The following is a 115,343-nucleotide window of genomic DNA, read 5'->3' as shown; positions in this document are numbered from 1 at the left end:
CCTGCGACAGGCTCTGCAGGTAGCGGCGGTGCACCGAGCCTTCCAGTTCGTCCACCACCTTGGGGTAGGCAAAATCAGGCTGGGTATCGCGGTCGCCGCCGCGCTCCAGCGCCACCACGTGCAGGCCGGCGTCGGTCAGTTCCTTGGCCAGGATCGCGCCCGTCCAGCCCATGCCGACAATGACCGCGTCGACCTTCGGTTTCACGATTGCCATCTGCTTCAGCCTCTCCGTCCAGCCAGATCCACGGGCGGCAAGGGATAGGCCTTGTCCCGTACGCCGATCCAATCCAGGTAATCGGCGCGCATGCCGGGGTAGCCGATCATCTTCCAGGCCCCCATGTCCTTGTTCGCGCCGTACTTCGGATCGGCGAAGTAGCCGTTCTTCACCTCACCGAGCAGGTTGGAGAAGAACAACTTGCTGGAAATACCGTCCAGTTCCAGCTTGCCGCTCTCGGCCGCCTTCAGCAGGGTCTCCTGTTGGGCAGGATCCAGCTGGGCGAACGTCTTGCCCTGGAACTGCGTGCGGCAGTGCGCATCGAAGGCGCCGATGCCCACCCGCAGGATGTCGCGCAGCGCCAGCTTGCCCTGGTAGCCGAATTCGCTCGGCGCTTCCAGGAACGGGCCCTGCATGTACCAGATGTCACCGGCCGCGTAGGGCGTCTGCATGTGGCGATCGAGGAACTCGGGCACCCCCGATTCCACCGCCCCGGGGCCCACTTCGTCGGAGGGGATCAGCCGGTCACAGGCCGCCACCACGAAGGCCCACTCCGCCGCGTTGAAGAACTGCGGGGCGTACGGCGCGCCCGCATCGGCCCCGTCGGAGCGTTGCGCCGGGCCGTCGCCCAGGCTGCAGCCCGGCAGCGCGGCGGCGACGGGAATCAGGGTGAGACCCTGGAAAAAACGGCGGCGCGTCAGCGCCGGCGGGGTGTGGTCGGGGTCGTCTTTCATGGTCTGGCTACCTGGAGGGTGGCTGTTGTGACGCATCGCGCACGCCCCGGTCAGGGCCGGCTCCGCATTCACAGTGTCGCGCCGGGCCGAACCCGACATCTTTGATGAACCCATTGTGTGTATGCAGCACAGTTTCCGTAATGGCAGTATGGGAAAGGAACTGTTGCCCCAACGGAAAAAAGCACTGTGATCGATGACCTCCACGAGCTGCGCACCTTCGAGCGCATCGTGCACGGCGGCAGCCTGTCCGCCGCCGCACGGGAACTGGGGGTGTCCTTGGCCGTGGTGAGCAAGCGGCTCACCTCACTGGAGCGCCGGCTGAAGGTGCGGCTGCTCAACCGCAGTACGCGCCGCGCGTCGTTGACCGACGAAGGGACGCTGTTCCTTGCGCATTGCCGGAACGTGCTGGATGCCGTGGAGGCCGCGGAGGCTGCGTTGCAGCAGCGCCAGGACGTGGTTGCCGGCGTTCTGAGGATCACCGCGCCGAACGGGTTCGGGCGCCGGCACGTGGTCCCGGCGGTACGCAGTTTCCAGAAGGCCCACCCCGGCGTGCGGGTGCACCTGTCGCTGCGCGACGAAGTGGTGGATCTGGTGGGCGAGGGCATCGAACTGGCCCTGCGCTACGGCACGCTGGACGATTCGCGGCTGGTAGCGCGGCAACTGGCGCCCAACCGGCGGGTGCTGTGCGCATCGCCGGAGTATCTGCAGCGACGGGGCGTGCCGCGCCGCATTTCAGATCTGCAGGGGCATGACTGCATCGCCAGTGGCAATCCGCCGGTCAGCCATTGGCGCTTCCTGGAAGGCGGCCGCACCATCGCCGTGCCGCTCGATGCCACCACCCTGTGCGACGACGGCGAAGTGGCGCAGCTGATGGCGGTGCAGGGCGCCGGCATCGCACGCAAATCCATCTGGGATGTGGCGGAGGATCTGCAGGCGGGGCGGCTGGTGGAAGTGCTGCCCGACCACGCACTGGCCACCTCGCCGCTGAGCGCCGTGCATGGCCCCGGCAAGCAGCTGGCGCCCCGGGTGCGTGTGTTCCTCGACCATCTGCTGCGCCACCTGCGGACGACCATCGCCTGGCGCTACGCAACGGACGCGTAGCGTCGGGCCTGTTCCGCCCTCCTGCCTCTGGCTGTAGCGGCAACTTCATTGCGCGCCTTGACGGCATCTTCAAGTGTGCACGCACGCGCTCCATGCGGCGCCAGAGCGGTTCCGCGTCAGGGGCCGTGCTACGAGCGCACTTCAGCGCGGAAGGTGATCTCGATCAGCTGCTCAGGGAAGGCGAGCGCGGAAACCCCGATCAGGTTGCTGGCGACCTGCGGGACAGGCTGGCCATAGACTGCGGGCCTCACCTTGCCGCTGGCAGCGAACGCGGCCGGCACGTCGATGACGAACAGGGTTTCCTCCACCACATCCGCCAGCGACCCGCCCAGCTCGGCCAGCAGCACCTGCGCGTTCTCATAGGTCCGCTTCATCTGCGCCTCCATGGTGTCGAAGTTGGCCGGCTTTCCATCGGCCCCTAGAGCGGCCGGCGCCACCAGCCGCCCCTCCGGCGTGTGCGAGAGCTGGCCCGACACGAAGATCGAGTTGTCCACGCGTACGGCCTGCACATAACCATAGGCCGTTTCCCACGGTACGCCGAAGCTGGCCGTCTTGCGGTTGGAGGTTTCCATTGCGTTGTCCTTCCCATAGTGAAGGCGCCAGTCTGTCGGCAGGCGCTGCTCCCCGCCTGCCCCGAACGGGTGATGCAGCAGTGTCGGCATGGGCCTCGGGCGTCCGTTACCGGCCCGTCTACCGGCAGCAACCTTCCGATCCACGGCGGCGACACTGCCCATGTGTTCGCTGATCCCGATGCCGGCACGCCATCGACAGGCTTCACAGATCTGTACCACACAGACGGGCATAGTGGCCCGTGGGTAGTGTGAGCGCGTCCATCCAGCCACGGGGGTTTCCCCGAACGCCAGGAGGTCACTGTGCCAAGTTGGGATGAAGGAATGAAGTTGACGCGTCGCCAGGTGATCGCCGGCGGCGCCACGACCGTGGCGATGTCCGCCGCACCGGGGGCGTCATCGCTCGCCGCCGAACTGGCGGCGTCCCCGCCGCCCAGGCCGCCGGTCATCAGCACGGTGGCGTTGACCGTCAACGGCGCGCGCCGGGAGCTTGAACTCGACACGCGGACCACGCTGCTCGATGCCCTGCGCGAACATCTGAAGCTGACCGGGACCAAGAAGGGCTGCGACCACGGTCAATGCGGCGCCTGTACCGTGCTGGTCAACGGTGAGCGCATCAATGCCTGCCTCAGCCTGGCGGTGCAGCACCAGGGCGATGCCATCACCACCATCGAAGGCCTCGGAACCCCCGATGACCTGCATCCGATGCAGGCCGCCTTCATCAAGCATGATGGCTACCAGTGCGGGTATTGCACGCCGGGGCAGATCTGCTCGGCGGTGGCGGTACTGGACGAGATCAAGCGCGGTGTCCCCAGCCATGTGCAGGCGGACGTCAGCGCACGGCCCCGGGCCACCAACATGGAAATGCGCGAACGCATGAGCGGCAACCTCTGCCGCTGCGGCGCCTATTCCAACATTGCCGAGGCGATGGAAGAGGTCGCTGGCGTGACCGCTGCGGGGAGGCGCTCATGAGGGCCTTCAGTTACGAACGCGCGAAATCCCCGGCCGAGGCCGCCAAGGCCGTCGCCGGTACCGAGGGCGCGAAGTTCCTGGCCGGAGGGACCAACCTGCTCGACCTGATGAAGCTGGAGGTCGAGACGCCAGCGCACCTGGTCGACGTGCAGGACATCGGCCTGGACAGGATCGAACCCACCGACGAGGGCGGCCTGCGCATCGGCACGCTGGTCACCAATACCGCGCTGGCCTCGCATGAGCGCGTGCGCCGCGACTACGCGGTGCTGACCCGCGCCATCGTGGCCGGCGCCTCCGGGCAGCTGCGCAACAAGGCCACCACCGGCGGCAACCTGCTGCAGCGCACCCGCTGCCCGTATTTCTACGACCCCAATCTGCCCTGCAACAAGCGCCTGCCCGGATCAGGCTGCGGCGCGCTCGAAGGATTCTCCCGGCAGTTGGGCGTGATCGGCACCTCGGACAGCTGCATCGCGACCTATCCGGGCGACATGGCGGTGGCCCTGCGGGTGCTGGACGCCTCGATCCAGACCGTCAAGGGTGATGGCAGCACGCGCAGTATTCCCATTGCCGACTTCCATCGCTCCCCCGGCGACAAGCCGCAGCAGGACAACGTGCTGCAGCGCGGTGAGCTGATCACCCACGTTACGCTGCCCGAACCGCTGGGCGGTCGGCACGTGTACCACAAGGTACGTGACCGCGCGTCCTATGCGTTCGCACTGGTGTCGGTCGCCGCGGTCGTGCAGCGAGACGGCTCGGCGCGGTTCGCCTTCGGTGGGGTTGCGCCGAAGCCGTGGCGCGTCGAGGCCGCCGAACCCCTGCTGCGCGACGGCGTGAAGGCCGCGACCCGGCAGGTGTTCGCCGGCGCCCGTCCAACGCGGGAGAACGCGTTCAAGATCGCGCTCGCCGAGCGCACCCTCGCAGCCGTGCTGGTGGAAGGAGAGCGCTGATGCCCCTTGAATTCAACGCCCCCGCCGGCGACAACCTGTTCGACAAGGCCAAGGTCGTCGGCAAGTCGACGCCGCGCATCGACGGTCCACGCAAGACCACCGGCACCGCCCCCTATGCCTACGAGCGCCATGACGTCGCGCCGAACCAGGCCTACGGCTACATCGTCGGCGCGGGCATCGGCAAGGGGCGCATCATTTCGATGGATGCCTCCCGCGCACGTGCCGCGCCCGGCGTGCTGGCGGTCATCACCGCACCGGAAACCAAGCCGGTCGGCAAATCGAACTGGAACAATGCGCCGCTGTTCGGCGGCCCCGAGGTTGCCCATTACCACCAGGCGATTGCCTGCGTGGTGGCAGAGACCTTCGAGCAGGCCCGCGCCGCTGCGGCGCTGATCCGCACCCGCTACGAGCGCGGCAAGGGCCGCTTCGATTTCCCCGCCCTGGCGCCGTCCGCGCCGCTGGCAAAGGGGCGCGACGGCAAGCCCGACCGGCAGGCGCTCGGCGATTTCGACAGCGCCTACGCGAGCGCTGCGGTCAAGCTCGACGAGACGTACCACACCTCCGACGAAAGTCATTCGATGATGGAGCCGCACGCCACCATCGCCGCCTGGGAGGGCGACACGCTCACGGTGTGGACGGCGAACCAGATGATCGACTGGGCCAGGCAGGGCATGGCGGCCATCCTCGGCATCGACCCCGAGAAGGTGCGTGTGGACTCGCCCTATATCGGCGGCGGCTTCGGCGGCAAGCTGTTCATCCGTGCCGACGCGGTGCTGGCCGCGCTGGCGGCCAAGCAGGTCGGGCGGCCGGTGAAGATCGCGCTGCAACGCCCGTTGATGCCCAACAACACCACGCACCGGCACGCCACGCTCCAGCGCGTGCGGATCGGCTGCGGCAAGGATGGCCGGATCTCCGCCATCGCCCATGAGAACTGGTCGGGCAACATCAACGGCGAGGATGGCGAAAACGGCACCCTGCAGACGCCCAAGCTCTATGCAGGCGCCAACCGCGTGGTGGCCAACTACATCGCCACGCTCGACATGCCCGAAGGCAATGCGATGCGCGCGCCGGGCGAAGCACCGGGCCACATGGCGCTGGAAGTGGCGATGGACGAAATGGCCGAGAAGCTGGGCCTCGACCCGATCGCGTTCCGCATCCTCAACGAGCCCGAGGTCGTGCCCGGCGATCCATCCAAGAAGTTCTCCGACCGCAACCTGGTGCGCTGCCTGCGCGAAGGCGCGGAGCGCTTCAACTGGAACAAGCGCAACGCAAAGCCGGCGCAGGTCAGGGAAGGGCACTGGCTGGTCGGCATGGGCGTGTCCGCGGGCTATCGCGGCGCACCGACGATGAAGTCGGCGGCGCGGGTCCGGCTCGACGGCCAGGGCGGGGTGATCGTGGAAACCGACATGACCGACATCGGCACGGGCTCCTACACGATCATCGCGCAGACGGCGGCCGAGACGATGGGCGTGGCGCTGGACCGGGTCCAGGTGACCCTCGGCGACTCCCGCCATCCGGCCTCCGCCGGTTCCGGTGGCCAGTGGGGCGCGGCAAGCTCCACCGCAGGCGTGTACGCGGCGTGCGTCAGCCTGCGCCGCAAGGTGGGCGAGAAGCTCGGCTTCGACGGCGACACCGCAAGCTTCGCCAATGGCCGCATCCAGGCGGGTGGGCGGACCATTGACCTGGCCGAGGCGGGCACACTGTCGGCGGAGGACGGCATTGCCTTCGGTGACTTCAAGCAAGGCTACGACGTCGGCACCTATGCAGGGCATTTCTGCGAGGTCGCGGTGCATGCCTACACCGGAGAGACGCGCATTCGCCGCATGCTGGCGGTATGCGATGGCGGCCGGATCCTCAATCCGCTGTCGGCACGCAGCCAGGTGATCGGCGGGATGGTGATGGGCGCGGGTGCGACGCTGATGGAGGAACTGGTGGTCGACACGCGGCTTGGCTTGTTCATCAACCACGACCTGGCCGGCTACGAGGTTCCCGTGCACGCCGATATTCCGTACCAGGAAGTGGTCTTCCTCGACACGCTGGATCCGGTGATCTCGCCGATGAAGGCCAAGGGCGTGGGTGAGCTGGGCATCTGCGGGGTCGGTGCCGCGATCGCCAATGCGGTCTACAACGCAACCGGCGTGCGCGTGCGCAACTATCCCATCACCCTGGACAAGCTGTTGCCCGGCTTGCCCGACGTAGGCTGACCGTTGCGCATGGACCGACCCGCAGCCTCGCCCGCCCTGGAGGCCTCCGCGGCAGGCCGAGGGGAGCCCGGCGAACTTGCCGGGCACCTGTCCGCAGCGCCGGACTTCCTCACCGAAGGCAGCCCGCGCGGCGTGCTCGAGGCGGCAGTGACGCACCTGCGCGCACGGCAGCACGTCGTGCTTGCGCTGGTACTGGAAACCGAAGGCTCCACCTACGCCGGCGCCGGCGACATGGTGCTGTTCTGCAACGGCAGCCAGACCGGCTGGTTGAGCGGCGGGTGCCTGGAGCCCGAGCTGGCGCGACGCGCGGAGCAGGTGAGCGCGGCAGGGCAGGTCGACTGGATCGAGATCGACACCCGCAGCGACGACGACCTGTTGAGTGGGTCCGCGCTCGGCTGCCGCGGCCGGCTTCGGATTGCGCTCCTGCCATTGCGTGCCATGACCGGCATCGACGCCGTGATCGAGGCCTGGCTGCGCGAGGGCGTGCCCCTCCAGCGCGAGCTTCGCGCATCGGGGCAGATCGTATTCCGCGCGGGCCATCGCGAGCAGGCGTGGCAGCTGCATCCGATGGACGGGGCGCAGCCCTTTGGCGAAGGCGCGTGGCGTTTGACCCTTCCCCGGCTTCCACGGGCCCTGGTGCTGGGTGGCGGTCCCGAAACGCCCTTCCTGGTTCCGTTACTGCGGGGGCTGGGATGGCGGGTCGGCGTGGCCGAACGGCGGGCGCGATGGGCCTCAGCGGGGCAGGGCGCGGATGCGCATCTCCAGGCCAGCCCGGCCGAGGCCCTCCATGCCGACCCGTGCGACGCGGTACTGGTGATGCATCACGATTTCGAACTGGACCGGGAGGCGCTGGTGGCCCTGGCCGATACCGAGGTTGCCTTCATTGGGCTGCTGGGTCCACGGCGAAGGCGCGAGGATCTGTTCAAGCTGCTGACTCCGGATCAGCGCAACCGCCTGTCCGCCAGGCTTCGGTCACCGGTCGGCCTCAACATCGGCGGGCGAGGGCCAGAGGCGATTGCGCTCAGCATCGCCGCACAGCTGCAGCAATGGCGCAGCACGGCCGGCAGGTGACGTCCGCGCATGCGGTGGTGGTACTTGCTGCGGGCGGCAGCACCCGGCTTGGCCAGCCCAAGCAGCTGCTGACCCGGCAGGGCGAGCCCCTGGTGCATCGCGTGGTACGGCTGGCGCTGGAGCTCGCGCCAGCGCAGGTGCTGGTCGTGGTGGGCGCGAACGCACAGGCCGTCTTATCCAGCATTGCCGGGCTGGATGCCATCCCGGTAACCAATCACCACTGGCAAGGCGGCCTGGCGAGCAGCCTGCAGGTGGCCGGCGCACACCTGCTGCCCACGGTGGCCGCGGTGATGGTCGTGGCCTGCGACCAGCCCGCGATCGAGCACTCCCATCTGCAGGCGTTGCTTTCGGGTGCCCGTGCTTCGGCGTCAGGGTGCGCGGGCACCTGTCACGGAAGCGCGCTCGGCGTTCCCGCGGTGGTGCCGCGCGCCTGGTTCACCCCTGTGGGTGCAACCGGTGACCGCGGCTTCGGAGCGCGCCTGCGGCAGCTTCCTGCCGATACGGTGCATGTCCTTCCAGCGCCGGAACTGAGCCTGGATATCGACACGCCAGCAGATCTCGCGCGAGCGCGCCTTGCGGGCTGGATCGACGCTGGCGATTGAGCCTGCGGATCATTCGCCGTCCGGCGTCAGCGCCATCACCTCGATGAAGCGCCCATTGGCATCGAAACTGCACCTGAAGCGCTTTACGCCTTCACTGCCCTTGTCGACCGTACCGCTGATCGCGCTGCCGCCGTTGGCCGCGCGCACCGGCTTGTCGGTCTTCACGTAGTTTGGCCGGGTACCGAACATGCCTGACACCTCGCCCCGGCAATACGCAGGCCTGTTGCCGGCCGTGATCGGATCACCCTTGCCCGTGGCGGCCTTCGCGGCAGGCGACGGCCCATGGGCCGTGGGCGCGCCATGCACCGCCACGGTCAGCGCATAGTTGGCCATCTCATTGCGCCGCGCCGCATTGCGCATGAGGTACACGCGGATGCGGTAGTCGCCCGAGGCCGGAAGCGTGCCGCTGAACGTGTCGCCCGAAGACGCGCCGACGAACAGTGCCGTATCCGAACCCGGCGGCAGCACGTTGAAATAGTTCGAGCCGTTCCGGGTTTCAAGTTTCACGTCCATCCGCTGCCCGGCGCGCGCGCCCACCAGGTAGTCGATCGTCTGCTCACCCTTGAGCGTGCCGGACAAGGTCTTCGACGAGGTGCCCTTGGCAAACTGCACGCGTTCGGAACTCACTTGCGCCTGCGCGCTGGTGCTCAGCGCCACAGCCAGGGCCAATGCGGTCATGCCGGCAAGCAGTTTCATGGAATACCCTCGCAGCCAGGTGGGATGTAGTGGGGGATCATGTTATCGCGCGTTGCAGGGCCAGCCGCGTCTTGGGGGGGACGCCCATTGCTATCCGCAGCAACAGCGCAACCTATCGCATGGCGCCCGGATCATACTGCTGGAAAAGTGACGACCATGGCAGGCCGGCATGCGTGCGCGGTTATCCGCCGCAGTGCACTCCCTGCGGCACGGCGCCCGCCGTTACCAGCAGCAGCCCAGGCAGCAGGATCATGGGGCGTCAGGGCAGCAAGGCCGCGCGGTGGCGAAGTAGCCCGGTGTTGTAGGCCTGGATGCGGCTACAAGGTCAAGCGGCAGGCTGCGGCTGAAGAGCTTCCAGTACCCTGCAATCGGCCACGCGGCCGCCCGGGCAATTGCCGATCATCCGCTCCAGCTCGCCCTGCAACGCCCGCAGGTCCTGGATCCGGCGCGTGATGTCTGCGATGTGCGCTTTCACCACATCGTCCACCGAGCTGCATTCGTGCTCCCGCTGTTCACCAAAGGCGATCAATTCGCGGATCTGTTCGATGGAGAAGCCCAATTCCCGGGCCCGGCGAACGAAAGACAGGCGCCTCTGGTCCTGGGCGCCGTAGTAGCGGTAGTTGCCCTCCGAGCGCAGCGGCGGCTGCAACAGGCCGATCTTTTCGTAATAGCGGATGGTCTCGGCCTTGGTGCCCGTCTGGCGGGCCAGCTGGCCGATGGTGAGGTGGCTGGGCATGGGCTTGACCTTGTAGGGGCTACAGGGTTGATAACCACTCTCCCACTCTTTTTCAAGCCTGGCCCCAGCCTGGCGGGAGACATCCATGGACCACTGCTGCGGCCACAAGCGCCAGGAACTGGAAGCGCTGGCCCTTCACAGTGCGCAGCGGCGCGTACTGGTGGCGGTACTCATCATCAACCTGGCGATGTTCTTCATCGAGTTCGGCGCGGGCATCGTTGCACGCTCAAGTGCCCTGCAGGCCGATGCCGTGGACATGCTGGGCGACGCGATCGTGTACGGCCTGAGCCTGTGGGCGGTGAATCGGGGGTCGCGCTGGGAGGCCGGTGCAGCCCTGGTCAAGGGGCTGCTGATCCTGGCCTTCTTTGTCTTCATCGTGGTGGAGGTGGTCAGCAAACTGGTCCACGGCGTGCCGCCTTCCAGCGGCTTGATGCTGGGGTTTGGAGCCATCGCGCTGCTGGCCAATCTGGTGTGCCTGGCACTGTTGTGGCGGTTCCGCGCGCTCAACATCAACATGAAAAGCACCTTCCAGTGTTCCCGCAATGATGTCGCCGCCAACATCGGTGTACTGGTGGCTGCCGCTGGCGTTGCGCTGACCGGAAGCGGCTGGCCAGATATCGCAGCAGGCGCAGTGATCGCGCTGCTGTTCCTGAAATCCGCGCTGGGCGTGATCGGCGAGGCGTGGCCGGCGTGGCGTACAGCGGTGAAGTAGCGAGGCGTTGGGGCAAGCGCCGGCTAGGACTGTGCTGCGCGGATGTCCGCTTCTGGCCGGAAGCGGACATAGTCGGTAAGGCAACTTGAAGTCGTTGCGCCAGATCCCGCCAATCCGGTGAGCTGTGCCCCCGTTCTCTCAAACCTTCAGCCACCGCGTAGACAGCGCGACACCCACCAACAGCGCGGCGACACCCATGAAGGCACCGATCAGCCCAATGCCGTGCGCGGCCAACCCAATCAATGCCGGACCAGCCAGAACGCCTGAGTAAGCGAGCGTGGTGACGGCCGTGATTGCGACGCCCTCTGGCATACGAGTCTGGTTGCCCGCCAGCGAGAACAGCGCGGGTACGATGTTTGCGCAGCCCAACCCCAGAAGAACATAGCCGACCAACGAGGCCTGCCAAGGTGTTACCCAGGTCAGTACGACGAAGCCTACCGTAGCCAAGAGAGCGCCTACGACGATGGAACGAATGCGTCCCAGGCGCTCGACTACGGAGTCACCGAAAAGCCGGGTAACCGTCATGGTGAGAGCGAAAGTGCCATAGCCCACCCCAGCCATGGAGGGTGTGACTTGGCGGACGTCAGCGAGGAATACGGCGCTCCAGTCGAGCATTGCGCCCTCCGCCAGGAAGACGATGAAGGCCAGAATCCCCAGGAAGAGAACGACGCCTTTAGGCCAGGCGATCATCGGACCATCCTGATGCAGCGGCTCTCCCCGCCAGTGCGAGGTCGCCAACGCGGCAAGTAGAGCCATTGCGGCACTTCCTGCGAAGCAAACCGCCAGCGGCCCTACGTGCGCGGAGAGCAATGCAGTCATCACTGCGGCGCCAACAAAGCCACCGATGCTGAAGAAGGCATGGAACCCGGACATCATCGCGCGGCCAGACTCCCGCTCAACGACAACCGCCTGCATGTTCATGACGCAGTCCATCGCTCCCATGCCAGCGCCGAATACGAACAGGCAGGCACCCAGTAGCCAGGGATTGGCCGCAATGGCCAGAAGCGGCAGGCTGGCGCAGATGATCATCGCGGTGGCAATCATTACGCGTCGACAACCGAATCTGCCCGCCAAGGCGCCGGCCACAGGCATTGCGGTGAGGGAGCCCGCTCCCAGGCACAGCAGGATCAGCCCAAGGACACCGTCATCAACGCCAGTCTTGGCCTTGGCAAACGGTACCAGCACCGCCCAGATCGCCGAAGCGAATCCAGGGATGAAGAACGCGGCGCGAGTTGCGTACTGCTGAGCTCGGGGGCTGAAGGTGGGTGCGATCGGCATGTGGACGGCTGCTGGATAGGAAGCGATCTGGCCCTATGTAAACGATTACATTTGGCCGTGTTTGCGGTACATTGGGCCTCATTTAGCGCTAAATCTCACCTGATTGGACTTTTCATGCCGGCTCGTCGCGCCAGTCGTATCCGCGTTGCCGTGACGCTCCAGACCGTAGCGGATCGGGTTGGGGTGTCGACGATGACCGTCTCCAATGTGATCAATGGCCGCGGAAAGGTCAGCGCAGAGACCCGTTCCCGAGTCAAAGAAGCCATCAGGGCCACTGGCTACGTCCCAAACGTCGCAGCCCGGCGGCTGGCAGGTGCCGCTGGCACCCGGCTTGGCCTTCTCTACCCCGATGTACGCTCCCCCTTCTTGACCGAAGTGCTGCTCGCCGCCCTGGCCAGTGCCAACACGGTCGGCGCTCAGCTGGTCGTGCGCGAGGGGCGTTTGGCCACTGTCGACCATGCCGAACAATTGGTCATGGAGGCGATCGAGGCTGGGGCCGAGGGCTTGCTCCTGGTTCCCCCCTATGCGGAGCTCCTTTCTGGATCGGATTACTTCCAGCGTCTCGGGATCCCAGCTGCAGCAATCGCCGGCGCAGCTCCCCTGGAGGGAATGCAGACCGTCCGTATAGACAATCGGGGCGCAGCCAATCAGCTCACTACGCACCTGATCCAGGCTGGTCACAGGCAGATTGCCTTCATCACCGGTCCCATGGATCACGGCGACAGCCATGAGCGTTTGCTTGGCTATCAGGACGCAATGGCCAGCCATGACCTGAGCATCGAGCCATCACTTGTTCGCGCAGGCCGCTTCTCCTTCCAATCCGGATGCGAGGCGGCCGAATCCTTGATCGCGGAGCCGCCACACCCCACCGCAATCCTGGCAAGCAACGATGACATGGGCCTGGGGGTCCTTTGGGTGGCCCAGCGAGCCGGACTTCGGGTCCCTGAAGATCTATCCGTTGCCGCATTCGACGATACCGCCGCCTCCCGGCGAGCGTGGCCCCCTCTGACGGTGGCTGCACAGCCGACGGGGGCCATGACCAACGCCGCGGTTGCCGCCATCCTTGCCAACCTCGTGGGCAAGGGCGAACTACCCTCGGGCGAGCTGGTACTACCGTATGACCTGATTGTCCGGACCTCGTCAGCTTCCCCCATTACCTTGGGCAGGGTGGAGGTTTAGCGCTACATCCGCTCTTATTGCCCGAATGTAATCGTTTACACGAGGATGCAATGAGTAATCGGATTGACGCGCTGATGGCGCAGATGACGTTGGAAGAGAAGGTCGGACAGCTCAACGTCACCGCTGACATGGTTCGCCCGTTCGCACCGGACATCAACCCTGTGGCCAACGAGCAGAACGCGGACCAGGTCCTGCATCAGATTCGCCAAGGCAAGGTTGGCTCCCTGTTCAATGGCAAGGGCAAGGACGGCGCTGTCGAGCTGCAGCGCGTGGCTTTGGAAGAGAGCCGCCTGGGTATCCCGGTGATTCTGGCCGCAGACGTCATCCACGGCATGAGCACGGTGTTCCCGATTCCTTTGGGCGAGACTGCGAGCTTCGAGCCAGAGTTGGCTCGGCGTACTGCGCGTGCCACGGCAATCGAAGCCACTGCAGCGGCCATCCACTGGACCTATGCACCAGCGATCGACGTGACCCGTGATCAGCGCTGGAGCCGCGGCGCCGAGGGCACTGGCGAGGACACGTTGATGGCCTGCCGATTCGGTGCTGCCCGCGTCGAAGGTTTCCAGGGACGTGATCTGACCGCTGAAGACGCCATGCTGGCCACGGCCAAGCACTACGTCGCATATGGCGCCAGCCTGGCCGGCTTGGACTACAACACTGTCGACATTGCCCCGCAGACGCTGCGCGACGTGCACCTGCCACCGTTCAAAGCCGCCGTCGATGCCGGCGTTGCCAGCGTGATGAGCTCGTTCAACGACATCAATGGCGTTCCGGCCAGCGCGAACAAGCCGCTGTTGGTGGATGTTCTGCGCGGCGAATGGAAGTTCAATGGCATCACCATCTCCGACTACACCTCAGAGATGGAACTGGTGGCCCACGGCTACGCCGAAGACATGAAGGACGCCGTGCTGAAGGCCTTCATGGCGGGCTTGGACCTCAGCCTGCAGAGCGGCCTTTACCTTGAACACCTTCCTGACCTGGTCAGGGAGGGGGCCGTTCCGATGTGGCGCCTGGACCAGGCCGTGCGTCGCATGCTGGAGTTGAAGGAACGTATTGGCCTATTGGACGATCCCTATCGTTCACTGCGCATGCCCGACATCTCCGCAGAGCAGCTGGCTGAACACGAAGCCTTGGCGCGTGAATCGGCCAAGCGCTCGATTGTCATGCTCAAGAACGAAGGCAACGTCCTTCCTCTCAAGAAGGCAGGCCAGCGCATTGCGGTGATCGGCCCATTTGGTCGTGATCGAGACAACATTGAGGGCTGCTGGACGCTGTTTGGCGACGCCAGCCGCTACGTCTCACTTGAAGACGGCCTGCGTGCAGCAGTAGAGAACGAAGATCACCTGCACTTCGTTGATGGCTGCAGCTTGGAGGGGGACATCGAGGGTGGTATCAAGGCTGCGATCGAAGCGGCTCAGGCAGCCGACGTGGTCATCCTGGCCTTGGGTGAGCCGCAGCGGTACTCGGGTGAAGCCCAGTCGCGTATCGAGATCACCCTGCCCGCTGCACAGCAGAAGCTTGCAGATGCGATTGCCGAGGTTGGTAAGCCCGTTGTCGCTCTGGTTCGCAATGGCCGCGCCTTGGCGCTGCACGGCGGCGTGCGCAATGCCGACGCCCTGCTGATCACCTGGTTCCTGGGCTCGCAGACTGGCCATGCTACGGCTGACGTACTGTTCGGCGACTACAGCCCTTCCGGTCGCCTGCCCATTTCCTTCCCGCAGGAATCCGGCCAACAGCCTTACTACTACAATCACACCCGCACCGGCCGTCCAGAACTTCCCGACATGAAGGAGTTCAAGACACGTTGGCGAGAGATCACCCACGAAGCCTTGTACCCGTTTGGCCACGGCCTGACCTACGGCAAGGTGACGTATGGCCCGACAGCAGTCAGCTCTGAGGTGCTTGAACGAGGCGGGGCCATCCGAGTCAGTGCAAGCATCAGCAACGATGGCGACCGGCTGATCGAGGAGGTGGTCCAGCTGTACATCCATGATCGGGTGGCCAGCCGGGTTCGACCGGTCCGCGAGCTGAAGGGCTTTGACAAGATTGCCATCAAGCCAGGTGAAGCGATCGAAGTTGCCTTCCTGCTCAACGAGTCCATGCTCGAATTCACTGACGTGGACGGCGTACGCCGAGCTGAGCCAGGCGCCTTTGACGTCTGGATTGCACCATCCTGCACGACGGGCATTCCAGCCCGGTTCGTACTGTCGTAATCAAGAGGAGAGGGGCGCATCTGCGCCCCTCTCTCTTCAGGTCATCAGTTCAGCGAGGACTGACTCAGATCCACCTTGGCCGACTGAACAACATCCGTCGCCGAGTCGGCAAGCTCAATGGTGTACTCGCCGGCGGGAACCACCCAGCGCTTGGTTGCAACGTCATAGTCGGCCAGAGTCAGCGGCTCAGCCTTTACCGTAACCGTTGAGGTCTGCCCGGCGCCAAGCTTGACCTTGGACCAGCCAGCAAGACGAACAGGCGTCGAGTGCCCACTGGGCATACGTACGTAAATCTGCGGTACTGCAGAGCCCTCGCGCTTTCCGGTATTGCGTACCCGGAACGTCGCAGTGACCTGATTGCCATCGGCCGAGACCTTCAACGAGTCGTAGGCAAAGCTTGTGTAGCTCAGGCCATAGCCGAAGGGATACAGGGGCTTCATCCCCTTCACTTCAAACCACTTGTAGCCCACATTCGCGCCTTCGATTCGATAGTCAAAGATATCGTCAGAAGGAACGGCGGGGTTGAAGCCCAAGCCTGGGACAACGGGACGCGGGAGCTGATCCAGACCCGTCGGCCAGGTGATCGGCAGGCGACCGGAAGGCGAGACTTCGCCGGTGATCAAACGAGCGATACCAACGCCGCCGCCGACTCCCGGATACCAAGCCTGTAGAACGGCGCCTACCTCATTGAGCCATGGCATGCGGACCGCAGAGTTGGTCTCCAGCACCACCACCGTCTTTGCATTGGCCTTGGCCACCGCCGAGATCAGCTGGTCCTGGCCATCGGGCAGATCCATATGCGGCAGATCAACCGACTCAGCCGCCCACTGGGTGGCAAACACCACTGCCACGTCAGCCTTCGCTGCCATCGCAGCGGCCTTCACCGGGTCAGTGCCATCCACGTACTCGATCTGCGTCTGCGGCATCGCCTGCTTCAAGCCGGCCAAGGGTGCAGAGGCAAGGTAGACCACCGGGCCTGGCCAAGAAGTTGGAGTCAGACCCGGCACAGCGTTTCCACCGAACATCGTGAAGTCGATGCGCGAAGATCCGCCGCCGGACAGAACACCCTTGTCGGCATGCCCACCGATCACCACCACCTTCTTGGGCTTTTGCAGGGGAAGCAGTGAGCGCTCGTTCTTCAGCAGAACTGCACCTTCTTCAATGATGCGCTGGGCGGTGGCCACGCCGGCCGGCCCATCGATGGGCTGACGCTGAGGAGGATGATCCAGCGCGCCAACGGCGATAAAGCTGCGCAGGATGCGCTTGACCATGTCGTCAAGCTGGGACATCGGCACTCGGCCGGCCTTCAGGTCAGCGCGCAAAGGCTTATCGAAGTAGACCTCAGGGTCAAAGACTTCGCCTGCGGACTGCTGGTCCAGGCCAGCCATGGCTGCCTTTGCGGAACTATGGCCACCGCCCCAATCAGTCATGACATAGCCGGGGTAGGCCCATTCCTTCTTCAGGACGTCACCCAGCAGATACCCATGCTCGCAGCCGTATGTACCGTTGGTCTTCTGATAGGAGCACATGACCGACGCGGGCTGCCCCGTCTGGATCGCAATCTTGAAGGCCAGCAGGTCGGACTCGTGGAGATCCTTCTCGCCCAGCAGTGCATCGTGGAAATTCCGCCGGGGTCTCCATGTCATTCAAGGCAAAGTGCTTGAGGGTGGAGATGACCTTTTCGCTCTGTACGCCCTTGATCACGTTGCCAGCCATGACGCCAGCCAGGAGCGGATCTTCGCCGGCATACTCGAAGTTGCGGCCGTTGCGAGGATCACGGTGCAGGTTTGCGCCGCCTCCCAGCAGTACGTTGAAGCCCTGTTGCCAAGCTTCGCGCCCCATCGTGGCACCGTTGGCGAACGCCAGATCCGGGTTCCAGGTCGACGCATTGGCCGGACCGGAAGGCATCGCAGTAGCGAAGTCACCCTTGCGGATGCCGCCAGGATTGGTCACGCCCATACCCGCATCAACGATCTGCTGGGCCGGGATTCCCAATCGCTCAATCGGAGCGATGTAGCCGGCAGAACCAAGCGCGCCCTTAGGCTGCTTGAGCTTCTCGCTGTCCATGCCGAAGTAGCTATGGACCATCTGGATCTTCTCATCCAGTGTCATCCGCGCGATCAGCGCTTGCGCGCGACTGTCGGCCGATGCAACTCCATCCGCTGTTGGGTCTGCCGCTGCTGCCAGCGGCAAGCCCAGAGCTACCGCCATTGAGAGCCCAAGCACGCGCTTGGTAAGCGCACGAGATGCTTCAATCTGAAATCTCTTCAAAACCACTCCCTCACCTTGGTTGTCTGCCCAGCCCTCGCAACTCGCGGAGGGCTGATTCCGACTGTGATATGAGCGATTTAGGGCTAAAGCTCCAGTTGCTTGCGCTCTTTGAGCAGGACACGTACCTCCCCAGTCATCTCACTGGAGGGACCTGGGCCAATGTCCGCTTCTGGCCGAAAGCGGACATGCATTCCCGACCGGGACGGTCCCGGTTGCAATGGCGGTTTCATGGGATGATGCGCCACCGCGTCCGACTGCCAGCACATGCACACCCTGACTGATCCCGATCTGCTGAACGACATCGCTGAGATTGGTCGTATCGAGGCAGTGCCGCGCATCCTTGAAACCGTGGCCCATATCACCGGCTCGAGATTCACTGCGATTGCCCGCGTCACAGAGACGACCTGGACGGCGTGCGCCACCTTGGACAACCTGGGGTTTGGGCTCGTTCCAGGCGGGCAGCTGGTCCTGGAAACGACCATCTGCGATGAGATCAGGCAGTCACCCACCTCGGTCGTGTTCACGCAGGCCAGTGCACACCCGCTGTATTCCAAACATCACACCCCGCGGATCTACGGGCTCGAGAGTTACGCGTCCGTTCCGATTCACCGACCGGACGGCAGTTTCTTCGGCACCCTCTGCGCCATTGACTCGTCGCCGGGCAACTTCGATGAGGCCCATGTTCGCCGATCCATGGAACTGCTTGCCGACCTTGTTGGGAACTACCTCGACAAGGAAGATCGCCTGCTGGAAGCAGAGACAGCACTCTCCGATGCACAGCGGGTTTCAGATCTGCGCGATCAGTTCATTGCGGTGCTGGGCCATGATCTTCGCAGCCCCCTGCAGGCGATCAGCGTGGCCGCAGATTCGCTGGAAATGGAGGCAACATCCGCGCGTCAGCAGCAGATGCTCGCGCACATCGCGTCGGGCGTAACCCGGATGGATGGGCTGATCAACGATGTGCTTGATTTCGCCAGAGGTCGGTTGGGTGGTGGCATTCCGGTCTCGCTTCGCGAAAGCCATTCGTTGCAGGCGGATCTTGAACGTGTTGCGGAGGAGGTGGCGATCGCCACCGGTCGCCGGGACATCAGCGTTCAGATGCAGATCCAGGGCAGCGTGGTCTGCGACCCAAGCCGGCTTTCGCAGCTGCTGGCCAACTTGCTGACCAATGCAGCCCAGCATGGTGAGCGCTCTGCGCCTGTCACGCTGAGGGTTCGCGCGGCATCCAATCACCTGACGCTGGATGTGCACAACGCAGGGTGCATTGCGCCGAAGAGGCTGGGTAACATTTTCAGCCCCTTTTCGCGCGAACAGGGCGAGCTGCCCAGGCCCGGCCTGGGCCTGGGCATCTACATCGCATCGGAAATTGCCAAGTCTCACGGCGGGACGCTCGACGTGGTGTCGAATGAAGACGCCGGAACCGTGTTCACCTTCCAGATGCCGAGCGCCGGGCGTCCATAGGGACGAGGGCTTGGCTCCAGGAGCTTCCGGCCCTGATCTGGTGGGACGGGCAGTGCCGACGCCGGACCCTTTGGCCGTCGATGATGTGATCTAAGCGTTCGTCCTACTCCCGTCCACCGCACCATGCATCCTCCGGCACGGCGCCCGCCCATACCAATCGCAGCCGATCCATCACGGTCGGTTCCTCCACGCCCGCCAGGAACTGTTCCAGATACGGCAAAGGCTTCAACGGCCACTGGAGCGTGGCCTGCAGGTAGACGATTGCGGGCGCCCGCTGCCTGGCGTCCAGCGGCACCTTGATCAACAAATGCGGTGGCCGGGTTTCCGCGTGCAACACCAGCGCGCCCTTGCAACGGACCTGGAAGCCGGCCGAAGCGGGCGCCGCGTCTACAAACCCGAAGCCATCCCACGCCCGCGCTGCTGCGAATCGCATTGCGTGGGTGCGCAGCTTCAGGAAGGCCTCGTCCGGCACGTTGCGGTAGGCGATGGGCGACGGCTCAACCGGCGCTGGCCACAGCGTGCGTGCCGCGACCACCAATGCCAGGCACAGCAGCAGCACTGACCCGTGGCACGCCATCGCCAAACGGTTGCCGGCGTGCGCGCCGGGCGCCACGGCGGCGGCCCGTCAGCTCTGCGGCTGCAGCCGCTCGTTGGCATTGGCCACCAGGCCAAGGGCCGCCAGCATCAGCCCTTCCATCACCCGGTCGCCCACGTACTGGTCCGGCCCGCCGTTCTGGCGGGTGCGCTCCGCGGCCAGCAGCACCTCCAGCACCACGCGCAGCCCCGAGAGCGAGCAGTCCGCATCGGACAGGGCCACCTGCCGGCCGCGAAGCTGGTGGCGTTCGGGCCAGGGCTGACCGTTGGCGGCAACGCCGGCGCCGATGCTGTGCAGCAGGGCGATGAGGGTATTGGGGTCTGCGACGGGCCCGGCCGAGGGCGCCTCATGGAAGGGCTGTGGGGCAGGGGAGTAGGGCGTGGTCATGGCGTGGCTCCTTGCGTGCAGGCAGAAGCCGCCACCGATAAAGGTGGCGGACGATGCGTGGCTCGAAATCCGGTGTGCAATTAAGCCCGGGCGGGCACAGGGCCCCCACGCACCGCCCGCCATAGCCGGCCGACGGATTGCCAGCCGGCACCACGCGGGGTGGTGCCGACTGGCAAGCGTAAACATCAATTGCACAACCGGGATTTTCGAGGCCCCGACCACCCGTTTTCGGTGGCATGGGAAGGAATACGCCCGGTTATGCGCGATGCCAATACAGTAAGGGCAATGCCGTCATTGTTCTCGACATTTTCAGAATCCTTGCAAATTGCGAGGCGTAACTGATGCCTAGGCATGCAAGGCGTTCGCCGGTGTCGGCGACTCAGGCGAGCGCGTGGTCGCGAACGGACTGCCAGCGCCGAGGGCAGGGCAGATGCGACATTCCGATCCCCTCCGCCAGCAGCCGTTAGTGGCCCTTCATGGCGACCTTGGTCCGCTCAAGCCAAGCGGCGTTGTGGCTGCGCGTGTGGCCCGACCAATGCTTGGCATCGTCCAGAATGCTGTCGAACAGGCTACGGGCCTGCTCACGGTCGGACGGCTGCGGCTGTGCCATCAGCCACTCGGCATACATGCAACGTGCGGCGGCATCGTTTCCGCAGTGCACGGCGCGCTCAAATGCTGCGCGGGCGTCGGGCGACTCGGTTGCAGCCAGTGCCTGCGCGTAGAGCAGGGTCTGTTCCGGCTTGCGGCGTGCATCCGGGTGGCGGGCGAACAGGCCGTCCAGCGTCTCGACCGCGAGCGCAGCGTGTCCAGAATCCAGGCGTGCGCGGGCCAAGCCGGTCAGGATGTAGGGATCGTCGCCCAGCGGCGAGCTGGCGGCGTGCTCCAGCAGATCTCTGGCTTCCTCGGGCTGGCCGGCATCGAGCAGGGTCATGCCCAGGCGAACCCGGTTCTGCACGGTGGGCGTGCGCGACAGCTCGGCCCGTGCGTTGCGCAGGTCCTGGCCGGGGTTCACGAGCTGCTTGGCGGAGCGGATCGCCTGCCGAGCGCCGCGCGAATGGCGGGCTTCCGGGTAGTAGATCGCCAGGAAGTAGACGACGCTGCCGAACAGTGGGAACGAGAAGAGCAGGATGAGCCAGCAGAAGTTCTGGCCTGAGCGGATGGCGTGCACCGCGAAGTAGATGGCCGCCAGTACGTGGAGTCCGATTCCGATGTAGGGCATGTGTGCCGTCTCGTCCTTGTGAGGGTTGGCACTATAGAGGGCGAAAGGTGGGGCGCCAATGGGGTGAGGGCGATTGGGCGTGACGCGTCACGTTAATGGGGTTGGATTCTGCGAGGTAGAGCGCTGCATGTCACTATGTGGCGGGGCTGCATCGATTGAAGGGGGATACATGGAGCGTACGAAGAAGACACTGACGATGGCCGATGTTGCTGGATGGGGTTCGGCTGTCGTCACGTTTGGCCTGACTCAGGGCTCGCTCTATCTGAAGGCGTACTGGGGCCACTTTGGCCTGGATCCCTTTCAGTTCGTTGCCGTGAGCGAACTGGCCCTGGCCGGCTTGGCAGGCATCGGCATGGTGTTGTTTCTCATGCTGGTGGCTTTGCTGTTTAGCGGCTGGGTGGAAGTAAAGCTGACGAGCGCGTCCTCCAAAAGCAAGCGGTTCGCCTGGCTGGGCCCCACGATCTTCTTCACTGGGCTGGGCGCGTTGCTTTGGTGGTCGAACGCGTGGCCTGTGCTGATAGGACTTTTCCTGACGATCATATGTGCGCTGGCCGTGCATCTCTCGCCAGTGATACCGACCGCCGTGAAAGATTCCCCATGGCTGATCTACGCCATGGTGATGCTGGTCTACGTCTCGATTGCTTCGAGTTGGCTTGGATCCGAGCGTGCCAGGACGATCTCCTCAGGCGCCGGCAAGTACGTGACCACTGTGATTGTTGATGGAAGCGTTCAGGGCGGCTTGAGCCTGGTAGGCCGCCTTGGTGATAGCTATGCGCTGTGGGACCCGGCGCGGGAAGCTGCTGTGCTTGTGGCTGTTGGTGATGTTGGGAGGTTGGAGATTATGCGAAGGGGTGTGACGCCTGCTCCGGCCTCCCAATAGGATTGCGGTTTCGACACACATCAGGCCGTGAGCCGCGGCGCACCATTCTGGAAGTGGCGATAAGGAATGTTTATCGAGGGTGGGCAGTCGACTGGTCCTTGCAGTCGAATATGAATGCAGCTGGACCGTGATCGGGGCGTGCCCGCCAACCCCAGCCGGCACGAAATTGCAAGGCGATGCTTATCAACGGCCCGCCCACGCTTGCAGCCACGCCATCGAAGCTCTAGCAGCCGTGCGGCGTGCGGAAGGGGCCCGAGAGGGCCGGTAGAGCGACTCGAGAGATGGATTGATATCAATTGAGGGCGCCGCAGAAGCTGACCCGGCACTGCTTTCGCAGCATGGCAGCTCCCTCGGAGTTGCCAGGATGCTCGCACCTGACCTCGACCGTGTCCCGCTTGCACCCGAAGAGCTGATTCGGGCGATGGACAATGACGAGCTGGTGGTGCTGTACCAGCCCAAAGTCGAATGCGGCAGCCGACAGGTGGTCGGCGCCGAGGCAATGGTCCGCTGGCAGCACCCGCAGCGGGGCCTCCTCGCTCCAAGCCACTTCATCGAACTTGCTGAACAGGCGGGGCTCATCCATCGGCTAGGGCGATGGGTGCTCAACCGCGCCCGTAGCCAGCTGCGGGAGTGGCACAACAGCGGCAACCCGGACTGGTCGATTGGCGTCAACATCTCGCCAGTTCAGCTCCTGCACCGTGGCTTTTGCGGACAGGTACGCGATGCGCTGGATCGCAACAATATTGCGGCAGAAAAGTTGACCCTGTACGTCTCCCTGTCCTGCTTGATGTCACCGATCAACGATGGCTGCGGCGCGTTGTCTGACCTGTTCGCCGACGGCGTTCAGATCGCCCTCCGCAGTTTCGGCAGTGAGCTCCCCAGCCTCGGGCGGCTCAAGCGCCTTCCTCTGAATGAGATAAAGATCGACCGGGTATTCGTCGCCAAGGTGGATACCGATCCGGTGGACTCTGACATCGTGTCAGCCATCGTCACCCTTGGGGCAATTCTTGGGGTGAAAGTTGTGGCTGAAGGTGTTGATCGCCCCGAACAACTCCGTGCGATCGAGCTCCTCGCGTGCGACCAGAGCCAGGGTTGGCTCCATTCCCCCTGCATGGGCGGCAGATTGTTCCTGCGTAGGTTCGGGTCCAAGGGTTCCCCGTTCATCGTGGACGATTCGCCGGCTGTGAAGGAGATGGCATTTGGGTAAAGAGGCCACTCCGGTACCGCGCTCGCCCTGGTCCTGAGAGCAAGCGGGCGGCTGCGCTCAAAGGCATCAGTGGTCCTGTTTCCCGCCTGTCCAGAATCTCCAAGCTGCCCCACCTGAGGCTCCCGGCGCGTGGCATTGCCATCTCTTGGGATGCTTGGATGGAGCGCATCACTGTCGCGGCAGCCTACCGCTGTACCCTCGGATCCGGCCCACCTGAATCCGCTTTCTTGCAGCAAGCAGCACGCGCCGCGCTGCAACCGGCCTGGCAATGATCCTGAATGGGGCAAACGGGTACTTGGGGTTCTCTGTCAAGGGAAATCAGAACGCCCGGCGCTTCACCCGGGCCGGCAGCCTGTGAGTGCTGTCCACGGCACCGCATGCTAGTCCGGCTCCATGAGCGGACAGTAGCTGAGGTGATTGACCCTGATGCCAGCCCCCACCCATCCAGACGCCCCTCTCGCGTGCCGCCATTCGAACAGGGAGAGCGGCGACGGAATATGAAGCGCAGCTGGGCCAAAGGGTTGAGGCGGGTTTCACGTAGGCACCTGAAACCCAGGCAGCCTGCTTCATTCATATACTTACCAAGTGGCGTACATTTCTGGCGACAACTACCCCTCCTTGGGAACTTGGGGCTTTCCAATGCTGGTGTTGCATGGAACCCGTCTTCGGCCTCACATTGTGCGCGCTGGCACCACCCCGTGAAGGGGCGGCGCGTTCTGTCTGACCCGCAAGGAGAGTTCTGTTTGATCGCAGCGTTTTCCATATTGTCCTGCCGCAGGGGTGGGTTCCAATGAGCGCTCCATGGCCTGTGGGCGCGCAGGGCCTGCGGATTGGCGACCTGCTGATCGACCTGCGCTACCGACGACTGATCACTGACAGCGGGAGCGTCGAAGTACAGCAACGCATCTTCGAGCTGTTGTTGCTGCTGATTTCCGAGCCGGACAAGCTCTTCACTCGCCAGGAACTGTTCGATCGCCTTTGGGCCGGGTTGGTAGTTGATGATGCAAACCTGTCCCAGAGCATCTGGCTACTGCGCAAGGCCTTGGGAGAATCCCGCCGCGGGTGGATCCGTACCATCGCCAAACGTGGCTATGTATTCCATCCACCTGGGCCGGTTCAGTGGCTCGATGCGATGCCGGCTCAGCACATGGAGGCATCAGCGGCGCCGCCAGTATCGGCGGATGGTGCGACCGAGGAGGCTACTCCCTTACAGGACCCGCAACTGGACGAACAGCCACAGGCCGGCCGGGAATCTGGGCCAGAAGCCAGCATCCCGTCTCCGGCCGGGGCGCCTCCCGCCGCCCGTCGGCGGTCGCCCGGTATGGTTGCAGTTGCCGCATTGATGTTGGTTGCTGTCGCGATGGCGCTGTGGGCATTCTGGCCGCGTGCAAGCGAACCGGTTTCCGTTGCGCTGGTGACGGTGCCCACCCGAAGCGAGGCCGACGCACCCTGGGCTGCCGAGCTGCTTCGGCACTGGACAGGTTGGAAGCTGCAGCAGCTTCCAGACATACAGCTGTTGAAAGGCGAAGAAGTACTCGCCAACAGGCGCGGCGCAGCGCTCAGTGTCGCTCTTTTGAGCGCCACCCGCAGCGCCGACGGAGAGCGGGTCACGCTACGGGTGCGCGTGCAGCGACAAGGCCGGGACCAGGTGCTTGAGAAGGCGGTTCCGCTAAGCGCTGCACCTGCGGCCATCGACGAACTCTCGCGTCAACTGGTGAGATTGCTGGCACCAGATGTGGAAGACGCCTGGCCTTCGCTGGAGGTGGATGGCACTACGGCACAACGTTACGCGAGCGTCGCTGCTGCTTACGAGCGCGGCGACTGGAGTGCCGTGCAACAAGGTGCCAGAGCTATTCTGACCCAAGCGCCGCGTTTCGGGCTAATGCATGTGCAATTGGCGGTTGCACAATCAGAGCTCGGCGAGAGCCTGGAATCTGTCCGACATATGGAGCTCGCCAACACCCTGCTGCTCCCACTGCCCGACACAGGACGCCTGTCTCTGCGCGCGATGCAACTGGAAATGGATCAGAGGCGTGCAGCGGATGCCGAGAGGGCAGTACAGCAACTGCTCGCCGCACACCCGAATCATTTGCCTTACCAGCTGCGATACGCACGCCTGTTGATCCGCACCGGCAAGTTCGATACGGCGATCAGCTACCTCGAAAGTACCCAGCGCACTGAAGATGCAAGCGTGGATGCCCGTTATCAGCGGGCGCTGCTGTATGGCAATGCCTATTACGGAAAGGCGCAGTTCGATCAGGCAAAACGTGCCGCAGGGTCCGCCCGTGAGATCGCTACCAGCGCGGGCATGCGCCTGCAGGCGGCTCAGGCAACCCTGCTTGAAGCCAACATTGTCGCAACCGTGGACCCAGCGCAGGGTGAGCAGGCCTATCGGATGGCCGCGCAAAAGTTTAAGAGCGCTGGGGCGGTAGAGCATGCCGAATACGCTGATGTATTGGCGACCGTGCACGCGGGTCAGGTTGCGCGTGACTCAAAGATGATCGAGGGGGCGATGCATCGGGCCGAGCGTGCGGGAAACCTACTTCTGGTCGCGAACATTCAAGTCACCCTTGCGGGTCTGAGCCCCTCCACCGAGGGACGGCTGCATTGGGTACGGGAGGCACTTCAGACAGCCCGCAAACTGGGCAACCTGAACATGCAGGGCCAATTCGAGGTGGAACTGGCAATGGACGACCTGTTCCAGCTTCGGCTTGCGGAAGCCCAATCACGGGCAACGCAGCTACAGGCGCTGGGGCTGCAGGGGGTTGCTGGGATCCGGGTGAATGTCGCGCTGGCGCGCATCTTCGAAGCGCAGGGTCGGCTGCGTGATGCGGGCCAGACCAGCAAGCTTGCGCTGATGGCGGCGCGCGAGACCAGTGCGGAGGCCAGCAACACCCAGGTTCAGGTCGCGTGTCAGAACTTGCGCGTGTCGACCTACATGGGGGTGGCACCAGAAGCCAGTACGACGGAGGCCTGCACACGCGCGGACGACGTGATCTCCCGATTCACGGCCGCGTCGTCGCAGGCATTGGTTGCGCTGCTTGTCCACGACCGCGCCGAAGCCCGGCAACATTATGAGGGGGCACGTGCTTTGATCGACGGCGCCGACAGAGCAAAAATCCTAGGCAACCATTCACTGGGTGGCGAACGCCTGCGGATGGCCACGATCGCCCTTCGCCTAGGGGACATCCAAGCCGCCGAGCGCCATGCCAGCGCACTGCGGGCGTCGGCTCAGCAAGGTGGCCTGGTACCGCTGATGCGCGCATCCCTGATCGTGCTCGACGCGGAGATCAGTGCCGCCCAAGGCAACTGGGAAGCCAGCCGTAGTCAGGCGGCCAGTGCGCGTAATCTACTGCCTGCAGCCGAGGCAGAGTTGCGGCATCGCCTTGACCTGTTGCAGGTTGCCGATGCAGAGCGTCATGCTCGTCCCGCGGAAGCCATTGAACGGGCTAGGCAGCTCTACAGGCAAGCAGCTAGCGAAGGCGACTTGCGGACCCAGTTGCAGGTACTCAGCCTATTGCCGCCTTCGGCGCAACCCTCGCTGGGCGCCGACGTGGGCCGCGTCAAGGCTCGGCACGCAGCCCTGCCTGGTGCGACGATGGCGTGGTTGTCAAGCCATGAACGAGCCGGGAGGGGCAAATAGAGAAAAAAATGAAGCGTCGCTAGACGCTAATCTGGCCATCCCGGTTCACCCTTGGGCTCATTACGTGCGTCCGCGCGTGGAATGGACAACCGCATGAGCTTACAGATCAGTCTAGCCGCAGTGGCGTTGAATGTTTCACTCTGGCTGCCGGGTTGGCCGCTTACCCTGCAGTCACCAGAAGACTTGCCGCCCCCTCAGGCCCAATCCCCTGTGGCCATGTCGCCGCCAACACAGTTGAAGCCGTTGCAGCGCCCTCCCTTGGCCCGGTTGCCACCCGGTCAGGATGTCCCGCGACTGTTGCAGAAGCGAGAACTCTTGATCGCGCGCCCCCCAACACGGCAGGCCTTGGGGCCGTGCCCCGCATTGGACGACGGCGGCCACGGCACCATCGTGCGAGAGGGCAGGGTAGTACCGGAGGGCGTTGCCTTCCCCGCACTGCATGCGACCCCACCGAAGCTCTGGCAGAACGGACGATGCGCCGGCGAGGGCATGCGCTGAACAGGCCCGCCTGACCCTTCTTGCTGGGGCTCAATTGATATCAATTGAGCCCCAGCAAGAAGCTTGGTGGGCGCGCGCTCTCCAGCATGGCCGCTCCCCGTTGGAGCCTAACCATGTCGAGCCTTCCAGTCGCCTCCGGTCACATAACCGTCACAGTAGAAGACCTGATGCGGGCAGTGGACAACGATCAGCTGACCCTGCTGTATCAGCCGAAACTGCAATGCGGCAGCGGCCTTGTGGTCGGCGCGGAAGCCCTGGTGCGCTGGCAGGACCCTCGGATGGGCTTGGTACCGCCGGATCGGTTCATCCCGCTTGCCGAACAGTGCGGTGCAATCCATCGTCTCGGTCATTGGGTGCTGAAGGCGGCCTGCCGCCAACTGCGGCAGTGGAGGGCGGCAGGTAACCTCGGCTGGTCGGTGGCCGTAAACGTTTCCCCGCTGCAACTGCAACGTGCAGATTTCGCTCAGCGGGTGCTCGATTGCCTGACCCAGCAGTGCATGCCGGCACACCGGCTGATCCTGGAAATCACCGAATCACACATGATCGAAAGTGCAGGCACAGCCCAAAGCCAGTTGCTCATGCTGCGCTCCGCAGGTGTCAGGATATCCTTGGACGACTTCGGGGTCGGCTTTTCCAACTTGGCACGGCTGAAGCAGTTGCGCGTGCATGAGCTGAAGATTGATCGTTCCTTTGTCAGCGACGTCGACCGTAACCAGATTGACGCTTCGATCATCGAGGCCATCGTCGCCATGGCCTCGACCTTGGGGCTGCGGGTGGTGGCCGAAGGCGTAGAGCGCGAGTCTCAGCTGTGTGTCCTGGAGCGACTTGGCTGCAACGAGACCCAAGGCTATCTGCACGCGCCACCAACCAGCGGCGACCGCTTCCTGGCACGCTTCGGATCGCATGCCACTTGCGCTGAGACCGTGGCGGACAGCCGTCAGGCGGTGGCCTTTGGATGACCAGGTATGGGCACCGCCCGCGCTTTGCCATCAACTGCTGCGCCATTTCCGGACAGCCAGACCCGGGGTCCGGTTGGCCCGGCTCACGTTTACCCCGTACGCGTCGCAAGAGATCCGCAACGAGTTTCACCAGATGCGACGGCTGCAATGGCTGCAAGTCAGGGTGCTTTGCGACAAAGAAGGCAACCGCTTCGGCGGTTGGGGGGTGTCGCTGACACCGCTGGGACACTCCGTGCTAGAGGCATTGGATCGCCAGTATGCCCGCGACAGTGGATGAGTCCGCTACGACGGGCATCTGGGGCGTGGGTACATCTAGAAAGCCGCTCGATTGCAGAGAAAGTAGGCATCTAGGCTGCGTCAGAGGGCACCCCTGATAGAACGATCACGAATGATGGAAGGCTCGGTGGATGTAAACGCGCCATCGGCTGACGCAGTACATGCGTCGATCACCAACCGCACTGTCCTCACACCTGAACATCCATCACCAGCAGAACTGCTATGAGGCGTAGCTGTAGCTTGCGACGGCCGAACGGAAAAAAGGAGAGGCGGGTGCCATCGAGCGCTTCCGACAGGCTCCCAGAGCGCTCGGCGCTCATTTCACAAGCGCTTCGCAGGGTTATGGGGATGCGCCTCCGCTCTACCGCTGATGAGCATCAAAACATATCAGCTTGCCTAGGTTCGCACGAACGAACTGCAATGAAGAAGGTCAAGCGTCAGCCTTCGTCCTGGTCGTAGCTTCACGTTCGGCACCAAGAAGGTTCCTGCAGGCACCACACGAGCAGGCCGACCACGCTCAGCGCCGTCGCAGCCGGCGGGAGCGAGACGCTAGTGTCACGGTGCAATTCGATACCAGGAGGGTCGCACATGACACGCCCGGTCAAGTCAAAACAGGATGCTTCCATGTTCAATTCTGCAGAAGAAATTGCTCTCCCTTTCACTCGATCTTCGGTTACAACGCCTCTGTCTGTCCCCGCGCTCGGCCTTGGTTTAATTCTCATCAGCCAAGCGGTGTCCGCTGCAACACCCTTAACCGGGGCGGGGGGGCGGCCAGATTTTGAAGTGGTCCGCTCGCACATCACCAGAGAATTCCGCGCAGACGGAAGCGCCGTTTCCGTGGAAGAAAGATCGCTACTGCTTCATAGCCAGGTCGCCGTGGAGGCGATGAGCCAAGAGGCTATCGATTACGTTGAGGGACGCCAGTCGGTGGAGGTATTTGAAGCCTACGTGCTGGATCCCGCGGGAAATCGTCATGACGTACCGAAGGAGAGTATTTATACACGACAGCAACATAATGGTGGAGCCTCGGCCAGTCACGCCGACGGCAGGGCCCTGGTGATCGTGTACCCGCGCCTAAGCAAGGGCGCGACACTCGTACGCAAGACGCGCATTACACAGATCAAGCCCTTGTTCGACGGTTACGCCAGTCTGCTTCAGGTCGTTAACCCCCACACAACCATCCGGGAAGCGCGCGTTACTATCAAAGCGCCGGAGTCGATGGCGTTGGACGTCCGGCTGCGAGACGCCGTCGGTCTAAGTCACTCCCGATCGAATGGTATGGATCAGTGGGTATGGGAGCATCGAAATCTCACGCCACTGCCCAAGCCCTCCATAATGCCACCTGCGGGTGCCTTCGGTCCGGCCATCCTGGCCAGCAACTTCAGCGATTGGGGGCAAGTCGGGCGCGCTTATCATCGCAATGCCGCAGCAGCTGCGAATGTCACTCATGCTATTTCCGCGTTGGCAGAGCGCTTGACTGAAGGGTTACAAGAACCGCGCGATCAGGCAGAAGCGCTGCATCACTGGGTTACGGCCAACATCCGCTATGTCGCGGTGTACTTGGGCAATGGCGGAGTAGAGCCCAACGCGGCCACGAAGGTGCTCGAACGAGGGTTTGGTGATTGCAAGGACAAGGTTGCTCTGCTGCAGGCACTTCTTGCAGCAAAGGGTATCGATAGCACTCCGGTGCTGGTGGGCATGCGCGCAGGGCCTACTCTTCCGCTTCTTCCCGTGGCGGGCCATTTCGATCACGTCATCCTATACGTGCCTGCGCTCGACTTGTATACAGATCCAACAGCGGAGTTCCATCGCTTGGGTGAGCTTCCGGGTTCGGTCCGTGGGCGGCCGGTGGTTCACACAGTCGATGGCGTGTTATCGCGTACCCCAGCGCTGGAAGCCTCCGGCAATCGCCAGCGAAGCTACACCGAGTACAGATATGCAGACGGCGGGGATGTAACTGTGTCCACCCGCTTTGACCCAAGCGCTGATCAAGAGGCTCAAATGCGCAGGTCCCTTGCTGGGATGCCGACCCAGGAGCGCGGTGCCGCGGTAGCGAGAATGATTGTCGACGCGGGAATGGAGGGTGTAGGCCAAATGTCCTTCGATGCTGAGCCCCAAGATCTGACAAAGCCACTTGGCTTCAGGGTGACAGTCAATGCGCAGCAACATCTCGACTTCACACGTCCTGGCTCCAGTGCCTTGCCACCCGCGTTCGCCCTGGAATCCATCCGTGATGCCGTTCTTGGAACGCCGAAACCTGACAACTTCGCTCCATTCCGATGTGTTCCCCGTGTACGTGAAGAGCGTTACTCACTTGATTTTCCGGCCACTGTAAAGATTGCCGAGATACCGAAAGACATCATCTACAGCAACGCGGCTGGCCGATACAGCGTTGAGTGGCGCCAGAAAGGTCAAACTGTTACGGCGGATCATCGCCTGGAAGAATACGCTATTCGTGGTACCGACGCACTTTGCGAGCCCAAGGACTATCCATCTTTTCGTGCTCTATTCCAGCAGGTGCGAAGAGCCTTCGAGGCGCGTATCCAATTCACACCCCACTGAGCTTGCTCCCGCGTCCATCGCCTGACCCTCCCGCCCTTGGCGAAGGGCGCCTTCATTCGCTCACAGCGCTTACTACGGAGAGGTGGGGAGCTTATCCATCGCCTTCAGAGATCGCCTCGGTCGATCAGTTTCTCTGCTGGTCGAATTTCGTCAACAGAGGCCCAGAGCGAAGCACCTGACAAAGGGATGGTGCGACAGCGGGATTGAGAGCGCCATTCGGCTCGTCGCAGACGCAACATCTAGCCCCGTTGCGACATCATGACCTTCTGTGCCGCTTCGAGGACACCGGTTTCTGAGGCACGCACTGCCTCGCCATGTCCGAGCTATAGAGCAAATACCCCCCTAGTGGCTCGCATGGCATCCTTGCAGGATCAGAATTGATCGGGCCGAGCTGGGCCGTGCTGACGCCCTCTGTGCAAGCGTTCGCGAGTGTGAAGGACAGGTTGTCCACCGCCCTCCACTCAAGAACTTCCAGCAATGCGCGTGGAGAATGCTCAGCGGCAAACAAGGTCGTCGGTAACAAAATTGTGTACAGCGCCGCCAGAAAGCCATCCTCCGCCACGTTACCGAAGATGACGCATAAAATGCTGGCACAGCGGATAGGACCCGCCGTGCCAGTAAAGAAAAGTGGAGGTAATCCCTCCACTGTCGCCTTCCATGCGAAGCGACGGTTCTGTCGAGGGGCACGCCCGAACCATTGGTACACGCCCGCCACTGCAGGGTAGGCAGCACGGGCGCGCTCGAGCGCGGCAGGGGTACCGACGCTCGCTCGGACGCCAGGCGGGAGGCTCCGCACGGCGAACGTGTTGCCCGAAGCTGTTGGACCCTTAGGTCGCTGCTTGCTCACGTCCAGCTGCGTTCAGCATGGAAAGAGCCTAGTTGGGCAGCTGGCAACATCGCAAATCAATCAAACTGAATTCTTCTCTCTTGCCACCCACCGGAGTGGGCTGAGCCACACTTCAAGGCGGCTCAGGATCCCGCATGCCGGATGTTGGAAGCTCGGCGGCTAGTTCTGAGACAAGAAATGAGAACAAGTGAGGGAAATGCAGAAGAGTGCCTTTCGGCACGCTCCATACTTGCCGCCTCGGCCGCGCCCGGAAAAGGCCGGCTTAAGTTTTCGCCGGGCATCCCTGGGCCCTTCCTCATGTTGAACCTATGACCAATCATGCTGCGCCGGGAGCCCGGACAAGTGACCAACAATGGAGCGACATCAAGCGCCATCTACCGGCGAATCTCGTGACGCGAGTCACAAAAAGAGAGGCTGAGTACCGGCAGTTTGTGGATACCGTCCTCTGGGTTGTGCAGAACAATGCGACTTGGTCTGACGTCCATCACCCGGTGGGGACGTCGAGATCCGTGTACGTTCGGTACTTGAGATGGGTGGAGTTAGGGCGGTGGGAATGTGTGGCCAGGGGCTTGGGGGGTACCTTGGGCGACGACTTGCTCGCCCATGTCGAGCGCGCGCGCGCTCGTCTGCAGTGGCGTGCGGGACGTCAGAAGGTACTCATCGCAGGCAAGAACGGAACTAGGCCTGCATGAGTATCGCCCCTATCAATCCAGGAAGGTCGACCACTAAGGGGAGTACGTTTGATGTATTCGTGGCCCAAGGACGCACAGTTTCTGAACATCGGAGATCTGACAGTGGATCTTCGCTGTCGGCGGGTCACATCGCCCGGGGATAGCGTCGAGCTTCAGCAGCGAGTGTTTGATCTCCTGCTCCTGTTGCTAAATGAGCCCGACAAGCTGCATACGAGGGCTGCGCTGTTTGATCGGCCGTGGACGGGCTTAGTCGTGGACGACGCAAACCTGTCGCAAAGCATGTGGCTGCTCCGAAAGGCATTGAGCCCTTCGCGCCGTGACTGGATCTGGACTATTGCCAAGCGTGGCTACGTTTTCAAGCCGCCAGGCGCGTTGTCATGGGCGCCCGCCGCGACAGCCCGGGCAGCGACCGACATTCCTGCAGCCGAAGAGGCCGCCGAGCCCCCGGCTCCGTCACCCGATGCCGGGCGTACCGCCCCGGAGCAGGGGGGCGCGCAAGAGGCTTCGCAGTTGGATACAGACGACGACGTTGCCCGCGTGCGCGTGAATCAAAGGATGACGCCCACGATGCGCCACGATTCATGGGCGCTGGTGGTCGCATCGCGATGGCGAGCCGTGTTTCTCTTGTCTATCGCCGTGCTCGGTTGTCTCCTGGTCGCGGTGCTGCTGCTTCGTGGCGGTCGGGGACCTTGAGCCAGGTCAGTGTGCTGTCGAGCGCGGCGGACCTCGCGAGTACCGGGTCCACAGGAAGCCCCAAGGTCGTACTCCCAAGTACGTTTCGCACGCAGGACGGTCAGATCACGGTTCGAGCGCGAATCCAGCAAGGCGGCACCGACAGGTTGGTAGAGCAGTCCGGAGCACCGGAAGAGCTTCCTGCGATGGTTGATCGCGTATCCAGGGACGTGCTGGTGGACCTGCTTCCTCGAGGAAAGGATGTCTGGCCGGCATTGGAACTCGATCCCGCCAGCGCGCAACAGTACGTGGATGCTGTGCGTTGCTATCAGGCACAGGACTGGCTGGCGGTCAGTATGATCGGCGAGCAGATTGTCGATGCCGCCCCTCGCTTCGGTCCGATGCTTGTTCAGCTTGCGGATGCGCAATCCCGCATCCCGCGCACCGTATCCGCCATCGAGCATCACGCCACCGCCCGAAAGCTGTTGGTCCCGGTTCCTGCGGAGACTGCGATGCTGCTCGATGCCCAAGGCGTGAGGCTTGATCCGCTCAGGTACAAGGAAGCGCTCGGATTGTTCGGGAAGCTCGCGGTAGCGTATCCCGACCACGCTGCCTATCGACTCGCCTACGCGGACCTTCCAGTAAAAGCGGGCAAGTTCCTGCAGGCGCTGGCCATTGTGAAGGGAATGGATACGCAGCAGCGCTCGCGGTCCATCGACGCCCAGCGCCACGTGCTCCTTGCCCATATCCAGAGCGGTCTTCCCGGCCCTGCACGAATACGACGGAAACCGGCCCGGGCTGTCCCCATCCTGCCTCGATGTCGTGCCCCCGCGCATGTGGCGGGTGAAGAGATGCGGCGTTCTAACCCATTGATAGAAAATGGTTTATTCGGAAATGAGGAGGGTTGAGAACAAATGATCCGGCGATAGAAGCGTCCGCTGACCGGCCTTTCTAGGATGCGCCACCCGAACGCACATATGTGCCTTTTGTTGCACCGATTCGGGTCGGCGCGCCTCGCGTACATGCTGTGATGCCACGGGGCGATCCCGAGGATCAGCAGACGGCCGGGGCACGCGGGCCCTTCGCCAGGAAGCCTGCTGATGAACCGCAACCCAGAACCCCAGTTCGAGCGCGTCACCGCCAAGGACCTAAGGCTCGCCATGCATCACGGCGAGCTGAGCGTCCTCTATCAACCGCAATACGACCTGTCGAGTGAGCGGGTGATCAGCGCCGAGGCGCTGTTGCGCTGGCGCCACCCCGAGCTGGGCTTGATCGAACCCGCTGAGTTCATCGCACTGGCAGAGCGGAGCCGCCTCATCAACGAGTTTGGACGGTTCGTGCTGCACCAGGCCTGCAGCGATCTGCGCGCTTGGCACGAGGCTGGAATGGAGCATTGGCGAGTGGCTGTGAACGTATCGCCGATCCAGTTGATGGCTCGCGAGCTCTACGACCACGTATGTGAAGCGCTGACCGCCGGCCGCTTGAATGCTGAGAAGCTGACCCTGGAGATTACCGAAGCCGCGGCCGTCCAGACGATGGAAGCGAGCGGCCGCATCCTGTTCTGCCTGATGGGGCTCAGCGTCCGCCTGTCGCTGGACGACTTCGGAACAGGGTTTTCCAACCTCGGCCGGCCGCGTTCCATGCCGGTGCATGAACTCAAGATCGCGGGCGAGCTCGTCCGTGAGCTGGAAACCAATGGTACCGAGCGCCGGGTGTTTGCCGCGGTCATCGGTATGGCCGACGCGCTGGGCCTCCATGTGGTCGTCGAGGGCATCGAGCGCGAAGCTCAACTCGCGCAGGCGCGTGCGCTGGGATGCGATGTAAGCCAGGGATATCTGCACGGGCGACCCATGGAGCCCGGACGGTTCCTCAAACGCTTCGGCACGTCCAGCCCGGCGATGCTCCGCGAGGTTGAGCATGGCTGAACGTGTCAGTTCCCAGAGAGATCCATGCGAGTACCTTTGCGCGGATCTCATGGATATCTTCCGGATGCCGTTGCTTGGCATGATTCTCGAGGACGTGCGTGTTGCCGGGCGAAGTAGCCGGGACGTAAAGCATTGCCTGACATTTCTTTGCGATAACGGGCTTCTCGACTGCCGTGAGGTCCGCGATGCGTCAGGCAAGAAGTTCACCGGCGTGCTCATCTCGACGACCTCCCTAGGCACCGCGGCACTCGCCTGGCTGCGCGAACAACGGGCGGCTTCCAAGTAGCGCTCATCGGTAGCGTGGGCGCGCAGTAAGCCCACGCCCGCCCGCGCTTTGACGGACGTGCCGCAAACCAGACCGCTATCTCTCTTCCGAGACCGGATGCCGTTCGAAGCGGCACCGGGTCTCTTTGCCAAAAATATTCTGAGGTACTTATCAATGACACACGTAGCCACCAGAAATCGCAGCCTGTCGCAACCTCGCCACAGCATGCTGGTCGCCGCCATCTGCGCCTCACTCATGTCCGTCTCTACCGGATCCATGGCAGGCAACGGAATCCATATCAACGCGAACGCAACCGGACGGTGTTTCAGCGTCAACGACTCGCAAGACCTGTGGCCGACAGGAACGCCGAGCGTTGCAACCGAGTTTCCGCGAAGCCTCAATCCGTTCGACACCGATCAAAAATGCGATTCGACAGATGCTTACACACAAACTGACACCGTGCTGTTCTACCGGCCAAGCTCCGTGCAGGGCACGGGCGCCACGTCGCTAACGTTGGGTGGCGAGCTGGCGGTAAATGGAGGGTTCATCAACTTGTCCCATCCCAACAACAGCAGTATGCGAATCGGTAACGCCACCACAACGGCGGGCCGGGGTGCCACTGCCATCGGCTTCGACGCGACGGCATCTGGGGACACTTCTATCGCAATAGGCTTCAAAGCGAGCGCGGAGGGCCAATACGCACTGGCGTTCGGCAATAGTGCGAGCGCGCGCGGCACTCAAGGCTCTGCGTTCGGTGCAGCCGCGACCGCAACGGGCAACTTCTCTTCAGCGTTTGGCAATCAAGCTAGGGCTCGCGGGGACTCTGCCACCGCGATTGGACGCGATGCGATCGTCGATGCGAACATCACCAATGGTATCGCGATCGGGCGGAACTCCAGGGCTGAGGGTAACGGTGCCGACGCCGTGGCGATCGGTTTCGGGGCGAAAGCTCAGCACGCGTTCGGTGTGGCGCTGGGGGCCAACGCTACGACAGACAGTGTACGCAGGGTGGATCCTGCCACGTTGATGAACAAGCGCTACGAGTTCGGCAGCAACACGGCCGCCGTTTTGAGTGTCGGCAACGCCGCGCAGACTCGGCAGATCATCCACGTAGGTGCGGGATCAGTGAACGCAACGAGCACGGACGCCATCAACGGTTCCCAGCTCTTCGCGGCATACGATGCCATTAGGGCACTGGAAGCCGCCGACCGGACGCGTCAACAGGAGATCGCCACTCTGGCTGCAACGGATGCGACCCACACGACTGCCATCGAAAGGAATGCGGAGAACATCGAGCAGGCGCGCCAGGCGCAAGTGAGCGCGATCGGATCGGTAGCGGCAGCGATCGGCGGTGGCGCGCAGGTTGAGAACGGCGTTCTCGTCATGCCGGAGATCGTGCTGGACAGTATTTCCAGTGGCACGGAGCAACCGCAGTCTCTGCTGGGCGCGATACAGGCCTTGGACGAGACGTTGGTGGCGAACGACCTCGCACTAGGCAACACCTTCGACATCGCGCAATCGGCCCTGGATTTGGCCACGGTGACAGGGCAGCGCCAGAACGAGGCAGCGTCTCGCCTCGATGATCTGGAGCAACGCAGCCTGCTATGGGATGAGGACGCAGCTGTGTACACCGCCGGAAATGACGCTTCTAGGGAAAACCGCATCTCACAGGTGGCAAACGGCGTGTCGCAGACCGACGCTGTCAACAAGAGGCAACTGGACGTCGTCGGCGATGCGGCAGAACGTGCGCTGACGGCAGCAGATGAAGCGAACCGGATGGCCCTGGATGCTCAGGCGGCAGCCGGCGATGCGCAGCGGTCCGCCGACGGGGCGCTTGATGTTGCAAATTCGGCCTTGGCGTCTGCTGGTGAAGCGAAGACGGCGGCCGACACCGCGCAGGCCGCCGCAGGGACGGCGCTCGCCGCAGCAGAAGAGGCGGAGGCGACGGCCGTTACAGCGTTGACGTCCGCCACGGCGGCCAACACCAAAGCCGAGGACGCCCAGCGCCAAGCCGAGTATGCGACGACCGCGGCAGGCGATGCCCAGCGTTCAGCGGACGCCGCACGGGACACGGCCGATCGCGCTCTGACATCGTCCACTGGCGCATTGACGGCGGCAACGGCCGCGCAGGCGACCGCCGATACCGCGCTGGGTGCGGCGAACCGCGCGCAAGGCACTGCCGATACGGCGTTGACTGCAGCGAGCGATGCGAAGGGCGCTGCAAGCACGGCACAGACGACCGCCGATACGGCGCTGACCGCGGCCAACGATGCGAAGACGGCGGCAGACTCGGCCCAGGGAACGGCGAACACCGCGCTGGCTAATGCCGGGACCGCGCAGGCCACGGCTGACACTGCCTTGGGTTCGGCCAACCGTGCGCAAGGCACTGCCGATACAGCGCTGAACGCAGCGAACGATGCGAAGGGCGCTGTAAGCACGGCACAGACGACCGCCGATACGGCGCTGACCGCGGCCAACGATGCGAGGTCGGCGGCAGACTCGGCCCAGGGAACGGCGGACACCGCGCTGGCCAATGCCGGGACCGCACAGGCCACGGCTGACACTGCCTTGGGTTCGGCCAACCGTGCGCAAGGCGCTGCCGATACAGCGCTGACCGCAGCGAGCGATGCGAAGGGCGCTGCAAGCACGGCACAGACGACCGCCGATACGGCGCTGACCGCGGCCAACGATGCGAGGTCGGCGGCAGACTCGGCCCAGGGAACGGCGGACACCGCGCTGGCCAATGCCGGGACCGCGCAGGCCACGGCTGACACTGCCTTGGGTTCGGCCAACCGTGCGCAAGGCACCGCAGATACAGCGCTGACGGCGGCCAACGATGCGAGGATGGCGGCAGACTCGGCCCAGGGAACGGCGGACACCGCGCTGGCCAATGCCGGGACCGCACAGGCCACGGCTGACACTGCCTTGGGTTCGGCCAACCGTGCGCAAGGCACTGCCGATACAGCGCTGAACGCAGCGAACGATGCGAAGGGCGCTGCAAGCACGGCACAGACGACCGCCGATACGGCGCTGACCGCGGCCAACGATGCGAGGTCGGCGGCAGACTCGGCCCAGGGAACGGCGGACACCGCGCTGGCCAATGCCGGGACCGCACAGGCCACGGCTGACACTGCCTTGGGTTCGGCCAACCGTGCGCAGGGCGCTGCCGATACAGCGCTGACCGCAGCGAGCGATGCGAAGGGCGCTGCAAGCACGGCACAGACGACCGCCGATACGGCGCTGACCGCGGCCAACGATGCGAGGACGGCGGCAGACTCGGCCCAGGGAACGGCGGACACCGCGCTGGCCAATGCCGGGACCGCACAGGCCACGGCTGACACTGCCTTGGGTTCGGCCAACCGTGCGCAAGGCACTGCCGATACGGCGCTGACCGCGGCCAACGATGCGAGGACGGCGGCAGACTCGGCCCAGGGAATGGCGGACACCGCGCTGGCAAATGCCGGCACCGCACAAGCGACGGCCGACACCGCGTTAGGTTCGGCTAACCACGCGCAAAGCACCGCCGACAACGCACTGGAACAAGTGGTTGCTGCGAGGAACGAGACAACACGACTTGCTAACTCCGCCGAAACGACGAGGGAGCAGATCGAGCGCGGCGCATTGGGTCTTGTGAGGCAGGACTCGGAGACGCAACGGGTCACGGTGGGCCGACAAACCGGAGGATCGGTCGTGGATATCCTCGGAACTGACGGAACCAGAGCATTGACAGGCTTGAGCAAAGGTAAGGTCAGCGACGGCAGTACGGACGCCGTCAACGGAGCGCAGCTTTACGCCGTCGAGGGGCTCGTGAGCAGGCAGAGGTCCGTGCTGACGGATCTGGAAAGGCAAACCATTACTCAGGGCGAGTCCATTCGTGGCATCAACGAGCGCATCCGCGAAGGAAATGTCGGCTTGGTCGTCCAGGACGAGTCCACGAAGGACATCTCCGTTGCCAAGCGGCGAGGCGGGCAATTGGTCGACTTGACCGGTACGGATGGCGCGCGCCGGTTGACTGGCATCGCTGAAGGCCGGATCGAAGCGGGAAGCAGCGATGCAGTGACGGGTGCGCAGGTCAACAAGCTCGCCAAGCGTCTGGATCGGATGTCTGCGGTGAACGAAGGCGTAGCGGTCGATAGTGCCGGCGATGGCAGCGATCGGGCCGTTGCCCTGCCGGGTGGACGCTCGGTCGCAATCGGATCAAGTGCCCGTGCGATCGGCGATGCCAGCGTAGCGGTGGGTCGTGACGCGTCGGCCGTGGGTCACCAGAGCACGGCAGTAGGCAAGGATGCGGCCGCCGATGCGCCGAATAGCGTTGCCTTGGGTGCAGGGTCGCGCGCGGACCGCAGCAACAGCGTTTCGGTCGGATCACCCGGCGCTGAGCGACAGATCACCCACGTGGCGCCGGCCACCCACGATTTCGATGCGGTGAACCTGCGGCAGGCCCGTACGATCTCGCGACAGGACGCGGGCTGGGCCATCTTCCAGGCGAATGCCTACACGGATGCGCAGATCGGGCAACTACGCCGTCAGGCGAACTCGGGCATTGCGCTGGCCATGTCCATGTCTGGCTTGCCGAGCAGCGCCACGCCCGGCAAGAGCATGATCTCGATGGCGGGGTCGACCTTCAATGGAGAATCTGCCGTCGCGGTCGGATTCTCGACCGTCTCCGAGGATGGCTCGACGACGCTGCGTTTGTCGGGTTCGACGAACCGAGAGGATCACGGCGTCACGGTGGGCGTTGGATTCCAGTGGTGAACCAGTAGTCGGCATCGCTTACCCGGTGCAGCGCTTGATGAAAATTGCGAACGCCATGACTAAGTCATGGCGCTAACAGCAAGCGCGCAGAAAATGAGCGGCTTCACACCAGTGTCCGCTTCTGGTCTTGGATTCAACCAATCAACAGTTTGTCGATCTCGCTCTGCTGGTGTTTCGTAGTCCAGCATCTTGCGTGGCCGCTCGTCGAGTTGACGTCAAACGGCGTCCAGCTTGGCCTGCGTGACATCGGCCAGATTGATCCCTTTGGGGAAGTACTGCCGCAGTAGGCCGTTGGTGTTTTCGCTGGTACCGCGTTGCCAAGGACGGTGCGGGTCGCAGAAGTAGATCTGGATGTCCGTGGCCAAGGTGAAGCGGCGGTGCGCCGCCATCTCCTTGCCCCGATCCCAGGTCAGCGACCGGTACAGCTGCTTCGACAGACGGCGTGCGTTCTTGATCAGTGCATTGACCTCGGTCTCCGTGTCCTTGCCTGCCACCTTCACCAGCATCAGATACCGCGTCTGTCGCTCCACCAGCGTGGCGATCTGACTGTTCCGGTCACCGAACAGCGGGTCGCCTCCCCAATGCCCTGACACGGCCCGATCTTCGGCACTGGCCGGCCGCTCGCTGATCGAGACAATGTCGGTGATCAGGCCGTGGTTCTCTGTTTTCTGGGTGTAGTGTCGTGAGCCACGCATCGCCCGCGTGCGCCTCAGATGGACGAGCCGTTCCTGCTTCAGCGCTCCGCGCGACCGGATGTAGAGCGTGCGATAGATGGTCTCGTAGAACACCTGACGACTCGCATCATCGGAATAGGTGCGTTTGAGCCAGTCGGCCACCTGCTCAGGCGACCACTGCCACTGGTTCTTCTCTGCCACGCGAGCAGCCAAGGCTCGATGCAGCGCCAGCTTACAGGTCTTGGGGCGCCGCGCTCGGCCCCAGGCAGCCAGGTCGGCTTGGTTGGCGCGATAGTCTTCAGCGCCCTCGTTGCGCCGGATCTCGCGGCCGACCGTGGATGGCGCCCGTCCCAGCAACGCGGCGATCGTGCGGATCGACCGTCCCGTCGCCAAGCCGCGGGAGATCTCCTCGCGCTCGGCCAGGTTCAGTGCCCTCGTGGATCGTCGCCTTGTCGGCGGACGAATGCCGCCATGCTCGGCCAGGATGCTTCGGACGGAGCTGTGGTGCCGGTCAAACAGGGACGCGATCTGGTGCAGCGACTCGCCCTGCTGCCAGCGATCCCACATCAGTGCCTTCTGGGCGTCGGTGTAGTAGATCCTCTTCCTACGCTTCATCTTCAACACTCCCGCCACCTATGCAGCTACCCGTGTGCTGCGTCGATCATATGAATCCGCGGCCGGAAGCAGACATCGACGGGGCAGGGGATTAGGAAGATTTATCGCGGGTATGGATGCGCACCGCGCTCGCAACCGACGTTGTGCTCGGCTTTGCTAGATCGACGATGTCTGCTGTACTCGGTTTCGAGTTCAATCTTGAACTCGAGGGCTTACCCGACTCTGATGCGGGGGGGGGGCGTGGCAACGGCCCTTCGCGCAGACAGAAGAAGGAGGGCAAGAGAGGGCCAATCGAGGACTTGGTGCCCTACTGGATCTGCGAGGCGTCCTGAGATTCGGCGGTAGATCGGGTGTTCCAGCTTCCTTTGAGCCAGAACCGCCTACGCTTGGTTTTTGGCCAGCCATGTCGGCGGGACCTGCTGGGGCACTTGCAGGTACGCAATGACGCCAGCGAAGACGTCCAGATCAATTGCGGGTTGCGTTACTTCCCGACTAGGAGGATCTAACCGGACTAAGACCAAGGGCCGCCCTTGGCCGATTTGTTGGGAGACGTAGGAATCGCGAAGCACCCGAATACATTCCACGCGAAGTGCATGCTCACAGTTTGATGTTATCGAGCCGAATCTTTTGGAATGGCTGCGACGATGTCTCGCGCGAATGAGCATGAGCGCGGCGCACGTATCCGACGGCAGTTCCGTTCGAATATGTCGCGGCGCCAGCGCGCCATCCAATGAATTGCGGCCAACCACTCGGCCGCGGGTACAATGTCTCTGAGTGGATCAGTGCATCAGGGTGCGCTCGAGCCTCTTCGGCGGTTGTGACACGATATCGCCTCAACATTCCATTGTTCGAATCCAGGACCGCGTGATTGAGGCGGTGCCTAGATGGAATGCGCCTAGCTATACACTCATCGAACTCAAGAGCGATCGCGGCTGCGTCCTCAATTTCTCGGAAGTAAACATTTGCCATCCCTGTGAGCAGCTGCTGCTGATTGAGCATCCGCACGTCATTCTCATTCCTGACGTCAACCCAACGACTGGACACAGGAAGCGAGTAGACATCGCCGTCGTATGCCAAGAACAAATGCCTGGGAGTGAGAGGAAGCAGGCAGATCGCCCCAGATTTTGCCAAGCCTGGCGAACCCATTCTTTCATGTCCAGGGCGCAGGTACCAACGATTCGTATGAATCGCCGGATCGTCACTAGTGAAGAAGTCGACAGCTGAACGATTGCGCAGCAAACACACTTTGAGGTCCTCGACGACAGAGACCATTTCTGGCACTGTCGACATCGCCACCTGCACGGCGTCCGCGATAGACGCACGGAACTCTTCGGGCGCCCCAGTCGTGTCGACCACCTCATTAGACAGAGCAGCGAAAGCGCGCGAAGCCGCATCTGTCCGCAGGTGCTGCAGCACCCAGAACGAGCGAAGGATCTCAGAGTCGTCGCTGGTCAAGGTGTAGCCGGGACTAGAGATGCGCGACACAGCTGCAGAATAAAGCCCTTCAATCACCTGCATACTCTTTTCGTAGTGAAGGTCCTTTCCATAGAAGTAGTCCGCCGAACATTGATTCTTCGCCGGCGCATTAGGGACCGCACGGCCCCGTGCGAAGTTAAACAGATTTATCGCCAAGCCTTCACCATTCAGAGTGAATGGCCTCAGGTGGCATCGCGGCACATAATGCTGATTCTTGAGTGCAGGCATAGAGCGTGATTGTGCCGTTATCCGGTTTTCGGAAGCAAGCGTTCCCGACAAAGTGCGTTGCTGGCGAGCGGCATTCACGTAGACAGCTGCCGCCGAGGGAGGGGAGGGGAGGGGACGGAACAATCGGTGACAGGGTGCGGCAGTTAGACTTATCGCAAATTCCGAATTTTTCGGAATTTATCACGGTCTGCGCAGTCGACCCCGGCATGCGGAGCGCCCTAAAGCGCGGGTCATCAGGAATGATACCGAGAGGGGGCAGCGGCCCGCCACCGAAAATGACCAACCTTCCACATCTGCCTATAGCAACCCGGCTGTTCCGAGTCGGGGCGGCATGGTATACCTCAACTGTAGCCTTGGGGAGACAAGCCCCGGCTTAACCTTGCATCCCCAAATCATTACGTAGCTCACATGTCGCCCACTTTCAACGACCTGCCAGAAGCCCTTCCGGGTCCGGACGAGCTGAAGGGCGACCCTGCACGCCAAGCCGTAGCCTCTATCCGAGGTATCGTGTACCAGATTTGGTGGACGATCGATGCCTGGTTACGTTTGAGCTCATCAGATGAAGTCATCTTCCTGGAAGGTGCAGAGGATCTTGACCGCATAGCATCAAGCGGAGCCATCGCCGAACAAGTCAAGCATGAGGCGCAGAGGCTCTCGCTTAACAACCAGCGGTCCCACGAGGCGCTTGAGAACTACTGGACGCTCAGCCAGCGCGAATCGACCCGGCACGTTGACTTTCACTACATCACGACTGCCTCCGCCGCGCTTGAACAAGATGCACAATTTGGTGGTATCACGGGCCTCGAGGCGTGGCGAATTGCTCAAACCGATCCCGAAATGGCGACAAGGATCCAATCCTATCTCGCAGCAAAACTCGCAACTAACAGCGCGCTGAAAGCTTTCCTCACATCGGCGACAGCGGAGCAAGTCAAAGAACGCCTCATCAATCGCGTTCATTGGTTTCTAGACCAGCCCGGCCTCGAACAGGTGAAGCAGAGCGTCGACGACAGACTTGTCGTCCGTTTGAACTCAGCTAAAGCCCCGCTATCGTACGTCGGGGCAGTCCGGGATCGCCTTCATTCCTTCGCCTGCGATGTACTGGTCCGACAGGAGTCCGCCAAGCGCCGTTTGTGTCTTGCGGACCTCCTCAGAGAGATTGACGCCGCCACAACGGAACACATCCCGGTCCCCGCACATCAGTACCAGCAGTTTCAATCAGCACTCCAGACAGGCGCCTTTGACCCTGGCTCTGCGCTTCTTAGAATTATGCGACTGCCCGTACCCCGGGCACCATCACCGCTCCTGAACCGAGCATCTCTCATTGAGCACGTTAGACAGCGAATTGCGCAGCGGAAGACCGTGTTGCTAACTGGCACTATCCACAAAGGAAAGACGACCATTGCTCAACTGGTGGCAAGTTCATTGTGTCCAGATGCATGGTGGTTCACCCTTGCCTCACGCAGCGGAGTTGACACCGACAATATCTTGAAAGCAATTGCGGCATGCGTTAGCGATGAATCAACTCCTTCGCTTATCGTAGTCGACAACATTGACCTTTCCCCGAATACACATGGGGCATACAAGGAAACATTAGCGCTGCTGGTAAATCGCGCTCTGCGCTCGGGGCGTGGCTTACTTCTGACTGCTCGCGGTGAGTCTGCCGAAGCAGCGCAGCTCTCGGACTTTGCGAACATCGAAACCATCGATGTTCCTGAGATGTCGGTCGAAGACGTCCAAGAGCACTGCCTTAGTAATGGCTGTCCTAAGCACATGTGTGAGGCGTGGGCGGCCTTCATTCGCGGAGCCGCTGGAGGCCATCCCAAGCTGGTTCAGGTGAGAATCGCCGAACTTGAGGCCAAGCAGTGGCCACCGCCCACACCAAGTGACATCACGACGATCTCGCCAGCTATAACTAATGCAAGACAGGTCGCACGGCGGATGTTGAGCGAGAGCGTCTCGCCCGAGACGGCGGCATTTGTGTACACGGCCGCGGAGGCCGCACTGCCCCTGACCCGGCCGATGCTGCTCAGCCTGACCCAGGCGGTGGGCGGCATCGTAAATGGCGGCGACATCATTGATGCATTGCAAGGCAAGTGGCTAGAGCAGGCTCTCGTAGGAAGGCTGAGTGTGACTCCCCTCCTAAAGGGCTCTGCTGGAGAGGTGTGGTCACTGGGACGCAGGCGGCTTGCCCACAGCCAGATCTATGATGCAATCGCAGGCGTCAGGAGTCTGGATGTATCCGACGCAGGGGCGCTCCTGTTCCACGCCTACATCGCGCAAGACGCGGGCCGCCTCATGCACTGCGCACGCATTCTGGAAACCATCGACGAGGACACCATATCGGCCGCTGTCTTTCAGCATCTTGTTTGGCTACCGTACGTGTCGTTATCTGAAGGCCAGCGCTTCCTTGAATCCCAGCCGTTCGTCAGTGTCGTACTACGTCAGCTTCAATTTTCAGTGGCTACCCAGCTCGATTCGGAGATGCTACCGACCATCCTGACCCGCTGGACCGAAGAGGTTGATCAAATCCCTGAGCAGGAACCGCGTGCGGCGCTCCAGGTCATGCGCTGCTCCAAGTTGTTCACCAATAGGAATCCACGGATTCAGCTAAGACCGAAGTTGACTGCGATTGGCATCCTCAGCAGGTTGAAGGGAGAGGCTGCAATTCTTGCCGAGGAATTCGCTCGTCAGTTCATGGCCCAATCCGATGAGCTGTTGCATGGCTTGCCACCTAGCGCGACGAGCACACAGTTCTTTCTCTCGCTCCAAGCGTCTTCTGTGCGAGATCTGGAGGGCTTGACGCAAGTTGTCGACTGGCTTGAGTTAGATGCCGACGTCGATGATCGGCGAGCCTTCGAGACTATTCTCACTTGGCCTTTAGTAAACTCTTGCGGAGCCTTCGTCCACGGCGCCTGGGCCTCACAGAGCGCTAGTGGAACAGAATGGGAGCCTACGATTGCACTTCTGTCCCGAGCAGGGGCGATCGCACGCCGCTTAGGCCTCACCCAGTTCGGTAGTGAGGTAGCGAAGGCCCTTTCCATCATCCATGGCGAGTACCTTCATGATCATTCGGCGGCAATTCAGATCTTGGAGCACGCGGCGTCAGCGCATGGGGAAACTCCCACAATTCGTGAGCAGAGAGTGAATGCCCTCTTCCAAGCGAACGATGAAGTCGGTGCTCTTGCTGCTTGGAATTCGCTTGTTTCCGACCCAGTGGCTGCGAGTGGCTTAGACGCTTTCGCGTTCCGACGAGCAGGAATCTGCGCTTGCCGCCTTGGGGAATGGTCGCAGGCTGAGCATTATTTTATCGCTGGCTCAACTGTTCGGCCCGAGTACCGTCTTAGCATCACGAAGTTTGGGCTCCTAGTTGACGCCAGTCACGTTATGGCTGTAGCTGGCGCGCCTCAGCGCGCCGCAAAAACGCTCACTGATATGCTGGCTGACTTGCCAGCGACGGCTCAGGACGATGGAGAGGATGGCTGGGATGCCATATTTCAGCTCATCAATGGCGTTTGCAATCTAACTGATGCCATCGCAAGACAGAAAGACATCTCAACACTGAGGCTACCCTTCGGAAAGGCCTCTGAGCCTGGCCTAAGCTTTGGCCAGCCGCGCCCTGGCCAGGCGATACGGACTCAACTTAGCGTTGTAAAAGCAGGGCTGTTGGCTTCCCAGCTTGGGGACATATCTCCAAAGTTCCGGACCCAACTAGAAGCCTTGCGAACCTCGAACTTCCCATTGGTGAGGTTCTCCGTTGCAGAGGCACTTCTTGCGTTTGAGTTCAATGCTGGAACGAGCAAAGAGTTCGTATGCGTGCTCGCTGATTTTGAACGAGAGTTCAACCTCATCACTTCACTTGTCGATTACCCTCAAGAGCTGCCGAGCAATGCTGGCAACATGTCTACGAATGCGTCTAGATTAAGCCCCGAGGGATTGTTTGCAGTTTTTGCCGCAGCTGCAATCTGCTGCGATAACCCCGCGCGGACCATTGGCGCGTGGCAGGTCGATGCAGCTCGCACTTGGGGACCAAATAGTGTGATCGTCTCGATGCTTGCCGACATGTCATGCGGTTTTGCGCTGTCGGGCCAAGCGGCCCGGGCCGCTGCCAGCCGCCAAGTAGAACGCTCCTCAGTTGGCAGAACGTTCGGAGCGGCACTTGCGCTCATGCAGAACTCCTCTCTCACCCCTGAAGACGCGTTCCACATTCACCTTCTCGCATCTTCGGCGACGGTCTGCTTCTCCGAAGGTTTATTGCTTCAGAAGACGTTCGGCAGGCCTTTGGCACGTAGACTCTCTCCGACCTGGAAGCACTTGGCTTCAACTTCGTCCCGATTCAGTTCTCCCCAGCACCTTCCCGCGCTGCACGAAACAGTTGCCGCGGTCGACCGTGGTGAGGCCTCTATAGGCGAACTCCTGAACGCTGCAGCGCGTACTATTGACGCAGTTGTTGGTGAAGTGGGGGCTAGGCTGGAGTAGACTCCGATGCGCCTGTCGCCATCTTTGTAGCGAACGGCTGCAACAGGCTGCGTCATCGGCAAGATTGCACAGATTCCAACTATTGGCGGCAGCGATTTCGGATAGACCGCTTGGAAATCGGCCGCCAATGGCAACCCGCTTTTCAAGAGTTTATCGCTGATCTATGGGGATCACTGAGGTAGGGCGAAACTCACTTAAGAAGTCGTGCTGCTGGATTGTGTTCGGCAGCGCCCGCCTGAAAGTACCCAATCACGCTCGCCACGGAGCGATGCTCTGTCATCGCCATCACCGCTGGCAGCGGCACGCCTTGCCTACCAGCCTCGGTCACAAATCCTGATCGCAAGCTATGGGCCCCAAAATCCCCCTCCAGCCCCGCCAGACGGGCTCGGCGCTTGACGATTGCGGCCACCGAGCCCGGAAGTAGGGCGGGGCCGACTCGATCCTTCCAGATCCGTCGGAAGATTGCACCCTCATGGATATCTGCCGCCTCCAGCCAGATCGCCAAAGCGTCAGCACTGCGACCGAGGATGGGCTTGTCCGGCGTCGAATCCGTCGTCACCCCTGCCTGCTGCGTCTTTGAGTACTCCAGCCGGTAAATGTAGCCATCATTGCCAACCTTGCGCAGGTCACGCATGTCAGCAGCCGCGATCTCGCTGCGCCGGCGGCCGCCGCTGGCGAAGCCAAAGCAGAGCAGGGCACGATCGCGCAGGCCCTCTAGGCTGTCATCGCAGGTGGCCAGCATGGCTTCCAGTTCGGCCCGGGTGATCGCGGTCTTTTTGGTCGGCCGCTCACCACGCTTGACCGCGGCGCGGCGGGCGCGGCTGAGCAGGGTGCGTACGCTGGGCAGCTCGCACGGGTTGGCCAGGCGCTTGAGCTTGTGGGCGGTGGACAGCACCGCCATGCGCTGGACCACGGTCGACAGCTTCAGCGGCCCGATCTTGGCCTTGAGGCCAGCGCCGACCAAGGCCTGATCCAGTGCCGGCGGCAGCTCGCTGACCAGCTCGGCCTTGCTTCTACGCTGAATGTGGTCAACCAGGAACTGGATCACCACGGCCTCGCTGACCGGAAGCGCAAGTTCGAACCCGTAGCGTCCCTGGTGCCATCCGGCCCAGTAGCGCAGGGCGGTGGCATAGCTGCGGGTGGTATTCGCCGCGGCCGCCTCAGCGAGCAATTGGCGCACTGCATCGCCGGCTTGCTGGGCCAGTTGCTCCGGCAGGGCCAACTGAGTCGTCGTTGCCGGCAAGATAGCAGTAATGGAATTTCGATTCATAATATGTAATGTACAATATGAAATGAGGCACCTACTAGCGATAATCATCACTTATCGCGAGTACGTTACCAGCAGAGTAGGGTGCCAGTACAGGAGACTTCGCATGGCCCGCGGCATCACCGAATCCGACGTCCACACCGCCGCCGACGAGCTGGTGGCCAAGGGCGAGCGCCCAACCGTCGAGCGGATCCGGGCTCACCTGGGGACCGGCTCTCCGAACACCGTGACTCGCTGGCTGGAAACGTGGTGGAACCGACTCGGCACGCGCCTGCAGCAAGCGCGTCCGGACCTGAACGATGCGCCAGCGGTGTTGGCGGAACTCGCCGGGCAATGGTGGGAACTGGCGTTGAAGCATGCACGGGAGGCCGCCCATCGAGAGCTTGCAGAGGCTGAGCAGTCGTTGGCCGCCCAGCGTGATGCACAGGAGGCAAAATCTCGGCTTGTAGCTGACGAGTTGACGCAAGTGCGTTCAGAGCGTGACGCTGCAATCACTGGCGAGAGGATTGCAACGACTCAAGTCGCAGAGCTGCAGCAACTGGTTGACCAGCTCCGTCTGCAGATCTCAGGACTCGCAGAGCAGCGGGACCTCGAGCTTAGAAGAGCCGATCGAACTGAGGCAGCGAGACAGCAACTTGACGTCCGGCTTCATGAGGCCCTAGAAACGGCGAAATCTGAGCGAGAAGACTGGGCCGAGTACGCCAGATCTGTCGAGAATCGGGCGCTGAGCGATGTTGATAGAGCGCGCCAAGAAGCGAAAGAACTCCAGGCGCAACTCAACAGCATGGCCGAACATCACAGGTCAATTGAGAGACAGTTGCGCCAGGATCTCCATGCCGCCCAAGCAGCGGCAGCGACGGCGAGCCAAGCCGCGAACATCCTGCGCGGACGGAGTGACGCCCTGGAGCAACAACTTTCGAGCCTGCGAGATCTGCCGGCGCAGCTCAAATCGGCCTTCAAACGGAACCAAGAAGTGAAGTCACCACCTAAGACTCGCTCAAGGCGACAAAGCCCGAAATAGCGCCCTACGTAAGCAGCACCCAGTCAGACCAAGCGCCATCCGTGGATCAATAAGGTCTGCAGTGGACAGCCACGAGTCGAGATTTCCTGCAATGGTTCTTCATGCACTGAAATTGTCTCCCTTAAAAGCTGAAATCTTTGCAATGGCAACCTAAAAATCTCCGCGATGAACATCTGCAGCAACCCAAGATTGTCTGCCTCGCAGACCAGAATCTCTGCCGACGAACACCGCGATCTCATCCTTGGCCGGGGACTGAGGACGCAGGCAAGAGCCGAGCCAGAGGCCCAGCCATTGCCACGCAGAGGAGACGAATGCCGTAACAGCCCGATACAGCATTTCGCATAATGTATATTATGTTCAAGGCAAGCTGCCCCTAGGTACTTCCCCAAGCAGCCCAGCCCAACGTACCTGCCACCTGCCACCCCAGCCAGCCCTGATCCCGGCCAGCCCTCATCCCAACCAGTCCTGACCCTCTCCACCCGAATCCGCAACCCGCATCCATCCTCCCCATGGGCACCACCTCAACGCGTTACCGGAACCCAGTCAAACCACCAGCGCCCGACCTTGAAATCTGCGTACTGCACTGAGCCTCAGCCCTGCAGATTTCAACAGCCCCAGCGCCACCTTCACCGTGACGCGTCACGCAAATGGTCCACCTCAAACGGGTCCAGAACCTCGAACGGCTCGGAGATCAGGTCCACGTGCTCAAAGCGCCCATCCAAAACAGCCGCGCAACCTCCGCATGGGATTTGATGGACGCAACAGGCTGCTGATCCCAACCGCTCCGCGCCAGATCCGACGCAAGTCCTCAGTTTTTCCCCATCCGGGCATAGGAAAAATCTCAAAAATCGAAGGATTTCGATACGCCGCGCGACCCCGGCGCAAGAATACGAGCCACGCCCTCGGGTGCCCCCGATCTTCCGCGCATGAATGGATATCCCGCGCCGCGCCGAATCCGCCTGGCACTCCTCGATGACCACGACGTCGTGCGTCGTGGCACTGCCTATCATCTTGGCAAGGATCCCCGGTTCGAGATCGTCGCCAGCCATGGCCGCAGCCCGGCCTTCATTGAACATCTGCAGCATCGCGCTGTGGATGTCGCCATCATCGACATCGCGCTGGCACCCGGTGACATCAGCGGCCCGGAACTGGTACAGCGCCTGCGCCACACGCTGCCGCGCGTGACCCTGCTGGGCTTCGCCGGGCATGCGTCGGTGGCCGCCATCAACCATCTTCTGGACGCCGGCATCAGCGGCTTTGTCGGCAAGGCCGAGCCGTTGAGCGAACTCTCCGATGCCGTGATGCGCGTCTACCAGGGCCTGTGCCGGATTCCGCCCTCATGCCGGCTGCTGGCGCCCAGTGATGCCTTGAGCCGCAACGAGCGCGAGGTCATCCGGCTGATGCTCGACGGCCTGACCATGTCCGAAATTGCGCTGCGCCGCCATCGCAGCATCAAGACGGTCAGCACCCAGAAGATATCCGCCTTGCGCAAGCTGGGGCTGCGCAACGACGCCGAGGTGTTTGCCAACCGGCAACAGCTGGAGGCACTGTGAGCACGTCATGGCGCTGTGTCCGGCAGCTTCTGCTGCTGGGCATGCTTGCCCTGCTTCCCGGCATTTCGGCCGGCGACACCCAGTCGCGGCAGTGGGGTGCCGGGCGCGTGGTGCGCGTGGCCACCGGCCCTGTGCTGCGCCCTGCCCCCGAAGACGATCCGGACGCGGATCCGCTGCCAACGCTGGCCCACGGCTACGCGCTGCTGGTGACCCGCCATTCCGGCCTCAGCTTCCTGGACGTGCCACGCAGCAGCATGCAGGACGGCGTTGCTGCCGTGTGCGCGCGGCAGGCCGACCTGGTGTTGATCCAAGGGCCGGCCAATGCCTTCCAGCCGGCCTGCGTCGACCTGGTGACATCGCGCGCTTTCCCTGGCGGCGCAACGGTGCTGGCCGGACGCATCGGCGAGCGCCTGCCGCACCGGATCAGCGAGCTCGATGGATGGCGGCTGGCAGCCGTCGACGGGGGGCCCTACCCCATCTGGCTGGGCACGCATCACCCGGCGGTGCACCTGCTGCCGATGCCCAGCATGCATGCGGCACTGGCGGCAGTGGACAGCGGCCGCGCCGATGCAGCCATCGGCCTGGAATCGGTTGCGCGCTCGCTGGCGCGGCGTCACTTCTCACATCGCCTTCGCGTGCAACGGCTCGATGCCCACTTCCCGACCGAGCTGTACCTGCTGGCGCGGCGCGAGGACCAGCCGCTGCTTGCCGGCATTGAACAGGCATTGGCCGACATCGGCGTGGATGAGCATGCCCGCCTGCTGCAGCGCTGGGCCCGGCAGGCGCTGCCAGCTGCGCTGGCCGATGGCTGGGCCGGACGGGACCTGCCGTCGCGGCGCGGAGTGCTGGCCGTGGTCACCGCGCTGCTGGCGCTGCCGTTGCTGGCCGGCGCACTGCTCACCCTGCGCCGCCGGCGTGACCGCGAGCAGGCGCAGATGACGGGGCTGATCAGTCATGAAATGCGCAACTCCGCGCAGGCCGTGATGGCATCGATCGATCTGCTCGGGCAGCTGCCGCTGCCGGCGCGCCCACGGCAGCTGGTGTCCGCCGCCGCCAGTGCCAGCCGGGCATTGCGCAGCCTGCTGGACCGCGCCCTGGATTTCTCGCGGCTGGCCAGCGGCAGCTTCCAGCCGCACCCGCAGACGTGCGATGTTGGCGCGGTGTTCGCGCAGGCGCTCGATGCGGTCCGGCCGCAGGCCGCGCAGAAGGGCCTGCATCTTGCGCTCAGCGCACCGCAGGCGCCGCTGCCGCTGCTGTCGATCGACCCGGACTGCCTGCGGCAGCTGCTCGACAACCTGCTGGGCAATGCCCTCAAGTTCACCGACATCGGCGGGATCGAGCTGCGGGTGCGGCTGGACCTGCCACCGAAGCCACCTTCATTGCTGATCGAGGTGATCGACAGCGGCATCGGCATCGCGCCGGCACAGATGGCGCGCCTGTTCGAGCCGTTCCAGCAGGCCGATCCGGGCAGTGCGCGCGGTGGCAGCGGCCTGGGCCTGTCCATCTGCCGCGAACTGGCCCGGGCCATGGGCGGAAACCTGGATGCGCACAGCGTCTACGGTCGTGGCAGCCGCTTCATCCTGCACCTGCCGGTCGCCCTGCCCGGGCCCGACGCCCGCATCGCACCTGTGAAGGTGCCCGCATCGCCGCTGTCCGGTGTGCAGGTGCTGCTGGTCGAAGACCATGATCTGAACCGGCAGGTCGTCGCCGCGCAGCTGCGGCACTGGGGGGCGGTGGTGCAGGAGGCGGCGGACGCTTCCAGCGCACTGGCGCTGCAGGCGCAGGCGCCCTGCCCGGTCGTGCTGCTGGACATAGGCCTGCCCGGGATGGACGGGTACCGCTTGGCCAGAGACCTGCGCCAGCAGTGCAGCACGGGCGCGCCGCCACTACGGTTGCTGGCGCTGTCGGCGCGCAGCGGTGCGGCGCACGCGCAACGCTGCCGCGATGCCGGCATCGAGGCGGTGCTGCACAAGCCGCTGCGCTGCGATGCGCTGCTGCAGGCGCTGGGATCCGTGGCTGCGGCCGATGCGGACGCCGAGACCGATCGGGAACACGCCGAGCTGGCGGCGGCCTACGACGACAGCATCGATGAAGAGTTCCAGCATCTGCAGGCTGCGCTTGCAGGGCGCGATGCAGGCGCCCTGCGCCATCACGCCCATCGCCTGCTCGGGGTGCTGCAGATGTGCGGCGCCGGCGATGCCCTGCCCTGGGCCGAACAGCTGTCGCAGTTGGGCGCCGCCGATCCGCCGCCCTGGAACGACACCCAGCGCCTGTTGCAGGCGCTGCACGCCTGGCGCGACTCCCGGGATGCGGAAGCCGCGCCCTTGCCGTGAATCAGGCGGCGTTGCGGCCGGCCTGGCGACGGGTCAGGTCGTTGAAGCGGCCCAGCGACATCAGGTGCTGGTGGATCAGCGCCAGCCAGCCGTTGCGGTGCCATTCGACCACGGTGGCGTCCGGCAGCGCGATCAGCTTCTCGACGTCCACCACGAAGAAGCCGTTGAGGTTGAACTCACGGCCATCGGGCAGGCGCACGGTGGCGTTGCGCTCGACCAGCAGGCCCTTTTCGACCAGCGCCTTGGAGAAGGCCTGGGTCTGCTCGTGCTCGCGGGTGAACTGGCCGCAGAATTCCAGCGCCTGCTGCACCATCTCGGTCGCCTTGCCATCAACGAACAGCGGCTGGCCTTCTTCGCCACCGCGGACGATGCGCGGGCTGTCTTCGTCGATGCCGAGCAGGAAGTCATTGTCCGCGCCGGTATCGATGAAGATGAACGGATGGCGGCGCAGGTAGGCCGGGATGTAGGTCTCGTCGTCCCACAGGCCATCGGTGATGAACAGATTGTCGGTGGTCACGCCCACCGCCGCCATCGGCACCGCGCTCGGGCCGGCGAACAGGATCGGGAAGTGGTGCAGGGCCAGCGAGAACTCGCCGAGCACCAGCGGAATGGAGTTGCTGCCGGCAGCGAACTCGAGCTTGCCCGGCAGGATGCGCAGGTCGGCATGCACATCGGCCTGCAGCGGCACCGGACGGGTGTAGAACAGGGGCGCGTTGCTCGGCGCGGTTTCGGTGGTGGTGTCGCTGGTGGTGGTCATCGTGAAAACCATATCGATCATGCGCGCCTGCCATCCCGGGCGCGCCAGCGGGAACAACCTGAATCCCGCATTATCAACAAGGTGGGTGACAACAGCCACCCCGGCGCCGACTTATTTCAGCTGCAACGGGTAACGCTGCCACAGTACGTGGACCAGGAAGCCGGCCAGTTCGGTGTCGCGCGCGCTCACTGCCGCACGGATCTTGTCCAGCAGCACCATGTCGCTGCAATGCCGCACGTCGGCATGGTTGGCCTGCCCTGCCCGCCGCGCCCGGTAGCGCGCGGCCCGCTGCGCATCGCTCATCGCGTACCCGAACTTGGGCGGGCGCCCGCGCTTGCGCGGCAGGGTCAGCTCCAGGGTTCCGGGATCATTGTCATCACGCATGGCAGGTGCGGGCAGCGGCAACAGGGGGTGCGCAATTTATCGTGAGGCATCACTTTAATCCAGCTTTTTCTGCAGTTTTGTTGCAATGCAGTGCAACACGACGCGCCCACAAAAAAGGGAGCCCGCGAACGGGCTCCCTGCACATGTTCCACTACGCCACGCGCACCGGCTCATAGCCGTGCAGGTGCGCCTCGCTGCTGGCCCTTCCCTGGCTCAGCGAGCGCAGCGAGGTGGTGTAACCGACCAGCTGCGCCAGCGGCGCGAATCCGCTGACTTCGGCGCGACCCTCCTGGTCGTCGATGCGCGCGATGCGGCCGTGGCGGCGGTTGAGGTCGCCCACCACGTCGCCCACCGAGGCCGACGGCGAATGCACCGTCACCGCCATCACCGGCTCCAGCAGCTGCGTACCGCCTGCCGCGAGTGCCGCCTTGATCGCCTCGCCTCCGGCGCGATGGAAGGCCATGTCCGAGGAATCCTTGGCATGGGTTTCCCCATCGACCAGGCTGACCTCGATACCGACCACCGGATGCCCCTGCGGGCCGGACGTCAGCGCCGCACGGACACCCTTCTCGACCGCGGCGATGAAGCCGCGCGGTACCACGCCACCGACGATGCGGTCGTTGAACACGACCTGGTCGTCTTCGCGCGGCACCACGTCCAGCACCACGTGGGCGAACTGGCCCTGGCCACCGTTCTGCTTGGATACCCGGCCAACAGCACCGGATACCGCGCGCAGCGGTGTTTCCTGGTAGGCCACGCGTGGTGCACCCACGCCGACATCGACCTTCCATTCGCTGCGCAGGCGCTCGACCATCACCTCCAGGTGCAGCTCGCCCATGCCCCAGACCAGGGTTTCACCACTGTCGCGCTCGGTTTCCACCTTGAACGACGGGTCTTCCTGGGCCAGGCTGGCCAGGCCCTGCGCCATGCGGATCAGGTCGGCGGCACGTGCCGGCTCCAACCGCCACGCCAGCACGGGGGCCTGGGCCTGGATGCTCTCCAGGCGCAACGGCTGCCCTCGCCCACTCAGCGTTTCACCGCTCACCGCATCCTTCCAGCCCAGCACGGCGACGATGTCACCGGCCACGGCCTGCTCGATGTCATGCGTCTGGTCGGCCTGCACGCGCACCAGCCGGCTGACGCGGCGCCCTTGCGGGTGCTGCGAACTGGCAACGGCGTCGCCGACCTTCAAGGTGCCCGAGTACAGCCGCACGAAGCTGAGCGCGCCGTGCTGCTGGTGGGTGATCTTGAACAGCAGGCCGGCCAGCGGACCCTCCGGATCCGGCGGCAACACCACCTCGCCGCTCTCGCCTTCGGCGGTCACGGCAGGACGATCCAGTGGCGACGGCAGGTAATCGACCACCGCATCCAGCAGCGTTTCGATGCCCTTGTCCTTGAAGGCCGCACCCGCCAGCACCGGCACGCCGGCGCCGGCCAGCGTGGCCCGACGGATCGCCGCGCGCAGCATGGCCGCATCGATCACGGCCGCTTCCAGCCATGCCGTGGCCAGCACGTCGTCATGGTCGGCCACCGCTTCGATCAGCGCCTGGCGTTGTGGCTGCCACTGCGCACGCTCGGCGTCGCCCCAGGCCGTGACGGTGGCCGCGCCGCCGTCCTGCCAGTGCAGCACGCGTTCGTCGACCAGATCGACCCAACCGTGGAAGTCGCTTTCGTTGCCCAAGGGCACACCCAACGCCCACGGCCGCGCCTGCAGCTTGTCCTGCAACTGCTCCAGCACGCGCTCGAAGGAGGCGCCGATGCGATCCATCTTGTTGACGAAGGCGATGAGCGGCACGCGATGGCGGCGCGCCTGGCGCCACACGGTTTCCGACTGCGGCTGCACGCCATCCACGGCCGAGAACACGGCCACGGCACCGTCGAGCACGCGCAGCGAACGCTCGACTTCAATGGCGAAGTCGATGTGGCCGGGGGTGTCGATCAGGGTCAGCCGATGCGGCGGCAGCTCGCGCGGCGCCCACTGCGCCTGCACGGCGGCCGCGCCGATGGTGATGCCACGCTCGCGCTCGATCGCCGAGAAATCGGTGGTGGCATTGCCATCGTGGACTTCGCCGACGCGATGGATCTCTCCGCTTTTCCACAGCAGGCGTTCGGTCAGCGTGGTCTTGCCGGCGTCGATGTGGGCAATGATGCCAAGGTTGCGACGGCGGGAAAGGACTTGGGTGTTCATGAGAAAGGTTCCTGCAAAGCCAACTCCAGGGGCCGCACACCCCGGTTGGCGGCAGGGTGCGCGGCTAGCGTTCGGTCTCGGCGATCTGGTGCATGGCACGTTCTCCTTGCGGTACAGCGGGTTGTGGAAATGGGAATGTCGGAAACGAAAAGAGCGCCCCGGAGGGCGCTCTGTGGATGGTCCATCGACGGCCGGATCAACGGCCCCGTGGCACTCCAGGCAGGCACGCCCGTTCCGCGCTTGCGCGGGTCAGGGTGAAAAACTTCAGGAGCGGCATCCGGTTCATGGGGCGCATTCTAGACCTTCCATTCGGGCGCGCAAGTGAATATTGCGCGCATGGATGGAACGATAAGGCTTGCCGAGGCAATCACTCGCAGCCGTTGATCCGGCGGGCTTCACCCACCGTGGCGGCATGATCACCGGTTACCGACACCCAGTCCTTCAGCGAGAAGGCCGGATCAACTGCGCCGCGCTTGGGCGAGTCGTACATCGTGATCTCGGTCCAGCTGCCCACCGCGCCCAGCTCGGCCAGGCGCGCGGCCTGATCCTCATCGCTGCTGAAGGTGGCGCCCGGCTTCGACGGCTTCGCAGTGTTCACCGTTTCGGTCTTCAGGACGCGTACGCGCAGCGCGCCACCCGGCATGCGCTGGCTGATCACATCGTAGCGTTCAGTGCCGTAGGCCCACGGACGCTCGGCACGGCGACGCACTTCGCTACCATCATCGGCCACTTCGACCGAACCATCCGCCAGCCCGGCAATGCCAGCGATGCCGCCATAACCGGCCATCATGGCCTCGTAGCCGACCAACTGGCGCTTCTCAAGCGGCAACTCGCTGGCCGCAGGCTTCATGCCCGGCAGGTTCAGGTACGCCGACTTCTTGCACAACAGCAGCACGCGCTGGTCACCCCAGGCCATCATCATCGCCCCACCGGTGAAGTAGTGCGTGGTGAACAGATCAGGCTTGGCGCCTGCGCCGTTGGCATGCCGCGTTTCGATCGACGTGGCCTGGTCGGCCGTTTTCTCGATCGATACGGTGCGGGTCGAGGCGGCATGGGCGGTACACGCCGTCGCAACCAGCGAAACCAGCAGTGCGGTGCGGGGGAAACGATGCTTCATGGGGATCAGTCCTTTGAGAAAAACGAACCGCCAATAATACGTCGCGACGCACCATGACGCTTTACCGGATCAGGTCACGGTCAACGCCAACGGGTCAGGAGCACTTGCCTGGGTTCTGGATCAGATCCCGGTTCTGCTCTGCTTGATTCCTGACACGAGGGCGTCTGGCATGCGACACCCTCAGGTCACCACCACCAGCGGCACGCCCCGACGCGGATGCTGCAGCACCACCACATCCTGCTGGTACACCCGCTGCAGGTTGTCTTCGGTCAGCACCTGCGCCGGCGTACCGTCGGCGGCTACCCTGCCCTGCTCCAGCAGCACGATGCGATCGGCATAGCCGGCGGCCAGGTTCAGGTCGTGCAGCACCACGATCACGCAGGCGCCCGCTTCGGCGCAGGCGCGCACGCTGCGCAGCGTACGCTCCTGATGGCGCAGGTCCAGCGCCGCGGTGGGCTCGTCCAGCAGGATCAACGGCGTGTCCTGCGCCAGCACGCGGGCGAACGTGGTGCGCGCCGATTCGCCACCGGACAGCTGCTGCACCTCACGCAGGCGCAGCGCCTGCAGTTCGGCCGCATCGATCGCGCGTTCCACCTGCGCATCATCCACGACCGGATCGGGCGGATGCGGCAGGCGCCCCATCGCCACCACTTCCTCCACGCTGAAGGCAAAGCGCACGCCGTGCTCCTGCGGCATCACCGCACGTTCGCGCGCCAGCGGCCCGGACTTGTAGCCGCGCAGCGGACGTCCATGCAGCTGCACGTCGCCACTGTCGGCATGCAGGTCACCAGCCGCCACCCCCAGCAGGGTCGACTTGCCGGCACCATTGGGCCCGACCAGCGCGGTCACCGTGCCCGGTGCGAAGGCCAGGCTGATGCCGTGCAGGATCTCGCGCTGCTGGCGGCGCACCACCACCTCGCGCAACTGCAGGAAATCGCTCATGTGACCGCCTTGCGGCGCTGCTGCAGCACCAGCCACAGGAAGAACGGCGCACCCAGCGCCGCCGAGAACAGGCCCAGCGGAATCTCTGCCGGTGGATCAAGCGTGCGCGCAGCGGTATCGGCCACCACGATCAGCACCGCGCCAAGCAGGCCGGAGAGCGGCAGCAGCCAGCGATGGCCCGGGCCGACCAGCAGGCGCGCGACGTGCGGCACCACCAAGCCCACGAAGCTGATCGAGCCGGCGAACGCCACCGCCGCACCGACCAGCAGCGCACTGAAGGCGACCAGCCGGCGCCGCGTGCGCGCGACGTCGAGCCCGAGATGCTGTGCCTGGCGCTCCCCCAGCGCCAGCATGTCCAGCGGCGTGGCCAGCCGCTGCAGTGCGATGGCGCCGACCGCGAACAGTGGCACCACGGCGACCACATCGGCCCAGTTCGCGCGCGCCAGGGATCCCATCTGCCAGAACACCAGCGATTGCAGCTCGCTCTCGTTGGCGATGTAGGTCAGGAACCCGATCAGCGCCGAGCAGAACGCGGCCATTGCGATGCCGACCAGCAGCAGCGTTGCATTGCCGCTGCCCTTGCCCGGCCGCGCCAGCGCGTAGGTCAGGCCAATGGCTGCGGCACCGCCGCCGAATGCCGCGACCGGCACCAGCCAGCCGGCGGCGCCGGCGGCGCCGAGCACGATGGCCGCCACCGCGCCCAACGCCGCGCCCTGGCTGACGCCAACGATGCCGGGGTCGGCCAGCGGATTGCCGAACAGCCCCTGCAGGCTGGCACCGGCCATGGCCAGCGCTGCCCCCACCATGGCCCCCAGCAGGGCGCGCGGAATGCGCAGCTGCCACACCACGGCCAGGTCGCGGCTGCTGACCGCCTGTGCGTCCAGCAGGCCCAGCTTCACTCCGAGTGCCTGCAGCACCTCCAGCGGCGGCAAGCGCAACGGCCCCACCGCAAACGAGGCCAGCACCGCGCCCAGCAGGGCAACCAGGGCGACCAGCAGCATCGTCCGCCCACGACGGCGGCGGCGATCGGCAGGACTCATGCCGGCGGCAGCGCTGCCAAGGCCTTGGCCAGGGCCAGGGCACCGGCACCGGAGCCGATGCTGGTGTATTTCAGCTGCACGTCCGGCATCACCCAGACCCGGTTGGCCGCACCGGCCGGGGTCTGCTTCAGGGTGGGATACGCCTTCCACAGCCCTTCGGCGCCACCGAACTGCTGCAGGTCATGCTCGGTAACCAGGATCACTTCCGGGGCCGCAGCCACCACGCCTTCATTGCTCAGCTGCGAGTAGTTCTTCACCCCCGCCTCGGTGCCGATGTTGACGCCACCGGCCAGCGCCATCAGCTGCGCCGAGGCGCTGTCGGCACCGGCGACGGTGGGCAGGCCCCCTGCACCGGTGGCCGAAACATGGATGATGCGCGGGGCGTGCTTGAGTGTCTTGCCGATGGCGGCGGCCTCGTCCAGCTGGCGCTGCAGCTGCGTGGCCAGTGTCTGCCCGGCATCGGCCAGGCCGATCGCGCTGGCGATCTTGCGCACCTTGTCCGGGGCCGGCTGCAGATCGTCGATCACCACCGCCGGCTCGCCCACTTCCCGCAGCTTCTTCGCCAGCTCGGTATGGCGGCGCAGGCTGTTGCCCAGGAACAGCGAGCCCTTCAGGCTCAGCACGCCCTCGACACCGGTGGTGCGGTTGAACAGGAACTGGTGCGGTGCCGCCAAGCCGGCCTGGGTGGTGGTGTTGGTCGGCGCGGCAAAGACCTGCTTGCCCGCGCCCAGGGCCTCAAGCACGGCGATGACATCGTCGCCGCCGGCGATGATGCGGCTGGCGTCGACCACCTCGACTTCGGCGCCATCATCGGACTGCACCTTGGCCGGCAGGGAGGCCTTCTGGTCCTGCAGGGACGGCACGTCCGCACCCGCGACCCGCTGCCAGCCTGCCGGCAGCGCGGCGTCGGCCGCTGCCGTTGCGGCGGGCGCCCCCGCCGGCGTGGCGGCATCGGACGGTGCCGGCGAGCCGCCGCAGGCAGCCAGTGCCAGCGAAACCGCCAGCGGAAGCGCACACAGGCGCAGACGGGACGCGATGTTCATGCTCGTTCTCCTTGCTGGCAGGGCGGCACCTGCGCCGCCCTGCCCTGTGACTTACTGCTTCGGGGTGATGCGGGTGATGCGGTCACCCTTCGGGTCTTCGGCGCCGCGCGACTTGTTCACCGCGAACACGTTGCCCTTGCCATCGGCACGGACATGGTTCGGCAGCGTACCGCCATCGAGGTTGGCGACCACCTTGCCATCGCCGTTGACCACGGTGACGGTGCCGGCGCCGCGATTGCTCACATAAGCCAGGCCGGAGGCATCGTCGAAGGCGACGTTCAGCGCGCCGGCGCCGACCGGCACGTCGTGCAGCACCTTGCCGGCGGCCACGTCGACGATCAGCAGGTTGTCGGTACCCTGCGAGGCCACGTACAGGCGGTTGCGCGCCGCGTCGAAGGCCACGCCGGAGGCGCTGATCGAGTTGCCCAGGTCGATCACCTTGTCGACCTTGCCGCTGGCCACATCGATCACCGCCGCTTCCGGAGTGCCGATGCTGACGGTGAACAGCTTGCCGCCCTTCTCGTCCAGCACCAGGCTCATCGGGGTGAACTTCCCGTCATCCACGCCGGATTCCAGCGTGACCGCCGGCAGTTCCTTGAAGGTCCTGGCATCGAACACCGACAGGTGGTCCTCGCCCGTGGCCGACGCGAACACCTTGCCGTGGGTGCCATCGACCACCACGTCGCGCGCATGCGGCACGGCATCGACCGGGAACTGGTGGACCAGCGAGAGATCCTTCTGGCGATAGACCGCGATGGAGTTCTGGCGGGTATTGGTGACCCAGACGTTGCCATTGGTGTCATCCACGCCGACGCCGTAGACCGCGTACACCGCGCCGTTGGTGCTGCCCGGCACCTGCGCCGGGGTGATCGCCTTGGTCACCTTCAGCGACTTCGGGTCCAGCTTCAGCAGCTGCGACTGGGTCACCGGCGGGCGGCCCACCGCCGAGGTGACGAACAGGGCGTTGCTGGCAGCGCTGTACGCCGACTGGTACAGCCCGGGCACCAGCTTGTTGGACTGGGTGGTGAAGCCGGCCTGCCCGGACAGCGGCAGCTGCGGCGAAACACGCAGCTTCAGCACCGTCGCCGCCGCCGGCTGGCTGGCGCGCACCACCACCGGGTGGGTGCCCGGCACGGCGTCGGCCGGGATTGCCAGCTGGGTCTTGAAGTTGCCATCGGCATCGACCACGACCGGCTGGCTGTTGAGCACGGTGTCGCCACGCAGCAGGCTGACCTGCTGACCCGGCACGAAGCCGCGGCCGGTGACATCGGCGGTGCTGCCGGGCACCACATTCTCACCGCGTGAGACAACCTGGCCCTTGAAGGTGGCGTTGACCGGCTGGTCGAAGACCGGCTGGGCGGTGGCGGTCACCGCCAGCAGCAGGCCAGCGGCCAGGGAAGTGAGGCGGAACGACGGACGGAACGACATGGAAGGCTCCTTGCACACGTAGGCCGCGCCACGCGGCGCGGGATTCATCGGTTGCCTGGGCCGCTGTGCGTCGACAGCACTGCCTGGGTAGTGGGGGCGCGCGGCACCGCCGCGCGAAAGCGTCAGTCAGCGGTGTTGTCACCGCCCGTGGACACGCCGTCGCCGGCGCTGCGGTCGGCCACGTTGTACAGCTCATGCAGCGCGGCATGGAACGAGGCCGGCAGCATCGGGCCGTGACCGAGGCCGGGGAATTCGCGGTACTGCACACTCAGTCCCGGCACCTTGCGCAGCCGTTCGGACAACTGCATCGCCGCGTCCGGGGTGGCCGCGCCGATCCGGCGCAGGTGCGCGACCACGCGCGGATTGCTCATATCACGCTTGCCGCGATCACCCACACGCTCGGCACCGCCCAGCATCAGCCAGAGCTTCGCCGGCTGGCCGTGCACGTTCTGCACGAACTGCAGTTCCGGATCGCCCAGCGCTGCGCCCTGGCTCCACCACAGCGACGGGCTGGCCGCGAGATAGGACTGGAATGCGGCCGGCCGCGTGTACAGCGTGTTGAGCACGAACAGCCCGCCCAGCGAATGCCCCCACAGCGCCTGCTGCTGGGTATCGATGCGCGCACGGCGCTCGACTTCGGGCTTGATGCGGCGCTCGATCACGTCCAGGAATGCCGCAGCGCCGCCACCGGCCGCCTGGGTCGCCCCGCTTTCGTCGTCGGCGCGATCGATCCACGCGGTGTAGTCACGGGTGCGCGCCTTCGAGTCGATGCGCAGGTCATTGTCGTAGCCGATCAGCACCAGCACCGGCGGCACCTTGCGCGCGGCCAGTTCGGCCAGCAGCGGCTGGTCGAGCACCATGGCCACCGCATTGCCGTCCAGCGCGTACAGCACCGGCGCCGGGGTCTTTCCCGCCTTGGCCGGAATCGCCAGATTCACCCGCCAGCGCCGCTGCTGGTCAGGACTGTCCACCACGAAGGTTTCGAAGCGATAGCTGGCGGCCGGCTCGTCGAGCACGGTATGGCCGATCTTCTGCAGCGGATTGCGCTGCTGCGCATGGGCGTAGGGCGTGGCCATCAGGACCCCCATCATCAGGGCGGCCAGGCAGCCGAAGGAGCGTGCGGAAAACATCATGGGTGACGGATGCGGCGGGCGCTGCCGCCTCTTCATCAAGGGACCGCAGTCTACCTTAAACGCGAATGATTATCACATCGATCACACGTCACACTGTGTATCGCGCGCGCGACCCAGGGGGCCGCGCGCCAGTGGTAGCGCCGGGCCATGCCCGGCGACCACGCCACGCAGGGACTCAGCCGAATTCCGGCGGCACCGGGCCGTACTGGTTTGCTTCCGGCGTGCCCGGCAGCAGCGTGAACACGAAGATCACCAGGCCGCCAAACGGGATGAAGGCCAGCAGGTACAGCCAGCCAGACTGGTTGCAGTCGTGCAGGCGGCGCACGGTGACGGCGATGACCGGCAGCAGGGTGGCCAGCCAGAACAGGACAAACAGGATGATCGATGCGATGCCCAGGCCATCGGACTGCATCACCAGCGCAGTGATCATCGGCACCATCAGCACCACCGAGACGATCAGCATGAACAGCTGGAACATCCAGTATTCGCGACGGTTGGCACGACCATCGAACTGGGCGTAACGCTTCAACGGCAGGATGAGCTGGTCCATGGCAGGAACGTCCTTGGGAAAAGAAGGCGCGCAGTGTGCCAAATGGGCAGACATACGACAATTCCAGCGAATCACCCAGCGCCGCTGGGACAGGCATACTGCATCCATGCATACGCCGCCTCGCCCCGCCGCCTCGCCACGGCGCTACGCCGCAGCTGCACTTGTGTGCGCAATGACCCTGTGCGCGACAGCCTGCACTGCTGATCGCGGCGACCGCATCGGCTTCGATGGCGTGCAGATCACCCCCTGCCCCGACCAACAGGCACTGGAGCGCCAGCTGGCCGGGGTCACCGCGCGACTGAGGGTAGCGTTTCCAGAAACCTATGCAGGCCGCCGCGTTTCCTGCGATCCGCTGCAGGTTGTCGTGCTGCTGAAAGGCGACGCCCGTTACAGGACGCGCACGATGCAGTGGCCGCGCGGCGACATTACCGTCAGCTTCGTTTCAGGCAGCCTGTATTCGAGCAAGGATCTCAGAACCATCCTCGGTGCCCGGACGCTGGATCGGTGGTTCCCGGATCCGGATGGCATGTCTGTCGACGCGGTAAACGGCCAGCTGGAGGTAGGTGCAGCGGCTGATGCGAAGTTCTCGCGCTACCAGACCGCAGCGCGTGAAGCGGAGAAAGCGCTGGGCGTGCCGATCGTGATCAAACGCGAACGGGGAACGATCCGATTGTAGAGTCAGCGGCCTTTCGCGGCCCGCGCCGCTTCACGCTCGGCGCGCAACCGGTCCAGCTTTTCCTTCAGCTTGATCTCCAGGCCGCGCGGCACCGGGTTGTAGTACACGCGCTCGCCCATCGCATCCGGGAAACCGGTCTGGTCCAGTGCGATGCCGCCCTCGGCGTCGTGGTCGTACTGGTACTCGGCGCCATAGCCCAGCTCCTTCATCAGCTTGGTCGGCGCATTGCGCAGGTGCAGCGGCACTTCTTCGGTGCCGCTCTGGCGCACATCGGCCTTGGCCTGGTTGAAGGCTGCGTAGCCGGCGTTCGACTTGGCGGTGCTCGCCAGGTACAGCACCAGCTGCGCAAAGGCGAGCTCGCCCTCCGGGCTGCCCAGCCGCTCGTAGATGTCCCAGGCCTCCAGCGCCATGCTCTGCGCGCGCGGGTCGGCCAGGCCGATATCTTCGATGGCCATGCGGGTCAGCCGGCGCGCCAGGTAGGACGGATCACAGCCGCCATCGAGCATGCGGGTCAGCCAGTACAGCGCGGCATCGGGGTTGGAGCTGCGCACGGATTTGTGCAGCGCCGAGATCTGGTCGTAGAACTGCTCGCCACCCTTGTCGAAGCGGCGGGTGCGGTCGGCCAGCACCTGGGTCAGCGTCTGCGGGGTGATGCGACCGCCCTCCCCGCCCGCCAGTTCGGCGGCGATCTCCAGCAGGGTCAGCGCACGCCGCACGTCGCCATCGGCGGCGGTGGCGATCTCCAGCAGCAGCTCGGGGGCGACGTCGATGCCCGCCTCGCCGAGGCCACGCTCGCGGTCCCCCAGGGCGCGCTGCAGCGCTTCAACGATGTCGGTCGGTGAAACGCCCTCCAGCACATGCACGCGGCAGCGCGACAGCAATGCCGAGTTCAATTCAAACGAGGGGTTCTCGGTGGTGGCACCGACGAACAGGATGGTGCCGCGCTCGATGTGCGGCAGGAAGGCGTCCTGCTGCGACTTGTTGAAGCGGTGCACCTCGTCCACGAACAGCACGGTGCGCCGGCCTTCGGCGAAACGCTGCGCCGCCTCGGCCAGCACCTGGCGCACTTCCGGCAGGCCGGACAGCACGGCGGAGATGGCGCGGAATTCGGCGTCGGAATACTCGGCCAGCAGCAGCGCCAGCGTGGTCTTGCCGCAACCGGGCGGCCCCCACAGGATCATCGAATGCACGCGGCCGGATTCGACCGCGCGGCGCAGCGCGCTGTCCGGCGCCAGCAGGCGCTTCTGCCCGACCATTTCGTCGAGGGTGCGCGGGCGCATGCGCTCGGCCAGCGGGCGCATGTGTTCCCGATCAACGCTCAACAGATCGGGGCCTGGGAAGGAAGTGGAACGATGTCTTGGCACCCGGTCATTGTACCGCGCCACCCCTCGGTAGCGCCGGGCCCTGCCCGGCGGGCCGAACGCCATCTCCGGTAATGCCGGCCGCTGGCCGGCAGCCCCGCAAGCTGTCGGAAATGGACCGAACCCAGTGCCACGGTTCGACAGTAAACCACTGATTCGAATAGACCCATTTCCCTGAGACATTCCGTGCCGCAAAGCAGTGACCGAAGATCCGCAGTTCAACCGTCAAGGAGCAATGGCGTGCGCGATCCCGAATCCAACGCCCTGGAATTCATTGCGGGCTGCGCGGTCGACGCAGATATCTACTATCTGGCCGCGGCAATTGGGCCAGGCCACGAGTACTACGATCCGGATCCCGGCCCGCCTTCCCGGATGTTCATTTTCAGCCGCACCGCGAAGGAAGAGTGGTTCCACCACGATCTGCAGGACTTCCAAGTCGTGTCCACGCAGGTTGTCCCGGACGAAGAAGGCGGTCGTCCTCGTCGCGTGCTCGCCCTGGATTTCTATGGACAGCTGGAAGACTATTCACGTGCTGGCGCCACCATCGAGCACGTCTCGGCTGAAGGCACCGACTTCTGCGGAGGCCTTACCTGCATGCGGTTGCTGGGAGACGACCTGTTCTGCGGTGGCACAGGAGGACAGATCCATCATCGGGGCGAAGGCGGATGGCAGCAGCTTCCAACCCATTTCGCGACTGCCTTGTGCAAGGAAGACGACGACGAGTCGGACCTGGATGACTTCGAGTGCTGGCGCGACTACTCCAGCCACCTGCTCGAGCTCGGCGATGTTCCCGCACTTCCTACAGCCCCCCAGGAACGCGACGCAGAGCTTCGCCGGAGATACGCGGATTGGCGCGCGTACATGACCAATGTCCGGGGGAAAGGAGGATTCAACCAGCGGCTCGCAGAGTTCCACGTCGGCAGCGTGAACGATCTCTGCGGAACGGGCTTTACTGACCTCTACGCCATCGGCTCCCATGGCCTGATTGCGCACTGGGACGGCCTTGACTGGACACACTCAGAGCCCGTCACCACTGCGGTGCTGCTGAATGCCTGCAGGACTGAGCAGGGCCACCTCGTTATCGTCGGCACCGAAGGCACCATCGTTACGGGCGACATTTCCTCTGGATTTGAGCGTCTACGGCACGACATCAGTGAAGAGATCACCTTCAACTCCGCGTGTCAGCACAATCAAGAGGTTTATATCGGCTCGGAGAATGGAGGCCTGTACGTCTACAGCCTCGAAACCGGCGTAGTTGAGCCCTTGCTGGAAGGCCTCCCCGAAGAGCTGAGAGATGCGACGATCGTTGACATCAGTTCCGCCGGTAGCGTGCTGTGGGTGCTGACGCCCTGGGACCTGATGCGATTTGATGGTGCCGAGTGGCAGGTGATCGTTCATCCGGACAACGGATGAGCCGGCCGAAAGCGCGCCAACCAAGGTTGGCACCTACCAGAGCGGGTCAGGTCGGATCGCGGTAGCGCCGGGCCGTGCCCGGCGGGCGGGACACGATGTCTGGTAGTGCCGGCCGCTGGCCGGCAGATCAAAAGCGTGTCAACCAAGGTTGACACCCACCAAGGCGGTGCCGGTTGACACCCACCAGAGCAGGTAGCGCCGGGCCACGCCCGGCGCCCCCGATCAGTTGCCGATGACGTCGGTGCCCTTCGGCGGGGTGAAGCTGAAGGTGCCGGCAGCGAAGCCCGGGTTGCGCTTCCAGCCGCTGAAGCTGATCACGGTGCGCTGGCCGACGGCATCAGTGATCTCCATCTTGGCCAGGCCCTGGGCGTTGAAGCCGAGCGCGGCGTACTGGAAGCTGGCCTCGGTCTCGCGCTTCGGCGACAGCGACAGCCACTGCAGGCCGTCACGCTGTGCGGCCTCTTCGCTGACGTCGTACTGCTGCTCCAGCAGCGCCGGGTTGATCAGCGCGGTCAGCGGGCTGTTCTGCTCTTCCTTGCCCTGCTCGCGCACGGTGGCCTGCTCCAGGTCCGGCTCGTACATCCAGACCTTCTTGCCGTCGGCCACGATCAGCTGCTCGTGCGGGCGCACGTATTCCCAGCGGAACAGGCGCGGCGCCGACAGTGCCACCCGGCCACTGGTCGACTCCTTCACCTTGCCGCGGCTGTCGAACACCTGCTGGCTGAACTGCCCATCCAGCCCCTTCAGGCCACTGGTGAAGGTTTTCAGGTCGTCGCGGGCACCGGCCCAGGCGCTGCCGGCGGCAGCACAGGCCACGGCCAGGGTGGTGGTGGCGAGGAAACGGCTCAGACGGATGTTCATGCAGGAATCCTGTGGGCGCTGTGGCCAGGAAGGTTGGGGCCAGTGTGCCCGGCAAAAGATGAATGGGCGATCAGGGCGACATTATGCCGCCCTGAATGTCCATCGGCGATTCAGCCGCCGGAGCCCGGCAGCTTGCCGTACAGCACCTGGCCGCGGAAGCCGCGACGGACCTCGCGGTACAGCGCGCGGAACGCGGCATAGTCCTGCGGCTGGCACAGGGCGTCGGCACCGCGTACCGCGTTCTGCTGCAGGCGATGGTGCACCGTCACTTCCTGCCCCTGCCGGCGCCAGTCGACCCGGTAGTCCCCGGCCGCGTTGCTGAAGTGCTGGCTCTGCGGAATGGCGATGATCGGCGCATTGGCCGGGAACTGCAGGCGATAGGTTTCCTCGCGCAGGCTGGCATAGCAGTAGAACGGCGTTTCGTTGTCCGGCGCCGATGCGGTGGCATACAGGCCCCGCACCGACTCGCCGCCCGGCGGATCGGGCACGGCCATGCCGCCGGCCACGCCGAAGTCGACGTAGTCTTCGGCCTGGAAGGCCATGCGGTAGCCGAACGGGCGGGTCAGGTCGACCGGCACGCCCTGCAGCTGAAGCTGGCCCCGCCCATCGAAACCGGATGCGGCCATGATCGATTCTTCGGCGCGGGCACGGTTCTGCGCGTTGAGCTGGGCGAACTGCGCGCGCATGCCGATCTCGGCGTTGTCGCTCAGCTGCGGCACCGTCTCGCCCTGCAGGTTGCCCTGGGCATCGAAGCTGAAGCGCACCTCCATGACCGTCGCGTTGCGCTGCGGGTCGTTTGCCGGCGTGCGCGAGACGGTGGCATCGCGGGTGTGCAGCACCGGTGCGCCGAGGTCGCTGTCGGGCAACTGGCCGAAACGCGCCCAGGCACTGGTCGAATCCAGGTACAGGTCGAACTCGGGCACGTAGGTGATGGCGTGGTTGAAGCGGCCGAGCACCGGGATCTTCGGCAGGGTCGGCCCACCGCCGGCACCGATCAGCACCGGCGAACTGGCGATGCCCTTGGCGGCCAGCAGCGCCTCCAGGATCGCCACATGGTCCTTGCAGTCGCCGTAGTGGTTGTCGAGGATGCTCTGCGCGCTGTTCGGCTCCAGTCCGCCATTGCCCAGGTACACCGCTACATAGCGGATGTTCTGCGCGACCCAACGGTAGAGCGCATCGGCCTGCGCGCGGCGATCGCTGATGCCGGCGGTCACCTGGTCGGCCAGCGCCTGGATGTCCGCGGTCACCTGCGCGGCCTGCCCGGCCTTGAGCTGGTACGCCCGCCCCATCTGCGCCCAGTCCCTGTAGGTGCTGGCCATGATGTTCGGCCCGAACTCCCAGACCGCCGCCGACCAGTTCTGTGCCTGCATCGCCTCGCGCCGCTGGTAGCGCCAGCGCCACTGCGCCTGCCCGTTCTTCACCAGCGGGCGGTCACTGCCCTGCACGCCGCGGCTGTCCACGTACATCGGCAGGTTGGCCGGCGCACTCAGGGTCACCTCGGCATCGTCGTACTGGGTGAACACATTGAAGGTCTCCCACAGGCCGAAATAGCCGGGGAAGTACGGCGTCAGCTGGGTGCGCCGCACCTGGTAGGACAGTCGCGTGCCCGGCGCCAGGTTGGGAAACACGATCACCCGCACCTTGCGGTCGGCGTACATCGCTGCCGAGGCGCTGGAATAGCTTTCCTGGGTATAGATGCGATCGGCCGGCACGTCACGGCGCTGGCCATCGGCGGTCAGCGTATAGGCGTTGACCACTTCCAGCGTTTCCATCTTCTCGCTGTAGCTCAGCCGCACCTGGCTGAACTGCTCCACCGCCGCCTTGGTCTTGAGCAGGATCTCGTAGGTTTCGGTCTGCACGTTGCCCGCATCCGGCCGCACCTGGTAGTCGGCGCGGTAACGCACGAAGCTGAAGTTGTTGCTGGCCTCGGCGTCGCTGCTGGTGGACGGTGGCGCCGGCGTGGGCACGGCGGCGCCGGCGGACGCATCGGCCAGGGCCGGGCTGGCGGCCAGCAGGCCGGCCAGCATCAGCAGGCAGGGGGCGGGTCGAAGCATGCGTCGGTTCCTTGGACGTCGGGGGACTTACTTCGGCGGCGGCGGTGCCAGCACCGTGCGGTCGCCATTGTGTTCGGGCGCACTCACCACGCCGGCCGCTTCCATGGCCTCGATCAGGCGCGCGGCCCGGTTGTAACCGATCTTCAGGCGGCGCTGCACCCCGGAAATCGAGGCGCGACGGGTCTCGGTGACCACGCGCAGCGCTTCGTCGTACAGCGGATCGGACTCGTCGCCACCGGAACTGGTTTCCGGCAGGCCGGTCGCGCCCACCACCACGCCATCGCCCATCGTCTGCACTTCGTCCAGCACGCCGTCGATGTAGTCGGCCGGCCCCATCGCCTTCAGGTGCTCGACCACCCGATGCACTTCGTCATCGGACACGAAGGCGCCGTGCACGCGCTCCGGCATGGCCGTGCCCGGCGGCAGGTACAGCATGTCGCCGTGGCCGAGCAGGGTTTCCGCGCCGGACTGGTCCAGGATGGTGCGCGAGTCGATCTTCGAGCTGACCTGGAACGCGATGCGGGTCGGGATGTTGGCCTTGATCAGGCCGGTGATGACGTCCACCGACGGACGCTGGGTGGCCAGGATCAGGTGGATGCCGGCCGCACGCGCTTTCTGTGCCAGACGGGCGATCAGCTCTTCCACCTTCTTGCCGACGATCATCATCATGTCGGCGAATTCGTCGATGAAGATGACGATGAACGGCAGCGTCTCCAGCGGGCGCGGCGCCTCGCCCAGTTCCGGGTTCGGCTTGAACAGCGGGTCCATCAACGGCTGGCCGGCGTCCTGGGCGTCCTTCACCTTCTTGTTGAAGCCGGCCAGGTTGCGCACGCCCACCGCGCTCATCAGCTTGTAGCGCCGCTCCATCTCGGCCACGCACCATCGCAGGCCGTTGGCGGCCTCCTTCATGTCGGTGACCACCGGCGCCAGCAGATGCGGGATGCCCTGGTAGACGCTCAGCTCGAGCATCTTCGGGTCGATCATCAGCATCCGCAGGTCCTTCGGCGAGGCCTTGAACAGCAGGCTGAGCACCATGGCGTTGACCGCCACCGACTTGCCCGAACCGGTGGTACCGGCCACCAGCAGGTGCGGCATGCGCGCCAGGTCGGCCACGGTCGAACGGCCGGCGATGTCCTTGCCCAGCGCCAGGGTCAGCACGCTGGCCGACTTGTCGTACTCCTTCGAGCGCAGCAGCTCGGACAGGTAGATCATCTCGCGGGTGACGTTGGGGATTTCCAGGCCGATCACCGACTTGCCGGGAATCACATCGACCACGCGCACCGACTTCACCGACAGGCCGCGCGCGATGTCCTTGTCCAGCGAGCTGATCTGGCTGACCTTGATGCCCGGTGCCGGCTCGATCTCGAAGCGGGTGATGACCGGGCCCGGATTGGCCGCGACCACCTGGGCGTCGATGCGGAAATCCTTCAGCTTGAACTCGATCTGCCGCGACAGGACATCCAGGGTGTCCTTGTCATAGCCCACCGGCTGCGGCTTGGGGTCGTCGAGCAGGGCCAGCGGCGGCAGGTCCGAACCGTCGCCGTTGACGCCGCGGAACATCGGAATCTGGTTGTCACGCTTGGCCCGGTCACTCTTCTCGATCACCGGCTCCGGGCGCGGCTCGATCTTCACCGGCTCGCGCTTGGCGCGAACTTCGGCATCGGCCTTGCGCACTTCCTGGCGTTCCTCGCGCAGCGCGCGGGTCTGCTGCCATTCGGTGGCCTGTTCCTTCTTGCGCTCCAGCAACGGCGCCAGCGACATCACGCCGCGGCCGATCTTTTCCATCACCGTGAACCAGGACAGGCCGGTGGCCAGGGTGATCGAGGCCAGCAGCAGCACCAGCACGAACAGGTTCGCACCCAGCGCACCGAAGCCGACCGTGAGCGAATTGCCGACCAGCTTGCCGAGGATGCCGCCGGCACTGGAGACATCGCCACTGAACAGCCGCACATGCAGGAAGCCGGTGCCGGCGATCAGGAAGCCGACCAGGCCGACCAGACGCAGCGCCGGATCCAGGTCGTTCTCGCCCTTGCTCTCGCGCTTGAGCCCGAACATCGCGATCCACGCCAGCGCGCCCAGCACCACCGGCAGCAGGAAGGCGATGTAGCCGAACAACTGCAGCAGCACATCGGCGATCCATGCCCCGGCGCGGCCGCCCATGTTGTGCACCGGCGCGACCACGCTGCCGGTGTGCGACCAGCCCGGGTCGGTGGCTGAATAGGTGAACAGGCTGGCGGCCAGATACAGCAGCGCCGGCGCGATGGCGATCAGACCCAGGTCGCGCCAGAGGCGCTGACGGCGGGGATTGTCGGTCGTGGCCGCTGCCGCCGAGCGACGCGATGCCTTTTTGTCGTCGGACCTGGAGCGTTCGGGGACCTGCTTCGCCACCTTAGACCATACCTTTGGAATGCGCTGTTAGTGTTTGATAATAAACGAGACGGCGTCAGTTTTCAGTTATCCGCCCCGACACGGCCGCGGAGCGGCGCCGAAATCACCCGTGGGTGACGGCGTTCTGTTCATCGGCTTGAATCGCCCTGCCCCAGCCGCCACTCTATGACCAGCCGAGGACACTGCGCAAACATCGCCAGTGCCTTGTCCCATCTACCTTTTCGCGAGTTTACATGAGCACCAGCCTGCCCTCCCGTCACCAGCGCCTCGTCATCCTCGGTTCCGGCCCGGCCGGCTGGACCGCCGCCGTCTACGCCGCCCGCGCCAACCTGAAGCCGGTCGTCATCACCGGCCTGCAGCAGGGTGGCCAGCTGATGACCACCACCGAGGTGGACAACTGGCCGGGTGACGCCCATGGCCTGATGGGTCCGGACCTGATGGCGCGCATGCAGGCCCACGCCGAGCGTTTCGAGACCGAGGTCATCTTCGACCACATCCACACCGCGGACCTGTCGCAGCGCCCGTTCAAGCTGATCGGTGACAGCCATGAGTACACCTGTGACGCCCTGATCATTTCCACCGGCGCCACCGCCAAGTACCTGGGCATCCCGACCGAAGAGGCGTTCAAGGGGCGTGGCGTGTCGGCCTGTGCCACCTGTGACGGCTTCTTCTACCGCGACCAGGACGTGGTCGTGGTCGGCGGCGGCAACACCGCCGTCGAGGAAGCCCTGTACCTGTCCAACATCGCCCGCAAGGTCTACCTGGTCCACCGCCGCGACACCCTGAAGGCGGAAAAGATCATGCAGGACAAGCTGTTCGCCAAGGTCGCCGCCGGCAAGATCGAAACGGTCTGGCACCACCAGGTGGAAGAAGTGCTGGGCAACGACGCCGGCGTGACCGGCGTGCGGGTGAAGTCGACCCTGGACGGCAGCACGCGTGATATCGACGCCCACGGCTTCTTCGTGGCCATCGGCCATCACCCGAACACCCAGCTGTTCGACGGCCAGCTGGCCATGAACAACGGCTACCTGGAAATCCGCTCGGGCCTGGGCGGCAACGCCACCCAGACCTCGGTGGAAGGCGTGTTCGCCGCCGGCGACGTGGCCGACCAGCACTACCGCCAGGCGATCACCTCGGCCGGCTTCGGCTGCATGGCCGCCTTGGACGCCGAGCGCTACCTGGATGCACAGGGCAAGGCCGGCTAAAGCGCTGATTATGCTCTGTAGAGTCGAGCCATGCTCGACTCACGCAAAGGCCGACGCGAAAGCGTCGGCCTTTCTCGTTACATCCCTGCGGCAGCCGTATTCTCAGGCAAGCCATTTCGATCAGGGCCGCCCGCAGCGGCAACACAACGAACGGTGTGAGGCACGGGCTGCGACTTGACCCCGTCCGCATCCAACACGTGCGTCTCCCAGCCGAGCGTCCCCACGCTGTTACGACCGCAGCTGAGCGGCATCCTGCTGGGCTGGTCAGGTGCGTCGATGACCACCGTCCGTCCGCTGCAGCCCCACCCTGATGGGCACAGCGTATTGCGGGTGATCAGGCTGATCGGGAATTGCGGATGGCCCGCAAACGCCACGTCCACCTCGCGCGAGTCGCCGGATGGGACGTCGACATCTGCGATCGGCTGCCCGGACAGCGGCTCGCACGCCTTCCCCGTCGCCCACAGGCGATAGCCCTTCTCCACCCCTTTCATGGACGCCGAGCGAAAGACGGGGTCCTGCAAGGCAGCCACATCGTCAGGATTGGAGTGGTAGGCGGTTTCGATGATCACCGAGGGCATCTTCCCAATGCGGTTCTCGCCGTGCCCATCAGCAGCCGATTCGGCTCGAACAGGAAAGTTCTCGTACCCCGGTTGGGCGTGGATCAGTTCTCTCATCCCGCACAGGATGCTGTCACCCAGCGCCTTGTCTTCAGGCTTGGCACGATGGTGATAGACCTCGGCACCACGAACGCTGGGGGCTGAGTTTCCGTTTGTGTGCAGACTCAGCATCACATCCACACCGAGATGATTGGCGTAATTGGGGCGAGTACGAATGTCTTCCTTGACTTCACGATCGCTGTCGGCGCTGTTTGGCAGCTCATTCCAGATGTCGGCACGTTCAGGGAGGAGCGCTTTCAAGTGATACCTGGCGGACATATGTTCCCAAGGGTGGCCCGACTCCGGATGCGGGTCCGTGGAACGACTGCGCGCTCGATGCACGACCAATCCGCTTCGTTGCTCCAGCAAGCCCTGCAGTTCGTCTCCGTATGTCGGGCTAAGTACATCCTCCTGTAGTCCGAGCGGGGCCGGTCGTTGAAATTCCCACGCCCTGCTGGGATGCAAGGCAATGTACCCATGACTTGAGGAAACCAGAGCCTGCGTGTGCGCGGATCGGGATTTCGTCGTTCTTGGCGCAGGGTGATCTTCCGGGAAATGCGCCTCCATTGGCTTGCCCTGAAAAAGGAATTCCACGTCCAGGATTTCCAGGCCCGCCTGATTGGAGTAGTGCCGAAGATCAGCGGCCAGCGGTATGAGGAAGAGCTCTCCATAGTTCTGGTCATTGCCCGGAAGGTATCCGGAGCCGAAGTCGACGACCATTCTGCGCTTTTGCGGATCTACCGCTACGCTCACAGTCACTTGGCGCAACCTGCCATTCTCTTGCAGATGGCGTGTCAACCGCGCGGAAATTTCGCGCTCAAGCAGCGCCACCAACTCTGCATAGGCGCCCGGATCTTCCGCAGGCCTCGAGGCCTCGGCCGCGGAAGCCAAAACAGGAAACGCAAAGAACAGGCCGCACGCGGCCACGATAGTTGCAAGTTTCAATCCCTTCATTGTTGATTCCTCCATGTCGTGGGATACACGCCGCTCATGCAGCGCCCCGCCACCCTGCCCAGCCGTGCGCCAGTGATTCCGCACCCAACGCACAGGCAGGGAGAATTCAAACTTTCCTCACCCCCAACCAGAACAATCCGGCCCAGCCCCGCCAACACCGTTCGCGATCCACCTGGCCTATCCTTCCCAACCATGCCCTCTGCCCACTTCCTCGACTCCCTGCAGTCCATTGCCGCCACCGACTGGGATGCCCTGCACGACGGCCGCAACCCCTTCGTCAGCCACGCCTTCCTGTCCGGGCTGGAACAGCACGGCTGCCTGCGCGAGGACTGGGGCTGGCAGCCCCGGCATTTCACGCTGTGGGAGGGCGAGACGCTGGTCGGCGCGATCCCCGGCTACCTGAAAACCAACTCGCACGGCGAGTTCGTGTTCGACCATGCCTGGGCCAACGCCTATGCCCGCCACGGCCGCGACTACTACCCGAAGTGGCTGGGCGCGGCGCCGTACTCGCCGGTGACCGGCCCTCGCCTGCTGGCCCGTCACGATTCAGAGCGCGCCACGTTGCTGTCGGCGCTGCGCGAGCAGATGCCGGCGCTGGGGGTCTCTTCGGCGCACGTCAATTTCCATACCGCCAGCGACGAGGCTGCGTTCGGCGAGGACTGGCTGCTGCGCGAGGATGTGCAGTTCCAGTGGCAGAACCCGGGCGACTGGTCCACGTTCGAGCAGTTCCTCGCCGCGATGGACCACAAGCACCGCAAGAACATTCGCCAGGAACGCGCCAAGGTCGCCCGCCAGGGCATCACCTTCCGCGTGGTGCATGGCGACGAGGCCGGCCGCGCCGATCTGCAGGCGATGTACCGCTTCTACCTGCAGACCTTCCTCGAATACGGCAATGCGCCGGCACTGACCGAGGCGTTCCTGCGCCACCTGGCGATATCACTGGGGCGCGGGCTGGTGCTGTTCCTGGCCGAGCTGGACGGCGCGCCGATTGCCGGCGCACTGTGCCTGCGCGGGGGCGACACCCTGTACGGGCGTTACTGGGGCGGCGCTACCCTGCCCGGCCTGCACTTCGAGGCGTGCTACTACCAGGGCATCGAGTACTGCCTGCGCGAGGGGCTGACCCGCTTCGAGCCCGGCGCGCAGGGCGAGCACAAGCTGGCCCGCGGCTTCCTGCCCACGCTGGTGCGCAGCCGGCACTGGGTGGCCGATACAGACTTCGCCGACGCGTTACGGGACTGGTGTCGGCAGGAGCGGCGCGATGTGCGGCGCTACCAGCAGGAACTGCAGGGGCATGGGCCGTTCCGCACAGCGTCGTAACGCGCACCAATCCGGATGGGCTTCTGCCGGGCCGATGCCGGGCGCGCGGTGCTCAGGTGCACTGCCAGAAGTGCCCACTCACCCGGCACGTCGCGCACCAGAACGTATAGAGCATGCCGCCGCTGCCCCACAGCAGCGCGCCTTCGGCCGTGGTCGGCAGCGTCGAATCCAGCTGCATCACGAACGGCATCTGCTCGCCGCAATCGATGCACGCCGGATACTGCGCACTCTGCACCCAGCTGGGCATGCCACCCACGCGTGACAGGTTCTGCCGGTCGTTGGACTGGCCCCAGTCCTGCTGTTGCCAGCGATCGCTTTCCAGGGCCGCAAGGCCGACCTCGGCCTGCATCAGGTCACCGCTGTCGGTGGGCATGCCCGGCACCTCACGGTGCTGGCTGGGGTGGCAGCTCGGCAGACCGTCGGCATCGTGGCGATAGAAGCGCACCGGCGGCGCTTCCCATCCACAGCAATCCAGGCACAGCCCGAGCGTGATCTCTCCTTCCGCGCCCGGCTGCAGCGCGGCAGCATCGGTCTGCAACAGGCGCTGCAGCGGCGAGTGACAGCCACCGCACAGCGTGTCCAGCGGACCGCCCATGCGGCCGGTATGAAGCACCTGACCGCCATGCCAGGTGGGATGCAGCCGCCAGATCCTCTTGCGCCAGCTCGGTACTTCGGCCAGCTGGGCACGATGCTGTTCACGACCGAAGCGCAGGTGCAGCGGCCGCTGGCCATGCAGCCGGCGCGGCAGGGCAGCATCGGCCAGGCCGGCCCAGTGCGCCCAGACGTCCACGTCCAGATCGCTCCAGTCGGCCAGGTAGCCGCGGGCGGCGGCACAGCTATGCGCCTGATTGGCCAACAGCACGGCCTTGGCCCGCTCCAGCTCGCGGTCGTCGGTGGCCTCGGCCAGCCGGTGCGCCCACTGCGCCGCGATCTGCGGTGGCAGCGCCTGCCAGACCTGTGCCGCCAGCTGTACGTCGCCGTCGATGGCGATCTCCAGCAGCGCTTCCCAGTCGTCCTGCAGCACGTGCGGCGCCTGGTAGCTGGCGAACTCCAGCACGCAGCTGAGCAGCTCACCACGCTCACCGTTGCCATGGCGGCGCCAGGCATCGGCACAGACCGGCAGCACCGCAGCGTCCGGCAGCAGGTCCAGGGCGGTGTCGAGGAACGCCGAGGCGGGCGAGCGCCGGGCAAGCGCCTGCAGCATCAGGGCGCCCAGCGCGGGCCGGTCCTCGCTGGCCAGGGTCAGCAGCAGCCCCAGGCTGTCATTGCGTGTGCGCGGCAGTTCGTGCAGATCGAGGATGTCGGTGACCGGGTCGCTCATGACGGGGGCTCCTTGCCGATGTCGCTACGATGGTGCCAGACATCGCCGCCCGCCACGACGCATACACTGTCGGCATGACCCGTCCGCTGCCCTGGCGCCTGGCCGATACGCCGGATTCGCCGTTCCCCCCTGCCGAAACCGCCCTGCGCCGACCCGATGGACTGCTTGCCGTGGGCGGCGACCTGCACCCGCTGCGCCTGTTGAACGCCTACGCCGGCGGCATCTTTCCCTGGTTCAGCGAAGGCGAACCGATCCTGTGGTGGTCACCGGACCCGCGCGTGGTGTTCGACACCGATGGCGTGCACCTGTCTGCGCGCTTCCGCCGGCAGCTGCGCAGCAGCCACTGGGAGGTCACCGCCGATACCGCCTTCAGCCAGGTGATGCACGCCTGTGCCGCCGCACCGCGCCCCGACCAGGACGGCACCTGGATCAGCCCGGCGATGATCGACGCCTACCGCCACCTGCACGACCTGGGCTTCGCCCATTCCATCGAGGTCTGGGACCGGCAGACCCTGGTCGGCGGCATCTATGGCGTGGCCATCGGCACCATGTTCTTCGGCGAGAGCATGTTCAGCGGCGCCAGCGGTGGCTCGAAGGTCGCCCTGGCGGCACTGGCGGCCACCCTGCATGGCTGGGGCTGGCAGCTGATCGACGCCCAGGTGGAAAACCCGCACCTGCTGCGGATGGGTGCGCGGCAGCTGCCTCGGGCAGATTTCCTGGAGCACGTGCGGCAGGCGGTCCGCCAGGACGGCCGCGACGGCGCCTGGACCCAGGCGCTGGGTCGCGTGCCGGCACGGTGTTTTGCCGGCGGTTAACACAAACTTTGCAAGCCGGACGGTTGAAGCGTAAAATGCTGCGCCTTAGGCCCAGCGTGGCCGTTTTCTGAACCGCACAGGACTACATGTCGAAAGACGATTCCATCGAGTTCGAGGGCACCGTCAGCGAGACGCTGCCGAACACCACTTTCCGCGTTCGCCTGGAAAATGGGCACGAAATCATCGCCCACATCTCCGGCCGCATGCGCAAGAACTACATCCGCATCCTCACCGGTGACCGGGTCAAGGTTGAAATGACCCCGTACGACCTGACCAAGGGTCGTATCACCTACCGCATGAAGTAAGCGGTCGGCGCGCCGCGCCACCCCGACAAGGCCAGCCCCGGTTGCTGGCCTTTTGTCATGCCCGCAATCTGGCCCTGCCGGAGGTCACCGTGACCGAACGCACCGTGACATCGGTCAGCCATGCTTGCGGCAGATTCGCATTCGCACCGGCGGCGGCATCGTAGGACCCGATCCAGTCCGGATCGCAACCCCCTGCCCCGCCATGAACATGCCCCTGTTGCACGCTGGCTTTGCCGCCCTCGTCCTGGCCGCCGGCGCCCTGGCCGCGCCCGCAGCCCACGCTGCCGATACCCCCGCCACAAGCGCCGGCGAAAGCTGCATCGGCCTGACCGAAGATCAGCAGATCGTCCGCGCCGGCGCAGACCGCGATGTCCTCCTGCGCAATGGCGATCAGCACTACCGGGTGGTGTTCACCGCCTCCTGCAACAGCGCGGTGACCTCGCGGCGCCTGGCCTTCGAAACCCAGGGCGAGCGTTCCCAGCTCTGCGGCGGCTCGCGCAGCGTCCTGAAGACCGACCGCGCCAGTTGCACCGTCGAACGTGTAGAGCCGCTCGAGGCCGCCACCTTCCAGCGCATGGCCCGCCAGCGCAGCCGCTGAGGACAGACACGACAAGGGCGGCCTCGGCCGCCCTTGCTGCACGCCATCCGTGCTGATCGGCGCGGCTATCGTGCCTGCAGCAGCGATTGCACCTTCGGCTGCCTGCGCTGGAGCGCAAGCCAGAGATCGTAGTTCGATTGAAGCCCCATCCAGAATACGGCCGTGCTGACCCCCGCCATTTCCAGGCGGATCGCCAGGTCCGGACTGATCCCGGCCTTGCCGTTGATGACACGGGACAACGCAACACGCGACATGGCCAGGCGCTCTGCCGCCTCGGTCACCGACAGAGAGGCGGGATCGAAAACCATGGCCTTCAGGGTTTCGCCGGGATGGGGGTGACGGTGAATCATGCAGATCTCAGTGATAGTCCTGGTAGTCCAACAGTTCGACGTCATTGCCGGCAAAGCGGAACGTGACACGCCAGTTCCCGTTTACCCAGACCGACCAATGCCCCTTCAATCCGCCCTTCAACGCATGGAGCCGCAACCCCGGCATCGCCAGGTCCTGAGGGCCACACGCCACGTCGAGAATGGAAAGGATCATCAGCAGCCTGCCAGCATGACTTTGCCGCACGCCACTTGCTGAGCCGTACCGGTACAGCCGTGCGAGCCCCTTGTGTCGAAAGCCGATGATCATCAATGTATCCCGTATCGTTGCGCGATACAAATGGGCGCACATGATCGCGATACAGCAGCATTTGCGCTGCGCCACCCGCGCCGCAAGGCCGCCGGCGACAAAGCAGACACGACAAGGGCGGCCTCGGCCGCCCTTGTCGATGCTTTCCCACTGCCGGGCACTGCCCGGCGCCACCTCACTCCACCGTGGCCGGCAGCAGCCGCTCCGGCTCGGCCTGCGTTTCGACCACCAGCTCGTCGTTGCGCACGTCGATGCTGACCTTGCCGCCATTGACCAGTTTGCCGAACAGCAGTTCGTCGGCCAGCGGGCGCTTGATCTTGTCCTGGATCACGCGGGCCATCGGGCGGGCTCCCATCAGCGGATCGAAACCGTGGTGGGCCAGCCAGTCGCGCGCGGTCGGTGTGGCCGACAAGCTGACGTGCTTCTCCTGCAGCAGCATCTCCAGTTCGATCAGGAACTTGTCGACCACGCGCAGGATGTGCTCGAAGCCCAGCGCCTGGAACTGCACGACCGCGTCGAGGCGGTTGCGGAACTCCGGGGTAAAGGCGCGGCGGATGGTTTCCATCGCATCGGTGGCATGGTCCTGCTTGGTGAAGCCGATCGAGCGCCGCGAGGCCTGCGCCGCACCGGCATTGGTGGTCATCACCAGCACCACGTTCTTGAAGTTGGCTTCGCGGCCGTTGGTGTCGGTGAGCACGCCGCGGTCCATCACCTGCAACAGGATGTTGAAGATGTCCGGATGGGCCTTCTCGATTTCGTCCAGCAGCAGCACGCAGTGCGGGGTCTTGACGATCTTCTCGGTCAGCAGCCCGCCCTGGTCGAAGCCGACGTAGCCCGGAGGCGCGCCGATCAGGCGGCTGATCGAATGCGGTTCCATGTACTCGGACATGTCGAAGCGCACCAGCTCGATACCCAGCTGCAGGGCCAGCTGCTTGGTCACCTCGGTCTTGCCGACACCGGTCGGGCCGGCGAACAGGAAGTTGCCGATCGGCTTTTCCGGGTTGCCCAGGCCCGAGCGCGCCAGCTTGATCGCCGAGGCCAGGGTGCCGATGGCCGGATCCTGGCCGAAGATCACCATCTTCAGGTTGCGCTCCAGGTGCTGCAGCACATCCTTGTCGGTGGCGCTGACCTGCTTGGCCGGGATGCGTGCCATCTTGGCCACGATCGCTTCCACTTCCTCGACGTCGATCAGTTCCTTGCGCTGCCCTTCCGGCAGCAGGCGCTGGCGGGCGCCGGCCTCATCGATCACGTCGATGGCCTTGTCCGGCAGCAGGCGGTCGCCGATGTGCTTGACCGACAGGTCAACCGCCGCCTGCAGCGCATCATCGGCGTAGGTAACGCCATGATGGGCTTCATACTTGGCCTTCAGGCCCTGCAGGATCTCGTAGGTCTCGCCCACGGTCGGCTCGACGATGTCGATCTTCTGGAAGCGACGGGCCAGCGCCCGGTCCTTCTCGAAGATGCCGCGGTATTCCTGGAAGGTGGTCGAGCCGATGCAGCGCAGCTCACCCGAGGCCAGCGCCGGCTTGATCAGGTTGGAGGCGTCCATGGTGCCGCCGGAGGCCGAACCGGCACCGATGATGGTGTGGATCTCATCGATGAACAGCACCGCATTGGGCACCTTCTTCAACGCGGTCAGCACGCCCTTGAGGCGCTTCTCGAAGTCGCCGCGGTACTTGGTACCGGCCACCAGCGCACCCAAGTCGAGCGAATAGATGACCGCATCGGCCAGCACATCGGGCACCGAACCTTCAACGATGCGGCGCGCCAGGCCTTCGGCGATCGCGGTCTTGCCCACGCCGGCCTCGCCCACGTAGAGCGGGTTGTTCTTGCGGCGGCGGCACAGCACCTGGATGGTGCGCTCGATCTCGTCGGCGCGGCCGACCAGCGGGTCGATGCGACCGGCCCGGGCCTGGTCGTTGAGGTTGCTGGCAAACTCGGTCAGGGCGTCGCCCTTGGGCTCGCCTTCGCCCCCTTCCATGCGCCCCTCGCCATCGCCCGAGGACGGCTGCTCGCCCTCCTCACCCAGCTTGGCGATGCCATGGGACAGGTAATTGACCACATCCAGGCGGGTGACGTCCTGCTGGTTGAGGTAGTAGACCGCGTGCGAATCCTTCTCGCCGAAGATGGCCACCAGCACGTTGGCGCCGGTGACCTCCTTCTTGCCCGAGGACTGCACGTGGTAGACGGCACGCTGCAGCACGCGCTGGAAGCCCAGCGTCGGCTGGGTGTCGCGGCCATCGTCTTCGGCCAGGCGCGATACCGAGGCCTCGATGGCCTGTTCCAGCTCCTGGCGCAGGCGGTCGGCGTCGGCGCCACAGGCCTTGAGCACGGCCTGGGCGGACGGGTTGTCGAGCAGTGCCAGCAGCAGGTGTTCGACCGTCATGAACTCATGCCGGGCCTCACGGGCGCGCTTGTAGCACTGGCCGATGGTGTGTTCGAGGTCTTTGCTGAACATGGATTACTCCGGCGGCAGATAGGGACAATATGCGGCCTGACTACGCGATTTCCATCACCCTAGCGGATTGCTGCGTTCAGATGGCGTTAGCAGTATCCATCGCTTGATCTCCATTCACTCCAGGACGGCCCACCCGGCATGAGCGAACCCTACCTGAGCCGCTGGCGATTGCGACGTGATGGTCCCGCCATCGATACCCCCCACGCCCGGCTGTGGCCGGTGCGGACCCCCTCTGGCGAGGCGGCCATGTTGAAGGTGAGCACGGAGACAGAGGAACAGAACGGCCATCGCCTGCTGCGCTGGTGGAATGGCGAGGGCGCCGCCCGCCTGCTGGCCCACGACGGGCCTGCGATCCTGATCGAACGTGCGCACGGCGATACGCTGCGGCAACGCTCGATCGGGGGCGACGATGACGCCTGCACCACGATCCTGTGCCAGGTCCTGCAGCAGCTGCACCGGCCACGGAGCGCGCCGCCAGACGACCTGGTCTGCCTGCGTAGATGGTTCGCCGACCTGCTGCAGCCAAGGGCTGCGCTGCCGCCACTACTGGAACAGTGCGGATCGCTGGCGGCGGCACTGCTGCAGGACGAGCAGGAGATCCGCCCGCTGCACGGCGATCTGCACCATGACAACGTGCTGGATTTCGGCACGCGTGGCTGGCTGGCGATCGACCCGAAGCGCCTGGTCGGTGATCGCGCGTTCGACTACACCACGATGTTCAGCAATCCGGACCTGTGCGGGCCGGGCATCCACGTGGCCACCCGCCCCGAGCGTTTCCATGCGCGGCTGCAGCAGGTCTGCCAGCTCAGCGGGATCGGGCGCGGCCGGCTGCTGCGCTGGATCGCAGCCAGCGCCGGCCTGTCAGCGGTCTGGTTCCGGGATGACGGTGACCCGGCCGACATCGACGAGGCGGTGGCGACGCTGGCACTGCAGGCGCTGGCGGAGCGCTGACGCCGGCGACGGCCTGGCCCGGGCGCCCATGCGGCGGGGCCCGCCTGGCGGCGTTGTGCCTCAGGCCTTTTCCATGGTGCACAGCAGCGGGTGCTGGTTCATCCGCGCGTACTCGTTGACCTGGGCGACCTTGGTCTCGGCCACTTCCCGGGTGAACACGCCACAGACACCGCGGCCGCGGGTATGGACGTGCAGCATCACCTGGGTGGCCTTGTCCAGGTCCAGGTTGAAGAACTGCTGCAGGACATCCACCACGAAATCCATCGGGGTGTAGTCGTCGTTGAGCAGCATGACCTGGTAGAACGGCGGCGGCGCCACTTCCGGGCGCGCGGGCTCCACGGCAACGCCGTGCTCATGATGGGAATCGGGGGCGGACTCGCGAGGCATCCACCCATTATAGGGGGTGCGCCGGGCCTGGGTGGACCCGATGCGGAATGGACGGCACGGACAGCCGCCGTCACAATTGCACCTTCCCCATTTTCTGGTTTCACAGGATCTTCATGAAAAGGACCCTTCTCTCCGCCCTGCTGATCGCTCTGGCTGCTGCCGGCAGCGCGGGCGCCGCGACCACCACCGACAGCGCGAAGGCCGACAAGGCCATCGCCCGCCACCTGGAAAAGCTCGGTTACACCTATGAGGTGGACCAGGACGGCGACTACCAGATGGTGTTCGACGTGGAAGGCGACCGCACCCAGATGGTGTACGTGCGCTCGGCGGTGGAAGACTTCGGGACCCATAACATCCGTGAGATCTGGTCGCCGGGCTACACCTCGCCGACCAAGCAGTTCCCGGTGGCCGTGGCCAACCGCCTGCTGGAAGATTCGCAGGACGCCAAGATGGGCGGCTGGGTGAAGCAGGAGTCGACCGCGATGTTCGTGGTCAAGATCGATGCCGATGCCACCTCCGACCAGCTCAGCGATGCCATCGACGCGGCGATCCGCACCGCCGATGCGATGGAGCTGGAGCTGACCAAGAAGGACGACCTCTGAGTTGAACGACACGCTGGACCCGCGCTGGGCACCGCATGCCACCGTCGCCACTGTCGTGGTCGACGGCGGCCGGGTGCTGCTGGTCGAAGAGACCATCGACGGCCGGCGGGTGCTGAACCAGCCGGCCGGGCACCTGGAGCCGGGCGAAAGCCTGGCCGCTGCCGCCCTGCGCGAGACCGTGGAGGAAACCGGCTGGACGGTGGCGCTGACCGCCTTCATCGGCTGCTACCAGTGGACCGCCGGCGACGGCACGGCCTTCCTGCGTTTCTGTTACGCCGCGCGCCCGCTGTCGCATGACCCGGCACAGCCGCTGGACAGCGGCATCGATCGCGCACTGTGGATGACGCCGGCCGAACTGCAGGCGGCGGCCGACCGCCAGCGCAGCCCGCTGGTCTGGCAGGTGGTGGCCGACTACCTGGCGGGCCAGCGCCACCCCCTTGCACTGGTTCGGGAGGTCGCATGAGCAGCCCACGGGTGATGGTCGGTGTCTCCGGCGGCGTGGATTCGTCCGTGGCTGCCTGGCGGCTGGTGCAGCAGGGCGAGGCGGTGGCCGGCCTGTTCATGCAGAACTGGGCCGACGACGGCAGCGGCGACTGCCGCGCCGAGGACGACCGCCGCGATGCGGTGGCCGTGTGCGGCCTGCTGGGCATCCCGTTCCACTTCCGCGACTTCTCCAGCGAGTACTGGCAGGGCGTGTTCGAGCACTTCCTGGCCGAGTACGCCGCCGGGCGTACCCCGAACCCGGACGTGCTGTGCAACCGCGAGGTGAAGTTCAAGCACTTCCTGGATGCCGCCCGCGAGCTGGGTGCCGAACGCATCGCCACCGGCCATTACGCCCGCATCGCCCAGCGCGGCCACCAGTGGCTGCTGCTGCGCGGTGCCGACCGCTCCAAGGACCAGAGCTATTTCCTGCACCAGCTGGGCCAGGAACAGCTGGCCGCCACGCTGTTCCCGATCGGCGACCTGGAAAAGACCGACCTGCGCCGCATCGCCCGTGACGTGAGCCTGCCGACCCACGCCAAGAAGGATTCCACCGGCATCTGCTTCATCGGCGAGCGCGACTTCCGCGAGTTCCTCGGCCGCTACCTGCCGGCCAGGACCGGCCAGATCCTCGACCCCAGCGATGGCAGCGTGATCGCCGAGCATCCGGGGGTGTTCTATTTCACCCTGGGCCAGCGCGAAGGCCTGAACATCGGTGGCGTGCGTGGCCGCCCCGCCGCTCCGTGGTATGTGGTGGGCAAGGATGTGGCCAGCAATGTGCTGTACGTGGACCAGGACCGCGACAGCCACTGGATGCTGTCCGACCGGCTGCGCTCGGAAACCGCGCACTGGATCGCCGGTTCGCCGCCGGCGCGGCGTTTCCAGTGCACCGCGCAGACCCGTTACCGCCAGCCGGATGAACCGTGCACGGTGGACGTGCTCGACGACGGCAGCGTCCTGGTCACCTTCGACCGGCCGCAGCGCGCCGTCACCCCCGGCCAGTCGCTGGTGCTGTATGACAATGAGGTGTGCCTGGGCGGCGCGGTGATCGCCGCCACCGATGCGCCGCTGGAGCAGCGCCTGCGCACCACCCCTTCTCCCTTTGAGGTAATCGCTGCATGAGTTTCACTGTCGACGACCGCGTTCTGGCTTTGGCCGGCATTGCCCAGGCCCTGCAGCAGGTACGCCGTATCGCCGATACCGGCCATTCCGATGCCGCCGCCGTCCGCACTGCCGTGGACAGCGTGTTCCGTGTCGATGCGTCGTCGCCGCAGGCGGTGTTCGGTGACCGCCATGCGCTGAAATCGGGCCTGCGCCTGCTGCACAACCACTTCCGCAACCAGGGCCAGGATCCGATCCTGCCCAAGCTGGCGCTGTCGGTGCTGCAGCTGGAGCGGCGCTTCGTGCAGGACGGGGCCACCGTGAACAAGGTCGCCTCGGGCATCGAGCGCGCCCAGCGCCAGGCCGCCGAACTGGGCGACAGCGCTCATCCGGACGTGCTGGCCAGCCTGGGCGGCCTGTATGCCGACACCATCAGCCACCTCAAGCCGCGCGTGATGGTGCAGGGCAACCCGCACTACCTGGGCCAGGCAGGGGTGGTCGCCGAGATCCGCGCGCTGCTGCTGGCCGCGGTCCGCGCGGCCGTGCTGTGGCGGCAGCTGGGCGGCAGCTACTGGGACTTCCTGCTGAGCCGCAAGGCGATGGTCGAGGCCGTGGACCGGCAGCTGGCCTGAGCGCAACAGCCGCCGGGCCATGCCCGGCGGAAGCGCCGGAAATCCGGCGCATTCAGAATGCATTTCCGGGCACATCGACGTTAAAGAGAAAGGGGGTACGGCCGATACATCCTCCGTGCACCTCCCGAGAACGTCCATGTACTCACGCATTTTCATCCGTCTGGCCGCCCCCCTGGCTCTGACCCTGCTGCTCCCCTTCGCCATCGGTTTCGAATGGCCGGCCGCCCTGCGTTGGGCGATCCTGACCACGATGACGCTGAGCTGGCTCGGCTTTGCGTGGTGGACCACCCGCGCCCAGGCGCATCGTTCCCCGGAACATGCCCGCGTCCTGCGTGAGCAGGACCAGCTGCTGACCGAGCTGCGCAACTTCGTCGGCAACGAGATCGACGGTTCGCGCGGCGAAGTGGAACGCGCCCGTGATCTGATCCGCCAGGCCGTCTCCAGCCTGGGGGGCAGCTTCGATGCGATGAACCGCAAGTCACGCCAGCAGAGCCAGGCGTTGTCGCGCATCGTCGACCGCGCCGGCGAGGAAGGCAACGCCGGCCTCGACGTGGCCCGCTTCGCCCAGCACGCCAGCAACCGCATGGAACAGCTGGTGGAAGCCCTGGAACAGGTGAGCGGCCAGAGCAGCACCACCGTGCAGCACATCGACCAGATGGCGCAGCACCTGGACGGCATCTTCGCGCTGCTGGAAGACGTCAAGTCGATCGCCGACCAGACCAATCTGCTGGCGCTGAACGCGGCCATCGAAGCGGCCCGTGCCGGTGAAGCCGGCCGTGGCTTCGCGGTGGTCGCCGACGAAGTGCGCAACCTGTCCGAACGCTCGACCACCTTCAACGAGCAGATCCGCAAGCTGGCCCACAGCTCCAAGGACGCCATTGCCAAGGTGCGCGAGACGGTCTCGCACATGGCCTCGCGTGACATGGACCGCTCCCGCGAAGCGCGCCAGGAGGCGGCGGCAATGCTGGACAACGTGGCGCAGATCAATGCCTCGCTGGGCGATGGCATGCGCGAAGTGTCCGAGTGCGCCCGTTCCATCGATGGCAGCGTGGCCGAGGCCGTGCGCGCCCTGCAGTTCGAAGACATCGCCACCCAGGCGCTGGGCGGCGTGCACACCCACCTGGACCGCCTGACTGCGATCAACCGCGAAGCGGTGGCCCTGCAGGAGCTGCTGCACCGCAATGGCGGCGTCTTCGACGAAGAGATCGCCACCGCCCTGCAGCGCACCGGCAGCCGCCTGCGCGAGCTGCGCAGCGAATGGGAACGTCCGCCGCACAAGCCGGTTGCCCAGCAGAGCATGGGCGCCGGCACCGTCGAGCTGTTCTGATCCTGATGTCCGCTGCCGTTGCCGGCAGCCCGCAAGGCCCCGGTTCTGCCGGGGCCTTTGCCTGTGACCCGCCGTTGGATGCATCCTGTACGCGCACCATGACCCTGATCCGCGCCCTGCCCTCCCTGGCCGACACCGAACGCCCGCGCAATGCGAGCGTGCGCGAGCAGCTGCAACAGCTGGAGGACGTGGCACGCGAGGAGATCGAGGAGCTGAGGCAGCTGGCCGATGCCCGCCCTGCCCCGTCCCGTGCGGACGACGCGCTGCTGGGGCTGGCCTGGGACCTGGGGCTGGATGGCGAAGCCCTGAGGTAGATCCACGCCGGGCGTGGATGGTGGCGGGTGCGGGCATTCCGCCGGGCATGGCCCGGCGCTACCGGGTCATGCGCATCTGGATGGTCGCGGGTGCGGGCATTTTCGCCGGGCATGGCCCGGCGCTACCGGGTCTTGCGCATCTGGATGGTCGCGGGTGCGGCATTCCGCCGGGCATGGCCCGGCGCTACCGGGTCTTGCGCATATGGATGGTCGTGGGTGCGGGCGTTCCGCCGGGCATGGCCCGGCGCTACCGGGTCATGCACATCTGGATGGTCGCGGGTGCCGGCATTTCGCCGGGCGTGGCCCGGCGCTACCCTCAGCGTGCCAGCACGACTTCGCTGCTGGCGTCGGTGCGCACCGGGCTGGCGTGCTGCTGGCGCAGCCACTGCGCCAGATCGCGCGGGCTGAGCGGGCGCGAGTACAGGTAGCCCTGGATTTCGTCGCAGCCCTGGCGGCGCAGCATGTCTTCTTCCTGGTGCGTTTCCACGCCTTCGGCCACCACCTTCATGCCCAGCGCGTGACCCAGGTGCACGATCGCCTGGGTGACTTCGGCGGTACCCGAGTCATGCAGCATGCCCTGCACGAAACTGCGGTCGATCTTCAGGCGGCCGACCGGGAAGCGGTTGAGGTAGTTGAGGTTGGAGAAGCCGGTACCGAAATCATCCACCGCCAACGGCACGCCGTGCCGCTCCAGCACATCGAAACAATGGCGCAGGATCTCGGTGTCCCGGATCAACGCCGATTCGGTCAACTCCAGTTCCAGCCGTTGCGGCGGCCAGCCGTGCGCGTGGCAGATCTCGATCACCCGTTCGGCGAAGCCCCGGTCGCGCAGCTGTACGGCCGATACGTTCACCGCGATGCGCTCGAACTGCAGCCCGGCGCGATCCCACGCAGCGGCCTGGCGGCAGGCTTCGGCCAGCACCCAGTCGCCGATGCGCACGATCTCGCCGCATTTCTCGGCGATCGGGATGAACTCGGCCGGGCTGCAGTAGCCGACTCCGGGGCGGTGCCAGCGCAGCAGCGCCTCGATGGCCGGCGGCTCGCCCTGATGGGCGTGCAGCAGGGGCTGGTAGGCCAGGCTGAACTCGTCACGCTCGATGGCACCGTGCAGGCCATGCTCGATGTCGAGCCGGCGCTGGATGCGCGCCAGCGCGTCCTGGCTGTAGTACTGATAGGTGTTGCGCCCCGCTTCCTTGGCCGCGTACATGGCCGCGTCGGCCGCGCGCAGCAGCGAATCGAAATCGGTCTGCGACTCGCCCAGCATGGCGATGCCTACGCTGGCGCCGACCTTCAGGGTGGTGTCGCCACGACGCAGCGGTTCGGCCAGCGAGGCAATCAGCTTGCGCGCCACATGCCCGGCGTCCTCCGGCTCGGCCAGGTCGCGCAGCACCACGATGAACTCGTCGCCGCTGAAGCGGCCGAACAGATCGTTGTTGCGCAGGTTCTGGTGCAGCCGGGTCGCGGCGGCCTTCAGCAGGGCATCGCCGGTGGCGTGCCCGAAGCTGTCGTTGATGGTCTTGAAGCCGTCCAGGTCGATGAACAGCATCGCCAGCGAGGTGCCGCGGTCGCGCGCTTCCTCGATGGCTTCGGCGGTCTGCTCACCCAGCAGCACCCGGTTGGGAAGGCCCGTCAGCAGGTCATAGTGCGCCAGCAGCTCGATGCGCTCATTGGCCTCGCGTTCGCGGGTGATGTCACGGAACAGCACCACGAAGCGTGCCGGCAGGCCGTCGCGCCGGTCCAGTTCGATCAGTACCTGCACCCAGACCCGCAGCCCCGACTGGCGGTAGAAACACAGGTCCAGCTGTTCGGGCAGGCCGCCGCCGGCGATGCGCGCCAGCGCCGCCTCGAAGGCCGCGCGCGAGTCCTCGGCGTACAGTGCCAGCGCCTGGTCCAGGGTGATCGGCTCCTTGCGCAGGCCGTGAATGCGGTAGCACTCCTCGGTCCACTGCATGTGCCGGGTGGTGACTTCGATCTCGCAGCCACCGATGCGGCCCAGCGCGGACACCCGGTTGAGCAGCTCGGTGCGCCAGCGGATCAGCGCGTCGGTCTGGTGCTGCTCGGTGATGTTCTGCACCTGGCCCAGCAGGCGGCGGGGTTGACCCTCCATGTCCAGCAATGGCTGCATCCACAGCCGCAGGTGCTGCGACGGCTCGTTGCCACGGGTCAGTTCCAGTTCGAGATTGGCGGCACGCCCGTCGCGCCACAGGCGCCGCCATGCGGCGCGCAGCGCGCCACGCGAGCGCGGGTGCAGCTGCTTCAGCCAGCGCCGCTGCCCGGGCACGCTGTCCCGCCCCGGTGCCAGCAGCGAACGCAGTTCCGGCGACCACCAGAAGCGGCGAGTGTGCGGATCGAACGACCAGCTGCCCATGCTGGCGATGCGCTGGGCCTCGCGCAGGTGCAGCTGTTGTTCCTGCAGCAGTGTTTCCAGCTGCTTCTGCTGTTCGATATCGGTATGGGTGCCGACCATGCGCAGCGGCTGGCCGTCGGCGGTCCGCGCAACCACGCGGCCACGGTCCAGCACCCAACGCCATTGGCCATCGCCCTGGCGGAAGCGGAACTGCGCGCTGTACTGGTCACTGTGGCCACGCAGATGTTCATCCAGCGCCAGCCGCACCTGGGCGATGTCATCGGCATGCACGCGGGTCAGCATCTCGGTGGCGGTCTCATCGCCCAGTGCCGGCGTGCGCACCACCCGGTCGCTGGGAATATCCCAGTCCCACAGGCTGTGCCCGGCACTCTCCAGCGCCAGTTCCCAGCGACCGCCGCCGTCGACCGGCACCGGCTCGGGCACGCTGAGGGTGAACGCCAGCAGGTTGCCGCTGCCGTCATGCACGGCGCGCAGGTGCCCGTCATAGTGGCCGCGCGGGCCGCCGGGCAGCGTGCAGGCGACGATGCCACCGTCGGCGGCCAGCAGCCGCAGGTCTTCCAGCATCGGCGCATAGGCGGCCACCGTGGCCGGCAGGCCATGCTCGCGCGCAGCCGGATTGGCCGCGAGCGGGCGCCCGTTGCGGTCGACGATGACCAGCGCCGAGGCAAGCGGATGCTGCAGCAGGCTGGCGATGATCCCTTGGTCCACGCGATCTTGCTCCGGATGACACGCCCGACAGCGGGGCACGCAGTGGTTAACGGCGCCTGCGGCGGATAATTGAGTGGTCAGGGCACACCTGCGCGGTAAGATGGCCCGCGCCCTCTCTTTCCTGTCCTGTCCATGCCCGCAGAACCGACCGGCACTGCCCCTGTTCCCGACCCGCGGATGGCGCAGGCGCTGGGGCGTGACCGCCGGCGCGTGGTGCTGAGCTACCTGGTGATGGCGCTGGCCTGGATGATCGCCAGTGATGGCGCGGTGCAGGCCCTGGTGCCCGACCCGCAGCAGGCCGCCCTGTGGCAGAGCGTGAAGGGGGCGTTCTTCGCCCTGGCCAGCGCCGGCCTGCTGTACCTGCTGCTGCGCCCGCTGGCCGAGCACGTGCTGCACACCCATGCCCGCCTGCAGGCGTCCGAGCTGCGCCTGCGGCAGATGTTCGAGGGCAACCCGGGCCCGATCCTGGTCTACGACCTGGACACCCTGGCCATCCTCGATGCCAATCCGGCGGCCTGCGCGACCTTCGGCTGGGATCATGCCGCGCTGCTGGACAACACCATCGACCTGCTCTGGCCGCCGGGCCAGGACCAGGCGCTGCAGACCAAGCTGGAAGCGATCCGCGAGGCCCCCGAGCAGCTGTGCATCCTGCGCGCGCAGCTGCAGCTGCGCGATGGCAGCCTGCGGCAGATGGAGCTGCGTTCGAACGCGATCGACTACGACGGCCACAACGCGCGGCTGCTGATCGCCATCGACCGGACCGCCGAGGACCTGGCCCAGCTGCGCCGCGACCAGGCCCTGGCGCGTGTCGAAGAGGCCCATGAGCTGGCCCGCATCGGTGCGTGGGAACTGGACCCGGCCAGCGGCCAGGGCCGCTATTCCGACCAGGTCTACCGCCTGCTCGGCCGCCGCCCGCCGGACGCCCGGCGCTGGCACCGCTTCGACGAACTGCTGGTGGCCGCCGACCCGGCCACTGCCGCACAGACCGAGCAGCTGCTGGCCGACCTGTGCTCGGGCGAGCCGGTACAGGTGGATGTGCTGCTGCCGCTGCTGGCGATGGATGGCCGCGCCCTGATGGTGCACCTGCGCGCAGCCAGCGGCGTGGACGAGGCCGGCCGCGACCGGGTGCTCGGCACCCTGCAGGACGTGACCGAGCGCGAGCAGTCACGACGCCTGCTGCGCGAACGCGAGGAACAGTTCCGTGAGCTGGTGCGGGTGCTGCCGGACGGGGTGGTGATCCTGTCCGACGAACACGTGCTGTACGCCAATGCCTGGGCCGCCGGCCTGTTCGGCTACGGCAGCCATACCCTGCTGGGCGAACCGTTGTCGGCGCTGGTGGCCGCCACCGACCTGGCGCGGGTACGCACCCAGATGCAGGCCGGCCAGCCGCAGCACAGCCCGGGCCACAGCAGCGTGGTGGCGATGCAGCGCGCCGATGGACGCAGTTTCCAGGCCGGCCTGGCCGTGGGTGATGTGCGCTACGGCGGCCGCGACTGCAAGCTGCTGATCGTGCGCGACCTGAGCGAATCCGAGCAGACCCGCAGCGCGCTGGAGACCAGCAACCGCGAACTGCAGGCCATGGCCGGGCGCCTGTTCTCGCTGCAGGAAGACGAACGCCGGGCGATCTCGCGCGACCTGCACGATGACATCGGCCAGGCGATCACCGCGATCAAGCTGTCCGCCTACGCCGCGCAGGAGGAAGACGATGCGCAGCGACGCGGCCAGGACCTGGCGCAGATCGTCAGCCTGGCCGATACCACGGTCGCCAAGCTGCGCGACATCTCCACCCTGCTGCGTCCGCCGCAACTGGATGCGCTGGGCCTGGAAGCCGCGTTGAGCTGGCAGGCACGGGTGCTGTTCCGCTCTTCGCCGGTGGAACTGCTGGCCGAGATCGAATCGCTGCCGACGCGCCCGGACAACAGCATCGAGCAGGCCTGTTTCCGCATCGCCCAGGAAAGCCTGACCAACGTACTGCGGCATGCACGTGCCAGCCAGGTGCAGCTGCAGCTGCGCGATGTCGGCCAGCGCGGCCTGCATCTGCAGATCCGCGACGATGGCGAGGGCTTCGACCCTGATGGTCCGCGCGGCCTCGGCCTGATCGTGATGCGCGAGCGCGCGCAGAGCGTGGGCGGGCACGTGCGGATCGAATCGGCGCACGGCGCAGGCACCCTCGTCGACGTCCACCTTCCCTACCAGGCCGCCGTCACGGCGACCGTCGAGTCAACGGACTACTGAGCCATGTGGAACCCCAACCTGCCCCTGGTCAGCATCGATGATGCCCCTGATCGCCTGGGTGCCGGCAATCCCGAACTGCAGGCGATGGTCGCCGAGGCCGCGTCCGGCGGCAGCGCCCTGATGCTGATGCACGTGGACATCGACCACTTCGCGTCGGTGAACGAGAACATGAGTGCCGAGGTGGGCGACCAGGCCCTGGTGCTGGTCGCCCAGCGCCTGCAGTCGTATCTGCGCGGGCGCGGCAAGCTGTGGCGCCACGGCAGCGACGAGTTCCTGATCGCGGTGCCGCGTACCGACGATGTGCCGCTGCCGGAGGACTTCGCCGAAGAGATCCGCCAGCAGATGGAACTGCCGCTGTCGGTGCTGCCCTACACCCTGTTCATGACCGGCAAGCTGGGCGTGAGCCTGTGCCCGGAACACGCCAGCAGCGCCTCGCGCCTGCTCGACCATGCCGAGGACGCGCTCTACCAGGCCGCGCGCGAGGGCGGCAACGCCGTGCGTATCCATGCGGTGGACACGCCGCCGAGCGCGCACAGCGAGAGCATCATCGCCCGCCAGATCGTCGACGCCATTCCCAATGGCGAACTGAAGCTGCGCTACCAGCCGCTGGTCAGTGCCCGTGATGGCCATGTGGTGGGCATGGAGGCGCTGCTGCGCTGGCAGTCGCCGACGCTGGGCATGCTGGTGCCGGAACGGTTCATGCGCACCGCCGAACGGCTGGGCATCATCGTGCAGATCGGCACCTGGGTGCTGGAGGGCGCGCTGAAGCAGGCGCGGCTGTGGCGTGACCAGGGCTTCGACGACTTCACCATCGCCGTCAATGTTTCGACCCTGCAGCTGCTGCGGCCGAACTTCTTCGCCGAAGTGATGGCACTGATCCAGGCCGCCGGCGTGCCGGCGCAGATGCTGACGCTGGAGATCAACGAAAGCGCGCTGACCAACAACGTCAACTTCGTGCACGAAACGCTGGCCAACCTGCGCAACGAAGGCATCAGCCTCAGCCTGGACAACTTCGGCACCGGCGATTCCAGCCTGAGCGCGCTGGTGCGCTACCCGGTGGACAAGCTGAAGATCGACCGCAGCTTCATCAAGAGTGCGCCGGCCGGCAACCGCGAAGCGGCCATTGCCCGCGCGATCATCGCGATGGGCCACCAGCTGGGCATGACCGTGATCGCCAATGGCGTGGAATCGCAGGCGCAGCTCGGCTTCCTGCGCCGCAACGACTGCGATGTGTTCCAGGGCTACCTGTTCGGTGAGCCGATGTCGGCCGACGCTGCCGGCATGACCCTGCGCCGCCGCTACCTGCGTCCGGAAGCCTTCGCCGAGACCCGGCCGGACCGCACGCTGCTGCTGCTGGACGATGAGGAGAACGTGCTGCGTTCGCTGGTGCGGTTGTTCCGCCGCGACGGCTACCGGATCCTGGCCGCAGGCAATGTGCGCGATGCCTTCGACCTGCTGGCGATCAACGACGTGCAGGTGATCCTGTCCGACCAGCGCATGAGTGACATGAGCGGTACCGAGTTCCTGGGCCGGGTGAAGATGCTGTACCCGGATACGATCCGGCTGGTGCTGTCCGGCTACACCGATCTCAACACGGTGACCGACGCCATTAACCGGGGGGCGATCTACCGGTTCCTGACCAAGCCCTGGAACGACGACGAGCTGCGCAAGCACATCCACCAGGCATTCCGTACCTACGAGGAGCAGCGCCGCAGCAATGGCGGGCTGGTGGCCGCGGAACCGGCCGACGCCGGCGAGGATCGTACGCCGCCGCGTTGATGGCGGCCGCCGGGCATGGCCCGGCGCTACCGGGTGTCGGGCTTCGCCGGCGCCCCGCTCTCAGCGCGGCTGCTTGATCGGCAGTACCAGGCGGAAGCGCGAGCCGACGCCGGGCGTGCTGTCCAGGTCGATGCGGCCGTGATGCTTGTTGATGATGCTGTAGGAGATCGACAGGCCCAGCCCGGTGCCGCTGCCCACCGGCTTGGTGGTGAAGAACGGATCGAAGATGCGCTGGCGCAGGTCCGGCGAGATGCCGCCGCCGGTGTCCTCGAATTCCACCCACACCGTCTCGCCGTCCACGCCGGTGCGCACGGTGATGGTGCCACGCTCGGCAATGGCGTGGCCGGCGTTGAGCAGCAGGTTCATGTAGACCTGGTTCAACTCCGAGGGCAGGCACTCCACCAGCGGCAGCTGGCCGAACTCGCGTACCAGGTGCACCTTGTACTTCAGTTCGTTCCAGATGATGTTGATGGTCGACTCCAGCCCGGAATGCAGGTCGACCAGCTTCCACGACTCGTCGCGGCCGGAATAGGAGAAGTCCTTCAGGTCGCGCACGATGCGGGTGACGCGCTCGATGCCCTCGCGCGATTCAGCCATCAGCTGCGGCAGGTCACGGCTGATGAAATCGATGTCCAGACGGTCACGGATGTCGTCGATCTCCGGGATCAGCGCCTTCGGGTCGGGCGCACGCAGGGCGCGCTCGTAGGCTTCGATCACGGTGAACAGGCTGCGCAGGTATTCCTGCAGGCTGCCCAGGTTGGAGTGCACGTAGCCGATCGGGTTGTTGATCTCGTGCGCCACGCCGGCGGCCAGCTGGCCGATGGAGGCCATCTTTTCCGACTGCAGCAGTTTTTCCTGGGTGCCGTTCAGGCGCAGGTAGGCCTGGCGCAGCTCGGCATGGCGCTGCTGCAGCTCGCGTTCGTAGTCTTCCTGCCCTTCGATGTGGCGGAACAGGGCCAGGTAGTGCCCCGAGCCCGGCTCGCCGTGGAAGTACAGATGGGCGATGACCACGCCTTCGCCCAGCGGCAGGCTGCCGTTCCAGTGGCCATGCTGGCGCGCGTGTTCCAGCGCATCCGGCGGCAGCAGCTGGCGCAGGCGCTGCGGGGGCGGCAGCGCGCCCTCTTCGCTGCCCAGCAGGTTCTGCGCGGCGGGATTGGCCAGGGCGACCTGCCCGTCCTCGGTGAACAGCAGCAGCCCTTCGCGCAGGCGCTCGAGCAGCGCCTGCAGCACCGGCTGCGGTGGAAGGGGGGCGGTAACCAGGGCGTTGGCAGCGGACACGGCAGCTCGGAGCGATCAAACAGGCGCCCAATATACGCGCTCGTGCGATCGGTCACAGCCCGCTGGAGGCGGTCAGGCGACCGCCGGTCTGTCAGGCGACGGCCAGCGGCCGGCGCGCGGTGACGGTGTGCGATTGGCCCTTGGCGTCGTAGGCCGAGGCATCTTCGGTGCGGCCCATCTGCCGCAGCGCCCAGTTGACCTCGCGCCGCCGCCGCGACAGCAGCACGCCGTTGGCCCGGTTGCGCTCGGCCAGTGCCTGCAGCTGTTCGCCCTCGCCCACCGGCGGCGTGCCTTCCAGCGCACGCAGCGCTTCGAGCTTGGCGCCGGTGGCACGGATCAGGGCATGCACGTCGTGCTCGACCAGGGCCTGGCGTTCAACGTCCAGGGCCTCGGCCAGTCGCTGCAGCGGCTCGCTCATCGCCGCGATCATCCTTGCAGCTGCTGGTCCAGCTCAAGCATGCGCGAAGCGATCGCGTCCGGATTGATCTTGTAGGTGCCGTTCTGCAGCGATTCGCGCACGGCCGCCACGCGCTGGGCGTCGATGGCCGGGGCGGTGCTCAGTTCACGCTCGAGCGCCTGCAGGTTGGTGGCTTCGCCGGTCAGGCGCAGGCTGTCGGCCGCCTCGACCGGGCGGGCCGCCGAATCGCTGCTGACGCCAGGCTTGGCGGCCGGGGTCGTCACGCTGCGCAGTGCCTGGGGGACCTGCAGGTTGCCGTCGATTTTCTGGCTCATGGGGTGTCCTGGAGTTGCCGTTCACAAGGGATAACGGCCACAGGGCCGTGATCTTTAGGGGAATTCTGCAATATTTCAACGCGCCACGATTACGTCACCGGCCGCGTTCACCGTGCCCTGCACGATCCGCCGCGAGGACAGGTTCTCGACCGAGACCCGTTCGTCCTGGCCGGCATCGCCCAGCGCCCGCCCGGCGATACGGACCTCGACCGCGCCGCGGCGCGAGACCAGCGCCACATTGTCTCCACGCTTGATGAGACGTTGCGCCACCAGATCGTTGCTCGACAGCAGGGTCCCCGCCGACAACGGCCGGCGGGCGATCCGCCCGACCGCTGCGGCCGGATCGGCCAGCACCGCGCCGGCAATCCGCGCTGCATCGCGCTGGGCAGTACTGATATCGGCGGCGGCAATGGTTTCTCCAGTGCCGATGCCCCGGGTCAGCACCAGTACCGTCTGGTTGCGCCGCACCTTTACCGGTACGAACAGGCGCCAGCCGCCGGCATCGGGACAGTTGACCTCCACCGTGGTGGTGGCGGTGGGCTGCACCTGCAACCCGCTGCCACAGCGCGGCAGGCGCAGCGCATCGGCCACGACCGCCTCGCCATTAGTGCCTGCCGGCAGGGTGGAGAGGGCGGCGGCACGGATGCTCGCCACCGGCTGCCAGTCGGCGGCGGCCGCCCACGGCGCCGCCGTGGCCAGCGCGAGGGCAATCAGACATGTGACCCGGCGCATGGCGCCTCCTGTCGATGGGATCTGGCCCGGATGCGTGCAAGGCGCATGCCACACCGGCGAACCGGGCAACGGCCCTGCCCTGCCGCGCCGAGCCACATGCAGCTCGGCACACCGCCCTCAAGTTCCGCCGCTGCGCCGCCGATACAGCAGCCATGTCCCATGACCTGCTCAACCGGATCGACCAGCGAACCCGACTGGCCGGCCACAACCGCCTGGCGCTGCTGCTGTTCCGTCTCGGCGGACGTCAGCTTTTTGGCGTCAATGTCTTCAAGGTGCAGGAAGTGCTGCGCCGCCCGGAGCTGTTCCAGGTACCCGGGCTGCCCGCCCAGTTCGCCGGCGTAGCCGACGTGCGTGGCCGCTCGGTGCCGGTGCTGGACCTGGGCCTGGCCATCGGCCACCCCGAACGCGAGCCGGATGCGGACACCGCGCCGGGCTACCTGGTGGTGACCGAGTTCAACCGTTCGATCCAGGGCTTCCTGGTCAGCGGCGTGGAACGCATCGTCAACATCGCGGTGGAAGACATCCATCCGCCCCCGGAGCTGGGCGCCGAGTCGAGCTACCTGACCGCGGTGACCCGCTTTCAGGGCGAACTGATCCAGGTGATCGACGTGGAAAGCGTGCTCGCCGACATCGCCCAGGTGCGCGGCGAGGCGGTGCTGGACCCGGCCATGGCGATGCCCGCCGACGCACCGCAGCTGCAGGTGCTGGTGGTGGACGACTCGCGGGTGGCACGCCAGCAGATCCGCAGCGTGCTGGACCAGCTGGGGGTCGGCGCGACCCTGCTGTCCGATGGCAAGCAGGCGCTGGACCACCTGCTGCAGATCCACGCCTCGGGTGAAAACCCGGCCGAGCGCTATGCGATGGTGATCTCGGACATCGAGATGCCGGCCATGGACGGCTACACGCTGACGACGGAAATCCGGCGCCACGCGGGGCTGTCCGGCCTGTATGTGCTGCTGCACACGTCCCTGTCGGGCGTGTTCAACAATGCGATGGTGGAGCGCGTCGGCGCCAATGCCTTCGTCGCCAAGTATTCCCCCCACGAACTGGCCGATTTCGTGCTGGACCGCCTGCGCAAGGTCGCGATGGCGGCGTAACGCCGGGGTCTTCCGCCGGGCATGGCCCGGCGCTACCGGATTCTGGCAGCACCCCAGGGTAGCGCCGGGCCATGCCCGGCGAGCGCAGCGGCACACGTCCGCCCTTCCCTTTTGGCACACCCCTTGCAGCTTCCCGGGCAACGTTCCCGTGGGAGTGCACCGTGCGCAACCTGATTACCGACTACCTGGGCGTCCATGCCCAGGCCATGCCGTTGCGCGAACAGCGGATGAAGCTGATCGCCAGCAACCTCGGCAATGCCGACACCCCCGGCTACAAGGCCCAGGACCTGGACTTCGATTCGGCCCTGCGCCACGCCCAGGGGCTGGATGCCAACGGCCTGATGACCACCACCAACGAGCAGCACTACGAGATCGGTGGTGGCCTGAATCCGTTCCAGGTGGCGCGCGAGGGCGTGCAGCCCAGCCTGGACGGCAATACCGTCGATCCTGACGCCGAACGCGCAGCCTACGGCCGCGCGGCGCTGGAATACCGTGCATCGCTGAGCTTCGTCGAAAGCAAGGTGCGTTCCATGCTCACCGCGATCACGGGGCAATAAGCCATGAGCAACCTGCCGATCTTCGACATCGCCGGCTCCGCGCTGCAGGCGCAGTCCGTGCGCATGAGCACCATCGCCTCCAACCTGTCCAACGCCGACAGCATCGCCGGCTCCGCCGACGCGGTGTACAAGCCGCTGGAACCGATCTTCCAGGCGGTGACCAGCAAATCCGACCCGAACATCACCTCGGTGAAGGTCAAGGAAATCACCCAGAGCGATGCGGCGCCGATCAAGCGCTACGAGCCGGGCCACCCGCTGGCCGACGGCGACGGCTACATCTACCAGCCCGACGTCGATCCGGTGGCGCAGATGGTCAACCTGATCTCGACCTCGCGCAATTACCAGGCGGGCGTGGAGATGCTGACCACCGCCAAGGAACTGGCCCTGGCCACCCTGACCATGGGCCGCTGAGGCCCGCTGCACCGGACACCGCCATGACCACCGCCGTCAACAACCAGACCAACCAGGACGTCTACGCCGCGCTCGGCCTGAACGCCCCCAACAGCAACGCCACCAAGAAGAAGAACACGCTGGACCAGGCCGATTTCCTGCGCCTGATGACCGAGCAGCTGCAGCACCAGGACCCGCTGAAGCCGATGGACAACACGCAGATGGTCTCGCAGATGGCGCAGATGTCGACCGTGCAGGGCATCACCGATCTGAACAAGTCGGTCAAGGGCTTCCAGGAATCGATGGCCAGCGACCAGGTGCTGCGTGGTGCCGCGCTGGTCGGCCACCAGGTGCTGGTGCCCTCGGAAAAGCTGGTGCTGGAAAAGGAGGGTTCGGTGGAAGGCACCGTGGCCGCCCCGGCCGCGGGCATCGTCACCGTCGACGTCACCGATGCCAACGGCGCCAAGGTCACCTCGATCAGCGTGGAAGCCAAGGCCGCCGGCGAAACCGCGTTCACCTGGGACGGCAAGGATGCCAACGGCAAGCGCATGGAGCCGGGCAAGTACAGCATCGTCGCCAACCACGTGGATACCACCGGCAAGAGCACCAAGCTGTCCACCTTCGTACAGGCACCGGTGGAAAGCGTGACGGTCGGCTCCGACGGCCTGTACCTGAACCTCAAGGGCCTGGGCACGGCCCCTCTCGACTACGTGCTCCGCGTCAGCTGAGCCGCACACCCCGCATCCACAAGGAGCATCCCATGGGCTTCAACATTTCCCTGTCCGGCATCAATGCCGCCAACTCGGACCTGAGCGTCACCGCCAACAACGTCGCCAACGTCAACACCACCGGCTTCAAGCAGTCGCGTGCCGAGTTCGCCGACCTGTTCGCCGCCACCAGCTACGGCCTGTCCAAGAACGCGATCGGTTCGGGCGTGCGCGTGTCCAACGTCGCCCAGCAGTTCATCCAGGGCAACAACGAGCAGACCGGCCGCAGCCTGGACATGGCGATCTCCGGTGAAGGCTTCTTCACCATGAACATGAACGGCGCACGGGTGTATTCGCGCGCCGGCAACTTCCAGACCGATGCCGCCGGCTATGTGACCAACCCGCAGGGTGCACGCCTGCAGGTGTTCGCCCCCAACGCCGATGGCACCAACTTCGATGCCGGGCGCCTGGTCGACCTGCAGCTGCTGACCACCGACAGCCCGCCCAAGCAGACCAGCGAAGTCAAGGTCGGCTTCACCCTGCCCGGCAACGCCAAGCAGCCGACGGTGGGTACCTTCGACCCGACCGATTCCAACAGCTACAGCCATTCCAGCGGCGGCATCACCGTGTACGACTCGCTGGGCGTGAGCCACACCCAGGTGTCCTACTTCGTCAAGGAAGCCGCCACCAACGCCTGGACCGTGCACAACTACGTCGACGGCCAGCCGGCCGGCACCCCGACCCCGGTCACCTTCGACAACGCCGGCAAGCTGACCGCCCCGGCCAACGGCAAGATCAGCCTCGGCACCTTCACCCCGACCACCGGCGCCGGCGTGCTGAACATGACCCTGGACGTGAGTGGCTCGACCCAGTACGGCGAGAAGTTCGCGCTGCGCAACACCCAGCAGGACGGCTACGCCGCCGGCAAGCTCAACGAGATCACCGTGTCGGAAACCGGCGTGGTGTTTGCCCGTTACTCCAACGGCGACGACAAGGCGCTGGGCCAGGTGGCACTGACCAGCTTCAACAATCCGCAGGGGCTGGAACAGAAGGGCAACAACCTGTGGGTGGAGACCTTCGATTCGGGCACCCCGCGTACCGGTGCGGCCGATACCTCCAACCTGGGCAAGATCCAGGCCGGTTCGCTGGAATCGTCCACCGTCGACCTCACCGAGCAGCTGGTCAACATGATCACCGCGCAGCGCAACTTCCAGGCCAACGCGCAGATGATCACCACCCAGGACCAGATCACCCAGACCGTCATCAACATCCGTTGATGACGCGCTGACCCTGTCACGGAACTCCCCGCATGGATAAAGCCCTTTACGTGGCGATGACCGGTGCCCGCGCCTCCCTGCAGGCGCAGGGTACGCTCAGCCACAATCTCGCCAACTCCGACACCCCCGGCTTCAAGGAAGCGCTGGCCAACACCGAGGCCTTCCCGATCCGTGGGCCGGGCTTTGCCTCGCGGGTGGATGCACTGCACGTCGATGCCGGCTTCAACCGCGTGCCCGGCGCGCAGCAGATCACCGGCAAGCCACTGGACCTGTCGCTGCAGACCGGCACCTGGCTGGCCGTGCAGGCCACCGATGGCAGCGAGGCCTACACCCGGGGGGCCGCATTGTCGGTCACCCCGAACGGCCAGCTGGTGACCTCCAGCGGCCGGCCGGTGCTGGATGACAACAACAACCCGATCGCGATCCCGCCCTACCAGGCGATGGAGATCGGCAACGACGGCACGATCTCGATCATCCCGCAGGGCGAAGGCCCGCAGACGATGGCGATGATCGGCCGGATCAAGGTCGTGCAGGCGCCCGACGAGCGCCTGCAACGCGGGCTGGACGGCCTGTTCCGCAACACCGACCCGCTGCAGCCCTTCGCCCAGGCGCAGGGCACGGCGGTGCACAGCGGCCAGCTGGAAGGCAGCAACGTGGATGCGGCCGGCGCACTGGTGCAGATGATCCAGCTGCAGCGCCAGTACGAAATGCAGGTGCAGGTGATCAAGCACGGCGACGACAACGCGCGCAGCGCCAACAGCCTGTTGCGCCTGGGCAGCTGACGGAATTCCGGCACCGGCCGTCGCCGCTGCTGGCACGCCGCTTGCACCACCTCCCCCATGGGCCGCATCGCGCGGCCGGCTTCACCCAGACAGGACTCCGAAGATGAACCAGGCATTGTGGATCGCGAAAACCGGACTGGATGCGCAGCAGATGCGCATGTCGGTGGTTTCCAACAACCTCGCCAACACCAACACCACCGGCTTCAAGCAGGACCGCGCCAGCTTCGAGGACCTGCTGTACCAGCAGGTGCGCCAGCCTGGCGGTTCCTCTTCGGCGCAGACGCAGCTGCCCACCGGCCTGCAGATCGGCACCGGCGTGCGCGTGGTGGCCACCGCCAAGAACTTCGAACAGGGCAGCCAGCAGCAGACCGGCCGCGCCCTGGACGTGATGGTGAACGGCCGCGGCTTCTTCGAAGTGCAGATGCCCGACGGCAGCTCGGCCTACACCCGTGATGGCTCGTTCAAGATCAACCAGGACAGCGAGCTGGTCACCAACAGCGGGTATCCGGTGCAGCCGGGCATCCAGATCCCCGAAGGCGCGCAGTCGGTCACCATCGGTACCGACGGCACCATCAGCGTGAAGATGGCCGACGACGCCGCATCGGTGGAAGTGGGCGCGCTGACCCTCACCGACTTCGTCAATCCCGCCGGCCTGCAGGCCCGCGGCGAGAACCTGTTCCTGGAAACCACCGCATCGGGCCCGGCACAGAACGGCAACCCCGGCCTGAACGGCCTTGGCACCGTGGTGCAGGGCGCCCTGGAAGGCAGCAACGTCAACGTGGTGGAAGAGCTGGTGTCGATGATCGAAACCCAGCGCGCCTACGAAATGAACGCCAAGGCGATCTCCACCACCGACTCGATGCTCGGCTACCTCAGCAACAAGCTCTGACCGGCCCAACCCGGATACCGCCATGTCGCCCATCTCTTCCCTCGCCCGCACCGCCCTCGCCTGCGCCGTGGCTGCCCTGCTCGGCGGCTGCGTGATCGCCGGCGACGTGCGTCCCTACCCCACCATGGCACCGCTGCAGCCGATCGTGCCGCCGCAGGCTGAACCGACCGCTGGCGCGATCTACGCCGCCGGCCCGACCCTGCAGCTGTACTCGGACCGGCGCGCACGCGATGTCGGCGATCTGCTGACCATCACCCTTCTGGAAAACACCACCGCGCAGACCAGCGCCAACACCGCCACCGCCAAGGAGTCGGACCTCAGCATCGGCACGCCGTCGATCTTCGGCGCACCGGTCACCCTGGGCGGCAAGGACATCCTGAGCGCGACGGCGAAGGGCTCGCGGGACTTCACCGGCAAGGGCAACAGCGCGCAGAGCAACCGCCTGCAGGGCAATGTGACCGTGACCGTGGTGCAGCGCCTGCCCAACGGCAACCTGGTGGTGCAGGGCCAGAAGAACCTGCGGCTGAACCAGGGCGATGAACTGGTGCAGGTGCAGGGCGTGGTGCGCCCGGGCGACATCAGTGCCGACAACACCATTCCGTCCAGCCGTGTGGCCGAGGCCCGCATCGTGTACGGCGGCCGCGGTCCGGTCGCGCAGTCCAACGCGATGGGCTGGCTGAGCCGCTTCTTCAATTCCGGGCTGACCCCGTTCTGAGCATGGCCATGAAACCTCTCTTCTCTTCTGCCTGGCAGCGACGCGCGGCGGCGCTCTGCGGATCACTCTTCCTGATGGTGGCAGCGGTCGCGCCGGCCAGCGCCGAGCGCATCAAGGATCTGGCGCAGGTGGGGGGCGTGCGTGGCAATGCGCTGGTGGGCTACGGCCTGGTGGTCGGCCTGGATGGCAGCGGCGACCGCACCAGCCAGGCGCCCTTCACCGTGCAGAGCCTGAAGAACCTGCTGGGCGAGCTGGGCGTGAACGTGCCGCCCAACGTCAACCCGCAGCTGAAGAACGTGGCGGCCGTGGCGATCCATGCCGAGCTGCCGCCCTTCGCCAAGCCGGGCCAGCCGATCGACATCACCGTGTCCTCGATCGGCAACGCCGTATCGCTGCGCGGCGGTTCGCTGCTGATGGCGCCGCTGCGCGGTGCCGATGGCCAGATCTATGCGATCGCGCAGGGCAACCTGATCGTCGGCGGCTTCGGTGCCCAGGGCAAGGATGGTTCGCGGGTCTCGGTGAATGTGCCCAGCGTGGGCCGCATTCCCAACGGCGCCACCGTCGAACGTGCGCTGCCGGACGTGTTCGGCGCCAGCGGCGAGATCACCCTGAACCTGCACAACAGCGATTTCACCACCGTCTCGCGGATGGTGGGCGCACTCAACAATGCCTTCGGCGAAGGCTCGGCCCGTGCTGTGGATGGCGGCACCGTCGCCGTGCGCGCACCGACCGATGCCGGCGCCCGCATCGGCCTGCTGGCGCGCATCGAGAACCTGGAACTGACGCCCGGCGCGGCCCCGGCCAAGGTCGTGGTCAATTCGCGCACCGGCACCGTGGTCATCGGCCAGCAGGTGCGCGTGGGCCCGGCGGCGATCTCGCACGGCTCGCTGACGGTCACCATCCAGGAGAACACCAACGTCAGCCAGCCCAACGCGTTCGCCGGCGGCCAGACCGTCGCCACCCCGCAGTCGACCATCACCGCCACCAACGATGGCAGCCGCATGTTCAAGTTCAACGGCGGCACCACCCTGGATGAAATCGTGCACGCGGTGAATGCCGTGGGCGCGGCGCCGGGCGACCTGATCGCGATCCTGGAAGCACTGAAGCAGGCCGGCGCCCTGAGCGCCGAACTCGAGGTGATCTGACATGCGCATTACGCCAGCATTTGAGCTGACGCCGGCCCAGCAGAACGATCCGGCAAAGATCGACAAGGTCGCGCGCCAGCTGGAAGGCCAGTTCGCGCAGATGCTGGTCAAGAGCATGCGCGATGCCAGCTTCGGCGATTCGCTGTTCCCGGGCGAGAACAAGATGTTCCGGGACATGTATGACCAGAAGATCGCCGAGGCGATGACCCGCGGCAAGGGGCTGGGCCTGTCCAGCATGATCACCCGCCAGCTGTCCGGCGCGCAGGCCGATGGCCCGGCGCTGGATACCCGGGTGGACCCGGCCAAGGCCAGCCGCGCCTACCAGCTCAATGCACCGGCGCAGGCACCGTCGTTGCCGTTGCAGGATGCCAGCCAGGCGGTGCGCATGCTGCAGCAGATGGCGGCCGGCAGCCAGGACGGCGCGCAGGCGTCGATCGATCCGCAGATCGCGCCGATGGAACAGGCCCTGGACCTGATCGCCGGCCGCGAGAGCAGCAGCATGCATCGCGCGATGGGCACCGATGACCCGTATGCCGGCGCCATCGGCGGCGCCGACTGGGCCGCCGGCAGCGACCAGTGGGCGCCCACCGCCAGCAACCGCGGCACCGGCACCAGCACCGATGCACTGGCCACCCGCAGCGCCGTCGCCCAGCTGGGCGCGCATACCCCCGAGGGCTTCGTGGCCAGCATCTGGCAGCACGCGCAGAGCGCGGCGAAGGAGCTGGGCGTGGACGCCCGCGCGCTGGTCGCCCAGGCCGCACTGGAAACCGGCTGGGGCAAGCGCCAGATCAAGCACGCCGACGGCAGCACCTCGCACAACCTGTTCGGCATCAAGGCCACCGGCTGGAAGGGCCAGAGCGCGACCGCCGGCACCCATGAGTATGTCGATGGCGTGCGCCGCAACGAAACCGCCAGTTTCCGCGCCTACAGCTCGCCGGCAGAGAGCTTCGCCGACTACGTGCGCCTGCTGAAGACCAGCCCGCGCTACCAGCAGGCGCTGCAGGCCGGCACCGACGTGCAGGGCTTCGCCCGCGGCCTGCAGCGGGCCGGCTATGCCACCGATCCGCGCTACGCGGCCAAGATCGCCGCCATCGCCGGTGGCCCGACCATCGAGCGCGCCGTGGCCGCCGTGGCCGATGCCGGCACGCGCCTTGGCCAGACCTTCGCCAGCACCGCAACCGCGGCGCTGGGTATCACCCGTCGTTGAGGAACCCCATGTCCAGCGTCCTTTCCACCGGTACCAGTGCCCTGCTCGCCTTCCAGCGTGCGTTGGCCACCACCAGCCATAACGTGGCCAACCTCAACACGCCCGGCTACAGCCGGCAGAAGGTCGACTTCGCCACCGCCGATCCGCAGAACTATGGATACGGCGACGTTGGCAACGGCACCCGCATCGTCGACATCCGCCGCGCAGCCGACCAGTTGGCGATCTCGCGCCTGCTCGACAGCAGCGGCGAACTGGCCCGCCTGAAGCAGCTTTCGGGCATGGCCGACCGCGTCGATGCGCTGTTCTCCGATGCCGCCACCAATGTGTCCGGTGTCTGGTCGAACTTCTTCGACACCGTCAGTGGCCTGTCGTCCAATGCCGCCGGCACCGCCGACCGGCAGAACATGCTGGATGGCGCCAAGGCATTGGCCAGCCGCTTCGGCCAGCTCAATACCCACCTGAACAATCTCAACGGCGAGGTCAACAACGGCCTGCTGGCCGGCGCCACCGAGATCAACCGGCTGGCATCGGAGATCGCGCAGATCAACGGTGCGATCGGTACCAACATCGCCAATGCCGCGCCGGACCTGCTGGACCGCCGCGACCAGCTGATCTCGCAGCTGATCGGTTACACCGGTGGCAGCGCGGTCATCCAGGACGGCGGCATCATGAATGTCTACACCGCCGGCGGCCAGGCGCTGGTGGTGGGCACGACGCCGTCCAAGGTCACCACCATTGCCGATCCCTACCAGCCCGAGCGCCTGCAGCTGGCGCTGCAGACCCAGGGCGGCACGATCACCCTGGACCCGAAGGCGGTCGGTGGCCAGATCGGCGGCATGCTGGAGTTCCGCGACACCGTGCTGACCCCGGCCCAGGCCGAACTGGGCAAGCTGGCCGTGGGCCTGGCCGAGACCTTCAACAGCACCCACCGCCAGGGCGTGGACCTGTACGGGCAGATGGGCGGCGACTTCTTCAACATCGGAACCCCGCGCGTGACCGGGCATTCCAGCAACACCGGCACCGGCTCGATCAGCGCCAGCTACGGTGACCTGGGCAAGCTGGAGTCGCAGAACATCGTGCTCAAGTTCGATGGCAGCAACTGGGCCGCCAGCCGTGCCGACACCGGCGCCAGCGTACCGCTGACCGGTACCGGCACCGCCGCCGATCCGCTGCGGATCAACGGTGTGGAACTGGTCATCGGCGGCACGCCGGCCGCCAACGACCGCTTCCTGCTGCAGCCCACCGCCGGCGTGGCCGGCAGCCTGGAGATGGCGATCACCGATCCGTCGCGGATCGCCGCCGCTGCGGCGATCAAGGGCGCCGCAGCGCTGGCCAACACCGGCACCGGCAAGCTCAGCGGGGTCAGCGTGACCGACGCGGCCAATGCCAACCTGCGCAACCCGGCTGCCATCGTGTTCACCTCGGCCACCACCTACACCATCGACGGCGGCCCGCCGCAGACCTATACGCCCGGCCAGACCATCAGCGCCAACGGCTGGAGCTTCGTGCTGGATGGCGCGCCGAAGACCGGCGACACCTTCAACATCACCCCGACCCCGGCCGGCTCGTCCGACAACAGCAATGCCACCCGGCTGTCCAAGGTCGAATCGGCCAAGGCCTTCAATGCCGGCACCGTGACCCTGGGCGGCGCCCTGGGCGGCCTGACCACCCAGGTCGGTGCCGCCGCACGCTCGGCCGAATACTCGCTGGGGGCACAGCAGGTCATCACCGACCAGGCGCAGCGCGCCCGCGACGAGGTGTCCGGGGTCAACCTGGATGAAGAGGCGGCCGACATGCTGCGCCTGCAGCAGGCCTACCAGGCCGCATCGCAGCTGATCTCCACCGCCGATTCCATGTTCCAGACCATCCTGGGAGCCGTGCGCCGATGAGCAACCGCATTTCCACTGGAATGATGTACAGCCAGTCGGTGGCGCTGATGATGGCCAAGCAGGCCAAGCTGAGCCATCTGGAACAGCAGATCGCCACCGGCAGCAAGATCGTCAGCGCCAAGGACGACCCGGTGGCCGCCGGCACCGCGGTCGGCCTGGACCGCAGCCTGGCGGCGCTGGAGCGCATGAAGCTCAACGGCAACAACGTGCAGAACCGCCTGGGCGTGCAGGAAAACACCCTGGCCCAGGTCAACGACCTGATGGCGCGCGTCAACGACCTGACCATCCAGGCCAGCAACCCGGCGCTCAGCGCGCCGGACAAGAAGACCCTGATCACCGAACTGAACCAGATCCGCGAGGGCCTGCTGTCGCTGGCCAACAGCAGCGATGGCACGGGCCGCTACGTGTTCGGCGGCACCAACGACAGCGATCCGCCGTTCGCCCGGATCGACGGCAAGATCGTCTACCGCGGTGACCAGACCCAGCGCCAGGTCGAGGTGGGCCCGGACACCTATGTGCGCGATGCATTGCCGGGCAGCGAGATCTTCCTGCGCATTCCCACCGGCGATGGCTTCGTCGACGGAAGCGCGGCAGCAGGCAATACCGGCAACGGCGTGCTGACCAACATCACCCGCGATGGCAGCGACAGCTGGAACGGGCAATCCTTCAGCGTGCGCTTCACCGCCGCCAACCAGTACGAAGTGCTCGATGCGGGCGGCAACGTGACCAGCACCGGCACCTACAAGGCCGGCGACGAGCTGGAGGTGAACGGTGTGCGCCTGCAGATCGCCGGTGCGCCCGCCGCCGGCGACAGCTTCAATGTGCAGGCCGCCAGCAGCCGCGACATCTTCGCCACCATGGACAAGCTGATCGCTGCGCTGGATGCCGACACCGGCACGCCGGCACAGATGGCCGCGCAGCAGAACGAACTGCAGAGCGCGCTGCGTGACGTGGCCCGCGCCGCCGAACGCATGATCGATTCGCGTGCCGCCGGCGGTTCGCAGTTGAAGGCGCTGGACAATGCCGCGGAGATGCGCGAATCCAACTCGGTCACGCTGAAGACCACGTTGTCGCAGATGCGCGATCTGGACTACGCCGATGCACTGAGCCAGTACCAGCTGGAAAGCACCGCGCTGCAGGCGGCGCAGACGCTGTTCTCGCAGATGCAGTCGATGTCGCTGTTCAACAAGATCGGCTGATTCACCGCGCCACTGCTGCACCCGAAGGCCGCGATGCCCTGCATCGCGGCCTTTTTCGTTTCTGCGGCCATGTACCGCTGCGCTCGCCGGGCATGGCCCGGCGCTACCGAAGGCTTGGCTCTGCCAACGCCGGGCATGGCCCGGCGCTACGGAAGGCTTGGCTCTGGTAACGACGGGCATGGCCCTGCGCTACGGAAGGCTTGGCTCTGGTAACGCCGCGCATGGCCCGGCGCTACCGAAGGCTTGGCTCTGGTAGCGCCGGGCCATGCCCGGCGGAGGTTGCGGGATCGCCCATCAAGCGCGGCCGGCCCCCGCCGATACCTCTTCCAGCGCCGGCCGGGCCCTGCCCGGCCGCCCTTCCGGGGGTCGCACAAACCCCGGAAAAACAGCCTTCCGCCACGAATTACGGCTTCCACGGAATTCCCGGCTAAAGGTTGTTGACAAAGCGCCGTTATTCATTTGGCAACGGCGAAGCACACAGCCAAACAAAAAACCAGGCGGCGCTTCGTTCCATTCACCAACGGGTTCCATATAAGAGGAGACGACCCCATGGCACAGGTAATCAACACCAATACGATGTCGCTCAACGCTCAGCGCAACCTGAGCACCAGCGGCAATTCGCTCGCCACCACCATCCAGCGCCTGTCCTCCGGCCTGCGCATCAACAGCGCGAAGGACGACGCCGCCGGCCTGGCCATCAGCGAGCGCTTCACCACCCAGATCCGTGGTCTGGACGTGGCCATCCGCAACGCCAACGACGGCATCTCGCTGGCCCAGGTCGCCGAGGGCTCGCTGAGCGAAGTGGGCAACAACCTGCAGCGCATCCGTGAACTGGCCGTGCAGTCCTCCAATGCCACCAACTCGGCCAGCGACCGCAAGGCGCTGCAGGCCGAAGTGACCCAGCTGGTCTCGGAAGTGGACCGCGTGGCCAAGCAGGCCGACTTCAACGGCACCAAGCTGCTGGACGGCAGCTTCACCAGCCAGCTGTTCCAGGTCGGCGCCAACGCCGGCCAGGCGATCGCCATCAACAGCGTGGTCAACGCCAAGGCCGACTCGCTGGGCGCAGCCACCTTCGCCAACGCCTACACCGGCACCAGCCTGGCCGCGGCCGACAAGGCGACCGCCGACACCACCTATTCCGGCCTGCAGATCACGGTGACCCCGCCGGGCGGCGCCGCCACCACGGTCACCGTCAACGACTTCACCGTGAAGGCAGGTGAATCGATCACCTCGGCCACCTCGGCCGCGATCAACAACAAGCTGGGCGAAACCGGCGTCATGGCCTCGGTCAACGCCGGCGTCATCAGCCTGTCTTCGGTCAAGGACGGCCAGACCTTCGCCCTGGGCGTCAGCGCCGCGACCCCGCCGGCCGGCGTCACCGCCGCGACCATCGCCGGCCTGGGCCTGACCCAGACCAGCACCGATGGCGGCCTGCTGACCGGTGCGACCAGCACCTTCGTCAAGGACCTGAACGTCACCACCGCCGAAGGCGCGCAGAAGGCGCTGTCGATCGTCGACAAGGCGCTGGAATCGGTCAACAGCGTGCGCGCCGACCTCGGCGCGATCCAGAACCGCTTCACCTCGGTGGTCGCCAACCTGCAGACCTCCTCGGAGAACCTGTCCGCATCGCGCAGCCGCATCCGCGATACCGACTTCGCCAAGGAAACCGCCGAGCTGACCCGCACCCAGATCCTGCAGCAGGCCGGTACGGCCATGCTGGCCCAGGCCAACCAGGTACCGCAGAACGTGCTCAGCCTGTTGCAGCGCTGACATGAGCCGCCCCCGGAGCACGTCGGGGGTGTCTAACCCAACTCACGTGCAACCGCTCAAGGACCTCTCCTCATGGCACAAGTCATCAACACCAACACGATGTCGTTGAATGCTCAGCGTAACCTGAGCACCAGCGGCAGCTCGCTGGCAACCACCATCCAGCGCCTGTCCTCCGGTTCGCGCATCAACAGCGCCAAGGACGATGCGGCCGGCCTGGCCATCTCCGAGCGCTTCGGCACCCAGATCCGCGGTACCGACGTGGCCATCCGCAATGCCAACGACGGCATCTCGCTGGCCCAGGTCGCCGAAGGTTCGCTGACCGAAATCGGCAACAACCTGCAGCGCGTCCGCGAACTGTCGGTGCAGGCCGCCAACGCCACCAACTCCGCCAGCGACCGCAAGGCGCTGCAGGCCGAAGTGACCCAGCTGGTCAGCGAAATCGACCGCGTCGCCAAGCAGTCGGACTTCAACGGCACCAAGCTGCTGGACGGTTCGTTCTCCAGCCAGCTGTTCCAGGTCGGTGCCAACGCCGGCCAGGCCATCGCCATCGACAAGACCATCGACGCCAAGGCCAACGCCCTGGGTGGCGCGCAGTTCGCCACCGGCGCCCTGGCCGTCACCGCGCCGGCCGACGGCACCACCGCCGGCACCATCACCGGCCTGTCGATCACCGACAGCAAGGGCAACGCCGTCAGCTTCGCCGACCTGAAGGTCGAAGCCACCGGCACCGCCGCTGGCACCCAGAAGGCGACGGCCACCGCGCTGTCGGCGGCGATCAATGCCAAGATCGGTGAAACCGGCGTCTATGCCGAAGTCAACGCGGCCGGCACCGGCGTGGACCTGACCTCGGTCAAGGACAGCGTGGACAAGGACGGCGCCTTCAAGGGCTTCGCCGTGGCCGTCACCGGTGGCACCTTCACCGCTGGCCAGACCGCTCCGGCGGTGGCTCCCAAGCAGTTCGCCGACAAGATCGACGTGTCCACCGTGAAGGGTGCACAGCAGGCGATGGAAGTGGTCGACAAGGCCCTGGGCGCGATCAACAGCACCCGCGCCGACCTGGGTGCGGTGCAGAACCGCTTCACCTCGGTGGTGGCCAACCTGCAGACCTCCTCGGAGAACCTGTCGGCATCGCGCAGCCGCATCAAGGACACCGATTTCGCCAAGGAAACCGCTGAGCTGACCCGCACCCAGATCCTGCAGCAGGCCGGTACGGCCATGCTGGCCCAGGCCAACCAGGTGCCGCAGGGCGTGCTGAGCCTGCTGCGCTAAGCGCTTCCGTTCCACCACCGGGCGTCGCCGCAGGCGGCGCCCGGCTCCTGATACACGTTTCACCTTCGCCAAAGGAAAAGCACCATGGCACAAGTCATCAACACCAACACGATGTCGTTGAATGCTCAGCGCAACCTGAGCACCAGCGGCAGCTCGCTGGCAACCACCATCCAGCGCCTGTCCTCCGGTTCGCGCATCAACAGCGCCAAGGACGATGCGGCCGGCCTGGCCATCTCCGAGCGCTTCGGCACCCAGATCCGCGGTACCGACGTGGCCATCCGCAATGCCAACGACGGCATCTCGCTGGCCCAGGTCGCCGAAGGTTCGCTGACCGAAATCGGCAACAACCTGCAGCGCGTCCGTGAACTGTCGGTGCAGGCCGCCAACGCCACCAACTCCGCCAGCGACCGCAAGGCGCTGCAGGCCGAAGTGACCCAGCTGGTCAGCGAAATCGACCGCGTCGCCAAGCAGTCGGACTTCAACGGCACCAAGCTGCTGGACGGTTCGTTCTCCAGCCAGCTGTTCCAGGTCGGTGCCAACGCCGGCCAGGCCATCGCCATCGACAAGACTATCGACGCCAAGGCCAATGCCCTGGGTGGCGCGCAGTTCGCAACGGCAACGGCCGATGTCGGCGGCGCCGACGACGTCGATACCGCTGTCGCGGCCTTCACCATCACCGACAGCAAGGGCACGGTCGTCAATTTTGACGCGATGACCGTGAAGAGCGTCGGTGACGCAGCAGCCAACGCGATCGCCGCTGGCAAGGCCGTTGCCACCGCCATCAACGCCAAGATCGGCGAAACCGGCGTCTATGCAGAAACGGACGCGGCCGGTGCCCTCACCCTGACCTCGGTCAAGGACAGCGTCAACAGCGCCGGCGTCGCCACCGCGTTCACCTCCACCATCGCCGGTTTCGCCGCCGGTGCTGCTGCGACCAACCAGTACGCCGACAAGATCGACGTGTCCACCGTGAAGGGTGCACAGCAGGCGATGGAAGTGGTCGACAAGGCCCTGGGTGCGATCAACAGCACCCGCGCCGACCTCGGTGCGATCCAGAACCGCTTCACCTCGGTGGTGGCCAACCTGCAGACCTCCTCGGAGAACCTGTCGGCGTCGCGCAGCCGCATCAAGGACACCGACTTCGCCAAGGAAACCGCTGAGCTGACCCGCACCCAGATCCTGCAGCAGGCCGGTACGGCCATGCTGGCCCAGGCCAACCAGGTGCCGCAGGGCGTGCTC

Annotated in this window: 92 protein-coding genes and 2 pseudogenes (2 of these 94 running past the window's edge); 56 read left to right on the top strand and 38 right to left on the bottom strand. The window is 65.4% G+C overall.

The genetic code is table 11. The annotated features are described in order from the left end of the window. Both Q5Z10_RS11330 and Q5Z10_RS11325 read right to left on the bottom strand, forming a co-directional pair. On the bottom strand, positions 1 to 214 hold the 5' portion of the coding sequence (locus tag Q5Z10_RS11330) for a GMC family oxidoreductase (RefSeq protein WP_303635533.1). It extends 1,562 nt beyond the left edge of the window; 214 of the gene's 1,776 nt are visible here — the first part of the coding sequence; the start codon lies at positions 212 to 214; its stop codon lies beyond the left edge, outside the window. A 5-nt stretch (positions 215 to 219) separates the two neighbouring features. Beyond that, positions 220 to 948 (bottom strand): gluconate 2-dehydrogenase subunit 3 family protein, encoded by a 729-nt coding sequence (locus tag Q5Z10_RS11325; RefSeq protein ID WP_303635532.1) that lies wholly within the window; start codon positions 946 to 948, stop codon positions 220 to 222. A 186-nt stretch (positions 949 to 1,134) separates the two neighbouring features. Here Q5Z10_RS11325 and Q5Z10_RS11320 point away from each other — a divergent pair, with 186 nt between their 5' ends. Beyond that, positions 1,135 to 2,049: a LysR family transcriptional regulator gene (locus Q5Z10_RS11320; RefSeq protein ID WP_303635531.1), complete on the top strand. Its 915-nt coding sequence runs from the start codon at positions 1,135 to 1,137 to the stop codon at positions 2,047 to 2,049. A 128-nt stretch (positions 2,050 to 2,177) separates the two neighbouring features. On the opposite strand, the gene Q5Z10_RS11315 is transcribed toward Q5Z10_RS11320, so the two are convergent. Next, positions 2,178 to 2,621 carry a RidA family protein gene (locus Q5Z10_RS11315; RefSeq protein WP_303635530.1) on the bottom strand — a complete coding sequence of 148 codons (444 nt, stop codon included), beginning with the start codon at positions 2,619 to 2,621 and terminating at the stop codon, positions 2,178 to 2,180. A gap of 321 nt (positions 2,622 to 2,942) precedes the next feature. Between Q5Z10_RS11315 and paoA the strand changes: the two genes are divergently transcribed. From paoA to Q5Z10_RS11290, 5 genes are read left to right on the top strand one after another with little or no spacing between them, the layout of a single operon-like run. Continuing rightward, positions 2,943 to 3,590: an aldehyde dehydrogenase iron-sulfur subunit PaoA gene (gene paoA / locus Q5Z10_RS11310; protein ID WP_303635529.1), complete on the top strand. Its 648-nt coding sequence runs from the start codon at positions 2,943 to 2,945 to the stop codon at positions 3,588 to 3,590. Further along, complete coding sequence (locus Q5Z10_RS11305; protein ID WP_303635528.1) at positions 3,587 to 4,537, top strand: FAD binding domain-containing protein; 951 nt, start codon at positions 3,587 to 3,589, stop codon at positions 4,535 to 4,537. Before paoA ends, Q5Z10_RS11305 begins: the two co-directional genes overlap by 4 nt. Further along, positions 4,537 to 6,741, top strand: coding sequence for an aldehyde oxidoreductase molybdenum-binding subunit PaoC (gene paoC, locus Q5Z10_RS11300; RefSeq protein WP_303635527.1), 2,205 nt, complete (start codon positions 4,537 to 4,539; stop codon positions 6,739 to 6,741). The genes Q5Z10_RS11305 and paoC overlap by 1 nt, the downstream gene beginning before the upstream one ends. A 9-nt stretch (positions 6,742 to 6,750) precedes the next feature. Further along, a complete protein-coding gene (locus tag Q5Z10_RS11295) occupies positions 6,751 to 7,812 on the top strand; it encodes an XdhC family protein (RefSeq protein ID WP_303635526.1) in 1,062 nt (353 codons plus the stop codon). Continuing rightward, a complete protein-coding gene (locus Q5Z10_RS11290) occupies positions 7,788 to 8,414 on the top strand; it encodes a nucleotidyltransferase family protein (protein WP_303635525.1) in 627 nt (208 codons plus the stop codon). Before Q5Z10_RS11295 ends, Q5Z10_RS11290 begins: the two co-directional genes overlap by 25 nt. 9 nt (positions 8,415 to 8,423) lie before the next feature. Here Q5Z10_RS11290 and Q5Z10_RS11285 read toward each other — a convergent pair whose 3' ends face one another. After that, positions 8,424 to 9,071 carry a hypothetical protein gene (locus Q5Z10_RS11285; RefSeq protein WP_303635524.1) on the bottom strand — a complete coding sequence of 216 codons (648 nt, stop codon included), beginning with the start codon at positions 9,069 to 9,071 and terminating at the stop codon, positions 8,424 to 8,426. A 364-nt stretch (positions 9,072 to 9,435) separates the two neighbouring features. Further along, the gene (locus Q5Z10_RS11280) at positions 9,436 to 9,933 is read right to left on the bottom strand and encodes a MerR family transcriptional regulator (RefSeq protein WP_303635523.1); all 498 of its coding nucleotides are present in this window, start codon (positions 9,931 to 9,933) and stop codon (positions 9,436 to 9,438) included. Here Q5Z10_RS11280 and Q5Z10_RS11275 point away from each other — a divergent pair. Further along, on the top strand, positions 9,932 to 10,558 hold the full coding sequence (locus Q5Z10_RS11275; RefSeq protein WP_303635522.1) for a cation efflux transmembrane domain-containing protein: 627 nt from the start codon (positions 9,932 to 9,934) through the stop codon (positions 10,556 to 10,558). The two genes, Q5Z10_RS11280 and Q5Z10_RS11275, sit on opposite strands and share 2 nt — an antisense overlap. A gap of 138 nt (positions 10,559 to 10,696) precedes the next feature. Here the strand turns inward: Q5Z10_RS11275 and Q5Z10_RS11270 are convergent, their stop codons facing one another. Beyond that, positions 10,697 to 11,836, bottom strand: a complete 1,140-nt coding sequence (locus Q5Z10_RS11270; RefSeq protein WP_303635521.1) for an MFS transporter — start codon at positions 11,834 to 11,836, stop codon at positions 10,697 to 10,699. A 192-nt stretch (positions 11,837 to 12,028) separates the two neighbouring features. Between Q5Z10_RS11270 and Q5Z10_RS11265 the strand changes: the two genes are divergently transcribed. After that, positions 12,029 to 13,015: a LacI family DNA-binding transcriptional regulator gene (locus tag Q5Z10_RS11265; protein WP_303635520.1), complete on the top strand. Its 987-nt coding sequence runs from the start codon at positions 12,029 to 12,031 to the stop codon at positions 13,013 to 13,015. 50 nt (positions 13,016 to 13,065) lie between these two features. Then, positions 13,066 to 15,228, top strand: coding sequence for a glycoside hydrolase family 3 N-terminal domain-containing protein (locus tag Q5Z10_RS11260; protein WP_303635519.1), 2,163 nt, complete (start codon positions 13,066 to 13,068; stop codon positions 15,226 to 15,228). Positions 15,229 to 15,272: 44 nt separating this feature from the next. On the opposite strand, the pseudogene Q5Z10_RS11255 reads toward Q5Z10_RS11260, so the two are convergent. Beyond that, positions 15,273 to 17,439 (bottom strand): annotated as a pseudogene (locus tag Q5Z10_RS11255) (beta-glucosidase). 324 nt (positions 17,440 to 17,763) lie between these two features. Between Q5Z10_RS11255 and Q5Z10_RS11250 the strand changes: the two are divergent. Next, positions 17,764 to 18,960 (top strand): GAF domain-containing sensor histidine kinase, encoded by a 1,197-nt coding sequence (locus Q5Z10_RS11250; RefSeq protein ID WP_303635518.1) that lies wholly within the window; start codon positions 17,764 to 17,766, stop codon positions 18,958 to 18,960. Between the two features lie 103 nt (positions 18,961 to 19,063). Here Q5Z10_RS11250 and Q5Z10_RS11245 read toward each other — a convergent pair whose 3' ends face one another. The 3 genes from Q5Z10_RS11245 to Q5Z10_RS11235 form a co-directional block, all read right to left on the bottom strand. Then, positions 19,064 to 19,519, bottom strand: a complete 456-nt coding sequence (locus Q5Z10_RS11245; protein ID WP_303635517.1) for a hypothetical protein — start codon at positions 19,517 to 19,519, stop codon at positions 19,064 to 19,066. A gap of 66 nt (positions 19,520 to 19,585) precedes the next feature. Further along, positions 19,586 to 19,942: a hypothetical protein gene (locus Q5Z10_RS11240; RefSeq protein ID WP_303635516.1), complete on the bottom strand. Its 357-nt coding sequence runs from the start codon at positions 19,940 to 19,942 to the stop codon at positions 19,586 to 19,588. Positions 19,943 to 20,405: 463 nt separating this feature from the next. Beyond that, positions 20,406 to 21,161, bottom strand: coding sequence for a tetratricopeptide repeat protein (locus Q5Z10_RS11235; protein ID WP_303635515.1), 756 nt, complete (start codon positions 21,159 to 21,161; stop codon positions 20,406 to 20,408). Positions 21,162 to 21,330: 169 nt separating this feature from the next. Here Q5Z10_RS11235 and Q5Z10_RS11230 point away from each other — a divergent pair, with 169 nt between their 5' ends. From Q5Z10_RS11230 to Q5Z10_RS11185, 11 genes are all read left to right on the top strand, one after another. Continuing rightward, positions 21,331 to 22,041: a hypothetical protein gene (locus Q5Z10_RS11230; RefSeq protein ID WP_303635514.1), complete on the top strand. Its 711-nt coding sequence runs from the start codon at positions 21,331 to 21,333 to the stop codon at positions 22,039 to 22,041. Positions 22,042 to 22,405: 364 nt separating this feature from the next. Then, positions 22,406 to 23,248 (top strand): EAL domain-containing protein, encoded by an 843-nt coding sequence (locus tag Q5Z10_RS11225; protein WP_303635513.1) that lies wholly within the window; start codon positions 22,406 to 22,408, stop codon positions 23,246 to 23,248. A 790-nt stretch (positions 23,249 to 24,038) separates the two neighbouring features. Then, positions 24,039 to 26,891 (top strand): winged helix-turn-helix domain-containing protein, encoded by a 2,853-nt coding sequence (locus tag Q5Z10_RS11220; RefSeq protein WP_303635512.1) that lies wholly within the window; start codon positions 24,039 to 24,041, stop codon positions 26,889 to 26,891. A gap of 611 nt (positions 26,892 to 27,502) precedes the next feature. After that, positions 27,503 to 28,348, top strand: a complete 846-nt coding sequence (locus Q5Z10_RS11215) for a putative bifunctional diguanylate cyclase/phosphodiesterase (protein ID WP_303635511.1) — start codon at positions 27,503 to 27,505, stop codon at positions 28,346 to 28,348. Positions 28,349 to 29,212: 864 nt separating this feature from the next. Further along, complete coding sequence (locus Q5Z10_RS11210; RefSeq protein ID WP_303635510.1) at positions 29,213 to 31,186, top strand: DUF3857 domain-containing protein; 1,974 nt, start codon at positions 29,213 to 29,215, stop codon at positions 31,184 to 31,186. 1,155 nt (positions 31,187 to 32,341) lie between these two features. Next, entirely contained in the window at positions 32,342 to 32,725 is a 384-nt protein-coding gene (locus tag Q5Z10_RS21430) for a transposase (RefSeq protein WP_442758910.1), read from the top strand. A 51-nt stretch (positions 32,726 to 32,776) separates the two neighbouring features. Then, positions 32,777 to 33,418, top strand: coding sequence for a winged helix-turn-helix domain-containing protein (locus Q5Z10_RS11205; protein ID WP_303635509.1), 642 nt, complete (start codon positions 32,777 to 32,779; stop codon positions 33,416 to 33,418). Continuing rightward, complete coding sequence (locus Q5Z10_RS11200; protein WP_303635508.1) at positions 33,415 to 34,305, top strand: tetratricopeptide repeat protein; 891 nt, start codon at positions 33,415 to 33,417, stop codon at positions 34,303 to 34,305. Before Q5Z10_RS11205 ends, Q5Z10_RS11200 begins: the two co-directional genes overlap by 4 nt. A 192-nt stretch (positions 34,306 to 34,497) precedes the next feature. Further along, a complete protein-coding gene (locus Q5Z10_RS11195; RefSeq protein ID WP_303635507.1) occupies positions 34,498 to 35,322 on the top strand; it encodes an EAL domain-containing protein in 825 nt (274 codons plus the stop codon). Continuing rightward, complete coding sequence (locus Q5Z10_RS11190; protein WP_303635506.1) at positions 35,315 to 35,608, top strand: hypothetical protein; 294 nt, start codon at positions 35,315 to 35,317, stop codon at positions 35,606 to 35,608. Before Q5Z10_RS11195 ends, Q5Z10_RS11190 begins: the two co-directional genes overlap by 8 nt. A 204-nt stretch (positions 35,609 to 35,812) precedes the next feature. Then, entirely contained in the window at positions 35,813 to 40,342 is a 4,530-nt protein-coding gene (locus Q5Z10_RS11185) for a YadA-like family protein (protein WP_303635505.1), read from the top strand. A gap of 143 nt (positions 40,343 to 40,485) precedes the next feature. Here the strand turns inward: Q5Z10_RS11185 and Q5Z10_RS11180 are convergent. Further along, positions 40,486 to 41,631, bottom strand: a pseudogene (locus Q5Z10_RS11180) (IS30 family transposase); the annotation flags it as partial. Positions 41,632 to 42,228: 597 nt separating this feature from the next. Beyond that, complete coding sequence (locus tag Q5Z10_RS11175) at positions 42,229 to 43,335, bottom strand: DUF4238 domain-containing protein (RefSeq protein ID WP_303635504.1); 1,107 nt, start codon at positions 43,333 to 43,335, stop codon at positions 42,229 to 42,231. Between the two features lie 408 nt (positions 43,336 to 43,743). On the opposite strand from Q5Z10_RS11175, the gene Q5Z10_RS11170 reads away from it, so the two are divergent. Then, complete coding sequence (locus tag Q5Z10_RS11170) at positions 43,744 to 47,811, top strand: hypothetical protein (RefSeq protein ID WP_303635503.1); 4,068 nt, start codon at positions 43,744 to 43,746, stop codon at positions 47,809 to 47,811. 190 nt (positions 47,812 to 48,001) lie between these two features. Here the strand turns inward: Q5Z10_RS11170 and Q5Z10_RS11165 are convergent, their stop codons facing one another. Continuing rightward, the gene (locus Q5Z10_RS11165) at positions 48,002 to 49,081 is read right to left on the bottom strand and encodes a site-specific integrase (protein WP_303635502.1); all 1,080 of its coding nucleotides are present in this window, start codon (positions 49,079 to 49,081) and stop codon (positions 48,002 to 48,004) included. A gap of 103 nt (positions 49,082 to 49,184) precedes the next feature. Between Q5Z10_RS11165 and Q5Z10_RS11160 the strand changes: the two genes are divergently transcribed. The 3 genes from Q5Z10_RS11160 to Q5Z10_RS11150 all read left to right on the top strand — a co-directional run bounded on the left by Q5Z10_RS11160 (position 49,185) and on the right by Q5Z10_RS11150 (position 53,985). Then, a complete protein-coding gene (locus Q5Z10_RS11160; RefSeq protein ID WP_303635501.1) occupies positions 49,185 to 50,099 on the top strand; it encodes a DNA-binding protein in 915 nt (304 codons plus the stop codon). 926 nt (positions 50,100 to 51,025) lie between these two features. Continuing rightward, on the top strand, positions 51,026 to 51,652 hold the full coding sequence (locus tag Q5Z10_RS11155) for a response regulator transcription factor (protein ID WP_303635500.1): 627 nt from the start codon (positions 51,026 to 51,028) through the stop codon (positions 51,650 to 51,652). Between the two features lie 41 nt (positions 51,653 to 51,693). Then, on the top strand, positions 51,694 to 53,985 hold the full coding sequence (locus tag Q5Z10_RS11150) for an ATP-binding protein (RefSeq protein WP_303635499.1): 2,292 nt from the start codon (positions 51,694 to 51,696) through the stop codon (positions 53,983 to 53,985). A 1-nt stretch (position 53,986) separates the two neighbouring features. Here the strand turns inward: Q5Z10_RS11150 and Q5Z10_RS11145 are convergent, their stop codons facing one another. The 10 genes from Q5Z10_RS11145 to Q5Z10_RS11100 form a co-directional block, all read right to left on the bottom strand. Next, positions 53,987 to 54,742, bottom strand: coding sequence for a SapC family protein (locus tag Q5Z10_RS11145; RefSeq protein ID WP_345783987.1), 756 nt, complete (start codon positions 54,740 to 54,742; stop codon positions 53,987 to 53,989). A 111-nt stretch (positions 54,743 to 54,853) separates the two neighbouring features. Then, positions 54,854 to 55,126: a hypothetical protein gene (locus Q5Z10_RS11140; protein WP_025877210.1), complete on the bottom strand. Its 273-nt coding sequence runs from the start codon at positions 55,124 to 55,126 to the stop codon at positions 54,854 to 54,856. 151 nt (positions 55,127 to 55,277) lie between these two features. Next, complete coding sequence (gene fusA / locus Q5Z10_RS11135; protein WP_303635497.1) at positions 55,278 to 57,314, bottom strand: elongation factor G; 2,037 nt, start codon at positions 57,312 to 57,314, stop codon at positions 55,278 to 55,280. Between the two features lie 367 nt (positions 57,315 to 57,681). Next, complete coding sequence (locus tag Q5Z10_RS11130) at positions 57,682 to 58,431, bottom strand: hypothetical protein (RefSeq protein ID WP_303635496.1); 750 nt, start codon at positions 58,429 to 58,431, stop codon at positions 57,682 to 57,684. A 180-nt stretch (positions 58,432 to 58,611) separates the two neighbouring features. Continuing rightward, positions 58,612 to 59,373, bottom strand: coding sequence for a heme ABC transporter ATP-binding protein (locus Q5Z10_RS11125; protein WP_303635495.1), 762 nt, complete (start codon positions 59,371 to 59,373; stop codon positions 58,612 to 58,614). After that, the gene (locus tag Q5Z10_RS11120; protein WP_303635494.1) at positions 59,370 to 60,413 is read right to left on the bottom strand and encodes a FecCD family ABC transporter permease; all 1,044 of its coding nucleotides are present in this window, start codon (positions 60,411 to 60,413) and stop codon (positions 59,370 to 59,372) included. Before Q5Z10_RS11120 ends, Q5Z10_RS11125 begins: the two co-directional genes overlap by 4 nt. Beyond that, positions 60,410 to 61,456 carry a heme/hemin ABC transporter substrate-binding protein gene (locus tag Q5Z10_RS11115; RefSeq protein WP_303635493.1) on the bottom strand — a complete coding sequence of 349 codons (1,047 nt, stop codon included), beginning with the start codon at positions 61,454 to 61,456 and terminating at the stop codon, positions 60,410 to 60,412. The genes Q5Z10_RS11120 and Q5Z10_RS11115 overlap by 4 nt, the downstream gene beginning before the upstream one ends. Before the next feature lie 51 nt (positions 61,457 to 61,507). After that, entirely contained in the window at positions 61,508 to 62,884 is a 1,377-nt protein-coding gene (locus Q5Z10_RS11110) for a YncE family protein (RefSeq protein ID WP_303635492.1), read from the bottom strand. Positions 62,885 to 63,006: 122 nt separating this feature from the next. Then, positions 63,007 to 64,017 carry an alpha/beta hydrolase gene (locus Q5Z10_RS11105; RefSeq protein WP_442758909.1) on the bottom strand — a complete coding sequence of 337 codons (1,011 nt, stop codon included), beginning with the start codon at positions 64,015 to 64,017 and terminating at the stop codon, positions 63,007 to 63,009. A gap of 175 nt (positions 64,018 to 64,192) precedes the next feature. Further along, positions 64,193 to 64,567, bottom strand: coding sequence for a DUF805 domain-containing protein (locus Q5Z10_RS11100; RefSeq protein WP_303635491.1), 375 nt, complete (start codon positions 64,565 to 64,567; stop codon positions 64,193 to 64,195). A gap of 172 nt (positions 64,568 to 64,739) precedes the next feature. Between Q5Z10_RS11100 and Q5Z10_RS11095 the strand changes: the two genes are divergently transcribed. Continuing rightward, entirely contained in the window at positions 64,740 to 65,243 is a 504-nt protein-coding gene (locus Q5Z10_RS11095) for a hypothetical protein (RefSeq protein WP_303635490.1), read from the top strand. A gap of 2 nt (positions 65,244 to 65,245) precedes the next feature. Here the strand turns inward: Q5Z10_RS11095 and Q5Z10_RS11090 are convergent, their stop codons facing one another. Next, positions 65,246 to 66,544, bottom strand: coding sequence for a replication-associated recombination protein A (locus Q5Z10_RS11090; protein ID WP_303639173.1), 1,299 nt, complete (start codon positions 66,542 to 66,544; stop codon positions 65,246 to 65,248). A gap of 300 nt (positions 66,545 to 66,844) precedes the next feature. Between Q5Z10_RS11090 and Q5Z10_RS11085 the strand changes: the two genes are divergently transcribed. After that, positions 66,845 to 68,017 carry a hypothetical protein gene (locus Q5Z10_RS11085; protein ID WP_303635489.1) on the top strand — a complete coding sequence of 391 codons (1,173 nt, stop codon included), beginning with the start codon at positions 66,845 to 66,847 and terminating at the stop codon, positions 68,015 to 68,017. A 222-nt stretch (positions 68,018 to 68,239) separates the two neighbouring features. Here the strand turns inward: Q5Z10_RS11085 and lolA are convergent, their stop codons facing one another. The 3 genes from lolA to Q5Z10_RS11070 all read right to left on the bottom strand — a co-directional run bounded on the left by lolA (position 68,240) and on the right by Q5Z10_RS11070 (position 73,320). Beyond that, entirely contained in the window at positions 68,240 to 68,878 is a 639-nt protein-coding gene (gene lolA, locus Q5Z10_RS11080) for an outer membrane lipoprotein periplasmic chaperone LolA (RefSeq protein ID WP_303635488.1), read from the bottom strand. A gap of 110 nt (positions 68,879 to 68,988) precedes the next feature. Next, positions 68,989 to 70,932, bottom strand: a complete 1,944-nt coding sequence (locus Q5Z10_RS11075) for a DUF3857 domain-containing protein (RefSeq protein ID WP_303635487.1) — start codon at positions 70,930 to 70,932, stop codon at positions 68,989 to 68,991. A gap of 27 nt (positions 70,933 to 70,959) precedes the next feature. Then, positions 70,960 to 73,320: a DNA translocase FtsK gene (locus Q5Z10_RS11070; RefSeq protein WP_303635486.1), complete on the bottom strand. Its 2,361-nt coding sequence runs from the start codon at positions 73,318 to 73,320 to the stop codon at positions 70,960 to 70,962. 233 nt (positions 73,321 to 73,553) lie between these two features. Between Q5Z10_RS11070 and trxB the strand changes: the two genes are divergently transcribed. After that, the gene (gene trxB, locus Q5Z10_RS11065) at positions 73,554 to 74,525 is read left to right on the top strand and encodes a thioredoxin-disulfide reductase (RefSeq protein ID WP_303639120.1); all 972 of its coding nucleotides are present in this window, start codon (positions 73,554 to 73,556) and stop codon (positions 74,523 to 74,525) included. 77 nt (positions 74,526 to 74,602) lie between these two features. On the opposite strand, the gene Q5Z10_RS11060 is transcribed toward trxB, so the two are convergent. Continuing rightward, positions 74,603 to 76,135: an N-acetylmuramoyl-L-alanine amidase family protein gene (locus tag Q5Z10_RS11060; protein WP_303639119.1), complete on the bottom strand. Its 1,533-nt coding sequence runs from the start codon at positions 76,133 to 76,135 to the stop codon at positions 74,603 to 74,605. 192 nt (positions 76,136 to 76,327) lie between these two features. Here Q5Z10_RS11060 and Q5Z10_RS11055 point away from each other — a divergent pair, with 192 nt between their 5' ends. Then, the gene (locus Q5Z10_RS11055; RefSeq protein WP_303639118.1) at positions 76,328 to 77,452 is read left to right on the top strand and encodes a GNAT family N-acetyltransferase; all 1,125 of its coding nucleotides are present in this window, start codon (positions 76,328 to 76,330) and stop codon (positions 77,450 to 77,452) included. A gap of 52 nt (positions 77,453 to 77,504) precedes the next feature. On the opposite strand, the gene Q5Z10_RS11050 is transcribed toward Q5Z10_RS11055, so the two are convergent. Further along, positions 77,505 to 78,773 carry a hypothetical protein gene (locus Q5Z10_RS11050; RefSeq protein WP_303639117.1) on the bottom strand — a complete coding sequence of 423 codons (1,269 nt, stop codon included), beginning with the start codon at positions 78,771 to 78,773 and terminating at the stop codon, positions 77,505 to 77,507. A 74-nt stretch (positions 78,774 to 78,847) separates the two neighbouring features. Here Q5Z10_RS11050 and aat point away from each other — a divergent pair, with 74 nt between their 5' ends. The 3 genes from aat to Q5Z10_RS11035 all read left to right on the top strand — a co-directional run bounded on the left by aat (position 78,848) and on the right by Q5Z10_RS11035 (position 80,491). Then, a complete protein-coding gene (aat, locus tag Q5Z10_RS11045) occupies positions 78,848 to 79,588 on the top strand; it encodes a leucyl/phenylalanyl-tRNA--protein transferase (protein ID WP_303639116.1) in 741 nt (246 codons plus the stop codon). A gap of 86 nt (positions 79,589 to 79,674) precedes the next feature. Further along, complete coding sequence (gene infA, locus Q5Z10_RS11040; RefSeq protein ID WP_005409596.1) at positions 79,675 to 79,893, top strand: translation initiation factor IF-1; 219 nt, start codon at positions 79,675 to 79,677, stop codon at positions 79,891 to 79,893. 202 nt (positions 79,894 to 80,095) lie between these two features. Further along, positions 80,096 to 80,491, top strand: a complete 396-nt coding sequence (locus tag Q5Z10_RS11035; RefSeq protein ID WP_303639115.1) for a hypothetical protein — start codon at positions 80,096 to 80,098, stop codon at positions 80,489 to 80,491. Between the two features lie 65 nt (positions 80,492 to 80,556). On the opposite strand, the gene Q5Z10_RS11030 is transcribed toward Q5Z10_RS11035, so the two are convergent. Genes Q5Z10_RS11030 through clpA form a run of 3 tightly spaced genes read right to left on the bottom strand, consistent with a single transcriptional unit; the run spans position 80,557 to position 83,585 of the window. Further along, positions 80,557 to 80,841 carry a HigA family addiction module antitoxin gene (locus tag Q5Z10_RS11030; RefSeq protein WP_303639114.1) on the bottom strand — a complete coding sequence of 95 codons (285 nt, stop codon included), beginning with the start codon at positions 80,839 to 80,841 and terminating at the stop codon, positions 80,557 to 80,559. A gap of 7 nt (positions 80,842 to 80,848) precedes the next feature. Further along, entirely contained in the window at positions 80,849 to 81,301 is a 453-nt protein-coding gene (locus tag Q5Z10_RS21425; protein WP_442758951.1) for a type II toxin-antitoxin system RelE/ParE family toxin, read from the bottom strand. Between the two features lies 1 nt (position 81,302). Next, a complete protein-coding gene (gene clpA, locus Q5Z10_RS11020; RefSeq protein ID WP_303639113.1) occupies positions 81,303 to 83,585 on the bottom strand; it encodes an ATP-dependent Clp protease ATP-binding subunit ClpA in 2,283 nt (760 codons plus the stop codon). Positions 83,586 to 83,723: 138 nt separating this feature from the next. Between clpA and Q5Z10_RS11015 the strand changes: the two genes are divergently transcribed. Further along, on the top strand, positions 83,724 to 84,536 hold the full coding sequence (locus Q5Z10_RS11015; protein WP_303639112.1) for an APH(6) family putative aminoglycoside O-phosphotransferase: 813 nt from the start codon (positions 83,724 to 83,726) through the stop codon (positions 84,534 to 84,536). 60 nt (positions 84,537 to 84,596) lie between these two features. Here the strand turns inward: Q5Z10_RS11015 and clpS are convergent, their stop codons facing one another. Then, complete coding sequence (clpS, locus tag Q5Z10_RS11010; RefSeq protein ID WP_303639111.1) at positions 84,597 to 84,923, bottom strand: ATP-dependent Clp protease adapter ClpS; 327 nt, start codon at positions 84,921 to 84,923, stop codon at positions 84,597 to 84,599. A gap of 113 nt (positions 84,924 to 85,036) precedes the next feature. Here clpS and Q5Z10_RS11005 point away from each other — a divergent pair, with 113 nt between their 5' ends. From Q5Z10_RS11005 to Q5Z10_RS10980, 6 genes are all read left to right on the top strand, one after another. Further along, positions 85,037 to 85,525 carry a hypothetical protein gene (locus Q5Z10_RS11005; RefSeq protein ID WP_303639110.1) on the top strand — a complete coding sequence of 163 codons (489 nt, stop codon included), beginning with the start codon at positions 85,037 to 85,039 and terminating at the stop codon, positions 85,523 to 85,525. Position 85,526: 1 nt separating this feature from the next. Further along, positions 85,527 to 85,988 (top strand): NUDIX hydrolase, encoded by a 462-nt coding sequence (locus Q5Z10_RS11000; protein ID WP_303639109.1) that lies wholly within the window; start codon positions 85,527 to 85,529, stop codon positions 85,986 to 85,988. Then, on the top strand, positions 85,985 to 87,127 hold the full coding sequence (gene mnmA, locus Q5Z10_RS10995; protein WP_303639108.1) for a tRNA 2-thiouridine(34) synthase MnmA: 1,143 nt from the start codon (positions 85,985 to 85,987) through the stop codon (positions 87,125 to 87,127). The genes Q5Z10_RS11000 and mnmA overlap by 4 nt, the downstream gene beginning before the upstream one ends. Next, a complete protein-coding gene (gene hflD / locus Q5Z10_RS10990) occupies positions 87,124 to 87,738 on the top strand; it encodes a high frequency lysogenization protein HflD (protein ID WP_303639107.1) in 615 nt (204 codons plus the stop codon). The genes mnmA and hflD overlap by 4 nt, the downstream gene beginning before the upstream one ends. A gap of 136 nt (positions 87,739 to 87,874) precedes the next feature. Next, entirely contained in the window at positions 87,875 to 89,065 is a 1,191-nt protein-coding gene (locus Q5Z10_RS10985; protein ID WP_303639106.1) for a methyl-accepting chemotaxis protein, read from the top strand. 98 nt (positions 89,066 to 89,163) lie between these two features. Continuing rightward, entirely contained in the window at positions 89,164 to 89,379 is a 216-nt protein-coding gene (locus Q5Z10_RS10980; RefSeq protein WP_303639105.1) for a hypothetical protein, read from the top strand. 316 nt (positions 89,380 to 89,695) lie between these two features. Here the strand turns inward: Q5Z10_RS10980 and Q5Z10_RS10975 are convergent, their stop codons facing one another. Next, entirely contained in the window at positions 89,696 to 92,455 is a 2,760-nt protein-coding gene (locus Q5Z10_RS10975; RefSeq protein ID WP_303639104.1) for a bifunctional diguanylate cyclase/phosphodiesterase, read from the bottom strand. Between the two features lie 132 nt (positions 92,456 to 92,587). Here Q5Z10_RS10975 and Q5Z10_RS10970 point away from each other — a divergent pair, with 132 nt between their 5' ends. Together Q5Z10_RS10970 and Q5Z10_RS10965 are read left to right on the top strand one after the other, a co-directional pair. Next, positions 92,588 to 94,690, top strand: a complete 2,103-nt coding sequence (locus tag Q5Z10_RS10970; RefSeq protein WP_303639103.1) for a sensor histidine kinase — start codon at positions 92,588 to 92,590, stop codon at positions 94,688 to 94,690. A gap of 3 nt (positions 94,691 to 94,693) precedes the next feature. After that, positions 94,694 to 96,469, top strand: coding sequence for an EAL domain-containing protein (locus Q5Z10_RS10965; RefSeq protein ID WP_303639102.1), 1,776 nt, complete (start codon positions 94,694 to 94,696; stop codon positions 96,467 to 96,469). A gap of 60 nt (positions 96,470 to 96,529) precedes the next feature. Here Q5Z10_RS10965 and Q5Z10_RS10960 read toward each other — a convergent pair whose 3' ends face one another. From Q5Z10_RS10960 to flgA, 4 genes are all read right to left on the bottom strand, one after another. Then, the gene (locus tag Q5Z10_RS10960; protein WP_303639101.1) at positions 96,530 to 97,747 is read right to left on the bottom strand and encodes an ATP-binding protein; all 1,218 of its coding nucleotides are present in this window, start codon (positions 97,745 to 97,747) and stop codon (positions 96,530 to 96,532) included. Positions 97,748 to 97,838: 91 nt separating this feature from the next. Continuing rightward, positions 97,839 to 98,177 (bottom strand): flagellar protein FlgN, encoded by a 339-nt coding sequence (locus Q5Z10_RS10955; RefSeq protein ID WP_303639100.1) that lies wholly within the window; start codon positions 98,175 to 98,177, stop codon positions 97,839 to 97,841. Next, positions 98,174 to 98,479, bottom strand: a complete 306-nt coding sequence (gene flgM, locus Q5Z10_RS10950) for a flagellar biosynthesis anti-sigma factor FlgM (RefSeq protein WP_303639099.1) — start codon at positions 98,477 to 98,479, stop codon at positions 98,174 to 98,176. Before flgM ends, Q5Z10_RS10955 begins: the two co-directional genes overlap by 4 nt. Before the next feature lie 75 nt (positions 98,480 to 98,554). Continuing rightward, a complete protein-coding gene (gene flgA, locus Q5Z10_RS10945; protein WP_303639098.1) occupies positions 98,555 to 99,211 on the bottom strand; it encodes a flagellar basal body P-ring formation chaperone FlgA in 657 nt (218 codons plus the stop codon). Between the two features lie 152 nt (positions 99,212 to 99,363). Here flgA and Q5Z10_RS10940 point away from each other — a divergent pair, with 152 nt between their 5' ends. The 15 genes from Q5Z10_RS10940 to Q5Z10_RS10870 form a co-directional block, all read left to right on the top strand. Then, a complete protein-coding gene (locus Q5Z10_RS10940; protein ID WP_303639097.1) occupies positions 99,364 to 100,308 on the top strand; it encodes a chemotaxis protein in 945 nt (314 codons plus the stop codon). A 161-nt stretch (positions 100,309 to 100,469) separates the two neighbouring features. Further along, positions 100,470 to 100,865: a flagellar basal body rod protein FlgB gene (gene flgB, locus Q5Z10_RS10935; RefSeq protein ID WP_303639096.1), complete on the top strand. Its 396-nt coding sequence runs from the start codon at positions 100,470 to 100,472 to the stop codon at positions 100,863 to 100,865. A gap of 3 nt (positions 100,866 to 100,868) precedes the next feature. Next, positions 100,869 to 101,276 (top strand): flagellar basal body rod protein FlgC, encoded by a 408-nt coding sequence (gene flgC, locus Q5Z10_RS10930; protein ID WP_303639095.1) that lies wholly within the window; start codon positions 100,869 to 100,871, stop codon positions 101,274 to 101,276. A gap of 23 nt (positions 101,277 to 101,299) precedes the next feature. Next, a complete protein-coding gene (locus Q5Z10_RS10925) occupies positions 101,300 to 101,983 on the top strand; it encodes a flagellar hook assembly protein FlgD (RefSeq protein WP_303639094.1) in 684 nt (227 codons plus the stop codon). A gap of 32 nt (positions 101,984 to 102,015) precedes the next feature. Continuing rightward, positions 102,016 to 103,239, top strand: coding sequence for a flagellar hook protein FlgE (flgE, locus tag Q5Z10_RS10920; RefSeq protein WP_303639093.1), 1,224 nt, complete (start codon positions 102,016 to 102,018; stop codon positions 103,237 to 103,239). Positions 103,240 to 103,271: 32 nt separating this feature from the next. Next, the gene (locus Q5Z10_RS10915; protein ID WP_303639092.1) at positions 103,272 to 104,021 is read left to right on the top strand and encodes a flagellar basal body rod protein FlgF; all 750 of its coding nucleotides are present in this window, start codon (positions 103,272 to 103,274) and stop codon (positions 104,019 to 104,021) included. Between the two features lie 103 nt (positions 104,022 to 104,124). Then, positions 104,125 to 104,910, top strand: a complete 786-nt coding sequence (gene flgG / locus Q5Z10_RS10910) for a flagellar basal-body rod protein FlgG (RefSeq protein ID WP_049467327.1) — start codon at positions 104,125 to 104,127, stop codon at positions 104,908 to 104,910. 22 nt (positions 104,911 to 104,932) lie between these two features. Then, positions 104,933 to 105,625 carry a flagellar basal body L-ring protein FlgH gene (gene flgH / locus Q5Z10_RS10905; protein WP_303639091.1) on the top strand — a complete coding sequence of 231 codons (693 nt, stop codon included), beginning with the start codon at positions 104,933 to 104,935 and terminating at the stop codon, positions 105,623 to 105,625. Positions 105,626 to 105,627: 2 nt separating this feature from the next. After that, entirely contained in the window at positions 105,628 to 106,770 is a 1,143-nt protein-coding gene (locus tag Q5Z10_RS10900) for a flagellar basal body P-ring protein FlgI (RefSeq protein WP_303639090.1), read from the top strand. 1 nt (position 106,771) lies between these two features. Next, positions 106,772 to 107,977 carry a flagellar assembly peptidoglycan hydrolase FlgJ gene (gene flgJ, locus Q5Z10_RS10895; RefSeq protein WP_303639089.1) on the top strand — a complete coding sequence of 402 codons (1,206 nt, stop codon included), beginning with the start codon at positions 106,772 to 106,774 and terminating at the stop codon, positions 107,975 to 107,977. 8 nt (positions 107,978 to 107,985) lie between these two features. After that, a complete protein-coding gene (gene flgK, locus Q5Z10_RS10890; RefSeq protein ID WP_303639088.1) occupies positions 107,986 to 109,866 on the top strand; it encodes a flagellar hook-associated protein FlgK in 1,881 nt (626 codons plus the stop codon). Beyond that, positions 109,863 to 111,065 (top strand): flagellar hook-associated protein FlgL, encoded by a 1,203-nt coding sequence (flgL, locus tag Q5Z10_RS10885; RefSeq protein WP_303639087.1) that lies wholly within the window; start codon positions 109,863 to 109,865, stop codon positions 111,063 to 111,065. The genes flgK and flgL overlap by 4 nt, the downstream gene beginning before the upstream one ends. A gap of 549 nt (positions 111,066 to 111,614) precedes the next feature. Continuing rightward, positions 111,615 to 112,835, top strand: a complete 1,221-nt coding sequence (locus Q5Z10_RS10880; RefSeq protein ID WP_303639086.1) for a flagellin — start codon at positions 111,615 to 111,617, stop codon at positions 112,833 to 112,835. A 72-nt stretch (positions 112,836 to 112,907) separates the two neighbouring features. Further along, the gene (locus Q5Z10_RS10875) at positions 112,908 to 114,104 is read left to right on the top strand and encodes a flagellin (protein WP_303639085.1); all 1,197 of its coding nucleotides are present in this window, start codon (positions 112,908 to 112,910) and stop codon (positions 114,102 to 114,104) included. 84 nt (positions 114,105 to 114,188) lie between these two features. Next, positions 114,189 to 115,343, top strand: the 5' portion of a protein-coding gene (locus Q5Z10_RS10870; RefSeq protein ID WP_303639084.1) for a flagellin. Its footprint extends 15 nt past the window's final position; only the first 1,155 of its 1,170 coding nucleotides appear in the window; the start codon lies at positions 114,189 to 114,191; the stop codon falls past the right edge of the window.

The sequence above is a fragment of the Stenotrophomonas sp. 704A1 genome (assembly GCF_030549525.1).
Taxonomy (GTDB): Bacteria; Pseudomonadota; Gammaproteobacteria; order Xanthomonadales; family Xanthomonadaceae; genus Stenotrophomonas; species Stenotrophomonas tuberculopleuritidis.
The sequence above is the reverse complement of the archived record's forward strand: the minus strand, read 5'-3'. Positions and strand labels throughout refer to the sequence as shown.

Excerpts from the sequence above, each read along its gene's own strand:
- Q5Z10_RS11325 (WP_303635532.1), bottom strand. The coding sequence starts at position 948 with ATGAAAGACGACCCCGACCACACCCCGCCGGCGCTGACGCGCCGCCGT.
- Q5Z10_RS11315 (WP_303635530.1), bottom strand. The coding sequence starts at position 2,621 with ATGGAAACCTCCAACCGCAAGACGGCCAGCTTCGGCGTACCGTGGGAA.
- paoA (WP_303635529.1), top strand. The coding sequence starts at position 2,943 with ATGAAGTTGACGCGTCGCCAGGTGATCGCCGGCGGCGCCACGACCGTG.
- Q5Z10_RS11305 (WP_303635528.1), top strand. The coding sequence starts at position 3,587 with ATGAGGGCCTTCAGTTACGAACGCGCGAAATCCCCGGCCGAGGCCGCC.
- paoC (WP_303635527.1), top strand. The coding sequence starts at position 4,537 with ATGCCCCTTGAATTCAACGCCCCCGCCGGCGACAACCTGTTCGACAAG.
- Q5Z10_RS11295 (WP_303635526.1), top strand. The coding sequence starts at position 6,751 with ATGGACCGACCCGCAGCCTCGCCCGCCCTGGAGGCCTCCGCGGCAGGC.
- Q5Z10_RS11290 (WP_303635525.1), top strand. The coding sequence starts at position 7,788 with ATGGCGCAGCACGGCCGGCAGGTGACGTCCGCGCATGCGGTGGTGGTA.
- Q5Z10_RS11275 (WP_303635522.1), top strand. The coding sequence starts at position 9,932 with ATGGACCACTGCTGCGGCCACAAGCGCCAGGAACTGGAAGCGCTGGCC.
- Q5Z10_RS11280 (WP_303635523.1), bottom strand. The coding sequence starts at position 9,933 with ATGGATGTCTCCCGCCAGGCTGGGGCCAGGCTTGAAAAAGAGTGGGAG.
- Q5Z10_RS11270 (WP_303635521.1), bottom strand. The coding sequence starts at position 11,836 with ATGCCGATCGCACCCACCTTCAGCCCCCGAGCTCAGCAGTACGCAACT.
- Q5Z10_RS11265 (WP_303635520.1), top strand. The coding sequence starts at position 12,029 with ATGACCGTCTCCAATGTGATCAATGGCCGCGGAAAGGTCAGCGCAGAG.
- Q5Z10_RS11260 (WP_303635519.1), top strand. The coding sequence starts at position 13,066 with ATGAGTAATCGGATTGACGCGCTGATGGCGCAGATGACGTTGGAAGAG.
- Q5Z10_RS11250 (WP_303635518.1), top strand. The coding sequence starts at position 17,764 with ATGCACACCCTGACTGATCCCGATCTGCTGAACGACATCGCTGAGATT.
- Q5Z10_RS11240 (WP_303635516.1), bottom strand. The coding sequence starts at position 19,942 with ATGACCACGCCCTACTCCCCTGCCCCACAGCCCTTCCATGAGGCGCCC.
- Q5Z10_RS11235 (WP_303635515.1), bottom strand. The coding sequence starts at position 21,161 with ATGCCCTACATCGGAATCGGACTCCACGTACTGGCGGCCATCTACTTC.
- Q5Z10_RS11230 (WP_303635514.1), top strand. The coding sequence starts at position 21,331 with ATGGAGCGTACGAAGAAGACACTGACGATGGCCGATGTTGCTGGATGG.
- Q5Z10_RS11225 (WP_303635513.1), top strand. The coding sequence starts at position 22,406 with ATGCTCGCACCTGACCTCGACCGTGTCCCGCTTGCACCCGAAGAGCTG.
- Q5Z10_RS11220 (WP_303635512.1), top strand. The coding sequence starts at position 24,039 with ATGAGCGCTCCATGGCCTGTGGGCGCGCAGGGCCTGCGGATTGGCGAC.
- Q5Z10_RS11215 (WP_303635511.1), top strand. The coding sequence starts at position 27,503 with ATGTCGAGCCTTCCAGTCGCCTCCGGTCACATAACCGTCACAGTAGAA.
- Q5Z10_RS11210 (WP_303635510.1), top strand. The coding sequence starts at position 29,213 with ATGACACGCCCGGTCAAGTCAAAACAGGATGCTTCCATGTTCAATTCT.
- Q5Z10_RS21430 (WP_442758910.1), top strand. The coding sequence starts at position 32,342 with ATGACCAATCATGCTGCGCCGGGAGCCCGGACAAGTGACCAACAATGG.
- Q5Z10_RS11205 (WP_303635509.1), top strand. The coding sequence starts at position 32,777 with ATGTATTCGTGGCCCAAGGACGCACAGTTTCTGAACATCGGAGATCTG.
- Q5Z10_RS11195 (WP_303635507.1), top strand. The coding sequence starts at position 34,498 with ATGAACCGCAACCCAGAACCCCAGTTCGAGCGCGTCACCGCCAAGGAC.
- Q5Z10_RS11190 (WP_303635506.1), top strand. The coding sequence starts at position 35,315 with ATGGCTGAACGTGTCAGTTCCCAGAGAGATCCATGCGAGTACCTTTGC.
- Q5Z10_RS11185 (WP_303635505.1), top strand. The coding sequence starts at position 35,813 with ATGCTGGTCGCCGCCATCTGCGCCTCACTCATGTCCGTCTCTACCGGA.
- Q5Z10_RS11175 (WP_303635504.1), bottom strand. The coding sequence starts at position 43,335 with ATGCCTGCACTCAAGAATCAGCATTATGTGCCGCGATGCCACCTGAGG.
- Q5Z10_RS11170 (WP_303635503.1), top strand. The coding sequence starts at position 43,744 with ATGTCGCCCACTTTCAACGACCTGCCAGAAGCCCTTCCGGGTCCGGAC.
- Q5Z10_RS11165 (WP_303635502.1), bottom strand. The coding sequence starts at position 49,081 with ATGAATCGAAATTCCATTACTGCTATCTTGCCGGCAACGACGACTCAG.
- Q5Z10_RS11160 (WP_303635501.1), top strand. The coding sequence starts at position 49,185 with ATGGCCCGCGGCATCACCGAATCCGACGTCCACACCGCCGCCGACGAG.
- Q5Z10_RS11155 (WP_303635500.1), top strand. The coding sequence starts at position 51,026 with ATGAATGGATATCCCGCGCCGCGCCGAATCCGCCTGGCACTCCTCGAT.
- Q5Z10_RS11150 (WP_303635499.1), top strand. The coding sequence starts at position 51,694 with ATGCTTGCCCTGCTTCCCGGCATTTCGGCCGGCGACACCCAGTCGCGG.
- Q5Z10_RS11145 (WP_345783987.1), bottom strand. The coding sequence starts at position 54,742 with ATGACCACCACCAGCGACACCACCACCGAAACCGCGCCGAGCAACGCG.
- Q5Z10_RS11140 (WP_025877210.1), bottom strand. The coding sequence starts at position 55,126 with ATGCGTGATGACAATGATCCCGGAACCCTGGAGCTGACCCTGCCGCGC.
- fusA (WP_303635497.1), bottom strand. The coding sequence starts at position 57,314 with ATGAACACCCAAGTCCTTTCCCGCCGTCGCAACCTTGGCATCATTGCC.
- Q5Z10_RS11130 (WP_303635496.1), bottom strand. The coding sequence starts at position 58,431 with ATGAAGCATCGTTTCCCCCGCACCGCACTGCTGGTTTCGCTGGTTGCG.
- Q5Z10_RS11125 (WP_303635495.1), bottom strand. The coding sequence starts at position 59,373 with ATGAGCGATTTCCTGCAGTTGCGCGAGGTGGTGGTGCGCCGCCAGCAG.
- Q5Z10_RS11120 (WP_303635494.1), bottom strand. The coding sequence starts at position 60,413 with ATGAGTCCTGCCGATCGCCGCCGCCGTCGTGGGCGGACGATGCTGCTG.
- Q5Z10_RS11115 (WP_303635493.1), bottom strand. The coding sequence starts at position 61,456 with ATGAACATCGCGTCCCGTCTGCGCCTGTGTGCGCTTCCGCTGGCGGTT.
- Q5Z10_RS11110 (WP_303635492.1), bottom strand. The coding sequence starts at position 62,884 with ATGTCGTTCCGTCCGTCGTTCCGCCTCACTTCCCTGGCCGCTGGCCTG.
- Q5Z10_RS11105 (WP_442758909.1), bottom strand. The coding sequence starts at position 64,017 with ATGATGTTTTCCGCACGCTCCTTCGGCTGCCTGGCCGCCCTGATGATG.
- Q5Z10_RS11100 (WP_303635491.1), bottom strand. The coding sequence starts at position 64,567 with ATGGACCAGCTCATCCTGCCGTTGAAGCGTTACGCCCAGTTCGATGGT.
- Q5Z10_RS11095 (WP_303635490.1), top strand. The coding sequence starts at position 64,740 with ATGACCCTGTGCGCGACAGCCTGCACTGCTGATCGCGGCGACCGCATC.
- Q5Z10_RS11090 (WP_303639173.1), bottom strand. The coding sequence starts at position 66,544 with ATGCGCCCGCTGGCCGAGCGCATGCGCCCGCGCACCCTCGACGAAATG.
- lolA (WP_303635488.1), bottom strand. The coding sequence starts at position 68,878 with ATGAACATCCGTCTGAGCCGTTTCCTCGCCACCACCACCCTGGCCGTG.
- Q5Z10_RS11075 (WP_303635487.1), bottom strand. The coding sequence starts at position 70,932 with ATGCTTCGACCCGCCCCCTGCCTGCTGATGCTGGCCGGCCTGCTGGCC.
- trxB (WP_303639120.1), top strand. The coding sequence starts at position 73,554 with ATGAGCACCAGCCTGCCCTCCCGTCACCAGCGCCTCGTCATCCTCGGT.
- Q5Z10_RS11060 (WP_303639119.1), bottom strand. The coding sequence starts at position 76,135 with ATGAAGGGATTGAAACTTGCAACTATCGTGGCCGCGTGCGGCCTGTTC.
- Q5Z10_RS11055 (WP_303639118.1), top strand. The coding sequence starts at position 76,328 with ATGCCCTCTGCCCACTTCCTCGACTCCCTGCAGTCCATTGCCGCCACC.
- Q5Z10_RS11050 (WP_303639117.1), bottom strand. The coding sequence starts at position 78,773 with ATGAGCGACCCGGTCACCGACATCCTCGATCTGCACGAACTGCCGCGC.
- aat (WP_303639116.1), top strand. The coding sequence starts at position 78,848 with ATGACCCGTCCGCTGCCCTGGCGCCTGGCCGATACGCCGGATTCGCCG.
- infA (WP_005409596.1), top strand. The coding sequence starts at position 79,675 with ATGTCGAAAGACGATTCCATCGAGTTCGAGGGCACCGTCAGCGAGACG.
- Q5Z10_RS11035 (WP_303639115.1), top strand. The coding sequence starts at position 80,096 with ATGAACATGCCCCTGTTGCACGCTGGCTTTGCCGCCCTCGTCCTGGCC.
- Q5Z10_RS11030 (WP_303639114.1), bottom strand. The coding sequence starts at position 80,841 with ATGATTCACCGTCACCCCCATCCCGGCGAAACCCTGAAGGCCATGGTT.
- clpA (WP_303639113.1), bottom strand. The coding sequence starts at position 83,585 with ATGTTCAGCAAAGACCTCGAACACACCATCGGCCAGTGCTACAAGCGC.
- Q5Z10_RS11015 (WP_303639112.1), top strand. The coding sequence starts at position 83,724 with ATGAGCGAACCCTACCTGAGCCGCTGGCGATTGCGACGTGATGGTCCC.
- clpS (WP_303639111.1), bottom strand. The coding sequence starts at position 84,923 with ATGCCTCGCGAGTCCGCCCCCGATTCCCATCATGAGCACGGCGTTGCC.
- Q5Z10_RS11005 (WP_303639110.1), top strand. The coding sequence starts at position 85,037 with ATGAAAAGGACCCTTCTCTCCGCCCTGCTGATCGCTCTGGCTGCTGCC.
- mnmA (WP_303639108.1), top strand. The coding sequence starts at position 85,985 with ATGAGCAGCCCACGGGTGATGGTCGGTGTCTCCGGCGGCGTGGATTCG.
- hflD (WP_303639107.1), top strand. The coding sequence starts at position 87,124 with ATGAGTTTCACTGTCGACGACCGCGTTCTGGCTTTGGCCGGCATTGCC.
- Q5Z10_RS10985 (WP_303639106.1), top strand. The coding sequence starts at position 87,875 with ATGTACTCACGCATTTTCATCCGTCTGGCCGCCCCCCTGGCTCTGACC.
- Q5Z10_RS10980 (WP_303639105.1), top strand. The coding sequence starts at position 89,164 with ATGACCCTGATCCGCGCCCTGCCCTCCCTGGCCGACACCGAACGCCCG.
- Q5Z10_RS10970 (WP_303639103.1), top strand. The coding sequence starts at position 92,588 with ATGCCCGCAGAACCGACCGGCACTGCCCCTGTTCCCGACCCGCGGATG.
- Q5Z10_RS10965 (WP_303639102.1), top strand. The coding sequence starts at position 94,694 with ATGTGGAACCCCAACCTGCCCCTGGTCAGCATCGATGATGCCCCTGAT.
- Q5Z10_RS10955 (WP_303639100.1), bottom strand. The coding sequence starts at position 98,177 with ATGATCGCGGCGATGAGCGAGCCGCTGCAGCGACTGGCCGAGGCCCTG.
- flgM (WP_303639099.1), bottom strand. The coding sequence starts at position 98,479 with ATGAGCCAGAAAATCGACGGCAACCTGCAGGTCCCCCAGGCACTGCGC.
- flgA (WP_303639098.1), bottom strand. The coding sequence starts at position 99,211 with ATGCGCCGGGTCACATGTCTGATTGCCCTCGCGCTGGCCACGGCGGCG.
- Q5Z10_RS10940 (WP_303639097.1), top strand. The coding sequence starts at position 99,364 with ATGTCCCATGACCTGCTCAACCGGATCGACCAGCGAACCCGACTGGCC.
- flgC (WP_303639095.1), top strand. The coding sequence starts at position 100,869 with ATGAGCAACCTGCCGATCTTCGACATCGCCGGCTCCGCGCTGCAGGCG.
- Q5Z10_RS10925 (WP_303639094.1), top strand. The coding sequence starts at position 101,300 with ATGACCACCGCCGTCAACAACCAGACCAACCAGGACGTCTACGCCGCG.
- flgE (WP_303639093.1), top strand. The coding sequence starts at position 102,016 with ATGGGCTTCAACATTTCCCTGTCCGGCATCAATGCCGCCAACTCGGAC.
- Q5Z10_RS10915 (WP_303639092.1), top strand. The coding sequence starts at position 103,272 with ATGGATAAAGCCCTTTACGTGGCGATGACCGGTGCCCGCGCCTCCCTG.
- flgG (WP_049467327.1), top strand. The coding sequence starts at position 104,125 with ATGAACCAGGCATTGTGGATCGCGAAAACCGGACTGGATGCGCAGCAG.
- flgH (WP_303639091.1), top strand. The coding sequence starts at position 104,933 with ATGTCGCCCATCTCTTCCCTCGCCCGCACCGCCCTCGCCTGCGCCGTG.
- Q5Z10_RS10900 (WP_303639090.1), top strand. The coding sequence starts at position 105,628 with ATGGCCATGAAACCTCTCTTCTCTTCTGCCTGGCAGCGACGCGCGGCG.
- flgJ (WP_303639089.1), top strand. The coding sequence starts at position 106,772 with ATGCGCATTACGCCAGCATTTGAGCTGACGCCGGCCCAGCAGAACGAT.
- flgK (WP_303639088.1), top strand. The coding sequence starts at position 107,986 with ATGTCCAGCGTCCTTTCCACCGGTACCAGTGCCCTGCTCGCCTTCCAG.
- flgL (WP_303639087.1), top strand. The coding sequence starts at position 109,863 with ATGAGCAACCGCATTTCCACTGGAATGATGTACAGCCAGTCGGTGGCG.
- Q5Z10_RS10880 (WP_303639086.1), top strand. The coding sequence starts at position 111,615 with ATGGCACAGGTAATCAACACCAATACGATGTCGCTCAACGCTCAGCGC.
- Q5Z10_RS10875 (WP_303639085.1), top strand. The coding sequence starts at position 112,908 with ATGGCACAAGTCATCAACACCAACACGATGTCGTTGAATGCTCAGCGT.